A 114678-nucleotide genomic window follows, 5' to 3' on the forward strand; every position below is an offset into this window, starting at 1 on the left:
TGACAAAGCCTCCCTCTTAACAATTGGTGTATTGGATCGTCAATTTGAAGATCTGCGCGAACCAATGACCAGGGTAATCAATAGCTACAAAATTAATGAATCAGCCCAGATACCTTAAACGAACGGTAGAAGGTTACACTAAGTAATGCAGTCAATCCGATCGGACAATTAACAACAATGCCCAAGCAGCAATTTCATCTCATGACTCCCGTTTTTGGTGCGGCAATTGTGATGTATGGCGGTATGGGGAGTATTGCCTTGGCGGAGAGCCGGATACCAGCAAGCTCTGAATTAAGCTTTGCCGGAATCTCTGAATCGAATAGGTTTATACCCAAAAAGGCTTTGATGGCAATTTCAATTCCGACGGATGGTAAGGCATGGTCTCAGCTAGAGCGGTTTCACACGCCGAAGACTAAAAGAATATTCGATCGCGAAGTCGCAGCGTTTCTAAGAACTGGCTTTCCGAAGAACGATTATGCGAAAGAAATTCAACCCTGGTTAGGCAATGTCACGATGGCAATTCTACCTAACTCTATAGGTTCGCAACCAAAGACAGAAAGCAAGTACCATTTCATCCTAGTTACTGAGGTCAAGGATCTTGCTGCTGTTGCCAAATATCTAGACAAGGAGAAAGTCCGAGATGGTGGCAGGGTAGTAGCACAAAAAAACTATAAGGGTATTGAGATCGTCCAAATCGATCGCGAGTATGGGAGTTCGTTTGTTTATGCCCTGGCCGATCGCTTTCTAGTACTCTCAGATAGAGTAACTGCTCTAGAACAAGCGATCGACACTTACAAAGATGGTGGATCGATTGTCCCTGCTCTAGTTACAGACAAAGTTGAGATTGAGAATCCCATTTTCCAACTTTACATGCCGAATTTTGCCGAGTCGATCCAGCAGATCGATGCCCAAAGTACCGATCCGACTGAGCTTCCACCTCAGTTTTTAGCGCAACTCAAAAAAGTAAAGTCAGTCAACCTGGGTGTTGGTATAGATAGTGCTGGCATCAGGACGAAAGTTACATCTAGACTGACCTCAGATTTAGCATGGGAATTTCAGCCTGCGCCTGGGAAGGTAGTTGCCCAGCTACCTTTTGACACATTTGCCCTGGTCACAGGTAGTAACATTAGCGATCGCTGGCGGCAGTTTAACCGAGATGTCCAAAGTTTCCCAGAGTTAAAAAGTCTACTCGATACAGCCAGACAGGGTCTTCAGTCTTTCCCATTACAACTCGATCTAGATAAGGATATTTTTGGCTGGATGGATGGGGAGTTTGCCTTTGGTGCGATTCCAGTTAAGGAAGGCATTCTTGGTGAATTTGGTACTGCCCCTATATTTATTCAGCAGACCAGCGATCGCCGCACGGCAAATTTATTATTCCAGAAGGTAGAAAAACTTGCCAGTGGTTATGGACTCGTAACCATAGCAACCAGGAATATAAAGGGTGTTTCCGTAACTCAATGGACATTGCCTGGCGCGCCCGAACCAATCGTCAGTTATGGTTGGTACGCTAACAATACACTGTTTGTGACGATTGGCGAGCAATTAGTCCGCAGGATGACAAATCGTTACAACGAGCCATTAACCCTCAACTCGGATTTCCAAGCAGCGATCGCTTCGCTGTCTAAGCCAAATCTGGGCTACTTCTATCTTGATATGGACAAAACCTGGGCTGCAATCGACAAATACCTACCAAAAGAGACTAAATCCGAAATTAATCCCGAAGTAAATGCGATCCTGGGGAGAATTCGCGGCTTAGGCGTAACCGTCTCGATGTCGAGTCCATCAACGCATAAACTCGAAATGCTTTTATCGCTGAAGCCACGCGGTTTGCGTAATGTATGGTATTAAAGACTATTGTAACGCTATATTATCCCTGCAACTGCCAAATTCCCTGAAGAGAGCGATCGCGAGAATGCCAATGGGAATATATAGCTATAGCCAACAGGCTTAGGATGGGGTGCAGGGGTGGAACCCCTGCGTGGGGGCGCAGCCCCCACACCCCCTGTCCTAACAGATCTGTCTATGGCTATAAATAATTGCGTTATCCATAAACTGAACTGAGATTGCTAGCCAGTGGAGCAAGTATGGTCAAACCACCTGGAATGCACTCTACTTCCACTGGAGTCGTACCAATTATCTCACCATCCACTACCACTTTTTGAGGTGGAGTTGCTGTAACTTTGATTTTGGCAGTTCGGAGACAAACCAAATCCTCGTGCTCGATAGGAGTTTTTACCAGTGCCGAAGCAAATAGCTTGCCGATGGTGTCGATCGCTAGCAGGCGATCGGATAAGTTGAGATTCTCACTTCTCGAAATCCCAATCGTGACATCAAGTAAGCCATCGTGGGGAATGACTTCTCCCAATCCCTGCGCCAGTACGGAAGTTGGAGGCGCAGCGTTGGCAATAGTGATAGCCGCACATTGAAACTGACTGACCGAACCATCAATTTCCACTGCCACGGCGAACGGTTTCTGCTCTAAAAGCTGCTGCGCACCTGCTACCAGGTATGCCAAAGGCCCCAAGAGATTTTTCATATCGCGACTTGCCCGTTCGACCGTTTCCGCTTCAAAACCAATCCCAGCTAGCAAAATCATGGGACAATCGTTGCAACGAGCCGCGTCCACAATGCAAGTATTCCCCGTCAGAATCGTTTCGCACGCTTGTTTCAGTCCTGTCGGAATTCCCAGCGCTACAGAGAAAGCATTGGCAGTACCTCTGGGAATAATCCCAAGTGGAATTTCCGTTCCGATCAGGGCATTGGCAACTGCGGAAACAGTACCGTCACCGCCGGAGGCAATGATAAAGTCGGTATTGGGATCTGTCGAGTTACCCGCCTGAATCGCGGCGATCGCCGCTTTTGCCCGATCGGCAGGATTGCGATCTGGTTGGGTGAAAATAACCTTAAGTTGCACCTGAGGTTCCAGGATTTGGCGGATCAGAGCCAGATCTGCGTCGGGATTTCCCTGTCCCGCGACCGGATTAAAAATCAGATAGGCGAGGCGGCTTTTCGCTAATGCTTGCAGAACGGTATCGGCTGTCGCCAGATTAGTTGCTAAGGGGACATTATGGATCTGACACACCCGCAATAAAGTCAAGAGATCCGGTGAGAGAAATTGAGCGCTATCGGGATCGAAAAGGCAAATGACGCAGGCAATCTCACCAGCAATTATCCGAGCGGCAATTTCAATGTCGCCCCCTTCTCGGCGCGATCGCATTAACTCGACAGTCAAACCAGTCGCAGTTTGCAGCCGTTTCCCCGTATTGGCAGTAGCAATTAAATTGTAGCGAGATAAGGTCGTGCGGTATTTTTGCGCCAGAGCGATCGCATCATCTTTCTGGGTGTCATGGGCTATAAAAGCAATGGAAATTGGCATTGTTCATTGTCGTCCGAATTAAATCTCAAGACTTTTAGGTCTGAATAGGTGATCGTGTGTGGGGTGGTAGAGGCGCGATCGCCCCTGCACTTTACCCAAAGCCGGGCTGACTAAATACATAGTAGTCCGAATCAAATCCTCTTGACTGGTGGCTGCTGCCATTTCCGTCAGCGGCACGAGTACGAGCTTTTCATCGGGCCAGCCAAGGCGGTAGCAAATTGCCACTGTCGTATCGGCGGGGTAGTGTTCTAGCAACTTTGCTTGGGCATGCTCGACGTGTCGGGCGCTGAGATACAGGCATAGGGAAGCTTGATGCGCGGCCAGACTAGATAGTTCCTCTCGCTCCGGAACCTGGGTGCGACCGCTAATGCGCGTGAGGATAATTGTCTGCACCAGATCGGGAATCGTTAATTCAACTTGCAATCTGGCGGCTGCGAGTTGAAACGCACTGACACCGGGAATAATCTCAAATGCAATTCCAGCTTCATTGAGCGCGATAATTTGCTCGTGAATAGCACCATAAAGACTAGGGTCGCCATCGTGCAAGCGCGCGACTAGTTTTTGCGATCGCGCGCCAGCCAAAACCAGAGGCATGATTTCTTCTAAAGTTTTATTTGCAGTTGGGATTAATTCAGCATCGCTGCGACAAACGTCCAGCATTTGTTTAGGTACGAGCGAATTCGCATAAATCACTACATCTGCCCGTGCCAAAATATTTCTACCTTTAACCGTGATTAGTTCCGGATCTCCCGGCCCCGCCCCAATAATATAAACTGGCTTAATTGTCATTGATTGTTGATAAAAAACTGTACGAACAATTCACTCGCGATCGCTACAATTGTTTGAGGGCGAGCACGGAAGCACTGTCCCTACAATATATTGGATATTTATGCACTATCTTGTGAATTGCCTTAATCGTTCCATTCACCACGAGGCGGCACGACGGGGTTCATAGTTAAAGGACGAGAGTTGTCTGCTTCCTTAATCGCACGGCGCTGGAGCCATTGCCGAATAGCAGTATCAATGACTTGATTGGGATCGTTGGTCACCTCAGCTAATTCTGCAAGGAGAGCAGGATCCACCTCTATAGGCTTGCCTGTTTTATTTTGACCCGCATTTTCTGGCATAGCAACTTCTGGTTGTTAAGACGACAAACTCTCATAACTCTAGTATAAACGACGGCAGAACGCATGGAAAATATGCTTAAATTGCATCGAGGTACGATAAACTTAAGCAAAATTTGCATATCTTGACAGAATTTGAGTTAAAACGTGCCATCAAGTTACAGGTTAGAGCTGACTCGAATTTCGTACTGTATACCAGGTATCAAGTACTCGACAAAATAGGCTAAGCTAAATTTTGCCTTAACTTAGCCAAGAGCATACCGTGTTAGATATCAAGCAACTGCGATCGCAAACCGCCGAGATTCAAACCAAACTCAACCTCAGAGGTGGAAATTTTGATTTAACCCCGATTGTCGATCTGGATCGCTCGATGCGAGAGTTAGAGACGAAGCGATCGCAACTGCAAGCCGAAAGCAATGACATCGGCAAGCAGGTGGGACAAAAAATGAAGTCTCAATCTAAAGAAGCATCTGGAGATGGAGATGCCGAACTACAGGCGCTGAGAGATAAAGCCAATCAGATCAAACAGGAAATTGCCTCCCTAGAGCCGCAGGAGAAATCTCTGCGCGAACAAATCGAAACGCGACTGTTAGAAATCCCAAATCTGCCTAGCGATACTACGCCCATTGGGAAAAACGAAACTGAGAATGTGGAAGTGCGGCGCTGGGGCGATGAATATAAGCCTCAGCATGAGGTGCTATCCCATTGGGAAATCGGCGAAAAACTCGGTGTGATGAATTTCGAGCGTGCGGTCAAAATCGCGCAGACCCGGTTTGTCTCGCTTTCAGGAGCGGGAGCGGCTTTGGAGAGAGCGTTGATTCAGTTCATGCTCAATACCCATACAGCCCACAACTATCAAGAGATTTTGCCACCGCTTTTAGTTAACTCGGCTTCGCTAAGAGGAACGGGCCAGCTACCTAAATTTAAGGAAGAGTCGTTTAAATGCGGCGATGACGATCTGTGGCTAATTCCAACAGCGGAGGTTCCAGTTACTAACCTCTATCGCGATGAAATTCTAGCAGCGGAAGATCTGCCAATCTACCACTGCGCCTATACGCCCTGCTTCCGGCGCGAGGCGGGTAGCTATGGTCGCGATACGCGGGGGTTGATTCGCCTGCATCAGTTCAATAAAGTGGAGTTGGTGAAGTTTGTCCATCCCGATACCTCTGCTCAGGAGCACGAACAGTTGGTGGCAGATGCGGAAGCGATTCTACAAGCCTTGCAACTTCCTTATCGCGTCATCGAATTGTGCACTGGAGATCTGGGCTTTAGCGCCGCGAAATGCTACGACCTGGAAGTATGGCTGCCATCGGCAAATCAATATCGTGAAATCTCTAGCTGTTCCAATTTTGGCGATTTCCAAGCGCGGCGAGCGAATCTGCGCTTCAAGACTAAGGGTAAAAAAGGCACGGAATTGATCCATACCCTAAATGGCTCGGCACTGGCTGTGGGCAGAACTATGGCTGCCGTTTTGGAAAACTACCAGCAGCCCGATGGACGTGTTAAACTGCCTGATGTTTTGCAACCCCTGATGGGTAGAGAGTATCTGTGATTCTATCCCATTAGAGATTCCCACGAAGAAACACATTATAGCGTTTTTCAATTGAGAACAGGTTTTATTGACGGGGTGAAGGGGTGGAACCCCTTCTTGGGGGCAACGCCCCCAAACCCCCTTCTCGTTTTCATCTGAAAACCGCTATAACAATGAGGGGAAGATTCGGGTTCAGATACTCGATTTTTGCCCAGCATTCAGGCACAATTTCTTTCTGAAAGCAATCCGTTTGAATGCCAGATGCGTATATTGCGTATAGAACCCTGGAGCTAGGAGCGGAGTTATGAAGACAGAGCACTTTAAGCTTGTAAAATGATACTAGCTACTGGTGTTGCAATGACTTTATCGGAACGAACTGATGCTGAGGTGTTTCAAGCCTTGCGTTCAGGAGATCGCCATGCTTTAGCGATTCTCTACGATCGCTATGGTGAATTGGTCTACCGTTTAGGACTGCGCATTCTCTGCAATACCCAAGAAGCTGAAGATTTGACTCAAGAGGTGTTTTTAGCGCTAGAGCGTACAACTGCTTACAATGCCAAGCGAGGTTCAATGTCAGCTTTTCTGCTAACGATCGCTCGCACCAGATCCATCGACCGTCTGCGCAAGGCGAAGTCACAACAGCAGTTCTTGCAAAAATGGGGTCGCATCGATACGACCGTCAGCTTGAGTACGCCGATGGACAAAGCGGCAGCAACAGAAATCTCCAGTCGGGTTCGGGATGCCCTATCTTCCCTACCGGAAAATCAACGTCAGATTCTAGAAATGGCATACTACGACGGTCACAGCCAGTCAGAAATTTCGCAGAATCTAGATATTCCCTTAGGCACGGTAAAAACGCGATCGCGGCAAGGATTGCTAAAACTCAGACACATCTTGAAGGACTTGGTGGATTAGATATGGTGGATAGGGAACAATTTGAAGCTTGGGAGGAACTTTTAGCAGGTTATGTTTTGGGGGATCTTTCACCGGAAGAAGTGGAAGAAGTGAATCAACTTTTGATCTCTCATCCCGAGCTATTTGCCGAGGTAAATTCTTTACAAGAAACTCTAGCATTAATTCCCATGTCACTGCCGGAGTCTTCGCCATCAGCAGGCTTACGCTCTAGACTCCTGGCACAGATCGACGAGCAGCCGCAAAACCAATTCCGGCTAGAACTGGCACGTAACGCGATCGCTCTGCCACCGAGTCAACGGCAAATTTGGGCACCCCTAAGTAGATGGTTGGCAATTCTGAGTGGTGTAGCGGCGACTATTGCAGTTGCGTTGGGTCTCGATAGCTACCGCCTGCGCCAGGAGCTTGCCAGCGCGCGATCGGATGCATCTCAGTATCGCGCGCTGGTGGCAATGTTACGGCAACCCGACAATCGCTTACTAGCGCTGAAGGGAATGGGAGCAACTCCTACCGCCTCGGGCAGTATTACAATTACCCCAAGCAGCCAGACCGCCACGATCGCAATTCAAAATCTGACTCCCTTACCCCAGGGAAAAGTTTATCGTCTATGGGCGATCGTCGATGGCAAAAAAGTGGAGTGTGCCGAGTTTGTCCCAGATTCTCAGGGTAAAGTATGGTTACAGGTTCCTTTAGATCGCTTTTTATCCAAGACAGGAACCGTAGCAATTACAGTCGAACCGGCACAGAGAAACCCTCAATCCACGGGTGAAATGGTAATGCAAGGCGGATCGACTATTTAGGCTATGTTATTTGGAATCTGAGGCAGAACGCACCTGCTGCATAATTCTTAGCGTTTGTTGGTATCCATCTCGATTATTTTGTTGCTGGAATAGATTGGCGGCATTCTGCAAGTCGGCGATCGCTTCTGTTTTTTTCCCCATGCCGTAGAGCAAAATGCCGCGATTGGCATAGGCATCTGCCAATTTAGGGTTGAGTTCTATCGCTTTGCTGTAGTCGGCGATCGCGCCCTTGGGATCGCTCAAGCCAGTGCGCGCCTTGCCGCGATTGTAATAAGCATCGGTGTAATTTGGATCGATTTCAATGGCTCGGTTAAGATCGGCTAAGGATTTGGGCAAATTGCCCAGCACTCCATGAGCCACGCCGCGATCGCTATACGCTCTTGCATAATTGGGACGCACTTCGATCGCTTTGTCAAAGTCGGCGATCGCTCCCTTCAAGTCCTGTAAATGAAATTTGGCTTCACCGCGATTGTAAATTGCTACGGGGTTAGTTGCATCGATTTCTAAAACCTTATTAAAATCAGCGATCGCGCTGTCGTATTCCTCTAACTCATGTCGCGCTATCCCTCGCTGTATATAAGCATCGGTTAGTTTGGGATCGGCTTGAATTGCTTGAGTGAAATTAGCGATCGCACCTTTATAGTCCTTGCGCTGCAATTTTTCTACACCAAGCTCGAATGCCTCAGTGGCAGGATTTGAAGCAAAGACGGTCGTACCAGGCAGCGACCAATTCACCAGTACTGCTACTGCGAGCGCGATCGATACTTTTGCTAATTTTGCTGTTTTTGGTAAGTTCATAGTTTTAGCTACTACTATTCCGGGGGATTTTCTAGTGTCGAGGCAACAGAGAGATGGAATGTCTTGCCCGTATCTTGCAATTGAAAATCAACGATAAAGCGCTTATTTTTGGCGAATAGTTTCAGTTTTCGCGCAATCAGTTCCTCAATTATCTCCCGTATATCCTGCTTAACCAGTGGATCGTTCCCGTTTAAACCTGCTTCGAGCGACTGGTCAAGCGCGAGCTGTCGCTTGTTCTCAGGCATAAGCGCCAGGTTCCAGGCAGTTACTGCAATACCAAACAACTTCTCCCGCTGCACCCGATTTCTGGCAAAGTCCAGATAGGGTTCGGCAAATGCTTCCAAAACCTCAGACATTTTGACTTCGCCTTTCGGGTTCGTTATTATGCCTGCAAAATTTTCGCCCCATTCTCCTTTTCGTAACTTTTGCTGGAACTTTTCCATCGATTTCTGGTGAAATCGATCGCTTTGTTTCTGGCTGACAAGTTCGCCAAAACCTCTGGATTTTTTTGCCATGATTCAAGCTCTGTAGTACGGTGGCTACCTGAATATGGGCATTTTACCTCACCGCAGCATTTGTGGGATCGCAACCGTATCTACCGATCGCGAAACCATTTATCGTAGAGCTGCTGATAGATCCCTTTCTCTTGCAAAGTTAATAGAGCATTATTAACAGGCTTGCGCAGGGGGCTATTGGTGGCAAAGACAATGCCATAATTCTCTTTCTGAAAAACTTCCCCCACAACCTGTACTCTCCCTTTCCCTTGATGCGCTGCGTAGTACATCAATACGGGGGAATCAAAGACAATTGCGTCCGCTTCGCCTTTCAGCAGGCTGTCGTACGCATCATTAATGTTGGTAAATTCTAATTTCTGAATGTTGCGATCGCTCAGGTACTTAGCTGAAGTGCTACCTTTAGTGGTGGCAACAACTTTCCCTGGCAGATCGTCTGGGCCTTTAATATTACTTTGAAGTTGCTGGACTGTGAGGGAGGTTGTCACAGTTGCGGTAAAGTAAGCCACAAATACGACACTCGTAAACATCCAGATTACGGCCACAATTCTACCCACTACCGCCTTTGGCATAGAATCGGCTTGCGTGGCGAGCGTGGCGGCTGCCCACCAACACGCCTGAAAAATACCAGGAAAATAGGAATGCGAAATTTCCATACCGCCATCGCGTCCGCGCTCGGAAAACCAAATTATATGTGCTGGCACAAGCACGATCAGGATCATAATCCCAAATAGCTGTAAGAGAGAAGGAGAGAAAAATAATGAGAGGAAGTTGGGACTACTGCTCCCAGTGGATTTTGCCAGTACCATAATTTGCAAGCCCGATTCAAACATGGGATATGAGAAATCGAACTGCTCTTCGCGATCCGAAGTGATTGAAATGGCGGCAATACCCACATCGACCTTATCTGTCTTCACCGCATTGAGCAAATCCCTCACATTGGAATTTCGAGCAAACTTGTACTGTACGCCCAGTTCTTCCGAAATTTTCTGCCACAACTCAATGCTAAAACCTTTTAGCTCTCCGTTCTCCTCAAACACAAATGGAGGCACGCCTACTCTAGTTGCGACGTTGAGAGTCTTGGGAACCTGCGGGACAGCAGGAGGATTGACAGAGCGATTTGCTTGAGCTAGGACTGGAGGAGTAGAAATCGCCCACACCAAGACCCCGCCAGCCACTGCCCGCATCGCCGACCGCATTATTGCGATCGCTCGAACCACGGGTTTAACATCAACACAACGATTACTGCTCCTCAATCTCACAAATTCCCTAACCCAAAAACCATAAAATTAAATAAAATTAATTTTACCGCGTACGGGTTAAGCATTTGCGCGGAACGCCTGCATTTGATGCCAAAATTATCGGGCAAATGCTTAACCCCTGACAATTTGCCTCACTACTGTCAACGCCGAGTAGCTCGTCCCCGCTGTCCCCTCGCCAGGATGCGTGCTGTCCCCCACTAACCACACATGCTTGACGGGCGTACGGTTGGCAAAACCAAACGGGCCAAATGTCGATACGCGCATACCAATCCCCCCCACAAAGCCCTGCTCCCGTGCCGTATAGCGGGCAAACGTACGCGGTGTTGCTGCCTCAGCATGCACGATATTCCCTTCCAGGTGGAAGAATTGCCCGAGTTGAGCGATCGCCCGTTCCATATACCTTTGCTTCATGGCCTGATAGTCATCGTTTGCCCACCACTCGGCAGCATCGGTAAATTCCGACGCAATAATCGTTGCTTTACCTACAGGTGCCCGCCCGTCGCCGTCCTGGCTGACGGAAACGAACAGAGATCGGTTGGAGTCGTAGCTATCTAGAAATTGTAGGTGCGGCGGACATCCTGACGGAATGGCAGCGCGATCGACACCCAAATATGCTACAAAGGCAACCGATGCGGGCTTTAGTTTCCGAACGCGATCGCGATAACCACGCGGCGCTTTATCGCCCAGTAATTGCACCAGATTCTGCACCGTGACGTTGGCGACTACTTCATCTGCGCTTTCCCACCAGGTTTCTCCCGTGCGTCGATTGCGTACTTTAACGCGCATTGCATTATTGCGATCTTGGCGGTCTGGGATATCGATCGCTTCTACCAGATGCTGCATGTATAACTTACCGCCATCGCGTTTCAGGGCTTGCACGAGGCGATCGTTCAATACTTGCATGCTACCCTTGAGATGAAATAGCCCCAAGGGTGACTGCGATAGAGCTAATGATGTTGCGGCATATAGAAGGGCAGTTTCCTCAGCATTTACCTGCGAGTAGAGTTTGAGTTGCAGATCGAGAAACGTGCGGAGGCGACGATCGCGCTCTAACCCAAAACCGCGCAGAGCGTCGCCCACGGTCGAGAAAGTATAGGGAACGGTCGTTAAGGTATCGAGTCGCACGGCTTTTACTAATTGCCACAGATCCCACAGGCTGCGCGGCGGCAGAATGGGATCGCGAGACTGAAATGCCCAGCTCGGTTCAAATAATTCCGCCAGAAACTGCCAAAATGGTTCGCTACCAGGAAACTGCCTTTGTCTTTCCGCTTGCCATTTGGTGCGATCGCGCCAAATGTTAATTGGTTCCGTTTCCCCTGGCAAATAGACGGCACAAGCAGGATCGCAGTAGGTAGCAGCAGGCAATTCTACGCCTAATTCCGTAAAGATGCGGTGATGAATGCCTCCCGGTTCCAAACCTGCCACCTGGGTTGCCCCCACATCAAAGGTAAAACCTTTACGCTTGAATGTAGAGGCACAGCCACCAGGGACATCAGCCAGATCGAACATAACCACCTCATAGCCGCGATGCGCCAATAGCGCCCCCGCCGTCAGCCCACCGATACCTGCTCCCACTACAATTACGCGCCGCCGTTTCGCCATAAACTTTCAATCGTTGCCCGATCGTGTCTCAGGCAACGATCTTACTCGAAATATTAAGAAATGTAATGCGATCGGGCGAAAAAGGGAATTGCGATTAAATCAAATCCCTACAGGGAAAAAGGTAGCGGCAGCGCCCCCGTGCCTGCCCTAGATTTGGGGCAACCGTGAGGGAATTGCCCCTACAGAGATCTTGCTTATGAGAAATCTCCTTTTTTAGGAGAATTGGGTTGGGTTCAGCTAAAACACCTGGATAGATGCTGCTGTGATTAACGGATTGCCAGTCAGCGTTGCGATTTGCACAGGTGAAGATACAGCAGCATTGCCATCAGCATCAAAATTCAGAACACCTCCAGTAGTGTCGTAAATAAATCTGATATCAGCGTTCGCTGCGGTTACAAGACCCGCACCAGAGGCAAAAGCAGTTCCTGGTAATGCTCCAGCAACAAGCCCTCCACTGAATCCTGTAGCAGAAACAAAGATGAGATCTTCTCCTAAAGCAAAGTCTGCGATCGTGTCACCACCATCACCAGGAGCGTTATAGAAGAACCTATCCACACCAGCACCACCAGTAAGAGAGTCGGCACCTACATTGCCAGTAATGGTATCAGCGCCATTACCACCAGTCAGGGCATCATTACCATCGCCGCCTTGAAGGATATCATTATCATCATTGCCAAGCAGCGTATCAGCGCCTTCCAAACCTCGGATAGTATCGTTGCCAGCTAGACCGTCGATATTATCTGCGTTAGTCGTACCAGTCAACAAATCGGCACCTGCCGTAGGTACGGTTGATGGCCCGCCACCGCCGCCACCGCCGCCGCCGCCAGCATCTATAATTGTTACTGTCGCGTTGCTAGGAGAACCGACATTGTAAGCAACGCTGGGACTAATATCTATGACAGCGGTCTCATTTGGTTCGGCAATCCCCTCATCAAATGCTGAGATCTTAACGGTGGCGGATGATTGTCCCTCGGGGATTGTGACGGCATTGGGAATATTTAAGTAGTCCGTACCATTTAATGCCGTCCCCGAAACGACATAATTTACCGTCAGATTCCCACTTGTATTCGTGCGGGTGAAGGTAAATACGCCATCTTCAAATACCCCTTCGGTTGCGCTTGCGTCAGTTGCCGCCACATTGACCGTGGGCAACGCAGGATTGAAACTTGGAGGTAGAAATGTAGTAAAGTTACCTGAGCCGATATCACCACGGTTGACACCTTGTAGAATGGCAAGGATCTCACCTGTAAAATTATTTTCAATAATTGTGTTGCCGATATTATCAGCTACGCCTGCAACAATATTTAAATCCCTAAAGTTCAGACCGTCTGCTAAGCCAATTAAGTCCTCGCCATTTCTAAAATCTGAGATAATGTCTGCTTCCTGAAAAGAACTGCCACCCGTGCCAGGCCCAATTACGAAAAGATCGCTACCCTCGCCACCTTGGAGAAAATCTGCGCCGCGATTACCAAGAAGAGTATCATCGCCGCGATCGCCAAATAAAACATCACTACCCTTGCCACCAAAGAGAAGGTCATTGCTAAAGCCACCGTAGAGCGTATCGTTGCCAATATTACCGTATAGAACATCGATCCCAGGATTGCCCTGTATGACATCATCACCCGCCTGACCAAAGGCAAAATCGTCACCTTCAAACCCACGCACTAGATCGTCCACATCTGTCCCGAATAGCAAATCGCTAAATGGGGTGCCAAGAATAACTGCCATAATTTTCCACACTCCTCAGATATGACAGAGATTTGTCTCATAAACTACTTAAGATGTCAAGGTAATATCAAGCAATCTTTTATGCTGTCTTCTTCAGGTGTTGATTCAGTTATCGAACAGGCGATCGCCGCACTTTCCCCGACATTTGCCGCAGTCGATCTACAGGTCAAACAAAATCTCAGCCGAGTATTACAAGCATTTCGCGAACATCGTGTAGGGGCGCATCACTTCGCCAGTGTTTCCGGCTACGGGCACGACGATCTGGGCAGAGAAGTATTGGATAAAGTATTTGCCCAAATCGTAGGCGCGGAAGCTGCTGCTGTGCGCGTGCAGTTCGTTTCCGGCACCCATGCGATCGCCTGCTGTCTGTTTGGCATACTGCGACCAGGTGATGAATTACTCTCGGTCGTTGGCGCGCCCTACGATACCTTGGAGCAGGTAATTGGTTATCGCGGCTCCGGTCAGGGGTCGTTACGCGATTTTGGCATCGGCTATCGGCAGGTCGATCTAACCACTAATGGCGAAGTAGATTGGCAGGCCTTGGCAACAGCGGTACGCCCCAATACGCGCATGGTCTTAATTCAGCGCTCCTGCGGCTATGATTGGCGAGCTAGTCTGGCGATCGCCGACATCGCCAGGATCGTGGAACTGGTGAAATCGCAGAATCCCAATACGGTTTGTTTTGTTGATAATTGCTACGGCGAATTCGTTGAGGGCTGCGAGCCGACGGCTGTGGGAGCCGATCTGATCGCAGGTTCGCTGATTAAAAACCCAGGTGGCACGATCGCCACGGCGGGGGGGTATGTGGCAGGCAAAACCGAATATGTGGAAGCGGCAGCTTGTCGGCTCACGGCACCGGGAATTGGCACCACGGGCGGCGCGACTTTGGAACAAAATCGCCTCATGTTTCAGGGACTCTTTCTCTCACCCCAGATGGTAGGTGAAGCCATGAAGGGCAATCATTTAGCGGCAGTGGTATTTGATAAGTTGGGATATCAAGTCAATCCTCTTCCATTTGCGCCCCGTCGCGATGTCATTCAGGCGATTAGATTGGGATCGCCGGAGAAATTGATTCGATTCTGTCGCACGATCCAGAAATGTTCTCCCATCGATTCCTATGTCGATCCAGTGCCGGGGAATATGCCGGGATACGAGAGCGAATTAGTGATGGCTGGAGGCACGTTTATTGATGGCAGTACTTCAGAACTTTCCGCTGATGGGCCATTACGTCCGCCTTATATTGCGTTTCTGCAAGGCGGCACTCACTGGACGCACGTAGCGATCGCGCTCGAGCAGTTCGCAAGTCAGTCCGAAACCGCACTGTAATTTGACTCTGGATGGAACCATCCACCGTCTGGCTTGCATCAGCACGGTTCTGCTGTAAGTTTCAAGTCAGGACAAACAGAGGAAGCGATCTGCCGATCGCCTTGCAGGATTTGCGTCCGCTACAGCGGTTTTCAGATGAAAACCGCTGTAGCTGGTTCTGGCGGCGTGCGATCGCCCCCCAAAGTCGTAGTAGGAGCGATCGGAGCAACCGGACTCAAAGGCAGACTGGCATACGGATCTTTCGCATACGCAGAACTACCCTCAACTTCCCCGAATCCGGCACTGCGATTATCCGTTGTTGTGGGGCGATCGCTTGCCAAAGGAGGAGTACTAGCATTAGTGCTTCCTAATTCCTTAGGTATGGTTACTGATGTCTACAACCATCCCAAAGGAACTGCTGCTGGAACCTCCACCGGAAATCTTTGGCGTAATTATATCGGACGATCCGGTTAGATGGAAATCAACCGCACCAACATTATCGAATAGGCGCAGAGAACTACCGGCTGGCAGCGATAAGCTTGACATAATTCTATATTGATGCATAGTGTAAATAGTACACCGATAGTATAGTGTCGATATAAAACTAACCCAATACTTTCTTTCGCATTTTCTCCAATTCCTTTCAAGAACTGAACTTGAAAGGCAGTCCTATCCAGTTCTTCCCGCCCATGAGTTACACCTACGAATTTCCCAGACCTGCCCTTACAGTTGATTGCGTTGTATTTGGCTTGGACGATCGCGATCTAAAAGTGCTGTTTATCCGACGGGGCATTCCTCCCTTTGCCGATCGATGGGCACTGCCGGGCGGATTTGTGAGGATGGATGAATCCTTGGAGGAGGCTGCCCGCAGAGAACTGCTTGAAGAGACGGGAGTCGAGCAAGTCTTTTTAGAACAGCTTTATACGTTTGGTGATGTGAAGAGAGATCCACGCGATCGCGTAGTCACGGTTGCCTATTACGCCCTGATTAACCTCAGCGAACATAACATTCACGCTGCCACGGATGCAAAAGATGCAGCATGGTTCCCAGTGGCAGATCCACCCAAATTAGCATTCGACCACGATCGAATTCTCGCTACTGCCCTAGCCAGGCTGAAAGGAAAGGTACGCTACGAACCGATTGGATTTGAACTGCTCCCACAAAAATTTACCCTCTCCCAATTACAAAAGCTTTACGAAACTATCCTGGAACAGCCATTAGACAAGCGCAATTTTCGCAAAAAAATCTTAGGCATGCAGCTTTTGGTAGAACTGGACGAACTGCAATCTGACGTGCCCCATCGCGCTGCGCGACTCTATCAGTTCGACGAACATAAATATGCCCAGCTCAAGCAAAAGGGCTTTAACTTTGAGCTTTAGTTGAAGTCCGCGCAGGCGGACTTTGCTCGTGTAGTCGCGATTTCTAGCCGCCAGGCAATATGAGGGATAATTAACGCGGATTTGGTATCGTCCCTCTCAAAGCGAAGTTGCCGAGGGCCATACAAAACTCGTTCCCATTTCCTGGTTATATTCCCGCTGGGCTTTGATGAAAAGCTCTTTCGATCTGCGGGTTACCTGGTTGAACTCTAATTGCTCGCCATTTGGTCCTTTGCAGTAAAACAACGACCAGCCATGAAAGTCACCAAAGTCTGAGTCCGAGTATCCTTCCACAAAGTAGTCGGGATTGGGATCGTTCCAAAATTTGTTGGCGGTGTACTTAAGGGCAACTTGTCTTCTTTCTGCTTCCGATCTGACAGTGAGAATTCGATTGCAGGCGACGTTAATTCCTCGTTTTAGACATTCTTCCTCCAGCGTAATGGCAAACTTATTTAGATCCACATCATCCTTGACATGAAAAGAGATGTGACTGGCATTGGCATAGCCAACACCGCTAGGGAGCTTTTTGATTGCGTTTGGGGCATTAGGATTCAACTTGGCATCGCGGAAATGGATGAGTTCGACAACGGTATTGCCAAAGGATACAAATCTGACATCTAATGCTTCTTTCGAGCCATCCCTAACATCTGGGATCCCAAGCTCTCTCGCATCAATACCTCGTTCTATTGCTTCTAAATCCTCTTTCTGAAACATCGTGTTGTGGACTACCTCGCCTACAAATCCATCACCGCTCATCGCGATCTTGCCGCCTAAAATATCGATGTAAAACTCGATGGATTTTGCCATATCGTCAACGGTTACACCAAAATGCTGTACTCCTTGTAGATAATTCCCTAGTACTGACATGCTTTTTAGTCCTCTTGCGAAACTCTGATGTGATGTTAATCGATCGCATTGCTCTTTGCAGTTTACCACGCTACCAATGACCGCATAGCCCGATCGTCCCCCATACCCATTAACGCGAAAAGTTAAGATAATAACCGATTGCCATAGCAACCTGATTCAAGACAAAGGAGCAAGCATGACCTTAGTTTATCGACTTGGCTTGAGCGACACGATCCTCAAGGCTTTGCCTAGCGAGCAAAAGTTTGATGTCTTGCAGAGATTTTGCACCATTCATCAAATTCCCGAACTGTCAGAAGTAATTGACGGTCAGGTATACATGTTTTTTTGCAAAGACTCAGTCATTACATGGATTCCATACGATGACTACTTTGGTGAGGATCTGAGTAGCTCTATTCTAGAAGAATATCCAAACTGGTGGCAGAGTATGCCATATCGTTTTTTCCCCGATATATCTGCCGATATATTCATTCCGCTGTGGGATGAGAATTACAAACCTAAATATGTGACCCCTATCAACTTACCCAGTACACCACTAGAAGGCCATCATGCTTGCAGCCTGGATTATCTTGCAGCAGAAGGACGAGAAAAATTTGAGATGGTAGATGAACTTTATGATTTGTACGATTGTCACAAGGAGGATTATCTCGAAATTTATGCGACGCTGGTACGTACGTGCAGGATGGCAGAAGACTACCGGATGTGCCTATATGCAGAATAAGGTTTTGCTATAATGCTACTGCTTACAATACAGTTAAGTTGCTTTTTCCTATGAAATGGCGAGTTGTTCTCGAACCTGACCCAGAAACTAATGACTGGGCTGTCTGGTGCCCGGAGTTGCCAGGATGTATCTCTGCTGGTACTACAGAGGAAGAAGCACTCAGTAATATACGCGAAGCAATTGAACTTTATTTACAGCCAGATAACCTAGAACTTCTCCCAGGTGAAATCATCCGTGAGGTAGTAGTTGGATGACCCGCTTGCGTAGAATGAATGCTGAAGTGGTTGAGCGCTTGTTGCGTAAGTATGGTTTTGAACTGATTTCACAAAAAGGTAGCCATCGCAAGTGGCGGAGTGCAGATCGAGAGAAGCAAGTCATTGTTCCGTATCATCAAGGCAGAGACTTACCAATTGGCACTTTAAGGAACATTATGACTACAGCTATGATTCCAGAAAAAGAATGGAAATCTGATTAGTTAAGCTTCGGTTTAGACGAATCTTTTAACAATCGCGATTAAGCTTGCGATCGCCGACTCCGATATAATACAAAGCAGCAAAGGTTAAGAATAATCCCTAATACGCTAATGGATACTACGCCCAACAGCCCCACTTTAGATACGCAAGCATTCCGAAGATCGCTGCATCAGTCGCCCAACTATCACCGCCACGGCTTTGGGCATGAGGAAGAAGCTGAAGGTACGATGAAAACCGAGTACCACAGCGACTTAATTCAAAACATTCGCGCCCAGAACTACATCTATACCCAGGGCGATGTCACGATTTACCTGGCACAGTCGTTTGGCTTTTGTTGGGGTGTAGAACGGGCGATCGCGATCGCCTATGAAGCCCGCACCCAATTCCCCACCGAAAGAATCTGGATTACCAACGAGATCATTCATAACCCCCTGGTGAACGAGCGCTTGAGACAAATGAACGTGCAGTTCATAAACGTCGATGCTGCCGGTCACAAGGACTTCTCCGGCGTGGTGCAGGGCGATGTGGTGATTTTGCCTGCGTTTGGTGCCAGCTTGCAGGAAACCCAATTACTGAACGATCTCGGCTGCACGATCGTAGACACTACTTGCCCGTGGGTATCGAAGGTATGGAATCGGGTGGAAAAGCACAAAAAAGCTGATTTCACCTCGATCGTGCACGGTAAATACAACCACGAAGAAACGATCGCGACCAGTTCCTATGCCGATCGCTATTTAGTCGTACTCAACCTCAAAGAAGCCGAATACGTCGCCAATTACATGCTGCACGGTGGCGATCGCGCCGAATTTTTGGCTAAGTTCAGCCGTGCCATGTCCCAAGGATTCGATCCCGATCGCGATCTGGAGCGAATTGGGGTAGCCAATCAAACGACAATGCTAAAAGGCGAAACCGAAGCGATCGGCAAGCTATTCGAGCGCACGATCATGCAGAAATACGGCATCGAACATCTCAACGAGCATTTCCTGGCTTTTAACACGATCTGCGATGCCACCCAAGAGCGCCAGGATGCCATGCTGAAAATTGTGGAGCAGCCGCTCGACCTGATGATAGTGATTGGCGGCTACAATTCATCGAATACTACGCATTTACAGGAAATTGCGATCGAGCGTGGCTTGCCTTCCTACCACATCGACAGTGCGGAGCGAATTATTTCCGCCGAAGCGATCGAGCATAAACCCCTAGGTAAAGCGATCGAGCAATCCACCAACTGGTTACCCGCAGGTAAAATCAAGGTTGGCATCACTTCCGGTGCCTCGACCCCAGATCGCATAGTCGAAGATACGATTAACAAGATCTTCGCACTCAAAAACTAGTACGCCAACACAAAAGTTTTGGAGGGGGTGGAGGGAGTGAAACCCCCTTCTGGGGGCTTTGCCCCCATTCCCCCATGTTGCAAAATTTATGATTTGCAACACTAGTACGCCAACACAAAAGTTTTGGAGGGGGTGGAGGAAGTGAACCACCCTTCTGGGTAACGCCCCCAGACTCCCTACTCTACCTGGCGGTCTCAGAAGCAGCCTATGATGAAGGCTAGGCAACAAACGCTAACGCTGCATTCAGCGTTATACTGGGGCGCATTGCCTTGCTAGTTGCCTCAGGGTCGGGATGATAGTATCCGCCGATAGCGACTGGACTCCCTTGGGCTGCGTTGAGTTCGTTCAGAATAGTCTCCTCATTTTCACTGAGATGCTGGGCAAGTTTGGCAAACTTGGCTTTTAATTCCGCATTTCTATCTTGCTCGGCTAAGGCCTGTGCCCAATACATGGCTAAATAGAAATGGCTGCCGCGATTGTCTATCTCGTGAACTTTAGATGAGGGAGATTTTGCGTTTTCCAAATATTGGCTATTGGCCTTGTCTAGAGCTTCGCTCAAAATCAAAGCGTTCTCATTGTTTGTCTTATGTCCCAAATCTTCCAATGCCACGGCGAGGGCTAAAAACTCACCCAAGGAATCCCACCGGAGATGGCCTTCGCTGAGAAATTGCTGGACGTGCTTGGGAGCAGAACCGCCCGCCCCCGTCTCAAATAAACCACCTCCAGCCAGCAATGGTACGATCGAAAGCATTTTGGCACTGGTGCCGAGTTCGAGAATGGGAAAGAGGTCAGTTAAATAATCCCGCAAAACGTTGCCCGTGACCGAAATTACATCTTTGCCTGCCTTAATGCGATCGCAGGTGAAGCGCATGGCCTCCACAGGTGGCATAATCTCGATTTCGAGACCTGTAGTGTCGAAATTGGCGAGATAGCGTTCGACCTTGGTGATGATGTTGGCATCGTGAGCGCGGTTCGCATCGAGCCAGAAGATGGCAGGCGATCCCGTTGCTCTGGCGCGACTGACAGCCAACTTCACCCAATCCTGGATGGGTAAATCCTTAGTTTGACACATGCGCCAAATATCGCCTTTTTCGACATCGTGTGCCATCAAGATTCTTCCTGTGGTATCGATAACGCGAACCGTTCCCTTCGCGGTAATTTCAAAGGTTTTATCATGAGATCCATACTCTTCAGCCTTTTGCGCCATCAATCCGACATTGGCAACATTTCCCATCGTCGTGACATCGAACGCACCGCGCTCTTGGCAGAACTCAATAATGGCCTGGTACATCCTGGCGTAGCAGCGATCGGGAATCATCGCTTTTGTGTCGTGCAGCTTGCCGTCTGGCCCCCACATTTTCCCAGAACTGCGGATGGCAGCAGCCATAGAAGCATCGATAATAATATCGCTGGGAACGTGGAGGTTGGTAATGCCTTTATCAGAGTTAACCATTGCCAGCTTGGGACGGGTCTCGTAAGTGGCTTGCAAATCCGCTTCGATCGCTGCTCGTTGCTCATCAGGCAAAGCTTGGATTTTGGTATAAACATCGCCAATGCCATTGTTGGGATTTACACCCAGTTTGGTAAAGGTGTCGGTGTATTTGGCAAACACATCCTTGTAGTAGATGGTGACGGCGTGCCCGAACAGAATCGGATCGGAGATCTTCATCATCGTTGCTTTGACGTGTAGAGACAGGAGAATATCTTCTGTTTTAGCGGCATCGATCTCTTTTTCGTAGAAGGCGCGCAACGCTTGGATGCTCATGACGGCAGCATCGATAACTTCCCCGGTCAATACAGGCGTTTTTTCCTTGAGTACTGTTATCGAACCATCTTCTGCAACCAACTCGATTTTGACATTGCCTTCCTGCTCTATGACAACCGATTGTTCGCTGCCATAAAAATCTCTATCTTCCATGTGGACGACATGCGATCGCGAATCTGCCGTCCAGGCACCAACAGGGTGCGGGTGTTTTTGGGCGTACTGCTTCACCGCCGCCGCAACTCGGCGATCGGAGTTCCCTTCGCGCAAAACCGGATTGACCGCACTCCCCAATACTTTGGCATAGCGGGCTTTAATCGCTGCCTCGGCTTCATGTTTGGGGTCGGCGGGGTAGTCGGGAATGTCATATCCCTGCGCTTGCAATTCCTGGATCGCAGCTATTAGTTGGGGAACAGAAGCACTGATGTTTGGGAGCTTAATGATATTGGCTTCGGGAGTTTGCGCGAGTTCGCCCAATTGAGCGAGGGCATCGGGTTGCCGTTGGGTTTCCGTCAAACTTTCGGGGAAATTAGCGATAATACGCCCCGCTAGTGAAATGTCGCTCGTCTCGACAGCGACCAGGGCTGCATCTGCAAATGCCTTAACAATTGGCAGGAAAGAATATGTTGCCAAAGCAGGCGCTTCATCTGTAAACGTGTAAATAATTTTGGAGGTTCGATGTGTCATTTATTTTCCTATGTGGTTTCGCACTTTCACGACTTTGGCAAGCAATCCGCGAACAATATTAGAACGCAATAAAAAGGCGTTTTTGTTTTGTCTTTTACTGTTCGTGCCAACCATCATAAAATCTCGGCGGATCGTCCTTAGACTGCCACTTTTTGAGAGAGCAAACTTTGAAATAATCCTCTCCCTTCAGTACTCCCTAGCAGTCCATCGGCGGCGCGTTCGGGGTGGGGCATCATACCCAGGACGTTGCCTTCACGGTTGCAGATGCCAGCAATATTGTGCATGGAACCATTGGGATTAGCGGCTTCCGTCGCATTACCGTTGCGATCGCAATATCGCCAAACGATCTGGTTATTATCTTCTAAGCTCTTTAAAGTATCGGGATCGGCGTAATAACAACCCTCACCGTGGGCGATCGGTAAAGTGACAATTTGCTCCTTGATATAAGCATTCGTCCAGGCTAAGTCGTCGCGTTCTACGCGCAACGGCACGCGATCGCAAATGAAATGCAGATCGCGATTGCGTACTAACGCACCTGGCAACAACCCCGATTCAGTCAAAATCTGGAAACCATTACATATCCCCAACACGTACTTGCCTCGATCGGCATGTGCTTTGATGGAATTCATCACGGGTGCAAAGCGGGCGATCGCGCCGCAACGCAGGTAATCCCCATAACTAAATCCACCTGGAATTACTACTACATCAATATCGCTAATATCCGTTTCCTCATGCCAGATCGCGCGCGTGGGCAGATGGAAAATGCCGCTAGTTACTGTGACGACATCGCGATCGCAATTAGAACCAGGAAAAACTACAACACCAAATTTCATAATTTGCTAGGAAGACATCAATGTATCTCAACTCATTAATAACTAACAATTCCAGGCTTAAATTTTTAAGCCTGGTTGGTTAGCTCAAATCGATAGTTTTCGATTACGGGATTTGTCAACAACTCATCACAAGCTCGGTGCAGTTGCTCGTTGGCAGTTGACTCATCTGTAGCATCAAGGGCTATTTCAATATATTTTCCGATCCGAACCGATTCCACATCATAATTCATTTGTTGGAGGGCGTGTTGCACGGCGGTACCGGCTGGGTCGAGTACAGAGGGACGTAAGGTAACGTAAATTCCTGCCTTAAATTTCATGATTTTTACTAACATCCTGCAATGCCAAGCATAAAGGAAAATTGGTTACGGCGATCGGCGACAATATTTCCTCAGGCTTGATACTATATTTGTGGAACTTGCTTGAGACATTTCGAACATAAATTAAGTGCAACTGAATTCGAGTATGGGGGCTTTTTTGCCTAATCTAAAATTACTCCTCTTCAATACATCAATCCTATTTGAGTTGTAAAATTTCCTCGCTGACCGCCGATCGCTAACTTACACGAATCATTTCGGATTGCTATATCCCTAATTACTAACTAAATTACTAACAAGATCTTAAATTTCCAAGCAATGGCAAACTTTAAACACAGTAAGCAAATCAAAGTTGGGGCTGATGCTTGGAACAAGTGGAGGCAAAATAGCGGATCTGAAGAAAAGTTAGATCTCAGCAAAGTCGATCTAAGCTGTCTTAAGCTAGGGGGAGCCAACCTCAGTGGGGTAAATTTAGGGGGGACCAACTGTAGCGATACCGATCTCAAGGGTGCCGATCTGAGTGGAGCTAACCTCAGTAATGCTAATTTCAGTAATGCCGATCTAAGTGGGGCTAACCTCAGCAATGCCAATCTTAGCGGTACCTTGCTCCAAAACGCCAATCTGGATGGGGCCATATTTAGCGGTGCCAATCTAGGACAAGCACAGTTAACAGATGTGGTGTTCAGTCGAGCTAACCTCAGTAAAGTTAATCTCAAAGGCGGCAAACTTAAAGGCAAAAATCTCAGACAAGCAAACCTCAGCGGTGCCGACCTCAGTAGTGCCGACCTCAGTAGTGCCGACCTCAGTGGTTCCAATTTAATTGGTACTAATCTCAGCGGTGCGATCTTGGACAAAGCCAATCTCAACAGTGCTATCCTGAGCCGTGCCAATCTTTCCGGTGCTTCATTGGCAAAAGCAACCCTGAGCATGTCTAATTTGATTATGGCAAATCTCAGTGAAGCCTACCTCTACGATGCCATCCTCAGCAGAACAAATCTTGGCAGTGCCATTTTGAGCGGTGCCAACCTCAGTGGTGCTAATCTCAGGGACGCTTACCTCAATGAGGCTCATTTGAGCATGACAAACCTTAGCAAAGCGGATCTGAGCGATGCCGACCTCCGTCAAGCTTATCTCAATAGAGCGGATCTCAGTAGAGCAGATCTCAGTGGAGCCAATCTCAAGTGCGCCCATTTGAGTAAAGCCGATCTCAGCATGGCTAAATTAGAACGTGCCAATCTCAGCATTACCAATCTGAGTGGAGCGTTTATGAACGATGCAGACTTACAAATGGCAAATCTTGACGGTGCTGACTTGAGCCTGGCAAATTTAACCAATGCTAATCTTAACGGTGCCTCGATGGAACAGGCTAGCCTGAGCGGTACGATCATGCCGGATGGCAAGGTTTACAAAAGTAGGTAATTGGGTGATTTTAATGTGGTTTTAGCATAGTTAGTACTTTAAATAAATGTAAATGCCAAAAATCGCTTATTGGGATTGTTCCGTAGGGATTGCCGGAGATATGTGTTTGGGGGCGCTTGTCAGTGCAGGTGTGCCTTTAGATTATTTCAGCCAAATTTTGCAGCAGTTGGGTTTAGATCGCGAAGTCACGCTTCATGCAGAATTAGTACATCGCTGCGGTCAAGCGGCAACGAAGGTTCATGTTAATTCGATCGGGTTACAGGAGGATGCTTCTAGCGATCGCCCAGAAGCTCGTAAAGAAGCACATCAATATACCGAACATCATCACCATCGTCACCTCAGCGAGATCGAGCAAATTATCCGTACTGCTAATTTGCCACCACAGGTGGAGCGATGGAGTTTGAACGCATTTCGTCAATTAGCGATCGCTGAGGGCAAAGTCCACGGCATTCCGCCCGAACAGGTGCATTTTCACGAAGTGGGTGCGCTTGATGCCATTACAGACATTGTTTGTACTTGCGCCGGGCTAGACTGGCTAGGCGTGGAAAAGGTATTCTGCTCGGCTTTGCCAACTGGGGGAGGTTTCGTCAACTGCGAGCATGGTAGGTTACCCGTACCCGCACCCGCAACTTTGCAATTATGGCAAATGTACCAGGTCCCGATATTCAGCAATGGTATTGAGGAGGAATTAGTAACGCCTACTGGTGCTGCCCTAGCTGTTAGCTTGAGCGATCGATTTGGCGCACCACCAGATATGAAATTGCAAACGGTGGGTTTAGGGGCGGGCGATCGCGAACTCCCCATCCCCAATATCGTGCGTTTGTGGATCGGTAAACCAATCAAGGGCAAAGTTAGCAAACAAGCATCTAAAAAAAAATACTAAACGCGCCTGATATTAACTCTAATTACGCGAGTAATCTGAGCGCGCAGGTAACTAACTCGCTGCTTGCGGAGACTAATGAGACGAGCGCGATCGCCAAAGTAGAGATGGTGGCGGTTTTGGAAACTCAAGTTGACGATCTAAGCCCTCAAGCGATCGCTTATACGATGGAGGAGTTACTAGGCGCTGGGGCATTAGATGTATTTGTGCAACCAGTGGGCATGAAAAAATTGCGATCCGGCACCCTAATTACGGTTATTTGTCAGCGCGATCGCGCGATCGCCTGCCAAGACATCCTGTTTCGCGAAACCAGCACTTTAGGAATTCGGATTCGCTTGCAGGAAAGAGCAATCTTGCCTCGTGCCGTCCGCGAGGTCGAAACCACCTATGGTAAGGCACGAGTCAAGATCGCCCAACGCGGCGATCGCACGTACACAGTGCAACCCGAATACGATGACTGTGCTCGCCTGGCACGCCAGCATCAAGTACCGCTCTGGCAGATACAAGCCTGCGTTAGAGAAGCAGGAGAACGAGCGATCGACAATAATTTTTTTATTGACAGTAATTCTTATTAGTGTTAATTTCTAAATATAGTGTTCTCCTCTCTAGGAAGTCTTAAGAAGCCAGGTCGCAGGTAGATAAATAGTAGTATTTAGTTTGGCTACCTGGCTTTCTTTTTTTATTGTCAATTTTTTAACCATAGAATATACCCAATAGTTGTAGGGGTAGAGCCTTCTACCCTACAGATCTGTCTACGGCTATATTTACAAGAAATCTCCTTAATAAAAACTACTCTTATTAAACCTGAAAACGAAGGTAGTTTTTGCTACATCGATCTATAGGTATATAGACTTATTATTTAGACATGTTAAGATGTTTCTAAAGAAATGTAACGCAAGTACAAAAAGGAACACAATTGTGATAAAAGCTTCTTTTCCTTTATCAGTTCCGTTTTACTATGGCGTACGAATTAACGAGTTAAGTCCTAATTGACTAACAAGAGGGGTAGTACTATGAACGAGATGTCGCTTGAGAAGCAGTTTGCTCATACCAAGTTTTGCCACCAAATCCAGGATATAGATCTGGAAGCTGCCAAAAAACTACTTGCTGACCTGCATCTGTTGTACTTGGGGCAACAGGCTTTATTCGCTGAAATGGCTAAAAGGGGGACTATTTGAACTCAGGCGATATCCGGAAAAGAAGTTATAGCTATAGCCGACAGGCTTAGGACGGGTGCAGGGGCGGAATCCCTGAGTGGGCGCAAAGCCCACGCACCCGCTGTCCTACACAGATCTGTTTACGGCTATAACTGTCCTAACTACACACTTTAGGGTGGGCATTGCCCACCCTAAATTCTATCTACAGCCGCGCGCGAGTTCTTCAGTCGGGGATGACTTAACTAGCGATCGCCAGTTCTATAGCATCTATGAGGTGCGGTTCGATCGCATCGGGGTTTTGCAAGCGTAGTTGAGTCTCGTTCCGAATACCGCTGAGAATCCCGATAGTGCTTACGCCATGCTGTTTGCCAGCCTCAATGTCAGCTTCGGTATCGCCAACTATCCACTGACGATCTGCTTTTGGTAGCGTAGCGATCGCCCGCTTCATTAACTTGGGCTTGTCCTTGGTATCGCCCGTCTTGACGTAGTCATTGCTCAAGTAAAAGCGCCGCTCGGAGGGGAAAAATCTAGTCAAATTATATTGATGCAAGACCGGTAGCAGTTCGCGCTCGCGGCGCATTGTCATTACAGCAAGTTCAATGCCAGCGTCTTGTGCTTTTTCTAAAGCCGCGATCGCCCCTTCAATAATTAGATCGTGCTTGAAGTATGAATCGGTATGCACGGTGGAACGTCTTAGCTGGGCAAACTGTTCTGCTTGACCTGGTTCTACCAGGCCAGACTTCAGGGCTATGTCTTTTTCATTGACTTGAGCGCGTTTGAGTGCCCAGAATTCCCGCTTGCTGAGGGGTGTAACGGTTTGACCTGCTAATTTTGTTTGCTTGAGGCAAAATTTATAAACCTGGAAATACCGTTCTGACACGTCCATAATTGGCCCATCAAAATCGGTAAATAAGCGCTTCCTCATAAATTTTTTTTTAAATCTTCTGATTCCACTTTAGCTGATAGTTACAATTACTTACTTCAGATTATTAAATGGCAGGTAGAAGGTTTACTTATGGAACGTATAGATCGCAATTGATTAACCATGGCATCTAATGCTTGTTGGGTAATGTCGCCTTGTACGATCTTGATGCGATCGCCCGCTTTGCTTGTAATCATATTGCTCGAATTCTTCAAGGGGCAGGCACGGAGGTGCAGCCCCTGGCGTGTATCGGTACATTTTGCAAGAATGTTGCCTACTGACTTACTCCCCTTCTCCCAAAAGGGGAGAAGAGGTTGGGGGATGAGGGAAATTGTGCTCTGCGTAACATCAGTAATTTAGAATTAATCTGAGTTAGAGATCGTCCATTGGTGGCATTTCCTCTTCTTCTTCTTCACTGGGAGCAACCTTTGTAGCAGACACCACGACTCCAGAAGCTAGCTTTTCGCGTACCAATTGTTCTATTTCCTGGGCAATTTCAGACTTATCTTCCAGATATTTAATCGTATTGTCTCGACCTTGGGCGACATTTTCCCCTTTGTAGCTGTACCAAGCCCCCTTGCGTACGACGATCGCCATTTCTTCTGCTAGATCTAGCAAGCAGCCCAACGTAGAAATACCCTTACCAAAAATAATGTCAAATTCGGCGATGCGGAAAGGCGGAGCTACTTTATTTTTTGCCACCTTTACCTTAGCGCGAATGCCAAATTCTTCCGTACCTTTTTTGAGCGTCTGAATGCGGCGAATGTCGAGGCGCACGGAAGCATAGAACTTCAAAGCGGTACCGCCAGTAGTGGTTTCGGGGGAACCGTAGGTAACGCCGATTTTTTGGCGTAGTTGGTTGAGGAAAATTACCGTGCAGTTCGAGCGCCCAATGCTCCCAGTAATTTTACGCAGAGCCTGACTCATCAACCTGGCTTGCAAGCCCATATGCGAGTCGCCCATTTCACCCTCAATTTCGGCTTTAGGCACCAGGGCAGCTACGGAGTCGATCGCGACTAGATCCACCGCCATCGATCGCACGAGGTTATCGACTATTTCCAGAGCCATTTCACCAGTATCGGGCTGGGACACCAGTAGGTTTTCAATATCAACGCCAACCCTGGCGGCATAGGTGGGATCGAGGGCGTGTTCGGCATCGACAAAAGCAGCTACTCCACCCTGGCGCTGTACCTCCGCGATCGCGTGCAATACTAATGTGGTTTTACCGGAACTCTCAGGCCCGTAAATCTCGATAACCCTTCCCCTCGGTAACCCACCACCTAGTGCCAGGTCTAGGGTCAGAGCACCGCTGGGAATCGTCTCCACGCGCATCCCTACCGCATCGCCCAGACGCATAATTGCGCCCTTACCGTGATCTTTCTCAATTTTTTGTAGTACCAGGTCGAGAGCTTTTTGCTTCTCAGGGCTAACTTTCGACTGGGGTGCTGGTGCTGCCTTAGATTTTGGTGCCATTGCGTTTAAGTACAATAAAAGTACAATAATCATATTTATATTTGATTATGACATTGTAGTCAATCACTAAAATTTAATTACTATCGAATTACTGACATGCTTGACCGTACAGATGAGCTACGCGGCCTTATGCAAGCCGCAGGTGTTCCTAGCTTTAGGGAACTGCGCGATCGCGCCCGTATATCTCGCCGCGCCGTTGATACAATTCGGCAAGGTCGCGCCGAGAGCCTCAAATATCAGGATCTGATGCGGCTGAGCCAGTTACTCAAAACCGATCTGTCCGCATTTATGAACATTTTCAGTAATTTGCTATCTGAGTCAATTACTGATGATGTAAATTATCGAGGGGCAGGTGACGTAATATCTACTCTCGATCTTAATAACGATATCTCTGGAGATATGGCAATCGAACGCGAGATCGAATCCAAGCACTTGCAGGAAAAACTCATTCAGCAAAGACAAGAGCTACGTGCTGAGTTTGAGCAGGCAACCTTAGAAAAATTGGAATCGATGTTATTGCAATTGCCAACCGCTGCCTATGCTGCGCAAAACAATTCCGCCATGCCTGCCCGCAATCTCATCCCTTTGTTGCGTCCTCTCGATGAGTTGCTCAAAGCATGGGGCATCGAACGCATTGCTCAGGTGGGAGAACGAGTTAGCTATGACCCCCACTGGCACGAACTAATGGATGGCGAAGCTGAGGTTGGCTCGCCTGCGATCGTGCGCTATGTAGGCTATACAAAGCAGGGAAAGTTACTCTATCGAGCTAGGGTAAGTTCAGACACTAACAAAGCGCTCTGACACCAGATGCAGAAATATAGCTGTGGACAGACTAACCAATACCAGTATCGCCAGATTCTCTACCAGTTTTTTTTAGCTGTCCAACTACTCCTCTGCCAATGCCGCACTTTGCAGTCGTGCTACTTTGGGTGAAGCTTGCAGGCGATCGTGCACCAACTTGTGTACGGTCTTGTATGCGGCTGATACGCCTAGACTTTCCTCTAACCACTCGCAAATCGCGCCATAGCTATCAAACCCTTCCCCTGTTTGCAAGCGCTGCTGCAAACTCGATACTGCCCATTCCGGAATTTTGCGCGGTCGTCCGCCACCTTTTTTCTGGTGCAGTAGGCTCTCAATGCCGCCTTCGCGGTACAGTCGCAGCCAATCCTGCACCGTGACTCGATTGCGTCCTAACATGGCAGCGGCAGCTTGCACGGTTTCTGCTTGCTTCGTCTTCAATAAGTACAACAGTTGCACTCGCTCTCTAGCTCGTACCGTTTTTTGTTGGCATAACAAGCTTTTGAGTTCTGCCTCACTCTGACTGATTTCTAATTTGTACGCTCCTGCCATACTCTCTGCCTTCAAATCTAGGGGGTATACTATCTGTAGTATACCTTTGAAGAATTGGTATTATTAATTTGGTAATTCACAGAATCATTGGTGCGATCGCATCCTGATTCGTTAGCTAGTAAAACTGCTTACCGTCAATTTGGTAATGACGCGATCGCTTGTCTATTCAGCCCAACTCTGAAACTTATCGGAGCGATCGTTCAATTTTCAAATGAGCAAAAGAACGCCGAGTTTAATTGCGATGAGAATATGACAATTTCCATCATGGTTTCAAGATAAAAATAGCTAGTCTTACTCATCTAATTAGATAGTCACTTAGCGTTTTTAGCAACCTCTTATGTCGCTCTGGTGAAATCGAACCAATTGAACCAAGGATACTTCTTCGTGGCAATACTGCCAAAAAGCCCAACCTAATCAAGGATTCAGACCTTAATCCACTAGAAACAAAATCTGCATCCCCTGGAGAAATAATCTCATCAAAACCTTGAACTAGTTGGTTTAACTGGGTACTGATGCCACAAACGAGGAAATCTTTGTAAGGTGGTATTTCACGCAAAATAACTGCTGGGCGATTTTTGATCTTCCCATCAGCTTGCGCGACTGGCGTGAGGATGACATCACCTTCCTTCATATAAAGGATTGACTTCTTTAATTAAATCTAGAGAATAATCTTCTTCATCTGGTTCATAGGCATCTTCAAGTCTTTTGCTAGACAAATCAAGCCATTCTTCTCGATCGCGATCGTGTTTTGGAAGTACCGTAACAATCAGCTTTGTATTTGGCTCTAATTCAATTTTTTCGTCTAAAAGAATGTGCTCCCCATTAAAATGAGCAGAAACCGATCTAAGATTCATAAATTTATCCTCCTGAGTCAATTTTACATGGTTTTTCTTATTCTCAAAAATACCTAAACTTGATAATCCACGGAATTATTGGTGCGATCGCATCCCGATTCGGTAGTAAGTAAATCCATTCTGAGTAACTACAACTGGTCTTATACCTGACAGTTCTGTGCCAACTACTGGATTGAGGTCACAGAGTACCACGTCCCCCTCTAATGACTTCTACGCCTTAATTTCTCCATGTGCCAGACGTTCTTCATAATCTTCTAGGTTCTTGAGATGATCGCTAAAATTAGATTCGCTTGTTGTCAGAGACTCACTGAACTGCATCCACTGTTGCCAGCACTTATCATCTTGTTTTAGCAACAGAAAGTCAATATAATCGCTCACTTCCTGGGCAGTTGTTCGATTTTGGCTATGGTAGCATCCAGTATAGTCATAGTTAGTGTAGGGCTAAACTAACAATTATTTTAAGTGTAGCAAGAACTTAGCTATAACGATTTATGCCGCGATCAATTAGGAGAGTTGGCCATTACTTGACGGAGGGAATTAACCAAATTAGCCCTGTCTGAAAGGGTTTGTCGTAGAACTAGCGCAAAGCTAAACGACCAAAGCAACTGATTTCTTTATTGAGAATATTCTTTTTGGAAGGAAAAGTATCTGTTTTTTCAATATCATTTAGCAATCTTACTAAGGCTCTACCAACTGCATATGCAAGATTTACAGGGACAGCATTACCTATTTGTTTATACTGAGATGGTATTGAACCTGAAAATGACCAATCATCTGGGAATGTTTGTATCCTTGCATACTCCCTAACAGTTAATGGCCTTGTTTCTTCAGGATGGCATCTTTCTGTTTGTTTTTGGGCAGGAGCACAAGTTAAAGTCAAGCTGGGTTCATCCCAAGCCAATCGTCGAGCCATACCTGTTTTCCCTCCACCCAGGAAGTAGCTCTTCATCATATATTCGCGTTGCAACTCATTGGGCAAGTCACGCCAGTAACCACCCTCAGGAACATAAGACATAATCTCTGCTTTACGTCTAGGATATCTTTGTCCTTCTGATTTTGGCACGTCATTTGGATATAGTTCACCAGCTTTTAGCGCATCTCTCAGTGTCATAATACGTTTGTAAGGAGAAGGCCAAATAAATTCCACATCTTTAGCAAGATCCTTTCGTATACAAACTAAAAAAAGGCGTTCTCTTTTTTGCGGAACTTGATAGAACATAGCTTTGAGAACTCTTGGAGGAACCAGATAATAACCAAGTTCGTCAATAACACCAGATATTGCTTCTAAGGTTCTCCCTTCATCGTGCTTAAGCAAACCTCGAACATTCTCAGCAAGAAAAACTTTGGGAGAAGTTTCTTTGACAGCTCTTGCAAACTCAAAAAATAAAGTGCCTCGAATATCCTCAAACCCGAGCTTTTTACCGGCATATGAAAAAGATTGGCATGGGAATCCTCCAGAAATGATATCGATGACCCCTCCATACTCGGAAAAATCTATTTTTGTAATATCTCCTTCTAAAATATTCCAGGCAGGGCGATTTCTTCGCAAAGTATTACATGCATCTCTATCTATTTCATTAAGTAGTACTGAAGAAAAGCCAGCTTTTTCCATTCCTATTGCAAGCCCACCCGCTCCCGCAAATAGCTCAATCAATTTAAAGGATTTTACTGGTTTTGAGAGAAGTTCTTGATCCCAAGAACTATTGAATAGACATTTAGCTTCTTCAAAGTTGTCCAACTGAGAAAAATGATACAAACGGTAATTGCTCTCAGGATGCCTTATAGGAACTAGCTTACCGCTATCATCCCATCTTCTGAGTGTCTCCTTTGAAATACCTAAGATATCAGCAACTTGGGCAATAGAATAGTACTCAGGAATCATGGCTTGTACAATAAAACATTGATCATGGTTATAAATATAGATGATTCTCCACTATATTGCAAACTCAACTGCGTGGAGTTTTACTTGTCTTCTTGCTCTGAAAGTTGGTTAATGACTTCTTGCTCTGCAAGTTGTTTGATGACTTCATCAAGTTCTCGGCTGTAATCAGCTTCAGTAGCAACTGAACCTATCGCAGAAATTAGTTTCTCGTAAAACTCAGGATCTCCTGTCAGACGGTGCCAAAATTCTTTTCCGACATAGACATGATAGTGGTACTGACTAGTAATTCTTTTATAATGCCCGCTAAGTTCATTTCTCCTTCCATAAATCACGCCAACAATCATATCGTCAAAACTAATCCTAACGTTATTTGTTCGAGCTAGACGGATGGCTGAACTAAAATGATCGGCAATAGTTTCAACATCGTCGCTGTTTATAGTATTTGGTCCGGCTTTTAATTGGCAGAACTTTTTTTGATTATCAATCTGATCGATGAACTCAATATCAATTCCCGAAGTTGTACTGCCAAAAGACTCGAGTACGTCATTTGTGAATTTTTGTATATTTGTGCCAAATGATGTAGTTATGGATGTACCTAAGGCTCTTGGATAAATCAATGCTTTGGCAATGCTCAAGGCTGATGAATTACCCGTCAAAAAGTTTGCTAAATAGACAGCCAAAAAAGGATTGATGTTAAATTCCGAGGATTTTTTTAATTTTTTCGTATTAGCTATGTGATTTATCGCAATAGTGTCTCTAAACCATTGCTTAGCTTTTTCAAGAATCTCCAAATTGCGGTCAGACATACTTTCCTCATTAATTTATTAGGTGGCTTCTAACTAATCGTTGATAGACAGTTGCCAAAGCATCAGCGTCGCCCACATTGCCAGGGAACAATACCACAGGTGGATTCGGAAACTGTGGATGATTTGATGGAGTGGTGACTACTGAGCAACCTACCAGAATTCGACCTAGTAAACACGCCGCCGGCAAAGCCAAACCCATACTCAATACATCGTTGTAATCCCTCCCTTACTAATCAAAAAGCTAATATCCGCTGGTAGTCCGCGCACGACATCCATTAACAAAGCCGAAACCGCTTGACTAAAAGCTAGACGTATCCGTACGTCCTTAAATGCCAGTTTCTGACGGCTGGTGAAGACTACAGCGGTTTGTCCAGAATTATGGGCCGCTTCCATTTTACCTAATGTCGCAAATAGCAAGATGGGAGTAGTGGCAGATGGATCGTCTAATAAACGGGCGACAGCGATCGCCGCAGTCCCTTCTGCTTGCAAGAGCCTCTCTAATTGCTCCGTGGTCTTTTTGACATGAGAACCAACGATTGAGGCGGCTTACAACTAAGTAAAAATGCTCATCAAAAGGGTTTATGTCAGTTTCTTATGCTAGAGCATTAAGTTAATGGATTAAGTTAATCCAAAAAATAGGACACTCTAGGACAATAGGACAGCTAATATCCTAGTGTCTGGATGGTTAAAATCTCTGAAACCTACGCTATATCTAGTGTTCAGTTATGCCAGGAACGAGACTTGAACTCGTGACACGAGGATTTTCAGTCCTCTGCTCTACCAACTGAGCTATCCCGGCTGTTTTTTGCGCTTTATGAATATAACACAGAACAATTGAAATCTATGCTACTTTCTTCGTTTTTTTGTGGCTAAGATTTCTTCGGCTTGGGCAATTTCCACGTCCTGGATGGTCTGACCCGTGGCAGCTAAAAATACATCGTCCAGGCTGGGGCGGGATTGGGTAAGGCTAAATACATTCATGCCTGCTTGGGCAAGCGCGGTTTGAATCTGGCTAACTGCATCTAGATTGGGTGCAATTACCAGGTTAATCGCATTACCTTGAGCTGAGTTAATTAAACCGCTTTTGACAAAATCCAGACTATTGAGGCTAGCTAGTGCCCGTTCGGCTTCTTGGCGCTCGGCAAATTCGCGAATGCGGACTGTGAGGCGATCGCCTCCCACTTGAGACTTTAATTCCGTTGGCGTACCTTCAGCGATAATCTTGCCGCGATCGATAATGGCGACGCGATCGGCGAGGGCATCTATTTCCTCTAAGTAATGACTGGTGAGCAAAATCGTCACGCCGGAGTTGCGTAACTGACGCAGAAAATCCCAGATCGCCAGCCTGGTCTGAATATCTAGCCCCACTGTGGGTTCGTCTAAAACCAAAACTTGGGGTTGGTGTAGCAGTCCGGCAGCGAGGTCGAGGCGCTTCTTTAAGCCACCGGAATAAGTTCCAGATAAGCGATCGGCATATTCGCCCAGTTGTAATAGTTCCAGGACGGAGTCAATTCTTGACTTAATCAGCGCAGGTGATATGTGGTAAAGCGCGGCATGAAATTCTAGCAACTCGCGCCCAGTCAATACTTTGTCAAGGGCAACTTCCTGCGCCACGTAGCCTAAGCGTTGCCTGATAACTCTAGGATCGCTCTCGCTGCATACTTTAACTACACCGGAGTCTGGGGCTGTCAGGGTGCAAATACAGCGTAGGGTGGTGGTTTTACCCGCACCATTTGGGCCTAACAGACCGTAAATTTGTCCCGGCGCAACGGTCAGTGAAATCCCATCGACAGCGATCGCCTTGTCGTAAGATTTGCGCAAATCTTGAATCAATAACGCTGGCTGCATTAGTGGTCTCATCGCTCCATTAGAATTGCTGCTTTTTAGTTAATTGTTACATATACGTAACATTAGCTCAGCAGACATTATATTAGGTGCGATCGCTGGCTGAGTTGGCGATTTATCGCAAAATAGACCATTTGATGCATCTTTGAGGCAAAAGATAATGTTAACTTTCATTAACGATGTCATCTTCTAACTCACAGACGGGTACTTATATGTTTGTGGGGGAAAGCTAACGCCTTAGCTACGCGCGCTCAAACCCTAAGTAAAGTTAGTAAAGCTATTGTCTAATCAGTGGAACTTAAATGAGAACAATTACTCGCCTGCTTGAAGATAAAGCTAAAACGATTGAAAAGTCTTACCTTACCAACGGAGACTTGTCACAAATAGAAATATATGCTGGTAGCTTTAATACCAGGTTAACAACCTATAAGCTGTTACGCGATACTGCGGAAGAATTTCTAGATAAATCAATGGATAAAATTGCCAAAGAGTATCCCGCCTTGTATCAGCGCCAAGCAGCTAGGTGTAGATATGACATGACTGAGACCTTACGCTACATGGCTATATCTATTTTACGCAATGATGAGGATTTCTTTCGCGATCAACTGATTGACTGGTTAACCAACATCCTCAATAGCTACTCCGTAGCAGCTGACTGCTCGACTGTTTATCAAAATCTCCAGAAGCTGATCGATAAGAAGTTCCCATCTGAATGTGCAACCCTAGCCAAGCCCTACACGGATATGATTGTAGCGATGCTGGCTAGAAGTTAGGGAATTACGTGAAAATAAGATACCCACAATAGCGTTACGGCGATCGCCTGATGCATCCCACGGTGGGGACATTATTTAACCGCGTTTCCCTTAGTAGCTTTTACTTCTATGCTATCCGAGTTACTCCAAAGAAATCATCACTATTTAAGGAACCTACAACCATGAACGATACTCGAATCATTACCCTAGAGCGCAATTCTACCCTAGAAGAACGGCAAATTGCCCTGCGACGAATCTACGCTCAGGTATTAGAGAGACAGCCCTATGAGTCCGAGCGTAAGATGCTGGCTAGCCAGGAGAAAGATTTTCTCAGTGGTAAGCTGGGAATCCGCCATTTCCTACAAGCACTAGGTAATTCGAGTCTCTATCTCAATCAATTTCTCTATAATAGTTCCAATCTAAAGTTCGTAGAAGGTTGTTTTAAGCACTTCCTCGGGCGCACTCCTAAGGATAGGTATGAAGTTGAGATGTATATGGACATTCTCATGAAGCAGGGTACATCCAAAGTAATTAGCGAGATGACTGGCTCGGAGGAATATCGTAAAACTTTTGGTCTGTTTACCGTACCACACCCTCGCTTTATGAAGCTCTCAACCTATATGTACGAGCTAGGTTTAGCCCACAAGTCAGAACCTGTAGCGGAAAATTCAATCATGCCTGAAGCGGACTACTTGATGACGCTTGAAGCTGAAGCCGAAGAACTGGTTAAGGCATTGCAAAATGAGGAAAATGCTCGCAGAGCAGTCAAGAATATGCCTCCTGGCCAACGCGCGCAAATGCGCTATGCGGCTAAGACTGGTCGTTAGTAGCGCGATCGCAAGCCTTATTTCTCGGCTTTGAGGCGATCGCGTACTGACCGTAGCACCCCATTAATAAACCGATAGCCATCTTCGACACTGTAGCGCTTAGCCAGTTCTACTGCCTCGTTGATGGCTATTTGGTGTGGCGTTCCCAAAAAGACCATATCTGCTACCGCAATGCGCAGAATCTGGCGGTCGATTTCTGCTAGCCTCTTGAGTTGCCAATCGATCAAAGCATTGTTGAGGATGGCATCGATCTGCGCTCTTTCTTCATGTACTTTGTGTAAAATCTCTACGGTATAGGCGCGGATTTCAGTCTGGCGCGACACTTCAAATAGCTGCGGGAAATCCAGCGCGATACCCACGCGGTTAATCGCTGTTTGGGTGAGAGTAATCGACTCGTTCACAAATTCTCTGGAAGCGTCAATGTCGGCGGCACGGGTGTGGCTGTTGAGCAGTTTTTCCTGTCCGCGTTGCAGTTCGGCACTGGCAGTAGCTAGCATTTCTTTGACCTCTTCGGTAAGCGATCGCACCGCTGCGATTACCATGTCATCGATTGTTTTTTTGTCGAGATTTTGACGCTGGGTGGGGAGTTGACTGATAGTGAGGAGGGCGAGTTCGCGGGCGATACTTCGGACTTGCATAGGTTCCAAGGATGGTAGAGAACGATCGAGTGTTAAAATCGAGTGTTAAAACAGATCGGGAGCTAAAATAACTCGATCATCCTATCAGTTTTTGTATGAGTCAGACTTTTACTGCTAAGTTACACCATCAAGGTCAGGTCTACGAGATCTCCGTACCTGAAAACCAGTCAGTTCTAGAGGCAGCCCACGAGCAAGGCGTGGAACTACCCTGTTCGTGTTATGCGGGCGTTTGTACTAGCTGCGCCGCTCAGTTAACCAGCGGCGAAGTCGATCAAAGCCAGGGCATGGGCGTGGGCGGTATGGGCGAAGAACTCGATGCTAAGGGTTACGTGTTGTTGTGCGTTTCCTACCCTAAATCCGATCTGGAAATCGTGACGGAAAAAGAGCAAGAGGTTTATGAAGTTCGGTTTGGGCGATCGGCATAATCCTTTATCCTCCAACGTGTATAGACGGGCGGTTTTCCGGGTTCTTCTCTGCTCTGCGCAGTACTTCACGGGTTATGACTGCTGTATCCCCTTCGCCAAATAAGAGGAACCGCAACAAATACTGCACGGGATTGCCTTCTGCCCAGCCGAAGTAGGCATGTGGTATGTTACCTGTTCGATCGCGGATTTCCAGCAGGATGGCGGCGATCGCATTGGGTACGGCGGCACTACGAGCTCGTAGAATGGGATAGTTACCAATTTGTACGCCTTCTACCTGTATTGTTTCGACAAATTCGGAGGCGTCAGATATCTTAACTTCCAAAAACATGACTGGATCGCTCCCAGGAATGTGGTTATCGGAACGCATTTCAGTTTCTTTGAAGAGATATTCCTCAAGAGTACCTGTTCGAGGACGATGCGCAATTATGCGGACGGCATGATGACTTGCTGCTGTAATGAAGTCGCGAGCTGTATCGTCTAGTTGAACCTGCTCTGCCCGAATCTCAGTCGATCGCCAGACCCGCGAAATTAGCGAAGTGAGTACGATTGCACCGATGAAGAAAGCCGCAATTTTGACACCGTCCGGTCTCTCAAAAATATTGAGAACGGTAGTGTATAGAAACACTAATGTAATCAGGCTAAAAACTATCGTGCCGCGACGCGATCGCCGATAATAAGCAGCCAAAGTAACCGCAAATGCCGCAGAACTCATCAATACCAACACGCCCGTGGCATAGGCTCCACCCTGGGCATCGACATTAGCATTAAATAGAATCGTGACTGCAAAAGCGATCGCTGTATAGACCAGGACGAGAGGGCGCGAGTAACGCGCCCAGTTGGGAGCCATGCCGTAGCGGGGCAGATAGCGTGGGACGATATTGAGCAGCCCTGCCATTGCAGATGCACCAGCAAACCAGAGAATGCAAATCGTACTGAGATCGTAAAGCGTACCAACGAAATTCCCCAAGTATTTGTGAGCTAAATAGGCAAGGGCGCGACCGCTAGCAGCACCACCGGGTTGGAATTCGGAGAGAGGAATCAGCAACGTGGTCACCAGACTGCTTGACAACAGGAAGACGCTCATGATCGCAGCCGCCAGAGTCAGGAGTTTATACGTGTTGAGTACCCGACCGCGAGGATGTGCCTCTGTATCGTTGGGATTGCCCTTGACCAGAGGCATGACCGCCACCCCAGTCTCAAAACCAGATAGTCCCAACGCTAATTTTGGGAACAGGAAAGCAGCAGCACCCAACATAGCTAGAGGATTACTATGCTCGGCAAATAAGAGTCGCTGCCAATCGTTAATAACCGACGGGTTTTGCCAGACATGCTGAATACCAGCACAAATAACAATAAAGTTTAACAACAAGTAGGCTGCAACTAGAAAAACAGCAATCCCGATCGCTTCGCGGAAACCCTTGAGAAATACTGCTCCTAGTAAACCAATGAGAAAAAGCGTGATGCTGACGGACTGACCGTCTAGGAATGCTGGTGCCAGAGGATTCTCGACGATGTGAGCCGTGGCATCAGCTGCTGAAAGGGTAATGGTGATAATAAAATCAGTTGCTAAGAAACCCAGCAGACAAAGCACGAATAACTTGCCCTGCCACCAGGAGAGGAGGCGTTCGAGCATGGCAATCGACCCCTCTCCATGGGGACTTATAGTGGCAACCTGTCGATAGATGGGTAAGGCTCCTAAGAGAGTAAGCAATACCAAAATTAAAGTTGCGATGGGAGAGAGAGCACCTGCGGCTAAAGCTGCAATTCCAGGCTGGTAACCCAGTGTCGAGAAGTAATCAACACCTGTCAGACACATAACCTGCCACCAGGCATGTTTTGGGTGATGTCCACCTGCCTCGGCTCGATCCTTACTTAGCAACCAGAACACGACCCGCTTGCGGTATTTTTTGGCTCGAATACGCCCAGCCATTCAGTGCTGCTCCGACTTCGGAAATAATATGCCATCTTAAATCTTAAAGCAGCTTGCGACACCTAGTAGTCTGTCAACTTTTAGATGATGGGTAGCCCGAAGTTGAGAAGTTAGCTGAGTGTGTTTTTTGAGGTTTTTCAACCCATCAAAAAATCCTTGACAGAACACTAGACTGGTTGACTGACAAAAGTCATAAATACCCATGAATTCGTTAATGGGCGCTGGCGAATAAATTCGAGCCTGCAAGAACAAAGTCTGCCTCCGCAGACTACATGCACCAAGGGTTCTGACAATCCGCACAAGTGGATTTCGCTCTTGTAGCTGCGGTTACTTTGCGAGAAGCCGATTCGCGTCTACAACCGCCAAGCAAAAAGTTTTGTCAGTCAACCAGGGTCATCGCTACATCTACAAAATCTGGAAAGGCTTCGATGTATAATTCAGTCACAATTTGCTAACAGCTATGCTGCAAAAGATCGGGTACGAGACTGACCTAAATCTGTGGTTAGAAGAAACGAGCGCTCAACTGAAACGGGGCGATCTGCAAAACATTGACATCGAGCATTTGGTGGATGAGTTAGAGGGATTAGCAGGTAGGGATAAGCGCGAACTAAAAAGCAGGTTAATTGTGCTTTACAGATCTGCCTATGGCTATATCTAAGCTAGATCTGGAAAGGCTTCTGCTACAGCAGGATGCATTATTCGACCGTTCTTGATATTTAATCCCTTGGCAAGGGCGGGGTCTTCCAGGGCATCTAAGCCGCGATCACTAAGCATTTTCACATACGGCAAGGTCGAATTTACCAGCGCTTGCGTTGCCGTCCACGGTACTGCTCCGGGCATATTGGGTACGCCGTAGTGCAGTACTCCCGCCATTTCGTAGACGGGTTGGCTGTGGGAGGTGGGACGCATGGTTTCGATGCAGCCACCTTGATCGACGGCAACATCAACGATGACGGAATGCGATCGCATATTACTAACCAGATCCTTAGAAACCAAGACGGGAGCGCGTTTACCCGTTACCAGCACTGCTCCAACCACCAGATCGGCATCCTTCACGGTTTCGGTAATATTGCTGGGCGTGCTATACAGTAACTCTACTCGCGAGCCAAAAATAATTTCCAACTCGCTTAAACGAGTCAAATTCACGTCCAGAATCTGTACCCTTGCGCCCAAACCTACAGCCATACGAGCTGCTTCCGTACCCACTACACCACCGCCAAGTACGACAACGCGACCGGGGCGCACGCCAGGAATGCCGCCCAGTAGCACGCCGCTACCACCTTGTTGCTTGGTGAGGAAATGCGCGCCAAATTGTACAGACAAACGTCCGGCAATAATACTCATGGGTGTGAGCAGTGGTAACTGTCCGTTCGCTAACTGCACGGTTTCGTAGGCAATGCAGGTGGCACCCGATCGCATTAATGCCGCCGTTAGATCGTGGCTGGCGGCGAGATGCAAATAGGTAAATAGTACGAGTCGATCGTGCAGCAGTTCGTATTCCGAGGGCAAAGGTTCCTTGACCTTAACCACCATATCCTGAGCGTAAACTTCTTGGGCGCTACTGGCGATCGCCGCACCCACTGCTTCGTAATCGCGATCGGAAAATCCGGCACCCATACCCGCACCAGTCTCTACCTTCACCGCATGGGAACGTTCGACTAGAGTAGCGATCGCCGCAGGGGTTAAACCGACGCGAAACTCACGATCTTTAATCTCTTTAGGCACGCCGATTTTCATAATTTTTAGCTCGCAGGTATAAGACTTTCTGGCTATCAGCGGTCAGCGATCGGCTTTGTGATTTTTGAGCCTTGGTAGCACTTTATAAAATCCCGATCGCTATTTGCTGATTTATGATTTATCTAATATCTTCAGTCTTATCTGTCTCTATTTTGACACATCGAAATATCTACTCGAAAAAGCTAGCAGTGGCATAGAAGTAATAATGAAAGTGGGGTTGTAGGGACTGCGCCCCTACTGGGTGGCAATCCCCCAAACCCCCAACCTTTAAATATCCTTACTTACTTATTCACCTTACGTAGAAGATACTGAAACACTCACCCCACCGCGCAGCTAGCGAGGCGAAGCCTCGTGCTGCCCCTCTCCCTCAGGGCTAAGGTGTACGCACAAGTTATCTGTGACATCGTTGTAACATCAGTTACTTAGGAATACCCCAAAGCTGGCCGCTGCAAGCTATTTGCTCATTCGTTAAATGTCTCTTTCAAAACTGTACGAGCGGCAAGTTGACTGCGGGTGGAGGAGAGAATTTCAGCTTCGCGACGCAGTCTGGCGGCGGTATCCTGGGTTTCCAGCAAAGCTTGCTGTTCGCCACTGGCACCGTGAAAATTGCTAGCAATCCAGTACGATAATTCAATCGGACTGCGAGGAATTTGGGGTAGCTCGATTTCCTGCTCGGTTAGTTTTTGCGACAGTCGTACCACATCATCGAGCAGTTCGCGCACTTCAGTTGCTAACAAATAGGGACTGTCATCGCCAGGATTGTCGTCGATAAACTCTACTAACCCAACGCGGTAAGGAGTTTCGCGGGTGTATTCTAGAACGCGAAACCGCTGCTGCCCGACGGTGAGAATCTTGAAGCGATCGTCAGGAAGGCGATGATATTGCAGGATTTTAGCCGAACAGCCGACATTCATGGGTCGATTGCGCTCTGAGTCCCACATAAGCACGCCAAAAGTGCGATCTTCCTCAAGCACTGTATTGATCATCATGCGATAGCGAAACTCAAAAATATGTAGTGGTAGAGACTGGTTGGGAAAAAGTACTACCTCAGGCAGTGGAAATAGGGGTAGTTCGCGCACGGATGGGGATGAAGTCATTGCTCAACGTCGTAAGTTAAGAAGGGTAAAGCTTGCTTTATCCTAGCCTAGCATTCCTAGCCTCTGCTTGGTGATTAGCCTTCGCGACTGCGGATGCGCTGCCAATATTTTGATTCCTCGATCGCCGGGCGCATCTGCTCGTAAAGCTCGCGTACGTTCAGGGGTAAACGTTCTAGATGCAACTCTGGCGTGCTGCGATCTTGGGTACGCAGGATTATGTTACCCGTACCCATTAACCGCTGTCCAAACGGCTTTTCCAAATCGATGTCATCGATCAGATAAAGCTCTAGCGTGTTGGTTTGGCGCGATAGTAAACCCGTCTCGACCAGGATGCGTTGCGACGTGATCAGGTAATGGGTGGTATTGGTAGTAATCCAAAAATAAAGCCACCCTATCCCCAGGGTAACGATCGCGATCGCTAGCCTTGGTACGCTACCAATTACAGCGGGACGACCTTCGTAAAATACGATCTCTGCCTTTCTAGGGGTGTCGCTATACATCAGACTTTTCCGCTATCCTTTCACTGTAGCTCAGGCACCGATCGCCAGATTTCACAAGCCTGATTCTAGCATCACGCCACATACCCTTACGCGCCAGCACTCAAAACCTGTTCAGCCGTCAACTGCAAGCCTGGGAAGCTTGGAGAGACGATGGTTTGACTGCCCCGAACCTGCTGAATCTCATACTCTCCATTTACTAGAGTACAGATAGAGAGGGTGGGTTGTTTGGGCTTGCCAATGTGTCGAGTACCACCATTACCTGCGTAATCTGCAATCCAATATTCGGGGATGCCCAAAGCCGCGTAGTCTTCGACCTTACGGGCATAGTCATTTTGCCAGTTACTACTAACAACTTCCGCCACAAATTTAATCGAACTACCCAGCATCAGAATCGACTGGGCAGACCAGAGTGGTTCCTTGACAAGTTCGTTGCGATCGACAACGGCAACGTCAGGCCGAAATGCTGTCATGCCAGCGTTAGAAGGGCGCAATATCCCCCGTTGCAGGACAAACCAGGACAAACCCATGCGATCGATCGCGACACAGACCTTTGCGGTAATGAAGGCTGCGACTTCTTCATGCGGACCTGTTGGTTCCAAGTCGAACACCTCTCCATCAATCAGTTCATAGCGGTTATCGCCGCCATAGCGGGCGAGAAACTCATCAAAGCTAAGTGGCGTTTGTTGTAGCGATCGATCGGTTGCAATGGTCATAGGTCAGTCACCTCGCATTTTTTGCGCCCAGACTCGCGTTGGCATTCCCCATACATAGATGAAACCTTCGGCGGCTTTATGGTCGAATCGATCGGCTGAGGTGTAGGTGGCGAGATCCTCATCGTAAAGGCTATAGGCGGATTTCCTGCCCACAATTGTGGCATTACCCTTAAAGAACTTGACGCGCACCACGCCGGAAACTCGTTCCTGACTGCTTTGAATAAAAGCATCCAGCGCTGTTTTCAGCGGACTGTACCACAAGCCGTTATAGATCATTTTGGCGTAGGTATCTTCGATACCGCGCTTGTATTGCGCCAGATCCGAAGTGAGCGTGAGGCTTTCCAGGTCGCGATGGGCTTGAATTAATACCACCATCGCCGGTGCTTCGTAGATTTCCCGCGACTTAATCCCCACGAGGCGGTTTTCCATCATGTCAATGCGCCCCACACCGTGACCGCCCGCGATCGCGTTTAGCTCCGCAATCATTTCCACTGGCGATCGCGCGTTGCCATCTAGCGCCACGGGTACGCCGCGCTCGAAGGTAATTTCCGTATAGGTTGGCTCGTCGGGCGTATCGGCGATCGCTTTCGTGAGCAGGTAAATTTCTTCGGGCGGTTCGCTCCAGGCATCTTCGAGAATGCCTGCTTCGATGCTGCGTCCCAGGAGGTTGCGATCGATACTGTAGGGGGAGGATTTTTTGACAGGGGAAGGAATGCCAAACTTTTCGCCGTAGGCAATAGTTTCCTCGCGACTCATGCCCCATTCTCTAGCGGGGGCTAATACTTTGAGGTTGGGATTTAAAGCAGCGATCGAAACATCGAAGCGAACTTGATCGTTGCCTTTGCCCGTGCAGCCGTGGGCGACGGCATCGGCACCATATTCTGCTGCGGCTTCCACCAGAATTTTGGCAATTAAGGGACGCGCTAAAGCAGTAGAGAGGGGATAGCGATTTTCGTAGAGCGTATTGGCCTGGATAGCAGGAAAAGCGTAGTCGCGCACGAACTCGGCAGTGACATCTCTAACTAGAGAAACCTCGGCACCGGATGACAGCGCCTTGAGTCGAATCGGTTCGAGTTCATCTCCCTGACCGAGATCGGCAGCCAGGGTAATTACTTCCTTGACCCCCCATTCCTGCTTGAGGTAGGGAATACAGACGGACGTGTCTACCCCACCAGAATAAGCCAGTACAACTTTATTTGCTCTACCCATGAATCTCTCCTCAGTTGGTTGTTTATAGCTATTAGCTGTTAGCTTTCAGCGCTCGGCTTGTTTGAAGCCATAGGTAGGGCGGGCATTGCCCACCACATGTAATATCAGGTGCGATCGCTAACTCACAAGCTGGTATATCAGTGCAATATCAGTTTTGTGTTGCTGTTGACTGTTCGCTATTAGCAGTCATACCAAATCTTTTTCATTTACCCCCTTTATAGCTATAGCCAACAGGCTTAGGACGGGGTGCAGGGGTGGAACCCCTGCGTGGGGGCGCAGCCCCCACACCCCCTGTCCTAACAGATCTGTATATGGCTATACTTGAAGTCTGCGCAGACAGACTTTGCTCGTGTAGCCGCGACTTTCAGTCACCAGGCAATGCAGGGATAATTGGTGCGAATGAGGTATCAGTCGATCGCAAAAAAGTAGCCCGGGTACTACGCCTATTTCAAGCATCCCGTAGTGCTGCTGTCTTCCGACCCTGACACAGTTTGGGCGTTGAAATCGCATAGATCCAGGCCATATATAGACTAGCACTACCTGGCATTGTGCTGCCAAAAATGTTTGGAGTTAAACAAACGAGAAGACATCGCCGATTTTTAATCTGGTACCGTTAGCAAAGTCCCAGCCCGTTTGCGATCGCTTCCCTGCAGGTTGTACTTCTTTCACTAACAGCGTTCCTGCACCAGTCTGTACGAGGAAACCGATATTTTTGCGCAACTCGATTACTGTACCAACTGGAGGCTCTGCGGTCTTAGTAAGAGTATCTGATACTTCTGAAGCAGTAATCTTAACGCGCAGATCGCCGTAGTTGGTGTGACAGTTGGGGTAAAAGCCACGAATGCGATCGCGTAGTTCCACCGCCGACTTCCTCCAGTCTAATTGCAGATCGGACTTAGAAATGACTGGCACGTAGGTGGAGGTACTGTCGTCTTGCGCTTCGGGGACAATTGTGTCCAGTTGTCTGAGCGTTTGAATCAATAGATCCGCGCCCAGGACGGCCAGTTTCTGAGATAGGGTTTCGGCATTATCGTCTGGGGCGATTGGCAAACTCTCTTTCAGCAACATTGCTCCTGTATCGATCCCCGCATCCATCTGCATGGTAGTAATACCAGCGACTGTCTCACCCAGGGCGATCGCCCACTGAATGGGTGCGGCACCGCGATATTTAGGTAGCAGGGAGCCATGCACGTTAATACAACCGAGTTTGGGCAGATCGAGAATTGCCTGCGACAAAATTTGACCGTAGGCGACAACGACAAATACATCGGCATTTGCCTCTGCGATCTCTTTGAGGGTGGCGGCATCTTTTTTCAGGCGTTCGGGTTGCCAGATTTTGAGATTGGGGTACTGCAAAGCCAATGCTTTAACAGGGGAAGGAGTGGTTTGGTTGCCGCGTCCTCGCCGTGTATCGGGCTGCGTAACTGCGCCAATTACTTCAAAATCTGGCTCTGTTAGCAATTTTGACAAGGTTGGTACGGCAAACTCCGGTGTACCAAAGAAAATGACGCGCATAAATCTCTTACAGACTAGAATGATTCCACCGCTTGGCTAATAAACGTGCTTTCAAACCAGATTCAATCGTTTCCAGTACCCTGGTCATACCTGTAGTATTGATAATTTCAGGCGTTTTGCCAACCCGCTTGCAGGTTTCGATCGCCCTTTCAGTTAAAGAATGACTGGCATAGCCCGTCACGATCATAATCAGGTCGGCGCTGGCGATGTGGCTTTCCCCCTGCGCTGCTAGTTGCAGGCCGCCCTGTTCCGTACACCAGATTAAATTAACTTCGGAATCTCGCAGGCGATTTTTGACAGCGGTTTCCAGGCGATCGTGACCGCCAAACACTACTACCTTACCGCGCAGGTCGGTGTAGAGGTTGGGTCTTTTTTCAGATTTACGGTGGCGGGTGGCTGGCTGTACGTCGGGGGCGCGATCGACGCGGGAACGATTCTCTAGCGCTTTGTTGTAAATAAAGTTAATGGTTTGCTCGTGACTGCCACGCAGTTTGGCGACGGGGCCTTCTTCGCTGTACGAGTTAATTTGATCGATCAATGCTTCGACAACTTCTTCGAGCGCGCCTACGGCTTTGAGATCGGCTATGTAACCGCGAATCGCGATCGACGCATCCGTCGCGCTGAAAAAATCATGCTGGGCTTCGATCATTTCCAAGAGATCTGCTTTTAGTTCGTGCCGCCATTGTGTAGTTTGTACTGCTATTCGCTCGTCTAATAATCTTTCTTCTTGTAAGATAAGCTGCCGATCTGCTACCTGTGCCGCTAAGATCGGAGCTTCGGCTATTTCTTTCCTAATATCTTCTGCTTTTTGCTGTAGCAGTTCTCTGGTAGTACCATTATTCACTCCTTCTAGTTCATATTCTTGCAACATCAGCTCTATTTTTTCGAGCAAGGGCTTGAGCCTGCTCTCGATTTGGTTGACAGCTTCCTGCACCTGGCGATCGCGCTGTTGTTGCAGTCGTTTTTGCTCTAGCTCTGCCTTCGCAGACAATAACAAGTGGCTAACCGAGTCTTCTAGTTCATCTAGCTCGAAAATATCCATAACGCTTACTTCGTAACTTGGGGTTGGCAAATATACACCAATTTACGGTAGCAGAAATAGCGATCGTCATTGTTCGTGTGGCGGACTATTTTATTGACTTGCCTTATTATGTGGAAGAGGCTGAAAGTCCTCAAACCCCAGTGCAGCTAGCAAAACTAAAGCGCCGCACTCCTGAGTTATGAGGGGTATATACGGTATTCTTCCATCGTTATTGCAAAATCTCATTTCTGAGCCGTAGCATACAGAACATCTACTTCCAATGCATATCTCAATCCGGCTCCTTACACACCCATTTCCATAGGGGGTGCTGGGAACCTGCCTGCTGAATTTCTGCCACCTGTCTGGCCAGCGATCGATATTCGCTGCGACGGATACCCCAGAGGATATGCCAGCTTTGCCAAATTAAAGTCGAGAGAGTCATCGCCACGCACAAGCCCAATCCTAAAAAGACCAGGCGGTTGTATTGCAGGCTAACCCGGACGGCTGACCAGGTAAAAAATTCTATCCAGAGTGCAATATCATCGCGCAACCACCAGAGGCAAAAACTGCCCAAGGTGAGCCACAAAAATAGGACAAACGTCCATCGCATTCGCGTTTGCACCTCAATCAGCTTGCTAATCTGCCGATCCATTACCTTTTCCTCATCCAGTATCATGACATCTGCTACTTTGGAAGAAATGTAAAATTACTGTGCATCTGCTTCCAGGAGGGCTTTATCGGTGGGCTTGTTACGCCGATTGCGCCACCAGGCAAGTAGAATGCTGGCATTAAAAATGCTGGAATAGGCACCGGAAGCAAATCCAATAATTAGCGCCAGGGCAAAATACTTGAGCGTCGCACCGCCAAATAGAAAGATTGCGACTAGCGATAATAGAGCCGTCAAAGTCGTGTTGATCGATCGCGCTAGAGTCTGATTGACGGATATATTGACTAGCTCGTTAAAGCTGTATTTATCGCCAATTAGTTTGAGATTCTCGCGGATGCGATCGTAAATTACCACCGTATCGTTGACCGAGAACCCGATAATGGTTAGCATGGCCACGATGAATAAGCTATCAACTTCCACACCTATAGTTAGCCCCAGAATGGCAAATACACCAACCGTGACCAGAACGTCGTGGAGTAAAGCCACGATCGCAAAGAAGGCATAGTCTGGCTGAAATCGCACCGCCAAATAAATGGCAATGCCTGCAAATGATAGGAGTAATGCCAACAGACCGTTGTTCAGTAATTCTTTCCCTACGGCGGGGCCGACTTTAGTAGTTTGCGATCGCTTGGGATCGATTTTGCCGTACTGACTCAGAGCTTTTTCAAGAGACGCTCGTAACTGTGCGCTTTTCAGTTCGTCCAGGGCACCTGTTTGCACGGACACGCCCCTGCCCTTTTGTCCCTCCTGGTCTGCCAACTGAATTACGCTATCGGCAAAGCCTTGCTCGGTCATGACGCGGCGTACAACTGATATGTCAATGGGCGGGCCGCAGTTCCCCTGGCTTTCGCACACTAATCCCACTGTGAGGCGGTTGCCACCAGTAAAATCAATTGCTGGTTTTAAGGGCAAGCCCGTTTGTTGCCAAGAAAATAGCATGGCGGCAAGACCCACCAGGATTGCTAAGGTTGATGCCCAGAGATAAATATGTCGGTATTTAATGACATCCAGCTTCATGGCGTGACTCCCTTCGTTTCATCATTCTTATCTGCCTTATCTGCCTTGTCTGCGATTTCTCTAGACTTATCCTGAAGCTGTGCGGTGGATTTGCCAAAAGCCTTCACGCCGTACAATTCTGGTTTGCGGAAATCGGGATTGCTGATTACCGCCAGTAGAAGAGCGCGGCTGCAGGTAATTGCAGTGAACATGCTCACTGCCACGCCAACTGCTAAGGTAACCGCAAAACCCTTGACCAGACCTGAACCCAACCAGAATAGGGCAGCACAAGAGATGAGGGTTGTGATGTTGCTATCCAAAATACTTGCCCAAGCACGGTTAAATCCTGCTTCTACAGACTTGTAGAGCGTTCTACCCGCTAGTAATTCCTCGCGCGTGCGCTCGAAAATCAGCACGTTGGCATCGACCGCAATCCCAATACTGAGAATATAGCCAGCGATGCCTGGTAGAGTGAGGGTTACGCCTAATAGACTGAACAGGGCGAAAGTGATAATCGAGTACACGATCAAGGCAATGTCTGCCACCATGCCTGGAACGCGGTAATAGGCGACCATAAACACCAACACCAGAAGCAACCCGCCTACACCAGCATAGATACTGCTCTGCACGCTATCAGCACCCAGCGTAGCTCCCACTGTATAGTTTTCCACAATCTTGACTGGTACGGGTAAGGCTCCTGCTCGCAGTTGCAGTGCTAAGGTAGTTGCCTCTTGAATGGTGGTTCTCATTTCGATCCTGCCGCCACCACCGGTAATGCCTTTGCCTTGAAATTCCACTGGGACGATTGGAGAACTAATCAGTTTATCATCCAGGAATATACCAATGCTGCGACCTGTACCGCCAAGTTCCCCAGTCATTTTGGCAAATAACTCGCCACCGCGCTCGTCAAATGCCAGGCTGACATCCCAACTAGATTGAGTTTGATCTGTGGGTGTAGCGAATGCATCCTTGAGGCGTTCCCCTGTCAGCCCTGTGGAAGCAAATAAGTTCTCAATGTTTTCTCTATTCTTTTTGACTTCAGCAGCGATTTTGGCGATCGCTTCTTCTCTCTTTTGGAAATCCTCATCGAATTTAGTTAGTGCTTCTTTATCTCCAGCTTGTTCCAACTCCGCTCTTTTCTTCGCGATCGCATCTCGATCGAGCGAGCCAAGTACCGACTGTTGAATTTGGAGATTCTGACTTTCCTGTCGCCTGACTAGAAATTCACCCTCAGTTCCTGGTTTTTGCTGGCGGAATTCTAGCTGCGCCGTTGTGCCAATCACCTTTTCTGCCTGAGCCGTGTCATTAACTCCCGGTAGTTGCACTAGCAAGCGATCGTCACCGCTAATCTGCACCGATGCCTCTGATACCCCTAAACCGTTAATGCGTTGTTCGACTACAAACTTAGCAGCTTCCAGGTTTTTGGGCGTAATCTGGTTAATGCCCCGCTTGGGGTTAGGTTCTGCCTGTAGGGTAATCAGCGCCCCCCCGCGCAGGTCTAAGCCCAAACGGGGCGGGTGGGTGGCAATCCAGTAGACAGAGGCAAGTACGAGTGCCAGAATTATGGTGAGCAGTCGGCTTTGTTTACCCATATGCGGTTATTGTTTCCATCCTGGTTAGTTGAGGCAGTTAGTCAGAGCATAGAGTTTTTGGGACAACTGCCATCATAACGCACACCGTCTCCCTGGTATTTGGTTCTGTTAAATCCCCGCATGACCCATGGCAATGCCCGCTACCAGCATACCGATGACCAGAAAAGGCTGGGCGCTAGCTTGGTATTTCACGTCATTTTTGAGCGGGTCGCGCAGGAAGTACATATCCTGAAATGTAATTTGGGGAATCACTAGCAGTAAGAGCAGGCTGGCAAGTAGCTGTTCGCCAACAAACACCAGATAAACGGCAATACCGATTTGGAAAACATCAATCATTGTGGCGGAAATTAAGGCGGCTGTTTCAACGCCAAACATCACGGGCAGCGATTTTAACCCAAGAGCGCGATCGCCTTCAACACTCTTAAAGTCATTCACCACCGCAATCCCCAGACCTGCCAAACTATAAAACAGCGTCAGTGCTACTACTGTCCAGTTCAATTCGCCAAACAAGGCGTGTCCCGCCCACCAGGGTAGGGCGATGTAGCTAGCCCCGAGGGCATAGTTACCCAACCAACCATTTTGCTTGAGCTTCAGAGGCGGCGCAGAATAAATAAAGGAAACGAAAGAGCCGCCGATCGCCAGAGCGGTCATAATCGGAAAATCGTGCCCGGCCCACAGATCCAGCCCAAATGCGACAGCCAGACCCGCCAATAACAAAATCCAGATTTGGGAGATCGCTTGCTGGAGAGGGATAGCACCTGAGGGAATGGGGCGATAGGGTTCGTTAATGGCATCGATCTCGCGATCGTAAAAGTCGTTCATGGTTTGGGTATAGCCAGCTAGCAACGGCCCCGACATCAGCATACAAGCAGCGGCGATCGCCACATTTTCCAACGTCCAGGTGTAGTTACCAGATGAAGCCGCCCCGCACACTACCCCCCAGATCAGCGGAATCCAGGTAATTGGCTTCATGAGTTGCAGGCGGATTTTCCAGATGGAAGTTTCTTGCACGTCGGCACCTTTCATACCAAGCATTTGTCGGGTACGGGCGCTATTACTCATTTCAGTTGTTTCAGGAGCGATTTCAGGTGATGGGGCTGACATTGGTTTGCTTATTTTGTCTAGATTACAAGTGGTAAACTCACGTACCTTTATACTCTTTAATACTCTAGTATGCCAGGATGCCTAATGTCCTGCCTTCTTACTCCCTGCTAGCGAGATATGCCAGACAATCCTTCCAGTCTTGATGCCGTGTTAGTCGCCCTGGAAACTGAACCACTGAGCGCAGCCCTGCTCGAGCTAAATACGTTTGCTGAGGCTAGCGGGCAGGTGGAGTTATGCCAGTGGGCGATCGCTGAATTACATGGCTATTCAGGTAACGAAACCTATCCCAGTTACCGCAACTTATCTTTGCAATATTTCGATGGGGGAGGACAAGCTATTCCAAGTCTGAGCGAGCAATATGGTAGTTGGCCCGTATTAAATGGCGTGCAGCAGTTAGAGTTGCAGATCAAGCACGGATTGACCATCAAGCCACCCCCCGAAGTACTCGATTTTCTCTCTCAAGCCTGCGATCGCCAGGTATTTGGCGGACACGTAAATCCCGAAACCCTACAACAACTACTTGCTGCAATCCGCACAGAAGCAATAAATAGATTGGGAGTTATAAGTCGTTAGCAACTCATTGCATTTTCGCGTCTGCCTAACCCTCCGTTTTGCCTATAGTTCGGCAACGCTGCTCCTAAAATTATTGCTATATTTGCTGGTGGAGCCACATGAGAATCGCTAAATCTGTAACTAATCTGTAACTAATCTGTAACTAATACCAATTTAAATTGTTGTGGTTACGGATGGGGGGTGGGGGCGTTGCCCCCACGAAGGGGTTCCACCCCTTCACCCCGTTCGATCTGTCGTGTTTACTGTTTAAATTAGTATAAATACTTATGACGACTGCTGAGCCTGCATATTCTGAATCTACATTTAGCCAGATCGTGCGCTTACTCCGTTGGCATAAGCCAGCGGGTAGGCTGATCCTAGCGATCCCAGCTCTCTGGTCTTTGGTGCTGGCAGCGAGAACGCAGAGCCAGTTGCCGCCATTGGATCTACTAGCCGTAGTTATAGTTGGCTCCCTTGCTACCAGTGCCGCAGGTTGCGTCATTAACGATCTGTGGGATCGCGATATTGACGTGCAAGTAGAACGCACAAAAACTCGTCCCCTCGCGGCCAAATCGCTCTCAATTAAAGTAGGTATTGCGGTGCTGGCAGTAGCTGCGATCTGTGCTTTTTTACTGGCTACTTACCTCAATCCCCTTAGTTTTAGCCTGTGCTTTGCTGCCGTGCCCGTCATTGCGATCTATCCCGCCTGCAAGCGTGTTTTCCCTTTACCCCAGCTCGTCCTGGCGATCGCCTGGGGATTTGCCGTGCTAATTCCCTGGGCGGCGCTGATCGGTAAGCTAGACGTGCATACCTGGGGGCTATGGGGCGCAACAGTCGCGTGGACGATGGGCTTCGATACGGTCTATGCCATGAGCGATCGCGCCGACGATCTGCGAGTGGGCGTGAAATCGAGCGCTATTTTCTTTGGGGATTATGTAGTGGGCGCGATCGCATTATTTTTCGCCCTTACAACTGCCCTATTACTATGGCTGGGTTGGGATCTGCAATTAGGTTACATTTACCTGCTTACCTGCGCGATCGCCGCTGTAGTCTGGCTGTGGCAGTGCGTGCAACTAAGTCAGCCCGAGCCAGCACCTGATATATATCAACGTATTTTTGGGCAGAATGTGGCGATCGGTTTTACGGTGTTAGCGGGTATGTTAAGCGCAATGCTTGTCAGATAGTAACCAATAAAAGTTACTACTGAACAGTATGCCAAGCACGCAAGTCTTTAACTGTTAATTAGTCAGCAGTTGTGCCTGGAGGTATACCAAAACTTAAGCTTTTGGTAACGTTTTAAGCCAAAAGATGCAGTTAAGCTACTTAGTGGTTCTGTTAAGATCAATTTGAGTTAACTTAGAAAACCTATGACGACTAACATTCAAGAAAAAATCCAAGAAGAACTTCAAGGCGCTCGCGAAGCTTGCGAAGCTAACGGCCCTGGTTCAAAGGAATGCGCAGCCGCTTGGGACGCGGTAGAAGAATTGCAAGCTGAAGCTTCTCACCAGAAGCAAGAAAAGGGTAAGAACTCACTGCAACAGTACTGCGATGACAATCCAGATGCGGCTGAGTGCCGAATCTATGAAGACTAAACAGTCTTCTAGATCGACTAAATAAATTCTCTAGTCGATCTTAAAGTCTATCAAATGCGGTTTTGGGAGTAGGTTGCATATGGCAATTATTTCGCTTAAGGCTTGGTATGTGCCTGAATACGAGCCATTGCGATCGCTCTCAGATCGTCCCCACGACCTCAGGTTAGCTAAAAATAGTCTGCTTAAGTCTGCTTTGCGCGCAGATTTTCTAGATGAGATTGAAGTTGTAAGTAGTTCGGAATGGTTTCAACGTTACCTGGGGGGGGATACCGTTGAGTTCTACATTGAAGGTAGCGGTAGTTACGTTATCTCTAATATCGATTTAATTAGCCACGAGATATATTTCACCAAACACGACACCTTCGTAAACCTGGAACCGACAGTATTTTTCAGCTATCAAACTCAGCGTGCCGACACCAGCGATATTATCCGCGAAGCTTTAGTAACTAGTATTGACAGTCTAAATAAGAAATCGCGCTTTAGTCTTTCTCTAGAGCAATCTCATCGCATGACCGACCAGCCCATCAAGCTGAATAGCGCTTTGATGTCTAAGCTGCGGCGCAGTTTGCTGTTTGTGGGAGATGTGAGTCCCATCGCTACGATTGACTCGGAGCCGCCCCAACTCTTGCTCAGCCCGCAGGTGTGCGTGGAGGTAGGGTATGCCATGCAGGTTAAACGCCTCGATCAGATTCTACTAATTCAAGTGGATGATGGCAATCAAGGGACATTTCCCTTTGACTTGCCAGTGTTTCAGCGTCTAGTTGTCAAAGACTACAAATCTTTAGCGAAGCAGTTACCCGAAGCGATCGCCACCCACCTCAGGCGCTTTAATTTGTTCTAATTTGTTATAGCTTTGACTAATTTTCGCTAGATTTGACTGATATGTAACGAAGAGTACATAATTTTAAGCCGTAAAATTGCACTATAGAGTGTATGCGCAGTTTCTAGTTCAATGAACGCGTTACCCATTTTGTCCTACCCAGCAACGTGCTTGATATGGCAGCCAGTTCAAAAGCCCCGTTCCGAGACGCTTATGGGGGATTTGGCATATCGAGCAGCGATGCTTTTTTCTAAGGTTCAGGCTGATATTGGTTTGTTACCCCCCTTCCTCAGAGTCTGCGCAGGCAGACTTTGTTTGTGTAGCCGCGACTTCTAGTCGCCAGGCAATATAGCAATCACAAATGATTTGTGAAAAAGAGGGTGTGGGGGCTGCGCCCCCACGCAGGGGTTCTACCCCTGCACCCCGTTCATATAATGATTTACGATCGCTATATTAGGGATAATTAACGCGTAACGCGGATTTGATATGAGCGCGCAAATCGGGTAGGAAGACATCGGCGATCTCGCTATTGAAGATGCTCTTATGTTAAAGAAAATTGGGGTTCTGGGTAACATCAGCTTAAAAATATCAATTCTTAATCAATAAGAAGATAGAACTCAGACACTTGAATGCTAAAGCCTTAATCCCCTTCGTGGGAGGTTGAGAGGAATCGACCTGTGCAGCTTTCGATCCATAAATTTCAACGATGAACTCCAAACAGTCTTACAAATATGATGGCAAAGCATAAAAGAACAGTTCTGATCGCACACCAAGATCTGCAACAAGGTAAAGCCTGGAAGGCTGCTTTAGAGACTCAGGATGTGAGTATAAACCAGGTAGAAACGCATGTTGAGATCGCCGACCTCCTCGATACCATGAAGAGGCTGCAAATTTCTTTACCAGATCTAATTCTCATAGATATTGGGATTAAAAGTCGCCCTCCTGGTCGGTTTTCTGAATGTCCCCAAGCTGAAACGGTATGCCGCTGGATCTGGAAAAACCAGGTGGAGACTAAAGTTGTTGTTCTTAGCCCTAAGTTAGAACAGATCTCAGACATCGAACGTGGGTGGGCGAAGCGACGAGGCGCTATTGATGTCTTACCTAAGCTTTATCAAGAGAATTTCATGGCGAACATCCAAACGATTGCTGATATTTTGGTATGCGATTTTCTGCCCGACCCCCTCCAATTAGTCGCGAGCCGCTTATTGCCGTTGGCAAGCATGAAGCTTAGGGACATCGACACGCCAGCATTTGAGCCACTTCCAATTGAAGCTCAGCTTGAAGCTCAGCAGTTGAGCGGAAAAGATATGGAGAAAGTGGAAGATCGAGAACGCTTTGAAATCCAGTCCGATGAAAGCGATCGCGATGAAGCAACTGTAATTGCATATCAGGATGCGAAGATTCATACTAGCGAAATATCAGATACAAAACCAGAACTGCCAGCATCCGATCGATCTGCCTCTCCGCCGCAGTCGAGCGCAGCCGATATGGCCGATCCAACAGCGATCGTATATAGAGGCGTTAAGATGCGCACAAGCCAACTGCCGGGAGGCGTGGAACCACCTCCAATGCCGGACGAGCGGCCTGCTTCCCCACAGCGATCGGTTACGGATGACGATGATGAGGATGTAATTATTTATCGAGGAGTGAGAATGAAAAAAATTAGATAATTACTATCCTCTATCCTCGATCGGACGCTATTGCACAACGGTTTCTATTACCTTTGACGGACGAGAAATGACGGCAAGTCAATCTTATTATTGCCAGGGCTGCGCGACTCTTTGGCCTTTGCGATCGTCGGCGAAGCTGGTTTACTACTACCGATCGCTTCAGAACGAGTTTCGGAGCGCACAGGAATTTCAGGCACCGGTAGAGCTGTCTTTGTCTGCAAGTCTTCCATGACATCAGGCTCTTTAGACTGCTCTAGGAACCGATCTAGAGTGCTGCTGAGCTGCATAGCATGACGCTGGTGTCCTAAAGCTTTATCCTTCCAATGTTGAATTGCGGCTTCGTACTCTGCTGTCTGACATGCCTGTTGCAATACCTGCTCTTGCAAATCGTGGATTTGCTGTTCGAGTTCCTGGAGACGAGCTTGAGTTGTGGAGTGCTCTGCTTCTGCTAGCTGGAGCGATTGCTGCAACCTTGCCTGGACAGAATTTTGTTTGGTGCGTTGAGCTTCCAATTCTTCTTTACATAAATTGGCAATATTTAGCTGCTGTTGCAGTTGCTGTACGGTTTGCTGACAAATCTGCAATTCCACCAACTCCTTTTGCTTGCCAGAATCAGCCGCATCCACTTGTTGCTGCAACGTCTGTATGGTTTGCTGTCTGGTTTGCAAGTCTTGTAAAGCCACCTTTAACTCAGCAGCTAATTGCGTTTGTGCTGTTTCCAAGCGATCTTTTTCCACCTGCAATTGCAAAATCTGGGCTTCGCGATCGGCCAGGATCTGTAAATCCTGCTGGTTGGGTGCGGCCAGACTAGCTAGTAGTTCCTGCTTTTCCTGTTCCCATGCCGCCTGGTAATATTGCACCATAGACTCAGCTTGTTCGACCTGCGCGGTGAGTGCCTGGACGCGACGATCGCGATCGCTATGCAACTGAGCTATTTCCTGCTCTAGTAGCTCGATGTATTCGCATTTAGCCTGATATTCCGACTCCCATTTAGCGACATTCTTCTCCAAAATGTCAACCTCCAGGGTTAAAGCTTGCAACTGACGATCGCAATCTTCAGTAGAACTAGGCTTGGTTTTTCCCTCTGAAATTTCCGGCTCAGTAGAACCTGTATTTTTTTTCTGCGGCGGTGAATTTTTGGAAGCGGAGAAAAGGCTCCGAGCCAGATTGGATTCAGACACTTAACACCTCACGGTTTACTAGTTCTTGGATGCGTTTTGCGGCTGCTTCACCAGGTTTATATTCCACGATTGTCAAGCCGCGATCGAAGGCAGTACGAATATCAGTGCTATCAGGAATCGTCACGGGCGAGAGCACGTCACTAAAGGTTTTCTGAGCCTGACTGTAAAGCTCGCCGGTATGGGAGTTCGCCCAAATTCCTCCTGGCTTATAGCGATCGTCCAACATATTAATCAAAACTTTGACTTTGCGCGGCCCGATAAAATTCTCTGCCTCCTGAATAAAACGAATGGTTGTTTCGGTGCATTGAAAATCGGTGCGATTTAGCCGAGTTGGAATAAATATCTTGTCAGCCGGCACCAGCGCGTTCGCTGTTAATTCATTGAGATCGCCAGGGCTGTCAATGAATATGTAGTCGTACTGATCTTTGATCCTTTCAATTTCACGATTAAGTACTCCCTCTTTGCCCATCTGCATAGCTGCTAGCTGCGTAACTGCCTCTGCCATCGAGACATGGGCAGAAACTGCATCAAGTCCCTTGGGCGACTCAAAGATAACCTCCTCAATATGTTTATCGGGTCGTTTCTTTAGGAACGCCAGGATTGTATCAGACTCATCCAGTGTGTCAACCTTGCCCAAGAACAAACTGCTACAGGTCGTCTGTGAAGTCATGTCAATGACCAGTACTCTGGCTCCATTCCGTGCGACCAGATGTGCTGAATTCGAGCACAGGGTAGATTTCCCCGTGCCACCTTTGTTGTTGGTAAATGCTAATACCTTAGTCATTTACAGCTCTTAGAACTGATGGGTAAAGTTTTACAGAAAGGTTAGCAGAATTGTGTCATTTTGTCAGGCTTTCTTGGGAAAGCTACCTAAAAATAACTACCTTTTTACGGGCAGCGATCGCATGAGGCAATGTGCTGTTATCCATTCAGCGATCGCTTTGCGATCGCCAGACCCCTTTTAGGATCGACATAAGTATGCTTGATGCCAACACGATTTTGCGCGATCGCTACCAACTCGATCGTCAATTAGGCAAAAATGCCGGGCGACAAACCTGGTTAGCGCGAGATCTCGAACAGGACGAACCCGTAGTGGTCAAACTCCTGACTTTTGGTGGCGACGTACAATAGACCTCTTGCAGATTAGGTTGAGGTTGAGTTGCCAAAGAACCCCAAGATAGGAAAATATCAGGACATAGCAATAACGAAAAAGCGTCCTGATGATGAACTATATAATAGCGCAAACCCTACCTGCTGCACACTTTAAGCGTCGATTTGGTATCGAGACTAATACGTTCAAAGCAATTGTGAAAGTGCTTAAACCAGAGTGGCGAGCAACGCCAACACCTGGAGCCAAGCCTAAACTCGGACTAGAAGACCGCATATTGGTTGCCTTCGAGTATTGGCGGGAATATCGCACCTACTTTCACATCGCCACTAGTTGGGGCATCAGCGAGTCTACAGTTTGTCGAATAGTGCATTGGGTAGAGGAGACTTTAATCCGCTCACGTCGCTTTCGACTACCTGGGAAGCGCCAGTTGGTGCGGGGCTTTGGGATACCTACAGTCGCGATCGTTGATGTGACTGAAACTCGCATTGAGCGTCCTAAGCGGCACCAACGTGCCTTTTATAGCGGCAAACAGAAAGGGCACACGCTCAAATGTCAACTCATAATTGACGCTCTTACTGGGCAGATTATCTGTACGTTTTTCGGCAAGGGGCGACGGCATGATTTCAAGCTGTTCAAAGCTTCTGGCATCCATTTCCATCCTCAAACCGAGAGTTTGCAGGACAAGGGTTATCAAGGCATCCAGAAACTGCATCTCTACTGCCGCTTACCCCACAAGAAACCGAAAGGTGGTCAGCTTACGCCTGAGCAGAAAGCGTTCAACCGCCAACTTGCGCGCCAACGGGTTGGCATTGAGCATGTTAATCGCCGCTTGAAGATCTTCCGCATCTTATCTGGACGCTATCGCAATCGTCGTCACCGCTTTGGTTTGCGTTGCAATCTAATTGCTGGTCTCTACAATTTTGAACGCTCTCAAGGCTCCTCAGTTGGCTAATTTGCAAGAGGTCTAATGGGACGATCTCAAGCTATTCGAGCGCGAAGCCCAGGTATTGCAGCAACTCGACCATCCCTGCATTCCCAAGTATCGCGACTACTTTGCCATTGACGATCGCGCCCTGTGGTTTGGTCTGGTGCAGGAATATATCCCCGGTACATCGTTGCAGGAACGGCTCGATCGCGGCGATCGCTTCTCGGTTGCTCAGGTATACGGCATCGCACGGGCAATCCTGGAGATTTTGTTCTACCTGCACGAACTCTCGCCGCCCTTACTGCATCGGGATATCAAGCCTGGTAATATCTTGCTGGACGAGGGCGATCGCGTATATCTAGTAGACTTTGGCGCGGTGCAGGATCGGGCGGTAGCAGAGGGCAGAACCTTTACCTCAATTTCTCCTCGGCTATGCAGTTCTCGATGCCGCAAGCGATCGCGGCACTTATCGTGGCAATATTCTCACTGCCGAAGAAGCCATGTGGCTGGCTGCCAATATCAAAGATTGGTTGCAGAGTATGGCAATTTGAGCGCGTAATACCAATTTAAATTGTTGTGGTTACGGATGGGGAGTGGGGGCGTTGCCCCCACGAAGGGGAGGCAGGGCGGTCTTGGGGGTTCCCCGCTAGAGCCACTGCCGTGTTCTACCCCTTCACCCCGTTCGATCTGTCGTGTTTGCCGTTCAAATTGCTATATGGCTAAGTCTCTGGTGGCTCGTTCCTAGGATACGTTTGCACTCAATTCGTACCTTTTTTCTGCCCTAAACTTCTCAAACACGCTCTAATCCTAGGATGACTCTTCTATGGTCTCAACCCTCAAAAAGAGAGGCAATTCTTGATTCAATCGCCCCAATCTCACAAACTCAGCGTAGGTGTCAGCCTCGATGGACAGAAGTTCTGCTTGCAGTTGCTCCGCAACGATCGTCTGGAGGTCAGGGTAGTTTGTCTGAAGCTGTTCAATTTCGGCTTGTAGTCGGGTTAGCTCTTCCTCAACCAACCATACTTGCTTGAGATAAAATTTAGACTCGACACCGAGCTGCTGCTCTACGTCGCTCAATCTTTGCCGCACTCGTCTCAAAGCAGCCTGACGGGCAATGACCGCTAAATACTGCTGGCGTATCGATTGGTCGCCCAGCAGATTAAGTTTTTGGAGCATGGGTTGAATCGTCAGACCTTGGACGAGTAGCGTAAATAGCACGGTTCCAAAAACAGTTGCAATTACCACCTCACGTCCCGCAAAGCTATCGGGCACGCTCAATACCAAGGCAATGGTCACGGCACCCCGTAATCCTCCCCACCACAACACAGTCTGTTTGGGTAAGGGAATAGCAGAATGCGCGAAATAGTTGCTCAATCCCCCCAGTCCGTAAATAACGATCGCCCGAGTCAAAATTATCGCGGCGATCGCTGCAGCGATCGCGCCCAAATTTTCACCCAAATTCGCAAAGCGAACTTGAGTACCAATGAGCAAGAAGACAATCGAATTCACGAAAAAAGCTAAAAATTCCCAAAACTCACTCACAATGATACGGGTACGAGGACTCATGCCGATAAGAGAGCCAAAGTTGCCTAAGATGAGTCCCGTGGTAACTACCCCAATCACCCCCGATCCCCCTAATTCTTCCGAAATCACGAAAGCGCTATAGGCAACAACTAGAGTTAACGACTGCTCCACTAGCGGTAAATCAAGCCTCTGGGTTAGATAAGATGTCCCAAATCCAATCAGTCCGCCAACCGCCAACCCAATCCCAACTACCGCAATCAACTGAGTCAAAATGGGCTGAAGCGCTAAATTTGCAGCTCCCTGAGAGAATGCCGCCAGAAATCCAAAGGCAACTACTGCCACCCCATCATTAAACAAACTTTCTCCTTCCATCAAAGTCGTTAGTCGCTTGCCAACACCCAGAGATCGGAACAAAGCCGTCACCGAGACAGGATCGGTTGCAGATAGGCTGGCACCTATCAATAACGCAGTTGTCAAAGAAAAACCGACGAATTGATTTAGGCTAATGGCAATCCCTGCAATGGTAATGAAAACACCCAGGCTCGCATAAAGAGAAATTGGAATTAAATCCCGCTTTAACATTGTCCATTTCAGGTTCCATGATGCTTCAAATAGCAAAGGCGGTAGAAAAATTAATAGAATCAATTCGGGCGAGAGTTCGATCAATCGCACATCTGCCAAAGCAAGTCCTAATCCCACAATCACCAGTAGCAATGTATAGGGAATTCGACGAAGCCAGCTAAAAACCTGTGGTAGGATTGCCACGCTCAAAGCTATCGAAAGCACGAGTAAAAATCGCTTCAAGTTCTCTTCGATGAGAACTTCCTGTAGACTTGCCTCTATCATTAATCTTTAATTTCCCATAGTAATTGTTTATGGTACACAGCTTCAATCTCGCTTGTCAACGGTAAAGAGATGTGGCTGAAGCGATCGCTAGCAGTAGGCTTATAGCGGTTTTCAGATGAAAACGAGAAGGGGGTTTGGGGGCGTTGCCCCCAAGAAGGGGTTCCACCCCTTCACCCCATCCATCAAACCTGTTCTCAATTAAAAAACGCTATAAGAAGCGGGAGTTAAGTTCAATAACTATATCGTTTGATGGCTTTATTAACGATGTCAAGAGTAAAAGCGTCATGATTAAGGCTTCTAGCGTACCTTATCCTACAGGAAAAGCCAATTAGACTGACTGAAGGGCAAAAATAGGCTAGATAATCTCAAACGCTTAGGATATAATAACTGACAATTTATGTGGTAGAGAACTACCCAGAAAAATTATATTTATGTTTTCTCACATGCATGAGCGACAGATGCACTGGGTTCGCTGGTTATTGACGTGCGGGTGGCTCTCGATCGTCGCTTCTTTGTTTTACGATCCCTGGACATCGGCACTAACCAAGCCAGATCATCCCTGGAGTCCCTTGCGACTCACTGATGTATGCGTGCGGGTGCAGGGTAAATGTTTGACAGAACAACCTTACCCCTTGGGAGCAACTCTGTTCTGGGGAGCGATCGTTCCGTCGGGCATCTTTATTTTGCTGGTGTTCGGTCACGAATTGTGGCGGCGAATTTGTCCCTTATCGTTTCTATCCCAAATCCCCCGCGCTCTAGGTTGGCAACGACAGTTCAAACGGGAGAACAAACAAACCGGGAAAGTGCGCTACGAACTGGCAAAGGTTAAACCCGAATCCTGTCTGGGCAGGAACTCTCTCTACGTGCAATTTAGCTGGCTGTTTGTGGGAATATGCGGGCGGATTTTGTTTTTCAACGCCGATCGCCTCGTGCTGGGGTTGTGGATCTCGTTTACGATCGCAGCGGCAATTGCGGTTGGCTACTTTTATGGGGGCAAGTCCTGGTGTCAGTATTTCTGCCCGATGGCACCCGTGCAAACGATTTTTAGCGAACCGAGTGGTTTGTTGGGAAGCAAGGCGCACACGAGCGACCAAAAGATTACCCAATCGATGTGCCGCACGGTTCTGCCGGATGGCACAGAACAAAGTGCTTGTGTGGCCTGTCAAAGTCCTTGTTTTGATATCGATTCCGAACGAGCCTATTGGGATGGACTGAACAAGCCGACAGAATCTCTGGTGCGCTACGGCTACGTGGGCTTGGTAATTGGTTATTTTGTTTATTACTATTTATACGCGGGTAACTGGGATTATTACTTTTCCGGTGCTTGGAATCGCGACCCCAATCAACTCGCTTCCCTGATGAATCCGGGACTCTATCTATTCGGTCAGGCTATCAATATCCCAAAACTGTTCGCGGTGCCGCTGGTGCTGGGCGGGTTTACGGCAATCGGGGTTCTCGTTGGGCGATCGATTGAAAACTATGCAATATCCAATCGTCAGCGGTATCACCTAAATCTGTCCCCCGAACTGATTCGACATCGCCTGTTTGCCATTTGCACCTTTGGTGTTTTCAACTTCTTTTTCTTCTTTGCGGGCCGTCCCCTCATGCAATTGCTGCCGTTGTGGGTGCAATATGGGTTTGATGTCAGTATTGTCTTCTTCAGTACGCTTTGGCTGCAAAAGACCTGGCGGCGCAGTCGAGATCTCTATGCTCGCGAGAATCTCGCCAGTCGATTTCGCAAACAATTGGAGAAATTGCAACTGGACGTTTCGCAGTTCTTAGAGGGCCGTTCTCTTGCGGATCTCAATGCCAATGAAGTGTACGTGTTGGCAAAAGTGCTGCCTGGTTTTACCCGTGAAAAGCGCCACGAAGCATATAAAGGCGTGTTGCAGGAAGCTTTAGAAGAAGGCCATGTGAACTACTCCAACAGTCTGGAGGTTTTGCAGCAAATGCGCCAGGAGTTGGGTATTTCCGATGACGAACACCGTGAGGTGCTAGAAGAATTGGGCATCGAAGACCCAGAATTACTCAACCCACAACGTCAACGGACGTTAGAAAATCAGATTCGCTTAAGCGGCTACCAAAAATCCCTGGAACGATTGATGAGGCTAAAACAAAGACAGCCCGATTTGACAACATTTGAGCCATCTCAGCAAGATTCGATCGAAATTCGCTCCCTGCAACGCGAGTATGGAATTTCGGCAGAAGAAGACGACGGGATTTTGAGAGGGCTTTCTCCCAATGCCGATATAGTTCAAAAAGCTGAATTTTTATTGGCTCAATTAACTGAGTGGATTGCCTGCGATCGCGCCTTGCATCACCCCAGCCTTCAGAGGCAGCCAGCAGTAGTAACACTGTTACGTGACAGCGTAGATCGCAAACAAAAACCGATCGTGCAATCGATTTTGAAAATCCTGATCGCGCTGCAAGATAGTCCACCGGCATTGACGATCGCGCAATCCCTGAAACAGCGCGCTCCCCAAATTGTCATAGAACGGGTGAACCCCAAACTCTGGCAAAATCGCCTGCATCCTGAGATCGCCCGAACTTTGACGCAGCCAGCAGAATTCCCGATTCCCAGCAATCCCGAATCTCCTACTCAAGAAACCTTGAGCTATTTAGAACTTTTACGACAACACGACAATCCTTTGGTACAAGCGACGGCGCTTTATGCGATCGCGCAATTGGATACAGAACTCGCTCAGAGCCTGGCTCGCGATCTGCGGCACGAGCCGCATTCATTGCTTGTCCGAGACACCGCCGCACACCTACTGGCTTTGCCGCCCTCACCTGCCCTCATGGATTTTTCCAAGCTAGAGAAATTGGTTTATTTGTTTAACAACGATTTCTTTCATCTTGTCCGAACCGAAACCTTGATGGCACTTGGCGATCGCTCTGAAATAAGAACTTACTCATTAGACGAAGCGATCACAGAAGCAGGGGATACCTGTCGGGAGTTGCTGTTGTCGCTCGAAGGGGAGGTCAAAATTCACTACCAGCTTGCCGATGGTGTTCGCATCGAAAGGCTGCATCCCGGCCAACTGTTAGATGAATTGGAGGTTTTGACGCACAGCAACCTTGAAAATACCATTCTCGCAGATAGCGCAAGGACTCGTATTTTGGCAATCTCTGTTGATGCCTTCGATGACCTCCTTGTCGATGACCCTGATTTTGCCCGTCGGGTTCTGGAACTCGAAAGTCAGCAACTCCAGCGACTCATGCGATCGACGCAAGGAACATCTATTAGTTAGTAGATTGATTATTAGCAGACTATGGCATCAGTTTATGAGGTATAGTAATAGAGCATCCGCTCTTTTTGACATTGCGACATGAGTTGCTTCCGGTTGGAAATCTACTGGAATTGAAGGTGCAGATGATTGAATTTGTACGAGGTATTGTGTTTTAATTTCTCTTATATAGCACTTTTTAATTGAGAACGGGTTTTATTGATGGGGTGAAGGGGTTCCACCCCTTCTTGGGGGCAACGCCCCCAAACCCCCTACTTGTTCCGATCTGAAAACCGCTATATTATCCAACTTATCCAACTGGCGATGAAATATTGCAACAGAGTATTATTCCCATCTGCTGGCTCCTGGAGTGGCAGTGAATTCCTCTTGGGGGTGCTGATTTTATTCGGTTTGGGAGGCTGTGCAGGTAACCAGCCTGTGGTTAGAAGTCCTCAAGCTATACCGGTAAAACTACAACGATTAGATTCGAATGTGCTGGAGGATGCCACCGAGTTTGTCGGCAATTTGGAAGCTGTCAAAAAGGTGCAGCTAAGAGCCCAGATCGAGGGGGAAATTACCGAGATTCCCGTGATTTTCGGACAGCGAGTCCAACAGGGAGAACTGTTGTTTCGACTGGAGCCCGCTCAAACTGCTCCTCAACTAGCAGGCGTGAACGCCCAAGTTAATGCTGCCGAAATGGCTTTGAAATCAGCCGAAGCAAATTTGGAACAGACCATTGCCCAGCGGGGGACTATTGAGTCTGAGTTGGAGTTTAATAAGACTAACTTTCAGCGAGCTAAGACGCTGGTCGATGAAGGGGTTGCGCCTCAAGTTTCTTTGGATGAGAAAACTAAAAGAGTCGATATTAACATCGCCCAACTCAGGGCTCAGGATAAAGTGATTCGAGCTAGCAGAGCAGCAGTCAATCAGGCTCAAGCCAATCTGCGTAATGCTAAGACTCAAGTAAATACTGCTCTGGTGCCTTATCAGCTAAAGCAGATTAGGTCTCCTATTAATGGGGTGATTGGGAATTTCAACGTTCGGGTTGGGGACTATATTACCGCCGGACAAGTCTTAACGACGATCAATCAGAATGATTTCTTCGATCTGGTCATTCCAGTGCCGACGACCTACGCCAACCAATTGCGACAGGGGGTGTCCGTATCTCTGATAGACCCCCAATCCAATGAGGTGTTATCGTCGGAAGGCAGTATTGCTTTTATTTCTCCTGTCGTCAACAATTCTGCCCAATCCATCACCACTCGTGCCCGTTTTCCCAACCCCAATGGCAGGTTGCGAGACAATCAGAACGTCAAGGCAAGAGTGACCTGGAACCGTCGATCGGGAGTTTTGATTCCCGTTACAGCAGTTGCACAGATCGGCGGTCAGGCTTTTGTCTTTGTCGCCCAGAAAACCCCTTGCCGAGAAGGAGAACCACCCCTCGTCAGCGATCTAATCGTCTGTCAGCGACTCATCAAAGTGGGAGAAATTCAAGGGCAGAACTACCAAGCGATCGAGGGTCTAAAGCCCGGCGATACGATCGCCGTGTCGAACATTCTCAGCTTGAGGAATGGTACCCCGATCAGACCGGAATCTTAGGAGCGCACCGACATAGATGTTACTATCGTTCTCCAGCAATTTTATTAAGCGTCCCATATTGACAACGGTTTGCACCCTGTTGATCGTGTTGGTGGGTGCCATTTGTATCCCTCTATTGCCAATCAGCTATCTGCCGCCCCTGACGCCGGTGACGATCCAGGTGGCTGCTAGCCTGACTGGAGGGGATGCGATTACAGTAGAAAATACCGTTACCACGCCTCTAGAGCGACAGATCAACGGGGCCAGCAACATGCAGTACATGACTTCCAATAGCACGGCTACGGGACTGTCGCTCATTACTGCCTATTTCAGACCCGACCAGAATCAAAATCTGGCCCAAGTGGACGTGCAAAACCGGGTGGGAATTGCCTCTCCTCTGCTGCCAGTTCAGGTGCAACAACTGGGTGTGAGAGTGGAGAAAACCTCTCCTGCTATCCTTTTGGGCATTGGCATCTATTCCCCCGATGACTCCCTCGATCCCAAATTTATTAGTAACTACGTCGATCTCCAAATCAAGGATCAAATTACCCGGATTCCCGGCATCTCTCAAGTCTTAAGCGGTGGCGAACTCCTCTATGCCATGCGGATCTGGCTCGACCCCAAAGCGTTGGCGGCGCGGGGCTTAACCTCTCAAGATGTCACCCGCAGAATACAAGAGCAAAACCCGCTCATTGGTTTGGGGGGGATCGGACAATCTCCTACCGCTGAGGATCAAACCTTCGTGTTCACTATTCCCTCGGCAACCCAGCTAAAGGATGTCAGGGACTTTGAAAACATCGTACTAAGAGTTCAGCCCAACGGTGACCTGGTGAAGCTGAAAGATGTCGGACGGGCAGAACTGGGAGCGCAGAACTACAACACTGCCTCCTTTACGAACGGTCACCAGGGAATGACCATGCTGATTTTTCAAGAGTCAGATGCCAATGCCCTGGTTGTGGCGGAAGCAGTCAAACAGAAACTAGCCGAGTTGAAGCAAAATTTTCCACCAGGGTTAGCGGCTGTGCCAGTTTTCGACACTACCCTATTTGTGAATCAGGCCACTACTGAAGTGATATGGACGTTAGTGAAAGCGGTGGCTCTGGTGGTGATCGTGATCTACATCTTTCTCCAGGATTGGCGCGCCCTGGTGGTTCCCATTATTTCCATGCCCGTAGCACTGGTGGGATCTCTGGCGATCGCCTATGTCTCCGGCTTTTCACTCAATACCCTTACCCTATTGGGTCTGATCCTGGGGACAGGAATGTTGGTGGACGATGGTATTGTGGTGGTCGAAGCCATTGTCGAAAAGCTGGACAGTAGCCCGGGCATTTCGCCCCGACAGGCAGCCTTTGATGTCATGCAAGTGCTGACACGAGCGATCGTTGGCACCACCATGGTATTGATGGCGGTATTTGTGCCCGTAGCTTTTTTCCCCGGTACGACCGGGATTATTTACAAGCAGTTTGCCCTGATCATTGCCTTTGCGCTGTTGGTCTCTGCCTTTAACGGGCTGACTTTCAACCCCAGTATTGGTGGCCTTGTGATGCTCCCCCACACCCACGGAGAAAAGACTGGGTTTATGGGCGGTTTCTTTAATGCTTTTAACCGCAGCTTCGATCGGTTCAGAGAACGCTACCTTGCGGTAGTAACATTCCTAATTCGCATCCGTTACCTCGTGTTGGTCGGTTTTGGACTTCTGATTGCCACAACCATATTTTTATTTCAGGCTCTACCCACTGGATTTGTCCCCCAAGAAGACCAGGGGGTATTTCTGGGGATTATTAACGCTCCTCCTGGTGCTTCTCTCAGCTATACCAATAAGGTGGCAAACCAGATTTGGCAAAAATTGAAAACCTACGACGAAATTGAATACGTCACCGTCGTGTCCGGTTTCAGTAACAGGGGAAGTATTCCCAACGCTGGCTCTTTATATGTTTCGCTTAAACCCTGGAGTCAGCGCACAAGGCCAGAACAGCAAATTGACGGTCTATTGGAGCGCGTCAATCGAGATTTGGCATCGATTACGGATGCACGGGTTACAGCATTAAATATACCTGCCATCCTTGGGCTAGGCAGATTTGGCGGCAGTGAGATGCAATTTCTGGATAGCACTGGCGGCACTTTGACCTTCGATCAATTTGTCGCCAATGCCAACTCAATCGTCGATCGGGCCAGAACCAATCCAGTCATTGGGGCAAGAAATATTTTTTCGCCCACGCCTCCCAGTGCGCCTCAGTTAGAGATTAAGATCGACCGCGATCGCCTGCAATCCCTCAATGTCAATTTCAACGATGCGATGGCTACCTTAGGAACCTATCTGGGGTCTAGTTTTGTGAACCAGTTTTCCTTTGGCCCGCGTTATTACCAGGTCTATGTCCAGTCGGATGCAAAGTTTCGCAGCTCTCCTTCAGATATCAAGCAAATTTATGTCCGTTCCCAGGATAACCAGATGGTAGCTTTGAGCGAATTCGTCACGATCGAGAAAACTACGGGACCTCAGGTAATTAACCACTTCAATATTTTTCGTTCGGTTGATATTGTTGGCAACCCCGCACCCGGCTATAGTAGCGGACAGGCGATGGAGGGCATGGTGCAAGCTTTTAAGGAAAAGGCACTCCCCGGCACAAGCTACGAATGGTACGGCTCGGCCAGAGAACAAATTGCATCTGGTAGACTGGCACCAATTATCTTTGGTCTGGGGCTGTTGGTTGTGTTCCTGGTGTTGTCGGCGCTGTACGAAAGCTTTATTGACCCGTTCATCATCCTGATCGTCGTACCCTTAGCCATGCTGGGGGCTTTGGCATTCACTATGGCGCGGGGTTTGGAGAATAATGTCTTTTGCCAAATTGCTCTGCTAATGCTGATTGGTCTCTCCAGTAAAAATGCAATTTTGGTTGTAGAGCTAGCCAACCAGGCCGTTCTGAAGGGAGCGAGCTACACGCAAGGCATTCTTAGTGCTTTTGGACAGCGGTTTCGACCGATTTTAATGACCGCAGCCTCAGACTTAGCGGGATTCTCTGTGCTGCTGATCGCCTCAGGGGCGGGGGCAAATTCCCGTTGGTCGGTCGGCTATGCCGTTTTTGGTGGCGTACTGACTGCTACCATCATGAATCTGTTGATGTTGCCAGTGCTGTACGTGGTGATTAAGACCTTGGCGGGGAAAGTCAAAGGTAAGCCCCCTCAGCCACCTTCTGCCCTACCTCCTGAAAATCCTAACACGGATGTCATGCAGCCATCTGGTTAAGGTGAGAAGCTATCAGATTTCAGAACATTGAAGTAAAAAGGTATTTATCTCAATGAATCTCCTTTATATAACTCTTTTATACGCGATGTTCAACTAAAAGGCTGAAAGCCTTGATCCCTCGTACTGAACTAATGAGGAGTTTGAATTTCCGGTATCTCAAACAACCTCATGGCAATAGCTCAAAAATAGTTAGACATCGATTGATTCTAATAGATTTGAAACCTGTATCAATTTAGGTGATATCATCATGTAAGCAGAAAATTCAGGGCTATAGCGCAGTTGGTAGCGCATCTCAGTGGCATTGAGAGGGGTAGCAGTTCGAATCCACTTTAGCTCCATAAATTATGGAGGAAGCAGAGTCGCCAAAGCTGTCCAGACTATTGCTAGTAGTAAACGGGAGCATCCTATGGCATCAAACAAGGATTATAGTCCATATTCAGATCGGGATTTCAGCCCGATGACAGAAAAGCAAACCCTGCCCCTGAACGCCCTGATTGCCCTCGTCGTGGGGTCGATGGTGGGCGCTGGGATCTTTACGCTACCTGCTGGATTTGGTCGTGCGACGGGAGTGATCGGCGGGTTAATCGCCTGGGTGATTGCAGGCATTGGCATGTTGATGCTGGCGTTCGTCTTCCAAACCTTGGCGCAACGCAAACCCGATCTGGATTCGGGTATTTTCGCCTATGCCAAAGCTGGATTTGGGAATTATATTGGCTTCCTGGCAGCGCTGGCTTTTTGGTCGAGTACCTGCGTCGGTAACGTCTCCTACTTTGTCCTGATCAAATCAACCTTGGGAACTTTCTTTCCGGTCTTTGGCGACGGCAACACCGTTCCGGCGATCGCGACTGCTTCCATCATTCTGTGGATTTTTCACTTTATGATTCTGCGCGGAGTGAAGCAGGCCGCTGGATTGAACACCATTGTCACGATCGCCAAGATTGTGCCGATCCTGATCTTTATTGCCGTCCTCCTATTTGCTTTTAAGCTGGATGTCTTTTCTGCCAATCTTTTGGGTGGGCAGGGCTATGAGGCGGAGTCGCTGTTTGCTCAGGTGCGTAACACCATGCTCATTACGGTGTTCGTGTTTATCGGTATTGAAGGAGCCAGCGTTTACTCTCGGTATGCCGAAAAGCGAACTGATGTTGGGAAAGCCACGATTTTGGGATTCCTGGCAGTCCTCTGCTTGCTGATCCTGGTGACAATGTTGCCCTTTGGTCTGATGCCTCGCACCGAACTAGCAGCCTTAAGGAATCCATCCATGGCAGGCGCATTTGAGGTGGTTGTGGGGCGCTGGGGCAATGTATTCATCAGTGTGGGTCTGCTGATTTCAGTCTTTGGGGCATTCCTGGCATGGACTTTATTTGCCGCCGAAGTCCCATTTATGGCAGCCAAAAACCAGATCATGCCGCACTTTCTCACTCGAGAAAATGCTCAGAAGGTGCCATCCATATCGCTTTGGATGACCAATATTGTGGTTCAGTCATTTTTGATTGTGACCCTGTTCTCCCAAAATGCGTTCACACTGGCTTTAGAGCTAGCCAGTTCTCTGTCGCTGATTCCCTACCTGTTGGTGGCTGGTTACGGGCTGAAATTGGCTTTAACTCGAGAAACCTACGAGCGGGATGCTCCCAACCGAACTAAGGAACTGGTAATTGCCGCGATCGCCACCCTTTATGCGATTTTGATGCTCGTAGCGGGTGGTTTAGGAAAACTGCAGTTGTCAGCGCTCATCCTCGCCCCGGGAACCATTCTATTCTTCCTGGCTCGACGGGAGCAAAACCGCAAAGTATTTACCTTCGGTGAGTGGTTTATTTTTTCTGTGATTGTGATCGCTGCCCTGTCAGCCCTTTACGGGTTTGCAACGGGTCGGATCGTCATCTAATCGATCGTGTTACGCAGATATTTTCAACGAATGAGAGGCTCACTTTAACCGCCTTGCTCAACTGTAAATAAACGAACGGAGTTTTTATGACTGTTGCAACCAACACGACTACGTCCAATCAAGGTTCCACTGCTTATGGCGTACATTCAGAAGTGGGTACGCTGCGGAAAGTGATGGTGTGTGCCCCCGGTTTGGCTCACACTCGACTGACTCCCACCAATTGCGACGATTTGCTGTTTGATGATGTGATGTGGGTGGATAACGCTAAGCGCGACCACTACGATTTCGTCTTGAAAATGCGCGATCGCGGCGTGGAAGTCGTGGAAATGCACAATCTCTTGGCGGAAACTCTGGATAAGCCAGAAGCCAAAAAATGGTTGTTAGACCAGCAAATCACCCCCAATGAAGTTGGAGTGGGACTGATGGAGGATGTCCGATCCTTTCTGGAAAGTCTACCTTCTCGGCAGCTCGCAGAGTTCATGATCGGCGGACTTTCCGTTGTCGATATGCCTGAAGACTTCGGCAGTCAAATGCTGAAGCTGTCCCGCGAGGAGTTTGGCATGGCGGGATATCTGCTGCCCCCCTTGCCCAACACTTTATACACCCGCGACACCACCTGCTGGATTTATGGCGGTGTGACACTAAACCCGCTCTATTGGCCCGCTCGCCACGAAGAAACGCTGCTGACCACCGCCATTTACAAGTTCCATCCCAGCTTTGGAGCGGATAAGGTGAATGTGTGGTGGGGCGATCCAACTCAAAACTTCGGGTCTGCCACCATCGAAGGCGGCGATGTGATGCCCATCGGCAATGGCAATTTGCTGATTGGTATGAGCGAGCGCACCTCCCGCCAGGGAATTACCCAACTGGCGGCAGCCCTATTTGCCAAAGGTGCAGTGGAACGCGTGATTGTGGCCGGAATGCCCAAGCTGCGATCGGCGATGCACCTGGATACGGTGTTTACGTTTTGCGATCGCGATGTCGTCACTCTCTTTCCCCAAATCATGGATCGAGTGGTAACCTTCTCGCTCCGACCCAGCGACAAAGCTCCTGGCTACGAGTTGACCAAAGAAACGGAACCATTTGTGGATGTGGTTGCGGCGGCATTGAATTTCAAAAAACTGCGCGTGGTAGAAACCGCTGGTAATCCTTATGCCATGGAGCGGCAACAGTGGGATAGCGGTAATAACATGGTGGCGATCGCCCCTGGAGTCGTCTTTGCCTACGATCGCAACACTCTCACCAATACCGCTCTCCGCAAAGAGGGCGTCGAAGTGATCACGATCGTCGGAGCAGAACTGGGTCGTGGACGCGGTGGTGGACATTGCATGACCTGTCCGATCGTTCGAGATGCTGTTGATTTCTAAACACGCGATGTGCAACTAAAGAAACTGAAAAAAACTCACAGCCGAGAATGTTAGAAAATAGGACGGTAGTGATGCAAAGTAATGTTTAGGCGCGAAGCAAGGCATTGTAATGATTTATGAAATACCAAATAGCTCCTACATGATTCTCTAACTTCTTAGAAAAAGATAATGACTGGCGCACCAGTCTGCCAATTCTTTGCCGCAAAGTATTGTTAAGTCTTTCGATATAGCTGGTCTTACCAGTTTCTTTGCCAACCGCCTGATGGCGCTTCCTCAGCAAAATCAGAGCGTAAGCTTCCCAAAAATCGGTATAACATAACGCACATTGACGATAGACTGCAGGTATTGATTGCCATAGCTTCTTGGCGGAGCGACGAGAGCGATCGCCGATATAGGCCCCCACAATTTCGCGGGTATTAGCATCAAGAGCCAACCAAACCCATTTTTTGTGCTGTTTACTACCTACAAACGACCACATCTCATCTAACTGAATCGTCAGCTTTCCCACCGCTTTGGGCTTAACCTCAACTTGCTGGGGGACATCTTTGTATTTGCGATTGACATAGAGTTGTAACTACCGCGCCGATACGCCTGTGATTCTGACGATTGCCGCGAGTGCTAGACGTTCGAGCAACAGTTTATCAATGAGAGCGCGGATGGCTGCATCAATGGGTTGTTTTGTGGGATTTTCCACAAACTGCCGACCGCATTCTTGGCACTTGAATCTTGGTTTGCCATAGTGTGTTTTTCCGTATTTGATGATTTGTGGCGATCCGCATTTGGGGCAGTTCATTTATATGCTTAAAATGATTGACTGTTATAGATTACAGGAGAAACATTACTTTGCATCACTACCACCCCTGCGTGGGGGCGCAGCCCCCACACTCCCTGTCCTAAGAGATCTGTCTATGGCTATAAAAGCAAAGGTCTTCGGAAATACCCGAAGACCGCTATTCTAGTAAAGGTAAATTCTCTAAGAAGTCATATCAAGAACTTCAACTATTGAATTTAATCTTTAAGTTTGAGTAACTGGTTCAACCTTGGTATAAGATAGAACCCCTTCAACTCCGGCAAAAGTTCCTGACAGGGGGAACCCTCTCTGCTCGTCTGTCAAAATTGCCACAATGGGAATAATTAAGTCTTGGATATTCTTTGGGTCGTCAATGTATACACCCATCTGGATGTGACCGTCGGTTGCCCGTGCCGTCCCTGTAAACTTGCTATTGATGTCGGCTTGAGAAATAAAAGCAGTTACTTTTATATCAGAGTGCGGCGGCACCGTCACCTTCGTGCTCTGCGACCAGGTGCGAGACTCTGTTTGGGTCCAAGATTGATTGGCGGTAAAAGATACTTCAGCATCTAGCGAGACTTCACCTTCACCAATAATCGGTAGCCCTGCTTTAAACTTTGCCGATGCACCAACCTTCAATCCCTCACTAAAGCCAAAAGTAAAGCTTTCCGTAAGAGTTTTCGAGTATGTGAAAGTGTCATCTAAACTGCTCGTTCCGGTATCGTTAGTATAGATTCGTTCGCCCACAATCTCAGGTGTATAGTTCGTAACTACGTCGGAGTATTTAAAATCAACAAGATCGACATAGACTTCGTAGCAGTCAACCCAAGCAATCGATTTAAACTTACTGACATCAATCGTACTTGTTTGGGCTACATATTCCTTTACTTTAAGGAAAATATTATCTGTATCATTGAGAATAATCGATTCGATTTGTTTTTGAACATCAATCTCTGTTGTATTTGTCGTCATGAGTTCCATAAGGCAACCTCTTGAATCACAATGAATTTAGATTATCTCAAAGCTCAATCTCATGCATCTGCTAATTGTCATTTCCTATGGATTACAATTGTCATTTCCGTCTCTAAGGAGATTTCTAGTAAATAAAATCCCCGTAGGGGGCAGGTTTTGCAGTTTATAGCGGTTTTCAGATCGGAACAAGTAGGGGGTTTGGGGGCAATGCCCCCAAGAAGGGGTTCCACCCCTTTACCCCATCAATAAAACCCGTTCTCAATTGAAAAATGCTATATCTTTGGTTAAAACCATCAGGCTTGGGCTAAACCTGCCCCTACACCTAGGTATATTGTTTCGTAGAAATCTCCTAAGTCAGTGTGGGGGCAATCGCGAGATCGCTCAATCGCTTTTTCTCTTAGAAGACAAGATTCAAAACCACATAAAGAGGGATTCTTAGACTATGATGGGTAAGTCCTCATAAATTTGGCAGAACTTTCTACACGACTATTGCAATTTCCCCTCAACTTTGTTAACCTAAAAAAGACCGTTCGGTCTGTGAATTGCCAGCTTAATGCTTAACCGCAAATCTAAATGTAAAAGCAAAGTTTGAGTGCCCAATAGTAACGTCACAGTAATGCCGAAGAAACCACCAAAAGCCCAGGAGACTAAGGAGAAGATTCTGAAACAGTCAGCCGCTTTGTTTAACCAATTTGGCTACGCTGGCTCTTCCATGTCCGATATTATGCGCGTTACTGGCTTGCAAAAAGGAGGTATCTACAACCACTTTAAAAGTAAAGACGAACTGGCATTACAGGCTTTTGACTACGCGATCGCCCGTGCCACCCAGCGATCGCTAATAGCACTCAAGGGCAAACATCACGCGATCGAGCGCCTCCAAGCTCTAATTGTGGAATTCCAAAATATTCTTGACGACCCGCCAATTGCAGGTGGTTGCCCCATCCTGAATACTGCAGTTGAGAGCGATGACGCTTATCCCGCTCTGCGCCAACGCGTGCAGACAGCAATGGATAACTGGCGATCGCTAATTGGCAAGATCGTCAACAAAGGTATTGCGAAAGGCGAAATCTGTAATTCCGTGGAGTCTGATGTCGTGGCGACAGTTTTGATATCGACTATAGAAGGAGCAGTGATGTTGAGCAAACTGTATGGCGATATTACGCATATGCATAGAGCGATCGCGCATCTGAATGAATATATTTCATGTCTAGGGATTAAATAGGAATTAAAGAGGAGAATTAAATTCATGAATATTGCGAGCGGAGGTAAGAATCAACGTAATGTTGCATTAATGATTCTACTAGTCGTTAATTTGTCGGCAACGATTTTGCACTACAGTGATAATTTTCTCTTTTTTGATAAATATCCCGCCCCAGTTTGGATGCAGCCGCACCATGTCTATATTGCCTGGCTGGTATTAGCACCGTTTTCTCTGATTGGATATATCCTCTATACAAAACGGAATTTCTGGGCTGCCTATTTATGCCTATTTATCTATTCTCTTACAAGCACGGGTGGCATTGCACATTACTTTTTTGGTTCCGTTGCCGCGTTCTCTACGAAAATGCACGTTTTTATCTGGTTTGAGGAACTGACTGGGTGGATATTACTAGGTTTTATATTCTGGTCGTCTCTAATCCGCAAAGAGTGGAGCGAGCAGTTATCTCTTCAGTAAATCTATTGGGAGTCTGAAAGCATGTCAGAATCTTTGCGAAAAACAAGGCCGTTTGAAGTCGAATCTCGCGCCATTTCTCCGTTTTGCGAAGGTCGTCGAGTTTAGGATTTGGTGTAGCGCAGGAAGCGATCGCGACAACGCTGTATGCTCCCTTTAGCATAGGGAATGCTGTCGGGTGCGAGTAACTTAAAGTTTTGCAAGTTTTCTTGGAAAGGCAGCGTGGCAATTTTGTTGTTTACAGAGTCCATGGGGAAAGGCAGGTATAGAGCTTCACCAACGATCGCGCTATCTTTGACAGTACCTCTGAAGCAACTGAAATCGCTGGAGTTAGCCACAAAAAACTCACCAAATACTCGATCGCCAGCCTTCTGAATCACGTAGATTTCAGCTCCAGCCAGTTGAATATCGGGGTGCTTGCTGCGATCTGGTAATTTAGAGGAGAAAATGTAGTTGCCGTCTGGTAAATTCTGGATGGCAGTTGGCTCCGCTAAAGTTGGTAGCCCAAACAGGATCGCAATCGCCGCGATGCCAAGATTTTTGCAGCGCCTGATGGTGTTCATATCCTATCTGCGTACCGGGGATTTCAATGCTTCTCCTATACTTCTATTCTATAAAATTGCCTAATGAATTAAGTTGTCTGTATCTATGGGCGAGATTTCTTTTGACGTACATCAAGCGCGGATGGATCTAGCGATCGCTCTTGCTCGACAAGCTGGCGAGCAGGGCGAAATTCCAGTTGGTGCTGCGATCTTTGGCATAGACGGACAGATATTGGGGATGGGGGAAAATCGCAAAGAACGAGATCGCGACCCCACCGCCCATGCAGAAATACTTGCCATCCGCGCTGCTGCCAGGACTTGTCAAAATTGGTATTTAAGTGGTAGTTCCCTCTACGTCACGCTGGAGCCATGTCCTATGTGTGCGGGCGCGATCGTGCAAGCCAGGATCGGCACTCTCGTTTATGGGGCTGACGATCCTAAAACTGGGGCAATTCGCACGGTAATTAATATTCCCGATAGTGCGGCATCGTTCCATCACCTACAGGCGATCGCTGGCATACGGGAGCTTGAATGTCAGGAATTGCTACAATCCTGGTTTCGGCAACACCGCCAAAAGCTATAGCCAATCGGCTTAGGACGGGGCACAGCCCCCACACACCTGTCTTACCTGTCTTAACAGATCGGTCTATGGCTATACAACAAAATACAAAGAGAAATGACATGTATCCCCATAAGCGTACAGTTTTTAGAGCTATCTGCTAAATTATTCAAGAACTTAGGAATAGCAATTTGTCGTGCGATCGAGATAGGTCTAGATAACTCATCTTTGTCCTGCGTCATCTCCAAATTGCCCTGGTTAGTAGACTGAATTCAAGCAAGAATATGGATCCTAGTAAATTAACTGAAATAGGCGTAGGGATAGGCATCAAAGTAATTGGTGCAATTATCTTTTGGTTCGTGGGACGATGGTTGATCGATCTAGCCATCAAGCTGGCTTCCAGAGGCATGAGGATCAGGCAGGTCGAGCCAACCGTGATCAGCTATGCTGGTTCAACCATTGCTGTGATGCTCAATATTGTCTTAGTGGTGGCAATTCTGGGGTATTTTGGCATTGAAACCACCTCCTTTGCCGCCCTACTAGCTGCTGCTGGCTTTGCGATTGGAGCAGCATGGAGCGGTTTACTAGCCAATTTTGCCGCTGGCGCTTTTTTAATCGTGCTGCAACCGTTTAAAGTCGGTGACTTTATCACTGGCGGAGGTGTAACAGGTACTGTTAGAGAAATTGGGTTGTTTGTGACTAAAATTGATACCCTCGATAATGTTATGACTATGGTTGGAAACAACAAACTGTTTTCCGATAACATCCAAAATTTCTCAACTAACCCCTATCGTCGCGTCGATTTAGTCGCCCAACTCAACCATGCTGTGAATCACGAAGAAGCCATTCGCATTCTTCGTGAGAGGCTGGCAAACATTCCCAATGTTTTATCAGAGCCTGCCCCAGATGTTGAAATTCTAGAATTTAATTTAGCGGGGCCAGTGCTGGCGGTACGCCCTTACTGTAATAACCAGCATTACTGGCAAGTGTACTTTAACACCAACGAAGTAATTCGCGAGTCCTTTGGCGCTGCTGGCTTCCCAGCACCAGAACAGCATTATTTTGTACGTCGTTCTGCTTGAATTGCTCAAGTTAGCGATCGCCCTTCCCCCAGAGGGCTACATTTCTGATTTGCCGATCGAGTAAGGTGGGCGCTGCCCACCCTACAAATGTAGGCTAAGCTATTAAAGCTAACTAAATTTTCATAGTCAGAAAGCAAATATGCCTAAACGTTATACGGTTGATTCGTCGCAAATTATTCGTCGGGTTGAGGATCTAGTGGCAGCATCCTCTAATCGCTACCGCATCACCGTACAAGTAGCATTACGTGCTAAGAACAGGCGCTATGAGATGGACGATTATGACGATCGCGCCATGAAACCCATTTTGCGTGCCATTATTGAAATGTCTGACGAACTCACGCAGCCGGAAATTTTAAGCGATTGAAAATTAGCTTTTAGCAGTCAGCTTTTTTACAAGTACTCGGCTTTAGACTGAAGTAAGGGCAAGTTTAGTCAGAAATCTTTGACCTTTAATAGTATCGCTTTTACAAAACTTGCCCCTATGCCAATGGACTTTCGCAGTAACGTGTATGGTAAGCTCTCCGCAAGATTCGGCACCCGATCGCAAATTCCTCACACCTGAAGAAGCCCATGCCGTAGATGGTGCCATGCTATCTACAATGGAAAAGTTCATGACCCGCATTACCATTTCCTCTGTGCGGGTGTTGTCGCATATCGCACAGTCATACGGGCTACATGTTGAAGAACTCCAAACCAGTCAGATCGTCGCATGGATTGAGAGCGATGCCAAAATCAGGCGCGAACAAGGTGAGGCTGCGGCATTTCTGCAATGGTCGAGTGGTAGCGATCGCGACGTAGAACTGGACTTTGCCGATACTAGGGAAGACGAGGTAACGGGTGCAAATCTTACTAGTTATGAGAAATTTTTGACAAGAATGACGATATCGGCCAAGCAAGCTTCGATCCCGATCGCGAAGGCATACGATCTCCACGTCGAGCAGCTTAGCGCCGCACAAATTATTGCATGGTTCGAGCAAGATGCCCGCCGAAAACGAGAGGGCAAGAGCGATGAAGACATATAGTAGTAGCTAATACCAAATTCGTCTGAATTATCCCTATATTGTCTGGCGACTAGAATGGGATTTGATACCAAATCCGCATTAATTGCCCCTCTAATTGCCTGGCGACTGGAAGTCGCTGCTACACAAACAAAGTCTGCCTGCGCAGACTCCAAGAAAAGGGGGGTAGGAAACCAGGATTTGGTATGACTATATAGCTGCCAACAGGCTTAGGACGGGGTGCAGGGGTTCCACCCCTGCTGCGTGGAGGCGCAGCTCCCACACCCCCTGTCCTAACAGATCTGTCTATGGCTATAGCTATAAGTTCAACGCTTTTCTAGCAAAATTTTTTCTAGCAAGTTATGGATCGAACGCAACTCGGTGAGGATGTCCTGCAGTAGTTGATTAGTCGCTGTAACAGCCGGTTCCTGTACTTGAATAGTCACCTGGGAAATTTTCAGCACGTCGCGAGCAAACCGCGATACTTCAGTGGGATGGAAGAGTAAAGGATCGTTTTTATCTTGACGTAGTTCGGGATTGAGCCGACGGGGATCGAAGGAAAGATTCAACTGTTGTGGATCGGTATTGGCATAGCGATAGATCGATGCCCGCGATCGCCCTAAGGTCTTTTGCACCGCCTCCACATCCATAAGTCCGTAACTGGAAGTAGGTACGTTGTAACTTGCATCTGTCATGATGTAGGGTTGTTCGATTGAGAACGGGTTCTATGGAGGGGGTGAAGGGGTTCTACCCTTCTTTGGGGGCAATGCCCCACCCCTACTCACCTCCGATCTGAAAACTGCTTAGTTGATAGGCTCAGGAGGTCTGTGCTTTCAGCCACGCCCAAGGAATGGTTGCAATTTTGTTGGGCGTGGGGACGTAGGCGCGATTGCCAAACACTTCGTATTTGTTTTTCTCGATGATATTGAGGATGTTGCGGTACAGGATCAAGGAAGTCCATACCGGCCACCTGGCATCGCGACACAGGGCAGAAACCCCTTTTTCGGCTTGCTCGTACATGTTACGCGCCCGCTCGATCTGGAAGCGCATGAGCCCAACCCAGCGATCGTCAACTACGCCGTTGAGCAAATCCTTTTCGGTGTAGTTGAATTTTTGTAACTCCTCAAGGGGAAGATAAATGCGTCCGCGTCTGGCATCTTCGCCAATATCGCGCAGGATATTGGTTAGTTGCATGGCAACACCGAGGGCGATCGCCGCTTCGGTAGCCGCATTTACAGTGGCAGGATCGGTAGCTTCAAAACCCATTACTGCGGCTGACATTAACCCGACGGTACCAGCAACGCGATAGCAGTACAGATACAGATCGTCGTAGGTGTGGTAGCGATCGTAGTTGAGATCCATCCGCATACCCGCAATCATGTCTTTAAATGGCTGGATCGCAATGGGGTATGTTTTGACCGTATCCGCGAGGGCGACATCTGGGGCATTGGCGGGACTGCCACTAAAAGCTGATTCTAACTGAGCTTCCCAGTCCGCAAGGGTCTGTGGTGTAGTAGTATCGGCTTGAATGCCATCTACCAACTCATCGGTACGACGGCACCAAGCGTACAAAGCCCAAATCGCACGGCGCTTAGCTTCGGACATTAACATGGTGCCAAGATAAAAAGTCTTAGCATACTTGGCGGTGATGCACCGACACATTTCGTATGCTTCGGACAGGGAAACTGAAGGACGCATTCCCATCGGATTAGGCAGTAGCTCTGGCAGCAATTGTTCGATCGGATGTTCTAGTAGGTTGAGCAGTTTGGTTGGGTGGCTGCTGATTAATAGCCTCTGCAGTCAGCTTACCAGAAAGTATGGCACCTTCCATACTGGCAAGATAACGTTGCATTGTAAAATCTCCCGTTAGGAAAAAGTTGGGTATCGGCGTAGTCTGGCTGGGGCGATGTGCTTGACAGCCCGGTTTAGCTTTGTAAACCGATCGCGGAGTCTTCACCACCTTGTACTTCAGCAATTTTGCGGCATGGGGAATTTGGTCTGGGAATAACTTGGCCAACTCCACCATCGTAGCCTCAATAATTGCCTCGTCGGACTTGCCAATCCATTCTGCCGCTGGGGCCAGGACTAGCTCCAGCATGGAGCGATCGGGGTTAGCGTACTCCTTGCAGGTATTGCTCATGTCAGCATAAACGCTGAGCAAGGGCGATCGCGAGAACAACAGGTGATCGACATCGGTCAACTTGCGATCGAACCACAAATGCAGGTTAATCACAGGTACACCCTCTAAACCGTCTAGATTAGCAAAATACGGCATCTTACGCCAAGTTTCTGGCAACATGAGCTTGAGCGGATCGATGGGCATGGCGGAAACGTAGACATCGGCAGCAAGGGAATAACTTTCCTGCCCAAGCGCACCGACGAGAAAATGCTTGACCGAACCATCCTCATGGAGGACAACTTCTCGTAAGGCTGTCTGTAGCTTGAGTTCGCCACCTCTAGCCGTGAAGTAATCGACCATGGGCTGACACAGGCGCTCCGGTGGGGCACCATCTAGGAATGCCATTTTCGAGCCATTGGTTTCCTGGAGGAAGCGATTGAGGGCGGTGAGGATCACGGTGGCGGAGATTTCGCCGGGGTTAATAAAATTTAACGCTTTGGACATGGCGATGAATACTTCTTCTTCTACACGTTTGGGGACACCCTGCAGTTGCAACCACTCGGAAAAGGAGTATTTGTCCATTGCTTCAACGTATTCCTGCCCGTTGACGATCGCCGGAAGTAACCCCAAGCCAAATTTAATCTTTTCCTCCCAGGTCAGCATATCGTTATTCCTGAGGATGGCGACAATGCCGTTGAGAGGGGCGGGAATCGGGGGAAAGTCATACCGAGATAGCTTGCCGCCCTGGTTTGGCATGTTAAAGAGCATGGTGTGCTGTTTCCACTGCAAGCGATCGCTAATATCCAGCTCTTTAAACAGTTGCAGTGTATTTCGGTAAGCGCCAAAGAAGATATGCAGCCCCGTTTCATACCAATCGCCATCTTCATCTTTCCAGGCGGCAACTTTACCGCCCAGCACGTTCTCGCGCTCCAGCACGATGGGGGTATGCCCCAAATCTGTTAAATACTTGGCACAGGATAACCCTGCTAGACCTGCTCCCGCGATCGCAACCCGCATATTTCCACTCACGTTTTTTCCTTGTTTATTCTACTTTGCAAAGCTTAACAATTCTGCAATTTCCTACAAAAAAATCACGAAAATTTATGGCGATCGCCCTACTCATTATCCCCACCTCGCAACTCTAACCGTGCCTTTGCCTGCGCGATCGCCAACCGCAACTTAGACTGGATCGCATCCTTTGGCGGCAACTGCAACCAATACTCCGCCACATGGATATTGTCTTGCTCTAAATCCATCAACTCCACCAACTCTGCATCCTTCCCACCACAAAGAATCAGCGCGATCGGCTCCTCCTCACCCGGTTCCCGCTCATATTTCGATAACCACTTCAAATACAGTTCGACCTGACCCTTATGCTCCGCTAAAAACTCGCCCAGCTTCAGCTCAATCAATACCAACCTCTTCAATTTACGGTGATAAAACAGCAGATCGATATAATAATCCCGTCCCCCAATTTGAATCCGCTTCTGGCGATCGATATAGGAAAACCCACCGCCCAACTCCAGCAAAAACCGCTCTAGCTCATACAAAATCCCATTCTCCAAATCCTTCTCGCTGAAGTTATCCTTCAAGTCGAGGAAATCCAGAAAATAGGGATCTTTAATGAACAACTGTGGACTCATCATCTGACGCTGACTCAACTGCTCTAACTCCTGCCGGATGACCTCTTCTGGTTGTTTGGCGATCGCCGTTCGTTCAAACAACATGCCATTCATGCGATCTCGCAACATCCGCACCGACCACCGTTCATTCGCGCACATCGTCGATAAAACTCACGTTTCAGCGCATCCTCCACCCGAATTAGCTCCACAAAATGCGACCAACTCAATTGTGCCGACACTGTCAGCACAATCTGCTCATCCGGAAACCGCTCATAAAAGCGCATCATTCGGAACAAATTACCGCGCCCAAATCCATTGCCATAGTCTTGGGATAGCTTTTTCGCCAAGCGATCGACGATGCCGCTGCCATACTCAGCCCGATCTTCAGTCACCAGGCTTGTTTTGATTGTTTTACCAACCTGCCAGTAAGTCAGCACCAACGTTTGATTGACCTGAGCCACAACTTGCGATCGCGATCGCTCAATCAGCACCTTGATACTTTCGTACAGTGCCTCATCATCGCCAAACGTCACCAATTCGGATGGATTACCAGACCTCATAGCTTAATCCTCGCTAATTTTTCAGCGATCGCTGATATCTAGCTCTTTTAAGTAGTCATCACTTTTCTCGCCACGCTTATTTCGCCATTTATACTTTTTCTGGTATTCACGACGTTGCTTTGTAATTTCGTACAAAACTATTCCTGATGTTGTGCCTAGATTCAGGCTCTCGATCGTGCCAAACATAGGGATGCTTACACACATTGCACTTCGCTTTACTGCTTCATCACTAATGCCTCTAGCTTCATTGCCGAACCATACTGCTAACTTGGTATAGATGGTGTAATCCACCTCATCCAAGACTTCATTCCTCATTCCCTTCACGTGTGGAGATGTAACAATAGAAATAAAGCGGTTTTTTTCTAGGTGTGTCAGGCAAGCCTCAGTGCTATCGAAGCGCTTAATGAAACTCCACTTGATTGCCGACACGGAAGTCTTAGATAGTGAATGTTTTTCCCTCATGTCATGCCAGTCATCCGGTAATGCACCTTTAGGATCTACCACGTAAGCCTTTTCCACTCCCAATGCGTTTACGTTCCTTATGACCGTCCCAATGTTTCTTATGTCATGGGGATCTTCTAGGACTGCAATCAGGTTCTTGCAAAGGTACGGTTTGATTTCGTCTGCACGCTCCCGTACCTTGCTTCTGCGTTTCGGTTTGTCTGGTTCTTCTGTCATATTCTCCCCTGATGCCTAATGTTCGCGCTCACCGGATGTAGATATGTTTTGCCACTCAACCGACTATTTGGGGGTATTTCGATACAGCGCGGCTGTTTGGGCTGCTTTTACTTGACTAGGTCTTGAAGCTAGAGATCTCTTATCTCCCCCAAGATAGGTATTGATGGCTGAGCTACAGCAAGAATCTCATCAAGTTTGGATGTATGTAGTCTACTAGAAAGGTTAAGTGCTGCAACAAAACGATCTCCTTTGACGCTACATGGCTATCGGCTCTCAAAAATGTGCGCGAAGATTACCCCCAAGCGCAATTTCCCGATACATGGCAGTTCGAGCGGGATATTGACGCATTCCTCAATGCTTATTTCTGGGACAGACAAGCGTAGTATTGGGCAGTGGGGCATCAGTTGTTTTTCCTCTCAGGTTAATTTCAGTTAAAGCTCAGGAGCCTTTTAACATCCAGTTGGTAGGATGAGACGTACTAGCAAGTATCACCTGTTATCTGCCCGTCGCAAGGGCTAGCAAGAGAGGAATAATAATGATTGATTTACCAGATGCATTGCGGCTCATGCACCCGGCGATCGCTGTAGCCATTGTGTTTCCAATAATTGGCATGACGCTGAATATGGCTTGGCAAGCGCGCCAGCGCCGCCTCCAAACCGTTGATGGCGGCAAAAGTAAGATCCCGCCCGTAGTGGGGCCAGAACACCTCAAACTCGGTCGCGTCCTCGCAGGCGCGGTTGTAGGGATTTGCTTGTTAGGACTGCTTCATCCCACGATTAAATACATTATTAAAGAAAATCTATGGGATAAAGATCGGTTCCAAGTAATTACCCTTGCCCTTTTAGGCATTGCTACGATCGCATCGTTAGTATTCCTGTACCAAGCCAGAGAGCGGATCTGGCGTGGCGTATTTGCTACTCTTACGGGTATGGGCGTGGTAATCCTGGGCTTGCAGGACAAAGTGTTTAATCGTCAGGGGTTTGGTGCTATATTTCGGCGCGATGATGAGTGGTTTGTGTCCCACTTTTACTCTGGTATTTTGGCAACCATGCTGATGATCTTTTCTCTCGCCATTATTCAAGATATTTATCAAGATCGTTCCAATCGCTGGCGTTTAGTGCATACTGTGCTCAACAGCATTGCCATTTTTTTATTCCTCGGACAAGCTATGACTGGCGTGCGAGATCTGCTTGAAATCCCCTTGGGATGGCAGGAACCTACTATTTATGGGTGCGACTTTAAAAATAAGGTTTGTCCGCCGTTCAAGCAGTCTAGCTCTGATGTGTTCCAAAATTATCGAAATTTATGAGTATTTCGTCTCTATTTGCAAGATTTGTGGATGCGATCGCCATCCAATTCACCCACCTAAAAAATCGGCAATTTGTAGGGTTGGCACTGCCCGCCTTACGGTTTAAAAATATTGCCAGCAGGTTACTGGTAGTTTTATTAGCTGTCGGTATGGGATTCTGGCTGACCAGTTGTGGGACAAGCCCGGAACAGTCGGCTAAAGCAACACCCGTCGATCCCGACTTTGAAGCCAAGGTGCTGGAGGTGATTCGGAAAAATCCGCAGGCGATCCTGGACTCAGTACAAGCATTTCAACAAAGTCAGAGAAAGCAACAAGAAGAAGCCCGCAATAAAATCTCGGAGCAACTCAGGGCTGAGCCGAGCTTAATTATTCGCGGATCGCCCGTCACTGGGTCTCCCAGTCAAAGGATCGTGATGGCAGAATTCTCTGATTTTCAGTGTCCTTTCTGTAGCAAAGCACATGCCACCGTGAAGGAGTTCATGGCGAAGCACAAAGATCGGGTGACCTTGACATACAAACACCTGCCATTAGTGGAAATTCATAAAGAAGCTATGCCATCAGCTCTAGCATCTTGGGCGGCATTCCAGCAGGGTAAATTCTGGGAATTTCACGATGCTTTATTTACCAATCAGGCACAGTTGGGCGAAAAGCTCTATGTGGCAAAGGCAACGGAGTTAGGTTTAGATCTGGCTAAATTTAATAAAGATCGCAACAGCCCTGAAGCTAAAGCCGCCATTGACAAGGATATCGAACTGGCGCGATCGCTGGGTGTAAATAGCACTCCCACATTCTTTATGAATGGCGTTGGTTTTGCTGGTGCTGTGGAGTTATCGGAAATGGAAGATGTTCTGTCAAAGGTACAGGCAGCGAAGAAATAGTTAGTCGTAGGATTAGTTGTAGGATGCGCGAGGCGATCGCCGTAACGCATCAATGAATAGTAAATATGTCCATTGCTCAGCGCTGCCGCACCGATCCGCAATTCCGTTTTTGGCTCAGTGTTGCCAGCATGGGTTTATTTTCGTTTCTGGTTCGCTTCTGGCGCTTGGATGCCATTGGCGGTCTGGTCTTTGATGAGGTGTATTACCCCAAATTTGCCTCAGACTATTTGCAGGGTAATCCCTTATTCGACGCGCACCCACCCCTCGGCAAATACATCATTGCCTTGGGAATTCAAATATTTGGCTATAACCCCTTTGGTTATCGCTGTTTCAGCGCGATCGCAGGTGCTCTCATCCCTCTAATTACCTGCGCGCTTGCCTATCAACTTGGTATGGGGCTGGGTCCTCAGTACCTGTCTCCCACAACCTGGGCATTACTAGCGGGTTGGTTTACGGCACTTGATGGCTTGCTGTTGGTGGAATCGCGCCTGGGGCTGATCAACATCTTCATTATCCTGTTTGGGATGCTCAGTCAGGTTTGCTTTGTGCTGGCGCTCAAGCAACAGCGATGTCGGTGGTTGCGATCGATCGCGGCGGGCATAATGCTGGGTGCGTCGTGCAGCGTGAAGTGGAACGGTCTGGCATATTTGTTGGGAATGCTCGCGATCGCGGCGATCGTGGGGTTGCGATACGGCAAGAGACTCAAGCTGTGGCGATTGCTGCTAGTTATTTTTATAGTTGTTCTGGTAGCCGTAGGAACGTATTTGTCGATTTGGATACCGCACCTACAAATTAATCCTGCCACCAATCTAGAGCGATTGCGGTCGTTGATTTTAGAATTTCCTCCGATTGTGCAGGCACTAATCCTCTGGTTTAAGGGGTTGTACGACCTGCACGTCCAGATTTTTAATTTTCATGCCAACCTGGGTGCAAATACATCGGAGCCAGTCCATCCCTACTGCTCTACCTGGTGGGGCTGGCCGTGGATGTTGCGACCGATCGCCTACTATTTCAAAACTCATGCCGATGGCACGGTTACCTATATCAACGCGATGGGCAATCCCATTCTCTACTGGCTGGGGGCGATCGCGATCCTGCTGTGTGCGTTCGTATTGCTGTATCAATTAATTCGCAAACTGAGCCGCGATCGTTGGACTAAAAATAATTTCATACTTAATGACTTCCCGACTTTAATTCCCGTCTACCTAATCGCTAGTTTTGCGGGGCACTATTTACCCTGGAGTCTCAGTCGTCGCTGCATATTTTTGTACCACTACATGCCCGCTTCTGTATTCGCATTTATGGCGATCGCCTACGTGACGGCCTGGTGCAGTGCCCAGGATATCCCCATTCTGCAACAGAGCGGCAAATTTATTGTGGCCGCGATCGCGCTGGCGTTTCTGTTCTGGTCGCCAATATATCTAGGTCTGACCATTCCAATCTGGTATCAAAGTCTCTTGCTTTGGTTCCCAAGTTGGGCTTAGACAGGGCTAAAAATCAAAATAAATGAATGGCAAGGTTTTTTGTGGGCTAAACATGGCAGCCAAATAAAGGCTTAAAGGTACTAAAAATAACTTGACCTGCCAGTGGAGATGCCAGCGAACGCGATCGCAACGGTAAGCTACCAACATGGCAATTACAATACCGACAAGTAGGAGTGCGATCTGGCTAGCGCTAACGCCCAAAGATTCCAGATAGATCTTTTGGGCAAATTGCGGATCTGCCACCTTGCCCCACAAGCGGAGAAATGCCGTTTGAGCATCCAGAAAGTTGGGTAAGCGAAATGGCAGCCAGCTAACTATGACAAAAAACTGAGTAATCGCGATCGCCACAATTTGCCCTGCCCAGGAATGCCATAAAGCTGCTAAGCGTCTGAAACGGGCACAGGCGATCGTGGTGATGCGGTGCCCCACCAGCAGCAGGCCGTGCAAAGCACCCCAGATTATAAACCCCCAGTTCGCACCGTGCCAGATGCCTGCTAAGAACATCACAATTAATAAGTTAATACAGGTTCTGACATTCCCTTGCCTGGAACCACCCAAGGGAATGTACAGATAATCTCGCAGCCAGTCCCCCAACGTGATGTGCCAACGTCGCCAAAAAGTACTGATGCTGTTAGTAAAGTAAGGAAAGTCAAAATTGCGCGGTAGGTTAAACCCCAACAACAAAGCACTGCCCCGCCCCATATCCACATAGCCGCTAAAGTCAAAGTAAATTTGTAAGGCAAAAGCACACAGAGCGAGCCATAGATCGGCGCTACCAGCGCGATCGATATTACTGAAGTTAAGATCGACCAACGTGCCCAAATTGTCTGCCAGCACGGCTTTCTTAAAAGCACCACAGCCAATCAGCCATAACCCTTCAGCAATATGCTCCGGCAAAGGGCGAGGCCGAAAAGCTAACTGCGGTGCAAACTCCTGGTATCGTACGATTGGCCCCGCTAAAAGTTTGGCAAACAGAGTTTTATATACAGCAAAGTCAAGAAAACTTTGCGATCGCGCCTCGCCTTTGTAAACGTCAACCAGGTAGGCGATCGTTTCAAATGTAAAAAAACTAATGAAGATAGGAGCCACGAAGTTACTACTTGCCCAGCTAGTCAACTCTTGGGCAGGTTGCCAGCCAGTCGTACTGCCCAAAATACTGGCGAAAAATGGTACGTACTTAAAACCAATTAAGATTGCCAGGTTAAGGCAAATACCAAATCCTAATAGCAAAGCTTTGAAGCGCTGCCTGCTGTTTTTAATCGCTAATCCCAAGCCAAAGTTAACAGCGGTACTGCCAAGCATTAGCCATACAAACTGCATCTGGATTTGCGCATAAAAACCTAAACTCGCCGTTAGTAAAACTAACAAGCGAGTTTGGAGATGGGGAATTAACCAATAGAGACAGGTGAGACCGAGTAGAAAAAAGCCGTATTCAGGTGACAAAAATCCCATGCCTAGCCTATAAGTTCTGGTTTAGTTTTTTGTTTGGCCGCAAGGTGCATGGGCACCCAACTAGGTAAAGTGGGGCTTGAGTCCTGCACCTGCAACTGCACGCAAGGAATCATATCTGAAAGTATAGAGCTTGCCATCATCCCCGTATGAATTTCTAGCTGAGCGGTTGGTACCGCCTCAAAAATCAGATGTTGGCCGGGAAACACTACTCGCTCAAAATACCAATTTGATATGTTGGTAATGCGAGCAATCTGTATTTTGCTGGTGGCATTGACATAGCAGCAAACTATTTTACTGTTATGTCCGGGTACTGGATCTAAAATTTGAGGCATAGTTTTATTCATTTATTAAATAAGGAGCAGTTTAAAAAAATTTAATTTTGACATTCCCAGTATTTTAACCAGAATGCTTGGGATCCTAGACTAGAGAAATGCTTTAACCATAAGATTTAGCCCCACACCCATTCATGACTTTACGATCTGAATTTGACTCACTATTTCTGTAAATCCAAAGCTGGTATAGCAGTTTGCGAGTGAGTACGTACATGCACGTGTACTAAGGTAACTGAAGAAGAAGCCCGTAAAAAGCTGACTGCTGTCTCGCACTAAAAGTTTTAGAAATGGGCTTTTCACTCGATTTCGTCCAGGACTTCTATGCTTAAATAAAGCTACCACCCCTGTTTGAGCTTGATTGTAAAAGCTACTACCAATGGCAATAACTAGTTAAACCTCTGCGCGCTCAGCTAAGATACCTCAGATATAATAAAGATATATAAAGATTTGTTACTGCCTTTATAAATACCAAAACCTATGGCTACCTCAGACAAAATCCTGTACGTGCGCTTGCCGTGCAATCCGATTTTCCCAATTGGAGCAGTATATCTAGCAGATTTTGTTCGCAAAGTAGCCCCACAGACCGAACAGCGGATTTTCGATTTGGGTACGGTTCCGCCTTTGGATTTCTATAAGGCTTTAGATCGCAGCATCGATGAGTTCCAGCCAAATCTCCTGGTGTTTTCCTGGCGCGATATTCAAATTTATGCCCCGGTTGGAGGGCGTGGGGGTAATCCGCTCCAAAATGCCTTTGAGTTTTATTACGCCGCCAATCCCTTCATTAAGCTGCGCGGCGCACTTAATGGTCTCCGTCTGTTTGCGTCATACTATACGGAACTGTGGCGAAATTCCCGTTTGATTCGACGGGGTCTAGCCCGGACGCGTCGTTACCAGCCCCAGGCAAGGGCTGTAGTTGGTGGTGGGGCAGTTAGCGTATTTTACGAGCAATTGGCAAGCTATTTACCCAAGGGCACTATCGTATCTGTGGGCGAGGGGGAATCGCTTCTGGAAAGATTAGTGCAAGGCAGGGAGATAGGGAGCGATCGCTGTTATGTGGTTGGCGAAACTCAGCCGCGCGATCGCCTGATTTACGAGCAGCCCGCCCCCATCGAAAAAAGCGCCTGCGACTACGACTACATTGAGTCGATCTGGCCGGAATTTAACTATTACTTCCGCGATCGCGACTTTTATATTGGCGTGCAGACCAAGCGGGGCTGTCCCCACAACTGTTGTTACTGCGTTTATACGACGATCGAGGGCAAGCAAGTACGCATTAATCCCGCCGATGAGGTGGTGCGAGAAATGCAACAGCTTTACGATCGGGGCATTCGTAACTTCTGGTTTACCGACGCGCAGTTTATCCCTGCCAAGCGATATATAGATGATGTCATAGAGCTATTACGCAAGATCGTCGCATCGGGGATGACCGATATCCACTGGGCGGCCTATATCCGTGCCGATAACCTCACGCCAGAGTTGTGCGAGCTCATGGTTGCGACTGGCATGAATTACTTTGAAATTGGCATTACCAGCGGCTCGCAGGAACTGGTGCGTAAAATGCGGATGGGGTATAACCTGCGGCACGTCCTGCAAAACTGTCGCGATTTAAAAGCAGCGGGATTTAACGACCTGGTCTCGGTGAACTACTCGTTTAACGTGATCGACGAAACCTGCGATACGATTCGTCAGACGATCGCTTACCACCGCGAGCTAGAGAACATCTTTGGCGCGGATAAAGTAGAGCCTGCCATCTTCTTTATTGGCTTGCAGCCGCACACGCATCTAGAAGAGTACGCCTTTAAAAACGAAATTCTCAAACCAGACTACAATCCCATGAGCATGATGCCGTGGAATGCCAAGAAGCTGCTGTGGAATCCCGAACCGCTCGGCTCTTTCTTTGGTGAAGTGTGTTTAGAGGCATGGCGGCGTAATGGCGACGATTTTGGTCGTACTGTGATGGATATTCTAGAAGAACGCCTTGGCCGTGCCGAACTTGAGGAAGCCTTGACCGCTCCCATTGTTGGTGCGTCTGCGCTTAAACCTGTTGCTGTTTAGTTAAAGGTGATATCCGTCACAGCGATCTGCGTCAAACCCGTGAATCGGATGCGATCGCCACCAAAATTAGTGAGATTAATTTGGAGATTGCCTCCTACCAGGCTGCCAACTCCACTGTCACTGCTGTTGATGATATTGTCGCTGTTGGTGTCCAGGTTAGTGCTGCTCAGGGCGAAGGCAGAGAGAGCGATGCGATCGCTACCACTTTGGAAGTCCTGAATGATATCGACTCCAAAAGTGCTGCTAAAGATGAATGTATCCGCATCAGCGCCTCCGGCCAGGGTATCGTTCCCCGCTCCCCCATTGAGGCTGTCGCTACCATTACCACCCTGGATGTTGTCTGCGCCACCAGAACCAATGATGCTGTCATTTCCGCCGCGACCTTGAATCGTAGCGCTGACCAGGGTGATGCCCGTGAAGTCCCAGGTGTCGCCAGCGGTATCGTCGCCGCGAATGTTGAAGGCTCCCAGATCGCTTTCGATGCGATCGATCCCCGATGTGGCTTTATCGAACTGTGACTGTAGACCATCGAAGTTGGTAGTGCCGCTAACTAGAATTCTGTCGGTACCGCTAATGCCGTTGTCCTGATAGCGATCGCGGCCATCACCTATAGACCACAGGTAGGTATCGCCACTGTTACCGCCGTTGAGCGTATCGATACCCGCTCCACCGTCGAGCGTGTCGCTGCCGTCACCGCCATTAAGAGAATCGTTGCCGTTACCACCGTCTACTAGATCGCTACCAGCATTGCCGCCTAGAGAATCGTTACCTTCGCCGCCCTGGATGGTTTCGGCACCATTGGAACCGATAATGTTGTCATCGCCGCCGCGTCCTTGAATCGTGGCGCTGACCAGGGTAATACCAGTGAAGTCCCAGGTATCCGCTGCGGTATTGTCACCTCGGATGTTGAAGGTTCCCAGGTCGCTTTCGATGCGATCGATACCTGATGCAGTGCGATTGAAGGGTGACTGTAGACCGTCGAAGTTGGTCGTATCGCTGACAATAATTCTATCCGTGCCACTGGTGCCGCTATCTTGATAGCGATCGCGATCGTCGCCTGCGAACCAGAGATAGGTATCGCCACCATTACCACCGTCGAGCGTATCGATGCCGGGGCCACCATCGAGCGTATCGCTACCATTGCCGCCATTGAGGGAGTCGTTGCCACCACGTCCGTCCAGGAAGTCGTTGCCAGCTAGAGCGTTAATAGCATTTGCGGAGCTATTGCCAGTTAAGGTTTCGCTGGCATCGGTACCGTTAATTATTTGGATTCCAGGATTAACTACGCCTGTAATTGCGAAGTTATAGGGATTCTCATTGCTATCGTTAGTGGGAATGACAATCTCGCCAGTGTAGGTTCCGGCTGTTGCGGCATCCAATTGTACGGTGATGGTCTGACTGGTGCCTGCGGCGACGCTGGGTGGGAAGGTACCGACGACGCTGAAGCCAGTTGGTAGGGTTGGAGTGCCCAAGGTCAGAGCAGCGGTGCCTGTATTCTCAATCGTGAAGGTGCGTGTAAGTGCTGTACCGACTGTGGTGCTGCCGTAGTCGGTGTTGTCTGTGGTGCTGGGAGTCGTATCGCCATCAACGATGTTGTTGCCGTTACCTGTGACGTTGACTTCTGGTATGGGTGCGGCATTGACCGTCCCTTGAATGGCGAAGTTATAGGGATTCTCATCGCTGTCGTTATTGGGAATGACGATCTCGCCAGTGTAGGTTCCAGTTGCCGTTGCATCTAGTCGCACAGCGATCGTGGCACTACCGCCTGCGGCGATGCTGGTGGGGGCTGCGCCGACGAGGCTGAAGCCGTTGGGTAGGGTTGGCGCGTTCAGGGTTAGTTCGGCGGTGCCGGTGTTCTCAATCGTAAACGTGCGCGTCAGTGCGGTGCCGACTGTGGTGTTGCCGTAGTCAGTGTTGTCTGTTGCGTCTGGTGCGATATCGCCATCGATAATGTTATTACCGTTCCCTGTGACGTTTATCTCTGGAGTGGGTGCAACATCATTATCGGTAATCTCGACTGAACCAGATGTTGTGCTGCCAAGGGTAATTCCAGTAGAAAGGTTGCTAATGGCGAAAGTAGCAGTTTCTAAACCTTCCACCAGGATATCGTCGTTGATAGCGATCGTGAAGGAACCCGTGCTTTGACCGCCTGGGATTGTGATTTGAGTGGGAATCGTGCCCGTGAAGTCATCGGTAGTGATGCTTGTGCCGCTAAGGTTGACATTCACTGTCTGATCGCCAACGACGTTGCTGGAGGCAGTAGCCGTTACTGTTATCGCTGTTTTGCCTGCTTCGCTAGCCGTGCTTGGAGAAACCGCTATATTTACTTGTGGTGCTACAACATCGTCGTTCGCAATGGTGTAGGTGGCTGTGGTCTGACTCCCTAAGGTTGCTCCACCTGTGGGCGTTCCAAGTTGGAGGTTGATGGTTTCATCGGGTTCTATGGTGGTATCGCCTGCGATGGGAATGGATACGGTTTTGCTGGTTGTGTCTCCATCGGCAAAGTTGACGGTAATGGGAAAAATATTTGTGTAGTCGCTACCCCCAATAGCTGTACCTGAGGAGCTAGTCAACTGTACGGGAACGCTTACGGCACCGACATCGCCGCCCGTACGCTCTACAATAGCAATTACCTGATTGACAGCACTGCCACTGCTCCCTTCATCGCCGCTCAGCGTTGCTGTGAGGAATGAGAGTTTGCCAGGAGATAGGGATAGCGTATTGAAAACTGGTGCGGTTTGAATGGGCGTTTGGTTGTCAAAGGTAATGGTGGCTTGGGCATCGATGCGAGTGCCGTCAACTGCATTGGCCTTGGGTTGGATGCTGTAACTAACAAAGCCTTGTCCTGAACCATTCTGAACGTTGGGTGGTAGGAAACCTCTAGATGGATCGGCGATCGGGTTACCAGTGACAGGATCGATAGTGGTGAATTGCCAGGTAATAATCCCCGTGGTTTTGTCTAGTGCGGCAACAACATCAACTAAGATGCCCGATGGACTGGTCAAGTCGAAGCGCTGACTGTAATTTGTTTCACCCAATGGGATATCGCTAGTGGTACTACCAAAGCCAAAGTTATTGAATGTGAAGGTACTGAGATCGAGGTCTGGATCGAGTTGTTGGGAAATCTTAACCTGGGCGACGGGGGATGTGCCTTGAGCGGTATTGTTGCTAAAGCGAATGGTGTAGGGAATCACTGCACCTGGCTTTAATAAATGCTCGGTGCCCGAGCCTTCGGGGTTGATCAGGGTGTTGGGAGCGCTGAGGGTGATATCTCGCTGGAGAGTGACGTATCCATCTAAAAATTCAGGAGCGTTGTTGGTGAGGGCAAGATCGAGGGTGGCGGCATCTAACAAGGCAGGATCGGTGATGCCAGCATTTTGGGCAATTTGCAGTGCTGCTGCCTTTACGTCTGGAGCCAGGGTATTAATGGTAGTAATAGTGTTAGGGAAATTTAGGTCGGTAAAGGTGCTGGTATTTTGCCCTGCATCGTAGTCAAACAGGGAATTGGCTTGATTAATGCGCCAACTGTTGGCATAGTCGCCATAGAGTTGGGTATTGGAAATGGAACCACCGATAACCGTGCCATCGCGGAGGGCAAAGTCATCGTTTATATTATCGTTACTATTGCCTAAGAGTCCGACTACTTTCCCCTTGCGGTTATCGGCAAGTCCGAGACTGAGATCCATGTAACTGGCATTGAAAGTGACCTGAATTTGGTCGCCGTTGGCAGTGAAAACATTATATTGATTGCCATCTCGACTAATCAAGTTTTGCCCAATTGCGTAGAGCGAGCCATCGGGGATAGCTATGGAAACTCCGTTGACTTGTATGGGATTCGCGTCGTTCAAGTCGAAGCCAATGCGCTGTCCACCAATTTTGAGGGCAATGGCAGTATTGACCGAGACATCAGTTCTGCTACCCCAGGGTTGTTGTCGGGTTTGAATTTCAAAGTCATCGGTGGTGGATTTGAAAAGGGTGAATTCACCGACGGACTGGAAGTCGTAATTAATTCCATCAAAGGTTGTCAGGTGGGGGTCACCTTGACTGGTTGGTTGAGGGACTGGGGGTGGGTTGAAGTCAAAGTCTAAAGCTTCTGGTGGAATTGGTGGCCTGTAGTCATTGGGTGGGATATTATATTCGGGTTCAGGAGGACAAATAACGTCAGCAGCAGCACCACCAGCAGCACCACCAGCAGCACCACCAGCATAACGACCAGCATAACGACCAGCAGCAGCACCAGCAGCAGCACCAAGAACTCCACCTAGAACTCCACCAAAAGGACCTCCTAAAACGGTTCCTATTACTACTCCAAGACGTACTCCAGCGCCAAGTCCTACACGAGCACCAGCAGCACCTCCGGCACGAGCACCAGCACCACCTCCGGCACGAGCACCAGCAGCAGCAGCAGCCTTCTTAATGTAATCACATATAGAAAGTCCAGTTGGATCATTGAGCCCGCTTGGATCGTTAAAAACATACCTGTAAAGGTTTGCATCCCCACTATTCAATCCAATTGGATCGATCGCTGTAAATCTTCCCAATTTTGAGTCGTAAAATCTTGCTCGCATGAAATCGAGGCCGTTTCCTTCATCCATTACGCCAAATTGCCCGACATACTCGAAGGGATTGGGAACGCCTTCAGTTTTGGTTAAATCTTCGCCAAATGGTAGATAGCTATAACGGTTGACGTAGTTGCCATCGGTAGCGGTGAGGCCGACTGTGGAGCCGATCGCATCGGCATCATAGTAGTTTGCATTATTCCCATTTACCCGACTGACTAAACCAATACCTTGATTGTAGTGAGCGACCAAATTCCCACTGCTGTCATATTCCCCAACTATATTGCCCAAACCAGTTGGATCGAGTAAATATTCCGTGCGCTGACCGTTCAGGGTAGTAGCAATGCGATTTCCCAAGCCATCGTATTGATAATCCCAAGTCCCCTGCGAAGTCACTACTTTTACGAGGCGATTCTCCGCATCGTATGTATAGGTGGATGTCTGTCCTCCCTCCGTTTTCGCAGTCAAATTTCCATCCGTATCGTAGGTGTAGACTGCATTCCCAACATTGGTATACTGATTCAGGCTATTGCTGGTGTAACTTGTCGCCGAGCCATTATCCGTCACCCCAACCCGATTTCCGGCAGCATCATATTGATAGTTAATGGTGCGATTTGTGGGCGTAATTACAGAAGTCAACTGACCGATGGCATCATAACCATATTGGAAAGTTCCCTCTAATGTGGTCATGCTAGTCCGCCGACCTAAATTGTCGTAGGTGTACTCAAACCGCGAGTTAACCGTGTTGTCAGCTTTGAAGTTGATTAAACGAGTTAACTGACTCTGCCGATCGTATTCGTAGGTCGTATACGTGCCGTTGCCATTGGTTTCCCTCGTCAGACGACCTGCACTGTCGTAGTCATAGCTGATAATGCTCTGACCCGTTCCATCCGTTAAGCTTTTTAAGCGCCCTGCAGAATCGTAGCTGTAGTTAACCGTATAACCATCTTGAGACACCAGTTGGGTGCGCTGACCGTCGGCATTGTAGGTATATTGCAGCGAGCGACCGTTGGGATAGCTGATGTTTGTCAGGCGCATGGCAGCGTCGTACTGCAAGTTTATGGTGCCCGTGGCATCGGTGACACTGGTGAGACTTCCCATCGTGTCATAGCCGTAAGTGACGCTCGATCCATCTGCGAACTGTTTCCTTGTCAGTTGTCCACTGGTATTGTAGGTATATTGAATCGTGCTGCCCCGACGGTTGACCGAACTGGTGATATTCCCAGCCGCATCCACGCTGAATTGTTGAGAACTACCATCGGCGTAGGTAATCCTGTTGATGTTGCCGTTGGCATCGTAGCCGTAACTCATCCCATTCCCTTTGGGGTCAGTAAAACTTGTGAGTTGATTGAAGGTGGGGTCGTAAGTGAATTTTGTGTCTCGACCAAGTAGATCCGTTTGTCTGGTTAAATTACCGGAGCGATCGTAACTATAGGTAGCCTGACTGCTATTGGGAAGAGTTGCACCAATCAAATTCCCGTTCGCATCATAGCGAAATAAGAGATTCTGGTTATTAACGCCCCGTATTTGCCCGCTATTACCACGGTCGTCCAATAAAATCGTTTGTGATGCTCCCGTGCTATCAGTAACAGTCGCACCCCCGGCGCTATCGTAACTGTAGGTGAGGCTTTGGGTCTGTCCGTTGCTAAATTCCTTCGTCAGGCGACCTTTATCGTCATATTCAAAACTGCGCTGATAACCCAGATCGGAAGTCACCGACAGGAGAGAATACTTTTTCGCGGCAACGCTTCCCGTATCGTAGGTGTAGGTCGTCGTTCCCTGAGGAGTAGTGACAGAAAGTAGATTTTCACCAGCAGCATCGTAGTTGTAACTGCTAACTTCTCCTGCGGAGTTGGTAACCTGACTGATACGCCCTAGAGCGTTGTAGGCGAGAGTCAAGCTATCTCCATTTGTATGAACTAACCTGGTAAGCCTGTCTCCCGTGTATTCCAGAGTAATCCGATTACCGTTGGTATCCTCAAAGGAATTCAGCTTGCCATCGCTGCCAAATAGCGACACAGAGCCATTTGTTTCCTTCAAGCGATATTGCCCACCCGTACTCGTTATCGTCGCGCCGCCCACTTCGCGGAAGGTGCCATCGGCTTGCCGCTCGAACAGGCGCTGTAAATCTCCCACACTGCGAATGATGACATTGCCTTTGCTATCTGTTGTTGCGCGCAAATCCCACTGGCTAGACCATCCCCTCCCTAACGTGCCCAAGTTGTAGCGCTCAGCTACAGATTGATTGAAGGTGCGGCTAAAGGTCAAAGACAGTCCCGGTGCAGGATCGACTAAATCGGTCGTACTGAGTAAAGCCCTATTGGCAAGGGTATTGGCTGCTTGTTTCCATTCAAAGGCAAATAATCGGTTCAAGTTGCTGGCCGGCTGTCCCAGTTGACTCAAATAGGTCGCATTTTCTGCCATTGCGGTTTGAAACTGACCGGCAGTTGTACCTAAGTCGGCAGTCAGGTTACTCCATAGCGCATCCCAGCCTGCAGGATCGATGAAACTATAATCAGCGCGAGATTCGGCTTTCATTGCTGCCCAGTCGATCGCCTCATTGGGATTCACTTGCTCGACATTAAAAGAAATTAAGCCATTGCCGTTAGGAGTATATTTGAAGGAAAATTGACCGCTTTGCCCAGGAGCCAAAATTCCCAACGGTCCGTTGGGATTTGTGCCGAGATTTAGGCCGAGTAACTGGCGGAGAGTTGGACTGCTACTGGTTTGTGCCGATAGATCTACTTGAGCGTTGGTAGCGTTTACTCTAAGCAGTGGTGCGGCAATATCTGTTTCCCCAACATTCGTGTAAGTAACTGTTGCTACTCCCTGTGCTCCATAACTCAGCTTGGTCTGCACGTTTCCAACAGCGCCATTGCTGACGGTAAAGGCATCCTTAGCCGCTACCGTATTTTGAGAATCTTTGAGCGTGATATCGTACTTCTTACTGGCCAATCCATTCAGGTCAAAGGTTGCCCAGAGTTCGCTGCCACTGACCCAATAAACTTTGCTAGCAGCGCGATCGGTTCCGCTGCTGTCAGTCAAGCTAATGAGATTGGTGGGTGAGAAATTTTCACCAGTAATAGCGATTGTTACTTGCCCCTTATTGCTGCCCAGCGCACCAATAGGAAATCCAGTAATCGTTGGAGTTCCTGCAGGTGGTGGCGGCGGTGGCGGTATGACTGTATCGTCATTAACAATAGTCAGGACAGCGGTATTCTGAGTTCCCAGAGCCGTATTATTGCTGAGATTTGCGATCGCAAGATTTATGGTTTCATTCGGTTCCGATGTCGTGTCATCAACTATTGGGATAGTTATCGTCTTGGAGGTTTCGCCAATGCCAAAGGTTACAGGTATGGGAGTACTATTGTAGTCCGCAGGTGCAGTTGCCGTGCCATCGCTTAAGAAAACCGTGAGGCTTGTCTGACTTGAAGTATCCCCAGAGCGCAGCAAAGTAACTTCTGCCGTTGCATTCTCATTAAAGCTATAGGTGGCACTGCCGAAGCTAACTGTATTGGTAGGGGTAACAACAGGGTTGGTGTACTCAAACGCCGTAGAGGTGAGGTTTAACCCCGTGACATTCTGAAAGACCGCGATCAGTTCGTCAGGCTCCGTATCTGGCTTATCGAAGTAGAGATTGGTATTGGCACCCGACACCTCTAAACGATAGTTAGAAGCTGCTCCTCGCAACTGTACCTTATCTTCCAGGGGATTGAAGTCCTCGATCTGGGCGTAATCGCTGCTGCCATCGGTAGAAGTATTGCGATCATCATAGTAAACGCTGTCAGAGCTACCCAAGATAAAACGATCTGCTCCGTCGCCTCCATTCAGCCTGTCCTGTTCCCCAATACCAAAGTCGGGACTATTAGAATTTACACCCCTGAGAACGTCATTGCCTGCATCGCCCTGGAGGTAATCATTACCAGCACTACCATTTAAGGAATCGTTGTCAGCACCACCATAGAGGTTGTCATTGCCAGCACTACCAGTCAAGGCATCATTACCTGCCCCACTACTCATCTGGCTTACTGGTATGAAAGGGTTGCTACTACTGAAGTTTGCAGCAGAAGCATCTACACTATCATCGCCAGAGCTACCCGTAAAACCTAATCGTTCGATGTTCTGAACTGTTCCACCTGTAGTATTACTACCTCCCGTACTCGTAAAGTTAATAACCACTCCACTAGCTTGCCCAGAGTAGTTGAGATCCAGTTGATCTTCTCCCGCCCCACCGTCGATAACATCGGTGGAACTAAAAGAAAAAATGAGATCGTTCCCCTCTCCACCATTAACTGTGTTAGACCCTGCATCGCCCTGTAGGTAATCATTGCCAGCACTACCATTTAAGGAGTCATTGCCGTCGCCGCCATAGAGGTTGTCATTACCAGCACTGCCAGTCAGTAAGTCATTTCCGGCATTCCCATTCAATGCACTTACTGGCAAGAAAGGGTTAGTGCCACTCAAGTTCGCAGCAGAAGCATCCACGCTATCATCGCCAGCACTACCCGTAAATGCTAGTTGTTCGATATTCTGAATTGTGCCACCTGTGGAAGTAGTACCATTTCCTGTACCTGCAAAGTTAATAGCTACACCATTTGTTTGCCCAGAGTAGTTGAGATCCAGATAATCGTCCCCCACACCACCGTCGATAACATCGGTGGAACTAATAGAAAAAATGAGATCGTTCCCCTCTCCACCATTAACTGTGTTAGTACCCGCTTCGCCGTACAAATAGTCTGCCCCGTTAGCGCCAAAGATCGAATCATTACCTGCTTCACCATGTAATTGATCTTCCCCAGAGCTACCAGTTATACTATCGTTCCCCACACCGCTAAATACATAGTTTGGATTAAAAGGTTGAGTACCAGTGGCAGCGGTAATATCTATAGTGTCATTCCCACTCCCCGTCCTGAGATCGACTCGCTCGATTTCTCGGAAGACAGTACCATTATTCGCCCCACCCGTAACCGTGCCATTGTTGGGGTCGGTATAGATAATGCTTGTATCCGCTGTGTCTGTGGAGTTATAGATAAGGAGTCTGTCATTTCCATCACCACCGATAACGCTGTCTGCCCCTGTACCTGGATTAATATCGTCATCCTCAGAAGTTCCAACAATCGTGTCATTCCCCGATGTCCCCGTAAAACTTTGCTGCTCTACTTGAATTGCTTGACCGTCAACTTGAATAATGCCGCGATCTTCCGATACCTTAAGCTGCTGAAGCGTTTCAACTGACAGATTCTCTCCCAGTGCTAACGCCAAGAAAATTCGCCCTTCATCCCCCGGTGTATCTGTTGCATTCAACCGCGCATCAAGTCGATGTCCAAACTCCTCCAGCAATAGATTTGCTAAGCGATCTGGATTATCCTGAGCCGCTCCCAGAAACTCCAACGACAGGTAAATCTTATCCGTAGATGCCGCATAAGCACCATTAGCCCCATGCAATTCTGCCGCCGAGACAATCTCAATCCCAGACAACAAACTAAAATCACCCGCCAACCACGCCACCTGCAAAGCATTTGCCCCCGTCCCCTCGCCAAACGCCAGCGCCATCTTAGCAATGAATTCAGGATCGCCCGCAAAGCTTCTCAACCGTTCCTGCGCCGCCAGCAGAGCCTGCTTCAGATCGCCCAAAAGCTTTGACTCCAAACTCAGCATCGTTTCAACCAACAGATTGGTTTGGAGGAAGTATGTCGTTTTCATGTATGGTGTTTAGCCTTTTAATGAGATAGAAGTATGATGAAATGCATTCAAATTAATATGGCAAAAATCGCCGCCACAGCAAGCAACTCAAGCCATTTTTAGAGTAATTAAACTGTTCCCTCGCGATGCAATGCGATCGCAAGACCCTTGCCACCAAAAACTTAAAAGCGATTATTTAGGCGATCGCCCACTCCGCCAGTAAATAATTATCCAGAGAGCGATCGCCTCATGCAAGAAAACCGTATTTGAGAAAGCCGAAATTTCAGCTTGGGAGGATTTAGAGTTTCCGCATTAGAGGCAAATGTTAATTCCAATAGATTAACTCTATCCCCGATGGATTTACAGTTAGATTTAGATATCACAATTTAGAACAATGCAACAAAATGGGTTGGTAAAAATTTAGCTCTCAAAAGTGAAAAAGTAGGGAAGGTTTGACCAAATATCCTAATTTCTTGCAAAACTGTCGTTTTTGCTACCATTTTTAACTCAAATTAGCACCCTAAAGTAAAGATTCATGTATTTCTATTTCGCAACCCTTAACACAACAAAAATCTCACATAGCACAAACTCTCACTAATCTCATCCGCCAAATTGCTTAGCTCCAAATCGCGATCGCCCATAAATCTAACATAATCTCAAAGGGCGATCGCGCTTAAATTCGCCTAGTTCGTAAACACAGCGATCGCATTACAAGATCTATAAGCTTCAATTGTTTTTGATGGATTTTGTCTGAACTTCAGACCGATCGATCTCAATCCCCAGACTCTTCGCTTTCTCTACCATGCGACGAATGAAAGCTCTTCGCGCCTCTATTCCATGCAAAGAATCCCGATAAGCCACTATATGGTGCGCCAACTCATCGCGACTCATAGTATCAAAATTTAATTTACTCATCTCTTTTTCCTCCAGAGATATCATCTTCGTCCAAGAAAGAGCCGTTAGGATATATGTAGTAGGCTTTCGTCAGCTTCCACTCAGAATGATTCATCGGCGTACCAAAGATAGCTAGGTAACATCCAGGATAAACACTGTCTGGATCCGGTGCAAAGTCATAAAGGAGTCCGCTCCATTGCCAGTTAGCTCGAATCAATTCGTAGAGTTGTCTAAGAACCCATTTAGGAAGTCGCAGTTGCCAGATTTCTTAGCATTTTGCGGATTAAAGCCAAGTAAATAAACGATTCAGACATTTGCTCATAAAATTCATAATCCTTGCTTAGTCTACGACAATTACCTAACCAAGCAAAGGTTCGCTCTACCACCCAACGCTTTGACTCCACTACAAAACCTTTCTGATTGTCTGCCCGTTTGCTAACTTCCCAAAGCCATCCGAAGTTGTCGTTGACCCATTGTGTGATTTCATCACCAGAGAATCCAGCATCAACCAGAATTTTCTCTAATCGTGGTAATGGAGATGTGAGATTCTGTAACAACTGCTTAGCTCCTGCTCTTTCACCGATGTTAGCTGCACACACCAACACCTTTACAACTAAGCCCAAGGTGTCAACCATAGCGAAGCGTTTTCTGCCCTTGATTTGCTTACCGCCATCAAAACCTCGACTGCCCGCACTTTCTGTTGTCTTCACACTCTGGCTATCGATACTCACCAAGCTTGGGGTCGCCTCTTTACTAACCTTTTCCCTAAATTGTTGGCTCAATTTGCGATTAATCTCCTCCAGTAGCCCAGTTCTTTCCCACCTTTGCCAGTAGAAATAGACCGTTGAGTAAGGCGGAAAGTCATGGGGTAGATTCTGCCATGTACAACCATTTTTGAGTATATAGAAAATGGCATTCAGTAACTCTCGCATATTTGTTTTGGGTGGCCTACCCCATTTTGATGGTTTGGGTAGCATGGGTGCGATAATTTCCCATTCTTGGTTGGATAAATCGGTATTATAGGATCGGCGCATCTCTTCAGGTTTATACTAGACTTCATCAGTATTTATACCTGCTTTTGGTGCGCCTTTTACTTCCTAAATGGCTTCTAAGTTGTGCCTCTGTTGGCTGCATTTAACCCCAAGATAGTTGCAATTATTATAGCCTGCTAAATATTTTAGCGTAGTGTAAGGCAGCGATCGCCCCACCAGAACGCCTAACACCGAAAAGCGATCGCGCTTAAAATTCCTTAGTATTTCCCTCTAAACATTTCAAGAAAGAATTAACGCCAAGCAATTGTATTGCATACGACTCCATTGCTGTTCTCAAAGCATCATCAGCGCGTAAATCATCATCTCCAGACACGATGACATTTGCTTTGCCATCAATAGCTGTGGCTAGCACAGGTAAATCTTACGGGCAATGTGACTCACCCTCCTAGCAAAGCGAGAATCCAGATATTGGTGTCAATAACTACTGGAGTTTAGACTAAAAAGTGGTAAAAAGCAGCCAGCCATTGCAGACTGACCGCTTGATGATGGAAGCTGAAAAGACTATAAAATCAACAGCTTCATCATGATTAGTTTGGATAAACTTGAGCAATTTCGCAAGTACACGTACGAAATTATAGGGAACGGGAGAGATGCGCTGTTCGACTTGATGGATGCGGTACTGACGAGTCGGAGTGTTTCATCGTTTGTGGAACTTTCGTTAAGCCCATTATTTCGGAGGGAGTGGTCGAGTATCTATGAAGCACTGCAAGATAGTCATCCTCCACGTGAAGACTTGATGAAGCAATACATACAGCAAATGCCGGCAGCAGAGGTGACGATATTGGCGGGCGACCATACAGCCTGGTCGCGTCCCTATGCGGTGACATTACAAGAACGCACCTACGAACATCAACCTCAACCGGGAGTAGGAAGCAAACCTGTTACGGTGGGGCAAGGATACAGCACAATTGCCTGGATTCCAGAGTCAGAAGGGAGTTTTGCCTTACCGTTGCGGCATGAGCGGATCACCAGTTTCGAGAACCCGATTCAGAAAGCCGCTAGTCAGTTACGCTTGGTTTGTGCGGAAATTCCTGGGACTGTGCTTTTCCTGGGGGATGGCGAGTATGGGTGCGCACCATTTTTGCAGCAAACAGCAGACATCCCGTGTATCAAGCTGCTCAGGCTACGCCCCAACCGGGTTCTGTATCATGCCCCAAAGGATTACGAGGGGCATGGGCGACCCCATAAGCATGGAGAGAAATTTAGCCTCAAAGACTCTGACACTTGGTCTATTCCCCAAGCAGACATCACAATTGCAGAGCCTAAACTGGGACGATTGCAAATTCGTCGATGGCCAAACCTGCACTTAAAGCAAGCCGCAGACCATCCCTTTACACTCATTCTGGTCGAACGTCTTGATATGCCTGAATCGAAACCCCTGTGGTTGATTTGGGTCGCTAAAGACGAGCCAATCTTGAGTGAGGTATGGCAAAAATATCTGCGCAGATTTGCCATTGAGCATTGGTATCGCTTGGTGCGTCAACGTCTCCATTGGACAATCCCTCAGCTTTCTACCCCTGCTCAGATGGAGACTTGGTCGGACTTGATGCCTTTACTTACTTGGCAATTGTGGCTCGCTCGTGAACTTGTCCAAGACTCTCCTCTGCCTTGGCAGAAACCGATGACTAAATTGTCTCCTGGTCGAGTTGCAAATGCTTTTGCTTTAGTTTTGGTCAGGATTGGCTCTCCTTCCCCTGACCCTAAACCTCGCGGTAAGTCTCCAGGTTGGCCTCTTGGGAAAAAACGAACCCAACGGATTCGTTATCCTACTGTCAAAAAACGCTATGCCAAGCCCCTCAAAAAAGCTTCCGCTGCAACTGCTTAGCTCAACTTCTTCCCTTTTATCCTCTCTCTCGCTAGTTTCTATCTAGCGAGATGCTTCTTGTTGCCTTTTAGTCTAAACTCCAGTAACTACACGAAATGTCCCGCACAGAACTTCCTCAGACCTTATCCGCCAAATAGCTTGCTTCCTTCTCAAAAGTGCCAGAATGCCTCGCAGAACAAGCAAGCTTACGCTAAAATAGCAGTTAGCATCTCAAAGCAACACGTTAAAAGAAACACAATGGCTGTTACCCGCTGGACAGACGAAATGCTTGATGGCTTAGCCTCAACCGTTGGTGGTTTAGCTGCAACTGTTAGCGAACTAAGCTCGGATGTTAGCGAGCTACGCACAACTGTTAGTGAATTAAGCTCAACTGTAGGTGAATTAACTTCAACTGTTCACGAGGTGCGTGACAGTCTAGATGGAGTCAGAATAACCGCTCAAGCATTGCTGCAAATTGCCGCCCAAAACCAACAAAGAATGGATATGTTCGAGCAAGAACTAGATCTGATGAAACAACGTCAGGCTGAAAGCGACCAAAGATTTAATGTCTTGCTTGAGGAAGTACGTTATTTGATTCGAGGCAATCGGGACGATCGAGAAAATTCGGAAAATCAGGGTGGATCGTCCTGATAGAAAACCCGAAAATAAAGCGCTATCCCTATTCAGTCAAGCGATTCCTTACAGGATGCGTTCAGCTCGATAAAATATTAGTGCAATCTCTCATGAGTTTTAAGCATTCCCACGATAATTTTGGATTGGGGTAAAGCGGCTTGGTAGTTTTTTTAATTCAGCGATCCTATTGCTCAGAAACAGCAGCAATCTAAGCCTCTGAAACTCTTGTTTGGTAATGATTGTGGCTGCCTGTTGAGATGTCGAGCGGCGACGAGCGCCCATTTGCTCGTAGGAGGCAAACATAGTCGCAGTGCTATCCTGTCGGGGAATGGCGTTACTTACTTGTCTAAACGCAGCGATCGCGCCATCGTAATCCCCATTTTTTAGTTTGTCCACCCCACTGACTACTAACTTAGTTAGTCGAAGCTGGTTCGCCAAGCTATGGGCTTGCGATACCTGAGATACTGGTGGCTGCGCCTGACTAGTGGGAATTTGACATAGCACGACCGTAGTAATGCCAAGCAGAGAAACTGTTTTAGCCACAATTTGCCCGATCGACTGGCGGCTTAGTTTAGCTAGCTGAAACGATTTGTGTGGATTTTGGGAGCTAAGTGAAATAGCCATCTCTGCAAGAATTAGTCGATAGGTGATTAGATATTCCTATGGTAGGTAAACTAATTAAACTCATGTTGTTTTCATATGACGCTTGTTAGACTGGCACAGCAATTGATTAAAAACTACTAATCAAATACAACTGTCCGTAACCCCAGGTTAGAACTAGCGGCTTGACCGTAAACCAGAACCCGATTCTGGAGATGCAGGCGAACGGCACGGGCGAGAACTATTCTCTCTAGATCCTTGCCTTTGCGAATCAAATCGGAGACGGAATCGCGATGAGAGATTCTAATCACATCCTGTTCGATAATTGGGCCTTCATCAAGATCTTCAGTGACGTAGTGGGCAGTAGCGCCGATAATCTTGACGCCGCGACTGTACGCGCGCTGGTAAGGATTCGCACCAGGGAAAGCTGGTAGGAAAGAATGGTGAATATTAATTACATTGGAAAACTGCGATAGGAATTCAGGGCTAAGTATTTGCATGTACTTAGCCAATACTACTAAATCGATATCGTATTGCTTTAGCAATGCCAGTTGCTGTGCTTCCTGGGCTTGTTTGGTGTCTGCCGTGACGGGTAAGTAATGGAAGTTAATACCAAAATTATGCGCGATCGCTTCTAAGTCGGGATGATTCCCAATTACAACTGGAATTGTAGCCTGTAACTCACCGGATCGCTGGCGCAGAATCAGGTCGTAGAGACAGTGATCTTGCTTAGTGACAAAAATAGCGATGCGCCGCACCGAGTCAGAGAAATGTAACTGCCATTTGGCATCAATTACTTCTGCTAACGGATCGAAGGCTTCACCAATAAATTGTCGTTGTAAGTTAAAGCCTTCTAATTCCCATTCCACCCGCATCAAAAATAAACCCGCTGCAGCATCCGTATGCTGGTCGGCATGGAGAATATTACCATTATGGGAAAATAGCCAGTCCGCAATTTTCGCTACCAGACCTTTGCGATCTGCACATGAGATTAACAGAGTTGCCGTTGCCATAGGTGTACCGTCATAAATAATAATCTTAGCCCTAACCCTTCGCCATCAGGGAGGGCAACAGAACCCAAACGGGGGCTGCGCCCCTGCGACCCCTATAAGTTAGGTTATTCGGAGCAAAAGCGATTGCAGCTCTGCGTAACATCTGTTAACTAAGAGCAGTTTTGAGTGCGTCCACAACCATCATTTGCTGAGCTTCTGATAGTTCGGGGAACATAGGTAAAGATAATACTTGCTGGCACGCGGCTTCGCAAACTGGAAAACTGCCCTGTTCATAGCCCAAATATGCGTAAACCTCCTGCAAGTGCAGTGGTAGGGGGTAGTAGGTGGTTGCGATTACGTCCTGTTCTCTGAGCTTGGCCTGGACGGCATCGCGATCGCAGTCAACCAGTCTAATGGTGTATTGGTTCCAAACACTACCAGGACATTTGGGCGGTGTAATTAGGTGGGGAACGTGTTTGAGGAATTGCTCGTAGCGATCGGCAATCTCCAGCCTGAGTTGGTTCCAACGGTTAAGGTGTGGTAATTTGACCCGCAAAATTGCCGCCTGAATGGCATCCAGGCGGGAATTCATACCAATATGCGAGTGATAGTAGCGCTTGGCACTACCATGATCGCGCAGGATTTTGACTTGCTCGGCGATCGCCGCATTATTAGTCGTCACCATACCGCCATCACCGCAACCACCCAGGTTTTTAGTGGGGTAATAACTAAAACAACCGACATCGCCAAAACTACCTACCCTCTTCCCTTGCCAGGTAGCTCCAGTTGCCTGGGCACAATCTTCTATGACATGGAGGTTGTTGGCAACAGCAATTGCCATCAGCCTCGTCATGTCCACGGGACGACCAAATATATGTACGGGCATGATGGCACGGGTGCGATCGGTAATCGCCGCTTCTAAGCGATCGAGATCGAGGTTAAAACTATCTGCCTCAATATCCACAAATACAGGCTTTGCACCTACCATGCTGATTACCTCAGCGCTAGCAAAAAAGGTAAATGGTGAAGTAATTACCTCATCGCCATTGCCAACCCCCAAGGCTCTCAGCGCTAAGTAGAGGGCATCAGTACCGGAGTTGCAGGCTATTCCATGCCCGGAACCAATATACTCAGCAAATTCCACCTCAAACTGCATCACGTGCGGGCCACCAATATATTGACCTGAGGCCAGAACTGCCATCACCTCCCGATTGAGATCGTTACCAATCTGTTGAAATTGCTGAGTGACATCAAAAGGTGGAACTTTGCTCACGTGGGTTTCCTTGACTCTATTTCCTTGAACATACAAAAACTGGCAACGCTATTCTTCACCTTTTATAGCTATAGCCAACAGGCTTAGGACGGGGTGCAGGGGTGGAACCCCTGCGTGGGGGCACAGCCCCCACACCCCCATGTCCTAACAGATCTGTCTATGGCTATAAAAGTGAGGAATATAGTCGCCCTACAAATTATCGCCCAATCAAGGTCAATATTCAGTTCTTACCAAATATTATTGATAGTTATAGTCGAGGGCATGGGGGCTGCTCTTACGCGGCTCACCCCCCGCATCCTTGTGGATAAACCAATCTGTTGGCAGTTATTATTTGCTATCGGCACGGGAATAGTCATCGTGAAATCTGACAATGTCATCTTCCCCCAGATACTCGCCATTTTGCACTTCAATAATCACAAGCGGAATTAGACCGGGGTTTTCCAGGCGGTGCGCCGTGCATTGCGGTACGTAGGTGGATTGATTGCTACCGATCAGGGTTTCGCGATCGCCACAGACAACTCTTGCCGTACCAGAAACCACGATCCAATGCTCGCTGCGGTGATGGTGCATTTGTAAGCTCAGTCTGTGACCGGGTTTAACCTCAATCCGCTTAATTTTATAGCCGCGCCCTTCCTCTAAGACCGTGAACGATCCCCATGGCCGCGCAGATGACAAATTGTTACCATTTAGTACGGCTTCGGCTGTTACTGCGATCGAGCGATCGGCCTCTTTTAATGCTTCTTTAACCTGTGCCATGGTTTTTCCTCGTGCGTTTAGATGTTTGGTGAAATATTCTTACTGTCTGTACCTATTGTGCCAATTCCCGACATAAGCATAGCAGCTACACTAGAAAATTACGTAAGCCACCCCTGTATCCTGGGAACTGCCAATATTCTTGGAGCTATGGTTTTACGCCACTGAGCTGATGACCAAAAATACAAGGGGATTTGTTCCCCTCCAACTAAATACTAAATACGATAAGCGTGAAAATCTAGGGAAAGTTTGGGGGGAGATCGACAAAAATCCAGGGAAATATTGAGGGAGGCAAAAAATTATACTGAAGTCGATACGACTATGGCTTAATTTAAAATTTGTGTTATTGTTAAATTATTGTTAAAAAGTATTAACAAAGGATTTGTACGCAATATAAGGACCTTAATCTATGAGTGAATGTTTACGTGTAGGTCAACCCGCTCCTGATTTTTCCGCTACAGCGGTTGTGGATCAAGAATTCAAGACTGTGAAGCTGTCTGGCTACGCAGGTAAGTATGTAGTGTTGTTTTTCTACCCACTAGACTTCACTTTTGTTTGCCCCACGGAAATTACTGCATTCAGCGATCGCTATGACGAGTTCAAAGCTCTCAATACTGAGGTATTGGGAGTCTCCGTAGATAGCGAATTTTCCCACCTTGCTTGGATTCAAACCGATCGCAAGTCTGGTGGTGTGGGTGACTTAAATTATCCTCTAGTTGCGGATCTGAAGAAATCAATTAGTGCTGCCTACAATGTGTTAGATCCAGAGGCTGGCGTAGCTTTACGCGGTCTGTTTATCATCGATAAAGCTGGAATTATTCAACATGCCACGATTAATAATCTGGCATTCGGTCGCAGCGTCGATGAAACTCTGCGCACGCTCAAGGCTATTCAATATACGCAAGCTCACCCGGATGAAGTTTGCCCTGCAGGTTGGGAGCCTGGTAAGGATACCATGAAGCCAACTCCAAAAGGCTCTAAGGAATTCTTTGCCAAGCTCTAATAGTCTCTGGTCGAGCTATTTTACAACTGGCAACTTTGCGAGCAGCTTTCCAACAGGAGAGTTGCTCGCGATCTAGGGAAGAATCTAGTTATCCCGATATGGACTGGCGACTATAGCGGTTTTCAGATGAAAACGAGAAGGGGGTTTGGGGGCGTTGCCCCCAAGAAGGGGTGAAACCCCTTCACCCCGTCAATAAAACCTGTTCTCAATTGAAAAATGCTATAGAAGTCGCGGCTATACAAACAGAGTCAACCTGTGTGGACTTTAAGTTCTCAACTTCTGAGCGCGTACGCGATTCAGTAACTTTCTCCCAACGATAGATTGCAAGCAATTACAGTGTAGGCCAGTTATTTATTAGCACAGGCGTAGGCAATTAACTTAGCTGTGACGGATGAAGGATCTGCGCTGTTTACAGGGGCTTTTTCTTCAAGATTAAGGGTTTCACCAGTCAGTAAGTTTTTTAATTTGAGAACTCGATAGGAATTAGTATTACAATCGGCGGATAAGTAGCCTTCAATGTCTCTAACTAGATTGCCAGAGGAATCGCGCAGCACAGTTTTAGCACCAAATACAACGGAGCTACCGTTCTTTTGTAGTGAATCCTTATCGACATAATTTAAGCCGTCACTTTTATCGATTTCTACCCATTCCACAGCCCAAGCAGCGTGGGTGATACCCAAGCTAAAAAGCGCAGCTACTATGGCTAGTATAGATTTCATATTTTTTGCCTACCTTCAACTAGATTAAGAACTATAGCTGTAGCCACTAGGCTTAGGACGGGGTGCAGGGGTAGAACCCCTGCGTGGGGGCACAGACCCCACACCCCCTGTCCTAACAGATTTGTCTATGGCTATACCTTAACCGATTGCGAATGCTTATATAGCGTTTTCCAATTGAGAACAGGTTTTTGCGATCGCTGATACCCGTGTGATGGCCTGCCGTGTCTTAGCTGTAGGTGCGAGTTGCTCCGTAGGCGTTGGTTTCACAGATGAGGCGATCGCTGCTCGTTCATTTTAATCGTGACTAAAGTTAGAGCGGTTTCATGACGTTTTGGTGATGCTCCTGAGTGCAGCAAATCGCTAAATTAGTTGCATTAATTGCATTTGGTTTGCGCTTTGCGCGGGAGAAAGTTAGCTATGGATGTTACGTTTCACGAAGCCGAATCTATACAGTTCGTTCGACAGCCCCACGAGATTGACGAATTTATTGACTCTTTTCAATATTTAGGCGCACGTCTATTTCTAAGGGCACTCAAGCCTGCCATGCTGCGGTGGAGCGATCGGGTCGGCCAGATCGTGCCGCCTCTAGGACAACTTCAGACTTTACCCGCAGGCACGCTTGGATATGAGTTTGCCGCGTTCGTGCGATCGCGGCAGCTAAAACCCATCGCCTATGGCCCCAGACGCGCCCAGATCCACGACGTACTGCATGCTCTGTTAGGCTACGATACCGATTTTGTCGGCGAGCAGCAAGTACAGTGGTTCATTCTTGGGACCAAGCCGCTCTGGTTCAACGTTGTAATTGGCACGCATTTTTGGTTGCGATCGCGCCAATGGCAACCAGGTTGGGATGCCTTTTGTCGAGGTCGTAACTCCACCCTAGATCCCGACACTTTTCCAGTAGAACAGCTTTGGCATATTCCAGTTGCGGAGATCTATCAGCAATATCATCTGCAATCTGATTAAAAGAGCATCTAAACAACAAGAGACACGGTTTTCGTGTCTCTTGTTGCGATCTGTATTATCTGTATTAATTGGTATACAAGCATAAATTTTTCAGGAGCGACTATTACCAATGCCAAGCTGATGCTTGGAGAGTTTCAGCTTTTGCCACAAAGACTCTATTTGCTCGAAAGACTCTTTAGGTGACATCTTGCCCCCTTTTTCTAAAGCAGAAATAATCCCGACGCGATGGGCAAATTCTTGCAAATTAGCATCAAACATCAGGTTTTCAGGCGTGAACTCACCGTAAAAGCGGTGATATGGATTAAGAAACTCAGACATTTTGCTCATGGCAACCCTCCTAAATTAGAAACTTCTTTTTGTACTTGTTTAACCTCAAGGAAAAGTTCGGGAGATCTAAAAGCTAAAACCTGGTTACTGATAGTTTATAACTGCCCCTGAAGGCGCTTTTAAAATTACTCTTAACCCTTTTAAAATACCCAAACCTACCTGACACACAT

105 protein-coding genes, 2 tRNA genes, 1 other RNA gene and 5 pseudogenes (1 of these 113 cut by a window edge) are annotated in these 114678 nt (G+C 47.9%); 50 read left to right on the top strand and 63 right to left on the bottom strand.

The window, feature by feature from the left end; translation table 11 throughout:
- Together PSE6802_RS34510 and PSE6802_RS0119975 are read left to right on the top strand one after the other, a co-directional pair.
- Positions 1-118 carry the final stretch of a serine/threonine-protein kinase gene (locus PSE6802_RS34510; protein ID WP_019501815.1) on the top strand. 1814 nt of this gene lie to the left of the window's left edge, so 118 of the gene's 1932 nt are visible here — the last part of the coding sequence; the start codon falls outside the window, past its left edge; it ends in the stop codon at positions 116-118.
- 59 nt (positions 119-177) lie between these two features.
- Positions 178-1851 (top strand): DUF3352 domain-containing protein, encoded by a 1674-nt coding sequence (locus PSE6802_RS0119975; RefSeq protein ID WP_019501816.1) that lies wholly within the window; start codon positions 178-180, stop codon positions 1849-1851.
- Between the two features lie 193 nt (positions 1852-2044).
- Here the strand turns inward: PSE6802_RS0119975 and PSE6802_RS0119980 are convergent, their stop codons facing one another.
- From PSE6802_RS0119980 to PSE6802_RS0119990, 3 genes are all read right to left on the bottom strand, one after another.
- The gene (locus PSE6802_RS0119980; protein ID WP_019501817.1) at positions 2045-3379 is read right to left on the bottom strand and encodes a methylglyoxal synthase; all 1335 of its coding nucleotides are present in this window, start codon (positions 3377-3379) and stop codon (positions 2045-2047) included.
- Between the two features lie 18 nt (positions 3380-3397).
- Complete coding sequence (gene cobM, locus PSE6802_RS0119985) at positions 3398-4168, bottom strand: precorrin-4 C(11)-methyltransferase (protein WP_019501818.1); 771 nt, start codon at positions 4166-4168, stop codon at positions 3398-3400.
- Positions 4169-4290: 122 nt separating this feature from the next.
- The gene (locus tag PSE6802_RS0119990) at positions 4291-4506 is read right to left on the bottom strand and encodes a hypothetical protein (protein ID WP_019501819.1); all 216 of its coding nucleotides are present in this window, start codon (positions 4504-4506) and stop codon (positions 4291-4293) included.
- 259 nt (positions 4507-4765) lie between these two features.
- Between PSE6802_RS0119990 and serS the strand changes: the two genes are divergently transcribed.
- The 3 genes from serS to PSE6802_RS0120005 all read left to right on the top strand — a co-directional run bounded on the left by serS (position 4766) and on the right by PSE6802_RS0120005 (position 7746).
- Positions 4766-6055 carry a serine--tRNA ligase gene (gene serS / locus PSE6802_RS0119995; protein WP_019501820.1) on the top strand — a complete coding sequence of 430 codons (1290 nt, stop codon included), beginning with the start codon at positions 4766-4768 and terminating at the stop codon, positions 6053-6055.
- A gap of 336 nt (positions 6056-6391) precedes the next feature.
- Entirely contained in the window at positions 6392-6949 is a 558-nt protein-coding gene (locus PSE6802_RS0120000) for a sigma-70 family RNA polymerase sigma factor (RefSeq protein ID WP_026103432.1), read from the top strand.
- 2 nt (positions 6950-6951) lie between these two features.
- Entirely contained in the window at positions 6952-7746 is a 795-nt protein-coding gene (locus PSE6802_RS0120005; RefSeq protein WP_019501822.1) for an anti-sigma factor, read from the top strand.
- Between the two features lie 6 nt (positions 7747-7752).
- Here PSE6802_RS0120005 and PSE6802_RS0120010 read toward each other — a convergent pair whose 3' ends face one another.
- From PSE6802_RS0120010 to PSE6802_RS31360, 5 genes are all read right to left on the bottom strand, one after another.
- Positions 7753-8544 carry a tetratricopeptide repeat protein gene (locus PSE6802_RS0120010; RefSeq protein ID WP_019501823.1) on the bottom strand — a complete coding sequence of 264 codons (792 nt, stop codon included), beginning with the start codon at positions 8542-8544 and terminating at the stop codon, positions 7753-7755.
- A gap of 14 nt (positions 8545-8558) precedes the next feature.
- The gene (locus PSE6802_RS0120015; protein ID WP_019501824.1) at positions 8559-9059 is read right to left on the bottom strand and encodes a hypothetical protein; all 501 of its coding nucleotides are present in this window, start codon (positions 9057-9059) and stop codon (positions 8559-8561) included.
- Between the two features lie 80 nt (positions 9060-9139).
- A complete protein-coding gene (locus tag PSE6802_RS0120020; RefSeq protein ID WP_202950717.1) occupies positions 9140-10312 on the bottom strand; it encodes a transporter substrate-binding domain-containing protein in 1173 nt (390 codons plus the stop codon).
- Positions 10313-10429: 117 nt separating this feature from the next.
- On the bottom strand, positions 10430-11920 hold the full coding sequence (crtD, locus tag PSE6802_RS0120025) for a C-3',4' desaturase CrtD (protein ID WP_019501826.1): 1491 nt from the start codon (positions 11918-11920) through the stop codon (positions 10430-10432).
- A 237-nt stretch (positions 11921-12157) separates the two neighbouring features.
- Complete coding sequence (locus tag PSE6802_RS31360) at positions 12158-13648, bottom strand: calcium-binding protein (protein WP_019501827.1); 1491 nt, start codon at positions 13646-13648, stop codon at positions 12158-12160.
- A gap of 81 nt (positions 13649-13729) precedes the next feature.
- On the opposite strand from PSE6802_RS31360, the gene PSE6802_RS0120035 reads away from it, so the two are divergent.
- From PSE6802_RS0120035 to PSE6802_RS0120050, 3 genes are all read left to right on the top strand, one after another.
- On the top strand, positions 13730-14974 hold the full coding sequence (locus PSE6802_RS0120035) for a methionine gamma-lyase family protein (RefSeq protein WP_019501828.1): 1245 nt from the start codon (positions 13730-13732) through the stop codon (positions 14972-14974).
- 135 nt (positions 14975-15109) lie between these two features.
- Entirely contained in the window at positions 15110-15427 is a 318-nt protein-coding gene (locus PSE6802_RS33695; protein WP_156815603.1) for a hypothetical protein, read from the top strand.
- A 215-nt stretch (positions 15428-15642) separates the two neighbouring features.
- Complete coding sequence (locus tag PSE6802_RS0120050) at positions 15643-16332, top strand: NUDIX hydrolase (RefSeq protein ID WP_019501831.1); 690 nt, start codon at positions 15643-15645, stop codon at positions 16330-16332.
- Between the two features lie 96 nt (positions 16333-16428).
- Here PSE6802_RS0120050 and PSE6802_RS0120055 read toward each other — a convergent pair whose 3' ends face one another.
- Positions 16429-17196, bottom strand: coding sequence for a VOC family protein (locus tag PSE6802_RS0120055; RefSeq protein ID WP_036945681.1), 768 nt, complete (start codon positions 17194-17196; stop codon positions 16429-16431).
- Between the two features lie 175 nt (positions 17197-17371).
- On the opposite strand from PSE6802_RS0120055, the gene PSE6802_RS0120060 reads away from it, so the two are divergent.
- The 4 genes from PSE6802_RS0120060 (at position 17372) to PSE6802_RS0120075 (ending at position 19721) form a co-directional block, all read left to right on the top strand.
- Positions 17372-17914 carry a hypothetical protein gene (locus tag PSE6802_RS0120060; protein WP_019501833.1) on the top strand — a complete coding sequence of 181 codons (543 nt, stop codon included), beginning with the start codon at positions 17372-17374 and terminating at the stop codon, positions 17912-17914.
- Positions 17915-17964: 50 nt separating this feature from the next.
- On the top strand, positions 17965-18168 hold the full coding sequence (locus PSE6802_RS0120065; protein ID WP_019501834.1) for a type II toxin-antitoxin system HicB family antitoxin: 204 nt from the start codon (positions 17965-17967) through the stop codon (positions 18166-18168).
- The gene (locus PSE6802_RS0120070) at positions 18165-18389 is read left to right on the top strand and encodes a type II toxin-antitoxin system HicA family toxin (RefSeq protein ID WP_019501835.1); all 225 of its coding nucleotides are present in this window, start codon (positions 18165-18167) and stop codon (positions 18387-18389) included. The genes PSE6802_RS0120065 and PSE6802_RS0120070 overlap by 4 nt, the downstream gene beginning before the upstream one ends.
- Positions 18390-18497: 108 nt before the next feature.
- Entirely contained in the window at positions 18498-19721 is a 1224-nt protein-coding gene (locus PSE6802_RS0120075; RefSeq protein ID WP_019501836.1) for a 4-hydroxy-3-methylbut-2-enyl diphosphate reductase, read from the top strand.
- A 217-nt stretch (positions 19722-19938) separates the two neighbouring features.
- Here PSE6802_RS0120075 and PSE6802_RS0120080 read toward each other — a convergent pair whose 3' ends face one another.
- The 3 genes from PSE6802_RS0120080 to purS all read right to left on the bottom strand — a co-directional run bounded on the left by PSE6802_RS0120080 (position 19939) and on the right by purS (position 23320).
- A complete protein-coding gene (locus PSE6802_RS0120080) occupies positions 19939-22170 on the bottom strand; it encodes an NADP-dependent isocitrate dehydrogenase (RefSeq protein ID WP_019501837.1) in 2232 nt (743 codons plus the stop codon).
- A gap of 137 nt (positions 22171-22307) precedes the next feature.
- On the bottom strand, positions 22308-23003 hold the full coding sequence (gene purQ / locus PSE6802_RS0120085; protein ID WP_019501838.1) for a phosphoribosylformylglycinamidine synthase subunit PurQ: 696 nt from the start codon (positions 23001-23003) through the stop codon (positions 22308-22310).
- Between the two features lie 65 nt (positions 23004-23068).
- Complete coding sequence (gene purS / locus PSE6802_RS0120090) at positions 23069-23320, bottom strand: phosphoribosylformylglycinamidine synthase subunit PurS (protein WP_036946700.1); 252 nt, start codon at positions 23318-23320, stop codon at positions 23069-23071.
- 315 nt (positions 23321-23635) lie between these two features.
- Between purS and PSE6802_RS0120095 the strand changes: the two genes are divergently transcribed.
- From PSE6802_RS0120095 to PSE6802_RS33700, 3 genes and pseudogenes are all read left to right on the top strand, one after another.
- Complete coding sequence (locus PSE6802_RS0120095; RefSeq protein WP_019501840.1) at positions 23636-24736, top strand: pentapeptide repeat-containing protein; 1101 nt, start codon at positions 23636-23638, stop codon at positions 24734-24736.
- A 52-nt stretch (positions 24737-24788) separates the two neighbouring features.
- Positions 24789-26191: pseudogene (gene larC / locus PSE6802_RS35935) on the top strand (nickel pincer cofactor biosynthesis protein LarC).
- Between the two features lie 438 nt (positions 26192-26629).
- Entirely contained in the window at positions 26630-26794 is a 165-nt protein-coding gene (locus PSE6802_RS33700) for a hypothetical protein (protein WP_019501843.1), read from the top strand.
- 217 nt (positions 26795-27011) lie between these two features.
- Here PSE6802_RS33700 and PSE6802_RS0120115 read toward each other — a convergent pair whose 3' ends face one another.
- From PSE6802_RS0120115 to recA, 3 genes are all read right to left on the bottom strand, one after another.
- Positions 27012-27698, bottom strand: a complete 687-nt coding sequence (locus PSE6802_RS0120115) for an HAD family hydrolase (protein ID WP_019501844.1) — start codon at positions 27696-27698, stop codon at positions 27012-27014.
- Between the two features lie 56 nt (positions 27699-27754).
- A complete protein-coding gene (locus tag PSE6802_RS33705) occupies positions 27755-27892 on the bottom strand; it encodes a hypothetical protein (protein WP_019501845.1) in 138 nt (45 codons plus the stop codon).
- 175 nt (positions 27893-28067) lie between these two features.
- Positions 28068-29168: a recombinase RecA gene (recA, locus tag PSE6802_RS0120125; RefSeq protein ID WP_036946703.1), complete on the bottom strand. Its 1101-nt coding sequence runs from the start codon at positions 29166-29168 to the stop codon at positions 28068-28070.
- Positions 29169-29264: 96 nt separating this feature from the next.
- Between recA and PSE6802_RS0120130 the strand changes: the two genes are divergently transcribed.
- Complete coding sequence (locus PSE6802_RS0120130) at positions 29265-29969, top strand: nucleotide exchange factor GrpE (RefSeq protein WP_026103434.1); 705 nt, start codon at positions 29265-29267, stop codon at positions 29967-29969.
- A gap of 84 nt (positions 29970-30053) precedes the next feature.
- Here PSE6802_RS0120130 and PSE6802_RS0120135 read toward each other — a convergent pair whose 3' ends face one another.
- A complete protein-coding gene (locus PSE6802_RS0120135) occupies positions 30054-30518 on the bottom strand; it encodes a helix-turn-helix domain-containing protein (protein WP_019501848.1) in 465 nt (154 codons plus the stop codon).
- Between the two features lie 90 nt (positions 30519-30608).
- Here PSE6802_RS0120135 and PSE6802_RS34945 point away from each other — a divergent pair, with 90 nt between their 5' ends.
- Positions 30609-30797: a hypothetical protein gene (locus tag PSE6802_RS34945; RefSeq protein WP_156815604.1), complete on the top strand. Its 189-nt coding sequence runs from the start codon at positions 30609-30611 to the stop codon at positions 30795-30797.
- A gap of 16 nt (positions 30798-30813) precedes the next feature.
- Here the strand turns inward: PSE6802_RS34945 and PSE6802_RS0120140 are convergent, their stop codons facing one another.
- The 9 genes and pseudogenes from PSE6802_RS0120140 to PSE6802_RS0120175 all read right to left on the bottom strand — a co-directional run bounded on the left by PSE6802_RS0120140 (position 30814) and on the right by PSE6802_RS0120175 (position 35908).
- Complete coding sequence (locus PSE6802_RS0120140; protein WP_019501849.1) at positions 30814-31149, bottom strand: type II toxin-antitoxin system PemK/MazF family toxin; 336 nt, start codon at positions 31147-31149, stop codon at positions 30814-30816.
- Complete coding sequence (locus PSE6802_RS0120145) at positions 31136-31372, bottom strand: hypothetical protein (RefSeq protein WP_019501850.1); 237 nt, start codon at positions 31370-31372, stop codon at positions 31136-31138. Before PSE6802_RS0120145 ends, PSE6802_RS0120140 begins: the two co-directional genes overlap by 14 nt.
- 75 nt (positions 31373-31447) lie before the next feature.
- Positions 31448-31564, bottom strand: a complete 117-nt coding sequence (locus PSE6802_RS35940; RefSeq protein WP_083901723.1) for a hypothetical protein — start codon at positions 31562-31564, stop codon at positions 31448-31450.
- Positions 31565-31582: 18 nt separating this feature from the next.
- Complete coding sequence (locus PSE6802_RS29790) at positions 31583-31750, bottom strand: hypothetical protein (protein WP_019501851.1); 168 nt, start codon at positions 31748-31750, stop codon at positions 31583-31585.
- A gap of 199 nt (positions 31751-31949) precedes the next feature.
- Positions 31950-33254, bottom strand: coding sequence for a DNA (cytosine-5-)-methyltransferase (gene dcm / locus PSE6802_RS29795; protein ID WP_036945683.1), 1305 nt, complete (start codon positions 33252-33254; stop codon positions 31950-31952).
- 80 nt (positions 33255-33334) lie between these two features.
- Positions 33335-34060: a PmeII family type II restriction endonuclease gene (locus PSE6802_RS0120160; protein WP_019501853.1), complete on the bottom strand. Its 726-nt coding sequence runs from the start codon at positions 34058-34060 to the stop codon at positions 33335-33337.
- Positions 34061-34070: 10 nt separating this feature from the next.
- Positions 34071-34603 (bottom strand): annotated as a pseudogene (locus PSE6802_RS32170) (nucleotide-binding domain containing protein); the annotation flags it as partial.
- A 183-nt stretch (positions 34604-34786) separates the two neighbouring features.
- Positions 34787-34859, bottom strand: a tRNA-Phe gene (locus PSE6802_RS0120170).
- 47 nt (positions 34860-34906) lie between these two features.
- Positions 34907-35908, bottom strand: a complete 1002-nt coding sequence (locus PSE6802_RS0120175; protein WP_019501855.1) for an ABC transporter ATP-binding protein — start codon at positions 35906-35908, stop codon at positions 34907-34909.
- A gap of 299 nt (positions 35909-36207) precedes the next feature.
- Here PSE6802_RS0120175 and PSE6802_RS0120180 point away from each other — a divergent pair, with 299 nt between their 5' ends.
- Both PSE6802_RS0120180 and PSE6802_RS31370 read left to right on the top strand, forming a co-directional pair.
- Positions 36208-36678, top strand: coding sequence for a globin family protein (locus PSE6802_RS0120180; RefSeq protein WP_019501856.1), 471 nt, complete (start codon positions 36208-36210; stop codon positions 36676-36678).
- A gap of 161 nt (positions 36679-36839) precedes the next feature.
- The gene (locus tag PSE6802_RS31370; protein WP_019501857.1) at positions 36840-37484 is read left to right on the top strand and encodes a phycobilisome rod-core linker polypeptide; all 645 of its coding nucleotides are present in this window, start codon (positions 36840-36842) and stop codon (positions 37482-37484) included.
- 17 nt (positions 37485-37501) lie between these two features.
- Here the strand turns inward: PSE6802_RS31370 and nusB are convergent, their stop codons facing one another.
- Positions 37502-38122: a transcription antitermination factor NusB gene (gene nusB, locus PSE6802_RS0120190; protein ID WP_019501858.1), complete on the bottom strand. Its 621-nt coding sequence runs from the start codon at positions 38120-38122 to the stop codon at positions 37502-37504.
- 95 nt (positions 38123-38217) lie between these two features.
- Here nusB and PSE6802_RS0120195 point away from each other — a divergent pair, with 95 nt between their 5' ends.
- Entirely contained in the window at positions 38218-38547 is a 330-nt protein-coding gene (locus tag PSE6802_RS0120195) for a 2Fe-2S iron-sulfur cluster-binding protein (RefSeq protein WP_019501859.1), read from the top strand.
- Positions 38548-38551: 4 nt separating this feature from the next.
- On the opposite strand, the gene PSE6802_RS0120200 is transcribed toward PSE6802_RS0120195, so the two are convergent.
- Positions 38552-40477 carry an APC family permease gene (locus PSE6802_RS0120200; protein ID WP_019501860.1) on the bottom strand — a complete coding sequence of 642 codons (1926 nt, stop codon included), beginning with the start codon at positions 40475-40477 and terminating at the stop codon, positions 38552-38554.
- Between the two features lie 460 nt (positions 40478-40937).
- On the opposite strand from PSE6802_RS0120200, the gene PSE6802_RS29810 reads away from it, so the two are divergent.
- Positions 40938-41135, top strand: coding sequence for a DUF29 family protein (locus PSE6802_RS29810; protein WP_019501861.1), 198 nt, complete (start codon positions 40938-40940; stop codon positions 41133-41135).
- Here PSE6802_RS29810 and ald read toward each other — a convergent pair.
- The 8 genes from ald to PSE6802_RS0120240 form a co-directional block, all read right to left on the bottom strand.
- The gene (gene ald / locus PSE6802_RS0120210; protein ID WP_019501862.1) at positions 41132-42214 is read right to left on the bottom strand and encodes an alanine dehydrogenase; all 1083 of its coding nucleotides are present in this window, start codon (positions 42212-42214) and stop codon (positions 41132-41134) included. The two genes, PSE6802_RS29810 and ald, sit on opposite strands and share 4 nt — an antisense overlap.
- 461 nt (positions 42215-42675) lie before the next feature.
- Positions 42676-43311 (bottom strand): LON peptidase substrate-binding domain-containing protein, encoded by a 636-nt coding sequence (locus PSE6802_RS0120215; RefSeq protein WP_019501863.1) that lies wholly within the window; start codon positions 43309-43311, stop codon positions 42676-42678.
- 74 nt (positions 43312-43385) lie between these two features.
- Complete coding sequence (locus PSE6802_RS0120220) at positions 43386-43811, bottom strand: PH domain-containing protein (RefSeq protein ID WP_019501864.1); 426 nt, start codon at positions 43809-43811, stop codon at positions 43386-43388.
- A gap of 86 nt (positions 43812-43897) precedes the next feature.
- Positions 43898-44524 (bottom strand): Uma2 family endonuclease, encoded by a 627-nt coding sequence (locus PSE6802_RS0120225; protein WP_019501865.1) that lies wholly within the window; start codon positions 44522-44524, stop codon positions 43898-43900.
- A gap of 3 nt (positions 44525-44527) precedes the next feature.
- Complete coding sequence (locus PSE6802_RS0120230) at positions 44528-45733, bottom strand: argininosuccinate synthase (RefSeq protein ID WP_019501866.1); 1206 nt, start codon at positions 45731-45733, stop codon at positions 44528-44530.
- A gap of 424 nt (positions 45734-46157) precedes the next feature.
- Positions 46158-46254, bottom strand: an RNA gene (gene ffs, locus PSE6802_RS32175) — signal recognition particle sRNA small type.
- Between the two features lie 49 nt (positions 46255-46303).
- Positions 46304-47248, bottom strand: coding sequence for a methionyl-tRNA formyltransferase (gene fmt / locus PSE6802_RS0120235; RefSeq protein WP_019501867.1), 945 nt, complete (start codon positions 47246-47248; stop codon positions 46304-46306).
- A 7-nt stretch (positions 47249-47255) separates the two neighbouring features.
- Entirely contained in the window at positions 47256-48290 is a 1035-nt protein-coding gene (locus PSE6802_RS0120240) for a DUF2325 domain-containing protein (protein WP_019501868.1), read from the bottom strand.
- Positions 48291-48313: 23 nt separating this feature from the next.
- Between PSE6802_RS0120240 and PSE6802_RS33720 the strand changes: the two genes are divergently transcribed.
- Positions 48314-48472 (top strand): hypothetical protein, encoded by a 159-nt coding sequence (locus PSE6802_RS33720; protein ID WP_156815605.1) that lies wholly within the window; start codon positions 48314-48316, stop codon positions 48470-48472.
- 86 nt (positions 48473-48558) lie between these two features.
- On the opposite strand, the gene PSE6802_RS0120245 is transcribed toward PSE6802_RS33720, so the two are convergent.
- The 4 genes from PSE6802_RS0120245 to chlG all read right to left on the bottom strand — a co-directional run bounded on the left by PSE6802_RS0120245 (position 48559) and on the right by chlG (position 52628).
- A complete protein-coding gene (locus tag PSE6802_RS0120245; RefSeq protein ID WP_019501869.1) occupies positions 48559-48945 on the bottom strand; it encodes a hypothetical protein in 387 nt (128 codons plus the stop codon).
- 30 nt (positions 48946-48975) lie between these two features.
- Positions 48976-49953, bottom strand: a complete 978-nt coding sequence (secF, locus tag PSE6802_RS0120250) for a protein translocase subunit SecF (protein WP_019501870.1) — start codon at positions 49951-49953, stop codon at positions 48976-48978.
- Positions 49950-51524: a protein translocase subunit SecD gene (gene secD / locus PSE6802_RS0120255; RefSeq protein WP_019501871.1), complete on the bottom strand. Its 1575-nt coding sequence runs from the start codon at positions 51522-51524 to the stop codon at positions 49950-49952. Before secD ends, secF begins: the two co-directional genes overlap by 4 nt.
- Positions 51525-51632: 108 nt before the next feature.
- Positions 51633-52628: a chlorophyll synthase ChlG gene (gene chlG / locus PSE6802_RS0120260; protein WP_019501872.1), complete on the bottom strand. Its 996-nt coding sequence runs from the start codon at positions 52626-52628 to the stop codon at positions 51633-51635.
- A 117-nt stretch (positions 52629-52745) separates the two neighbouring features.
- On the opposite strand from chlG, the gene PSE6802_RS0120265 reads away from it, so the two are divergent.
- The 5 genes from PSE6802_RS0120265 (at position 52746) to PSE6802_RS0120285 (ending at position 57262) form a co-directional block, all read left to right on the top strand.
- Positions 52746-53201 carry an AbiTii domain-containing protein gene (locus PSE6802_RS0120265; RefSeq protein ID WP_019501873.1) on the top strand — a complete coding sequence of 152 codons (456 nt, stop codon included), beginning with the start codon at positions 52746-52748 and terminating at the stop codon, positions 53199-53201.
- Positions 53202-53467: 266 nt separating this feature from the next.
- Positions 53468-54364 (top strand): 4-hydroxybenzoate solanesyltransferase, encoded by an 897-nt coding sequence (locus tag PSE6802_RS0120270; protein WP_019501874.1) that lies wholly within the window; start codon positions 53468-53470, stop codon positions 54362-54364.
- 183 nt (positions 54365-54547) lie between these two features.
- Positions 54548-54772 carry a Calvin cycle protein CP12 gene (locus tag PSE6802_RS0120275; protein ID WP_019501875.1) on the top strand — a complete coding sequence of 75 codons (225 nt, stop codon included), beginning with the start codon at positions 54548-54550 and terminating at the stop codon, positions 54770-54772.
- A gap of 79 nt (positions 54773-54851) precedes the next feature.
- Positions 54852-55613, top strand: a complete 762-nt coding sequence (locus tag PSE6802_RS0120280) for a hypothetical protein (RefSeq protein WP_019501876.1) — start codon at positions 54852-54854, stop codon at positions 55611-55613.
- A gap of 713 nt (positions 55614-56326) precedes the next feature.
- Positions 56327-57262, top strand: a complete 936-nt coding sequence (locus PSE6802_RS0120285; RefSeq protein ID WP_156815606.1) for a PleD family two-component system response regulator — start codon at positions 56327-56329, stop codon at positions 57260-57262.
- Between the two features lie 47 nt (positions 57263-57309).
- Here the strand turns inward: PSE6802_RS0120285 and PSE6802_RS0120290 are convergent, their stop codons facing one another.
- Both PSE6802_RS0120290 and PSE6802_RS0120295 read right to left on the bottom strand, forming a co-directional pair.
- Complete coding sequence (locus tag PSE6802_RS0120290; protein ID WP_019501878.1) at positions 57310-58443, bottom strand: coiled-coil domain-containing protein; 1134 nt, start codon at positions 58441-58443, stop codon at positions 57310-57312.
- Positions 58436-59227, bottom strand: coding sequence for a ParA family protein (locus PSE6802_RS0120295; RefSeq protein WP_019501879.1), 792 nt, complete (start codon positions 59225-59227; stop codon positions 58436-58438). Before PSE6802_RS0120295 ends, PSE6802_RS0120290 begins: the two co-directional genes overlap by 8 nt.
- Before the next feature lie 194 nt (positions 59228-59421).
- Between PSE6802_RS0120295 and PSE6802_RS33725 the strand changes: the two are divergent.
- The 3 genes and pseudogenes from PSE6802_RS33725 to PSE6802_RS0120310 all read left to right on the top strand — a co-directional run.
- Positions 59422-59571 (top strand): annotated as a pseudogene (locus PSE6802_RS33725) (serine/threonine protein kinase); the annotation flags it as partial.
- Positions 59572-59666: 95 nt separating this feature from the next.
- Positions 59667-60506: an IS5 family transposase gene (locus PSE6802_RS0120305; RefSeq protein WP_019498088.1), complete on the top strand. Its 840-nt coding sequence runs from the start codon at positions 59667-59669 to the stop codon at positions 60504-60506.
- A gap of 16 nt (positions 60507-60522) precedes the next feature.
- Positions 60523-60900: pseudogene (locus tag PSE6802_RS0120310) on the top strand (serine/threonine protein kinase); the annotation flags it as partial.
- A gap of 386 nt (positions 60901-61286) precedes the next feature.
- On the opposite strand, the gene PSE6802_RS0120315 reads toward PSE6802_RS0120310, so the two are convergent.
- On the bottom strand, positions 61287-62849 hold the full coding sequence (locus PSE6802_RS0120315; protein WP_019501880.1) for a cation:proton antiporter: 1563 nt from the start codon (positions 62847-62849) through the stop codon (positions 61287-61289).
- A gap of 431 nt (positions 62850-63280) precedes the next feature.
- Between PSE6802_RS0120315 and PSE6802_RS0120320 the strand changes: the two genes are divergently transcribed.
- The 6 genes from PSE6802_RS0120320 (at position 63281) to arcA (ending at position 74147) form a co-directional block, all read left to right on the top strand.
- Complete coding sequence (locus PSE6802_RS0120320) at positions 63281-66100, top strand: cyclic nucleotide-binding domain-containing protein (RefSeq protein ID WP_019501881.1); 2820 nt, start codon at positions 63281-63283, stop codon at positions 66098-66100.
- A gap of 300 nt (positions 66101-66400) precedes the next feature.
- The gene (locus PSE6802_RS0120325) at positions 66401-67675 is read left to right on the top strand and encodes an efflux RND transporter periplasmic adaptor subunit (protein WP_019501882.1); all 1275 of its coding nucleotides are present in this window, start codon (positions 66401-66403) and stop codon (positions 67673-67675) included.
- Between the two features lie 16 nt (positions 67676-67691).
- Complete coding sequence (locus tag PSE6802_RS0120330) at positions 67692-70898, top strand: efflux RND transporter permease subunit (protein WP_019501883.1); 3207 nt, start codon at positions 67692-67694, stop codon at positions 70896-70898.
- A gap of 265 nt (positions 70899-71163) precedes the next feature.
- Positions 71164-71236, top strand: a tRNA-Ala gene (locus PSE6802_RS0120335).
- Positions 71237-71304: 68 nt separating this feature from the next.
- Positions 71305-72780, top strand: a complete 1476-nt coding sequence (locus tag PSE6802_RS0120340) for a basic amino acid/polyamine antiporter (protein ID WP_019501884.1) — start codon at positions 71305-71307, stop codon at positions 72778-72780.
- 86 nt (positions 72781-72866) lie between these two features.
- Positions 72867-74147 (top strand): arginine deiminase, encoded by a 1281-nt coding sequence (arcA, locus tag PSE6802_RS0120345; protein ID WP_019501885.1) that lies wholly within the window; start codon positions 72867-72869, stop codon positions 74145-74147.
- Positions 74148-74232: 85 nt separating this feature from the next.
- Here arcA and PSE6802_RS32770 read toward each other — a convergent pair.
- Positions 74233-74940: pseudogene (locus tag PSE6802_RS32770) on the bottom strand (IS1 family transposase).
- 222 nt (positions 74941-75162) lie between these two features.
- Positions 75163-75909 (bottom strand): ETX/MTX2 family pore-forming toxin, encoded by a 747-nt coding sequence (locus PSE6802_RS0120360; RefSeq protein ID WP_225902689.1) that lies wholly within the window; start codon positions 75907-75909, stop codon positions 75163-75165.
- Positions 75910-76525: 616 nt separating this feature from the next.
- On the opposite strand from PSE6802_RS0120360, the gene PSE6802_RS0120365 reads away from it, so the two are divergent.
- Both PSE6802_RS0120365 and PSE6802_RS0120370 read left to right on the top strand, forming a co-directional pair.
- Positions 76526-77131, top strand: a complete 606-nt coding sequence (locus PSE6802_RS0120365) for a TetR/AcrR family transcriptional regulator (protein ID WP_019501889.1) — start codon at positions 76526-76528, stop codon at positions 77129-77131.
- A 24-nt stretch (positions 77132-77155) separates the two neighbouring features.
- Entirely contained in the window at positions 77156-77584 is a 429-nt protein-coding gene (locus tag PSE6802_RS0120370) for a hypothetical protein (RefSeq protein ID WP_019501890.1), read from the top strand.
- Positions 77585-77685: 101 nt separating this feature from the next.
- Here the strand turns inward: PSE6802_RS0120370 and PSE6802_RS0120375 are convergent, their stop codons facing one another.
- A complete protein-coding gene (locus tag PSE6802_RS0120375; RefSeq protein ID WP_019501891.1) occupies positions 77686-78144 on the bottom strand; it encodes a hypothetical protein in 459 nt (152 codons plus the stop codon).
- A gap of 85 nt (positions 78145-78229) precedes the next feature.
- Here PSE6802_RS0120375 and PSE6802_RS0120380 point away from each other — a divergent pair, with 85 nt between their 5' ends.
- The 4 genes from PSE6802_RS0120380 to PSE6802_RS35475 all read left to right on the top strand — a co-directional run bounded on the left by PSE6802_RS0120380 (position 78230) and on the right by PSE6802_RS35475 (position 80786).
- Entirely contained in the window at positions 78230-78706 is a 477-nt protein-coding gene (locus PSE6802_RS0120380) for a nucleoside deaminase (RefSeq protein ID WP_019501892.1), read from the top strand.
- A gap of 260 nt (positions 78707-78966) precedes the next feature.
- A complete protein-coding gene (locus PSE6802_RS0120385; RefSeq protein WP_019501893.1) occupies positions 78967-79764 on the top strand; it encodes a mechanosensitive ion channel family protein in 798 nt (265 codons plus the stop codon).
- Positions 79765-79903: 139 nt separating this feature from the next.
- A complete protein-coding gene (locus tag PSE6802_RS0120390) occupies positions 79904-80128 on the top strand; it encodes a DNA-directed RNA polymerase subunit omega (protein WP_019501894.1) in 225 nt (74 codons plus the stop codon).
- Between the two features lie 145 nt (positions 80129-80273).
- A complete protein-coding gene (locus tag PSE6802_RS35475) occupies positions 80274-80786 on the top strand; it encodes a hypothetical protein (RefSeq protein ID WP_019501895.1) in 513 nt (170 codons plus the stop codon).
- 302 nt (positions 80787-81088) lie between these two features.
- Here the strand turns inward: PSE6802_RS35475 and PSE6802_RS0120400 are convergent, their stop codons facing one another.
- From PSE6802_RS0120400 to PSE6802_RS0120420, 6 genes are all read right to left on the bottom strand, one after another.
- Complete coding sequence (locus PSE6802_RS0120400; RefSeq protein WP_026103440.1) at positions 81089-81457, bottom strand: hypothetical protein; 369 nt, start codon at positions 81455-81457, stop codon at positions 81089-81091.
- A 121-nt stretch (positions 81458-81578) separates the two neighbouring features.
- Positions 81579-82466, bottom strand: a complete 888-nt coding sequence (locus tag PSE6802_RS0120405) for a phytoene synthase (protein ID WP_156815607.1) — start codon at positions 82464-82466, stop codon at positions 81579-81581.
- A 4-nt stretch (positions 82467-82470) separates the two neighbouring features.
- Positions 82471-83898: a 15-cis-phytoene desaturase gene (pds, locus tag PSE6802_RS0120410; RefSeq protein WP_019501898.1), complete on the bottom strand. Its 1428-nt coding sequence runs from the start codon at positions 83896-83898 to the stop codon at positions 82471-82473.
- Between the two features lie 98 nt (positions 83899-83996).
- Entirely contained in the window at positions 83997-84662 is a 666-nt protein-coding gene (locus PSE6802_RS35480) for a PDDEXK nuclease domain-containing protein (RefSeq protein ID WP_202950718.1), read from the bottom strand.
- On the bottom strand, positions 84614-85063 hold the full coding sequence (locus PSE6802_RS35485; protein WP_202950719.1) for a DUF1016 N-terminal domain-containing protein: 450 nt from the start codon (positions 85061-85063) through the stop codon (positions 84614-84616). The genes PSE6802_RS35480 and PSE6802_RS35485 overlap by 49 nt, the downstream gene beginning before the upstream one ends.
- A 21-nt stretch (positions 85064-85084) precedes the next feature.
- Positions 85085-85741: a TrmH family RNA methyltransferase gene (locus PSE6802_RS0120420; protein ID WP_019501899.1), complete on the bottom strand. Its 657-nt coding sequence runs from the start codon at positions 85739-85741 to the stop codon at positions 85085-85087.
- A gap of 535 nt (positions 85742-86276) precedes the next feature.
- On the opposite strand from PSE6802_RS0120420, the gene PSE6802_RS29825 reads away from it, so the two are divergent.
- The 3 genes from PSE6802_RS29825 to PSE6802_RS0120435 all read left to right on the top strand — a co-directional run bounded on the left by PSE6802_RS29825 (position 86277) and on the right by PSE6802_RS0120435 (position 89412).
- Positions 86277-87050 carry a DUF4079 domain-containing protein gene (locus PSE6802_RS29825; RefSeq protein ID WP_019501900.1) on the top strand — a complete coding sequence of 258 codons (774 nt, stop codon included), beginning with the start codon at positions 86277-86279 and terminating at the stop codon, positions 87048-87050.
- Positions 87047-87928: a DsbA family protein gene (locus tag PSE6802_RS0120430; protein WP_019501901.1), complete on the top strand. Its 882-nt coding sequence runs from the start codon at positions 87047-87049 to the stop codon at positions 87926-87928. Before PSE6802_RS29825 ends, PSE6802_RS0120430 begins: the two co-directional genes overlap by 4 nt.
- A gap of 65 nt (positions 87929-87993) precedes the next feature.
- Complete coding sequence (locus tag PSE6802_RS0120435) at positions 87994-89412, top strand: dolichyl-phosphate-mannose--protein mannosyltransferase (protein ID WP_019501902.1); 1419 nt, start codon at positions 87994-87996, stop codon at positions 89410-89412.
- A gap of 6 nt (positions 89413-89418) precedes the next feature.
- Here PSE6802_RS0120435 and PSE6802_RS0120440 read toward each other — a convergent pair whose 3' ends face one another.
- Together PSE6802_RS0120440 and PSE6802_RS0120445 are read right to left on the bottom strand one after the other, a co-directional pair.
- Entirely contained in the window at positions 89419-90864 is a 1446-nt protein-coding gene (locus PSE6802_RS0120440) for an MBOAT family O-acyltransferase (protein WP_019501903.1), read from the bottom strand.
- A gap of 2 nt (positions 90865-90866) precedes the next feature.
- A complete protein-coding gene (locus PSE6802_RS0120445; RefSeq protein ID WP_036945690.1) occupies positions 90867-91196 on the bottom strand; it encodes a DUF1830 domain-containing protein in 330 nt (109 codons plus the stop codon).
- A 477-nt stretch (positions 91197-91673) separates the two neighbouring features.
- On the opposite strand from PSE6802_RS0120445, the gene PSE6802_RS0120450 reads away from it, so the two are divergent.
- Entirely contained in the window at positions 91674-93251 is a 1578-nt protein-coding gene (locus PSE6802_RS0120450; RefSeq protein ID WP_019501905.1) for a photosystem II high light acclimation radical SAM protein, read from the top strand.
- Here PSE6802_RS0120450 and PSE6802_RS33735 read toward each other — a convergent pair.
- From PSE6802_RS33735 to PSE6802_RS34965, 4 genes are all read right to left on the bottom strand, one after another.
- On the bottom strand, positions 93248-103513 hold the full coding sequence (locus tag PSE6802_RS33735; RefSeq protein WP_019501906.1) for a choice-of-anchor D domain-containing protein: 10266 nt from the start codon (positions 103511-103513) through the stop codon (positions 93248-93250). The two genes, PSE6802_RS0120450 and PSE6802_RS33735, sit on opposite strands and share 4 nt — an antisense overlap.
- Positions 103514-104218: 705 nt before the next feature.
- Positions 104219-104407, bottom strand: coding sequence for a hypothetical protein (locus PSE6802_RS0120460; RefSeq protein WP_019501907.1), 189 nt, complete (start codon positions 104405-104407; stop codon positions 104219-104221).
- Positions 104408-104628: 221 nt separating this feature from the next.
- Positions 104629-105420, bottom strand: a complete 792-nt coding sequence (locus PSE6802_RS0120465) for an IS5 family transposase (RefSeq protein WP_019498649.1) — start codon at positions 105418-105420, stop codon at positions 104629-104631.
- 205 nt (positions 105421-105625) lie between these two features.
- Positions 105626-105790 carry a hypothetical protein gene (locus PSE6802_RS34965; protein WP_019501908.1) on the bottom strand — a complete coding sequence of 55 codons (165 nt, stop codon included), beginning with the start codon at positions 105788-105790 and terminating at the stop codon, positions 105626-105628.
- Positions 105791-105961: 171 nt separating this feature from the next.
- Between PSE6802_RS34965 and PSE6802_RS0120475 the strand changes: the two genes are divergently transcribed.
- Both PSE6802_RS0120475 and PSE6802_RS0120480 read left to right on the top strand, forming a co-directional pair.
- Positions 105962-107263, top strand: a complete 1302-nt coding sequence (locus PSE6802_RS0120475) for an NF041680 family putative transposase (protein WP_019498766.1) — start codon at positions 105962-105964, stop codon at positions 107261-107263.
- A 237-nt stretch (positions 107264-107500) separates the two neighbouring features.
- Complete coding sequence (locus PSE6802_RS0120480) at positions 107501-107893, top strand: hypothetical protein (protein ID WP_019501909.1); 393 nt, start codon at positions 107501-107503, stop codon at positions 107891-107893.
- A 99-nt stretch (positions 107894-107992) separates the two neighbouring features.
- Here PSE6802_RS0120480 and PSE6802_RS0120485 read toward each other — a convergent pair whose 3' ends face one another.
- From PSE6802_RS0120485 to PSE6802_RS0120500, 4 genes are all read right to left on the bottom strand, one after another.
- Entirely contained in the window at positions 107993-108499 is a 507-nt protein-coding gene (locus PSE6802_RS0120485) for a hypothetical protein (RefSeq protein WP_019501910.1), read from the bottom strand.
- Positions 108500-108615: 116 nt separating this feature from the next.
- Positions 108616-109488, bottom strand: a complete 873-nt coding sequence (gene purU / locus PSE6802_RS0120490) for a formyltetrahydrofolate deformylase (protein ID WP_019501911.1) — start codon at positions 109486-109488, stop codon at positions 108616-108618.
- Between the two features lie 145 nt (positions 109489-109633).
- Positions 109634-110740: a DegT/DnrJ/EryC1/StrS family aminotransferase gene (locus tag PSE6802_RS0120495; RefSeq protein ID WP_019501912.1), complete on the bottom strand. Its 1107-nt coding sequence runs from the start codon at positions 110738-110740 to the stop codon at positions 109634-109636.
- A gap of 327 nt (positions 110741-111067) precedes the next feature.
- Entirely contained in the window at positions 111068-111496 is a 429-nt protein-coding gene (locus PSE6802_RS0120500; RefSeq protein ID WP_019501913.1) for a phosphomannose isomerase type II C-terminal cupin domain, read from the bottom strand.
- A 406-nt stretch (positions 111497-111902) separates the two neighbouring features.
- Between PSE6802_RS0120500 and PSE6802_RS0120510 the strand changes: the two genes are divergently transcribed.
- A complete protein-coding gene (locus tag PSE6802_RS0120510; RefSeq protein ID WP_019501915.1) occupies positions 111903-112496 on the top strand; it encodes a peroxiredoxin in 594 nt (197 codons plus the stop codon).
- 347 nt (positions 112497-112843) lie between these two features.
- On the opposite strand, the gene PSE6802_RS0120515 is transcribed toward PSE6802_RS0120510, so the two are convergent.
- Positions 112844-113215, bottom strand: coding sequence for a hypothetical protein (locus PSE6802_RS0120515; protein WP_019501916.1), 372 nt, complete (start codon positions 113213-113215; stop codon positions 112844-112846).
- 417 nt (positions 113216-113632) lie between these two features.
- On the opposite strand from PSE6802_RS0120515, the gene PSE6802_RS29830 reads away from it, so the two are divergent.
- Positions 113633-114181 carry a Coq4 family protein gene (locus tag PSE6802_RS29830; RefSeq protein WP_019501917.1) on the top strand — a complete coding sequence of 183 codons (549 nt, stop codon included), beginning with the start codon at positions 113633-113635 and terminating at the stop codon, positions 114179-114181.
- 90 nt (positions 114182-114271) lie between these two features.
- Here PSE6802_RS29830 and PSE6802_RS0120525 read toward each other — a convergent pair whose 3' ends face one another.
- Complete coding sequence (locus PSE6802_RS0120525; RefSeq protein ID WP_019501918.1) at positions 114272-114508, bottom strand: DUF7219 family protein; 237 nt, start codon at positions 114506-114508, stop codon at positions 114272-114274.
- Positions 114509-114678: the final 170 nt, after the last annotated feature.

This window comes from Pseudanabaena sp. PCC 6802, from assembly GCF_000332175.1.
In the GTDB taxonomy this organism is placed as follows: domain Bacteria; phylum Cyanobacteriota; class Cyanobacteriia; order Pseudanabaenales; family Pseudanabaenaceae; genus PCC-6802.

What these genes read in the sequence shown, in the direction of transcription:
- PSE6802_RS0119975 (WP_019501816.1), top strand. Translation starts at nt 178, where the DNA reads ATGCCCAAGCAGCAATTTCATCTCATGACTCCCGTTTTTGGTGCGGCA.
- PSE6802_RS0119980 (WP_019501817.1), bottom strand. Translation starts at nt 3,379, where the DNA reads ATGCCAATTTCCATTGCTTTTATAGCCCATGACACCCAGAAAGATGAT.
- cobM (WP_019501818.1), bottom strand. Translation starts at nt 4,168, where the DNA reads ATGACAATTAAGCCAGTTTATATTATTGGGGCGGGGCCGGGAGATCCG.
- PSE6802_RS0119990 (WP_019501819.1), bottom strand. Translation starts at nt 4,506, where the DNA reads ATGCCAGAAAATGCGGGTCAAAATAAAACAGGCAAGCCTATAGAGGTG.
- PSE6802_RS0120000 (WP_026103432.1), top strand. Translation starts at nt 6,392, where the DNA reads ATGACTTTATCGGAACGAACTGATGCTGAGGTGTTTCAAGCCTTGCGT.
- PSE6802_RS0120005 (WP_019501822.1), top strand. Translation starts at nt 6,952, where the DNA reads ATGGTGGATAGGGAACAATTTGAAGCTTGGGAGGAACTTTTAGCAGGT.
- PSE6802_RS0120010 (WP_019501823.1), bottom strand. Translation starts at nt 8,544, where the DNA reads ATGAACTTACCAAAAACAGCAAAATTAGCAAAAGTATCGATCGCGCTC.
- PSE6802_RS0120015 (WP_019501824.1), bottom strand. Translation starts at nt 9,059, where the DNA reads ATGGCAAAAAAATCCAGAGGTTTTGGCGAACTTGTCAGCCAGAAACAA.
- crtD (WP_019501826.1), bottom strand. Translation starts at nt 11,920, where the DNA reads ATGGCGAAACGGCGGCGCGTAATTGTAGTGGGAGCAGGTATCGGTGGG.
- PSE6802_RS31360 (WP_019501827.1), bottom strand. Translation starts at nt 13,648, where the DNA reads ATGGCAGTTATTCTTGGCACCCCATTTAGCGATTTGCTATTCGGGACA.
- PSE6802_RS0120035 (WP_019501828.1), top strand. Translation starts at nt 13,730, where the DNA reads ATGCTGTCTTCTTCAGGTGTTGATTCAGTTATCGAACAGGCGATCGCC.
- PSE6802_RS33695 (WP_156815603.1), top strand. Translation starts at nt 15,110, where the DNA reads ATGAAAACCGCTGTAGCTGGTTCTGGCGGCGTGCGATCGCCCCCCAAA.
- PSE6802_RS0120050 (WP_019501831.1), top strand. Translation starts at nt 15,643, where the DNA reads ATGAGTTACACCTACGAATTTCCCAGACCTGCCCTTACAGTTGATTGC.
- PSE6802_RS0120055 (WP_036945681.1), bottom strand. Translation starts at nt 17,196, where the DNA reads ATGTCAGTACTAGGGAATTATCTACAAGGAGTACAGCATTTTGGTGTA.
- PSE6802_RS0120060 (WP_019501833.1), top strand. Translation starts at nt 17,372, where the DNA reads ATGACCTTAGTTTATCGACTTGGCTTGAGCGACACGATCCTCAAGGCT.
- PSE6802_RS0120065 (WP_019501834.1), top strand. Translation starts at nt 17,965, where the DNA reads ATGAAATGGCGAGTTGTTCTCGAACCTGACCCAGAAACTAATGACTGG.
- PSE6802_RS0120070 (WP_019501835.1), top strand. Translation starts at nt 18,165, where the DNA reads ATGACCCGCTTGCGTAGAATGAATGCTGAAGTGGTTGAGCGCTTGTTG.
- PSE6802_RS0120075 (WP_019501836.1), top strand. Translation starts at nt 18,498, where the DNA reads ATGGATACTACGCCCAACAGCCCCACTTTAGATACGCAAGCATTCCGA.
- PSE6802_RS0120080 (WP_019501837.1), bottom strand. Translation starts at nt 22,170, where the DNA reads ATGACACATCGAACCTCCAAAATTATTTACACGTTTACAGATGAAGCG.
- purQ (WP_019501838.1), bottom strand. Translation starts at nt 23,003, where the DNA reads ATGAAATTTGGTGTTGTAGTTTTTCCTGGTTCTAATTGCGATCGCGAT.
- purS (WP_036946700.1), bottom strand. Translation starts at nt 23,320, where the DNA reads ATGAAATTTAAGGCAGGAATTTACGTTACCTTACGTCCCTCTGTACTC.
- PSE6802_RS0120095 (WP_019501840.1), top strand. Translation starts at nt 23,636, where the DNA reads ATGGCAAACTTTAAACACAGTAAGCAAATCAAAGTTGGGGCTGATGCT.
- PSE6802_RS33700 (WP_019501843.1), top strand. Translation starts at nt 26,630, where the DNA reads ATGAACGAGATGTCGCTTGAGAAGCAGTTTGCTCATACCAAGTTTTGC.
- PSE6802_RS0120115 (WP_019501844.1), bottom strand. Translation starts at nt 27,698, where the DNA reads ATGAGGAAGCGCTTATTTACCGATTTTGATGGGCCAATTATGGACGTG.
- PSE6802_RS33705 (WP_019501845.1), bottom strand. Translation starts at nt 27,892, where the DNA reads ATGATTACAAGCAAAGCGGGCGATCGCATCAAGATCGTACAAGGCGAC.
- recA (WP_036946703.1), bottom strand. Translation starts at nt 29,168, where the DNA reads ATGGCACCAAAATCTAAGGCAGCACCAGCACCCCAGTCGAAAGTTAGC.
- PSE6802_RS0120130 (WP_026103434.1), top strand. Translation starts at nt 29,265, where the DNA reads ATGCTTGACCGTACAGATGAGCTACGCGGCCTTATGCAAGCCGCAGGT.
- PSE6802_RS0120135 (WP_019501848.1), bottom strand. Translation starts at nt 30,518, where the DNA reads ATGGCAGGAGCGTACAAATTAGAAATCAGTCAGAGTGAGGCAGAACTC.
- PSE6802_RS0120140 (WP_019501849.1), bottom strand. Translation starts at nt 31,149, where the DNA reads ATGAAGGAAGGTGATGTCATCCTCACGCCAGTCGCGCAAGCTGATGGG.
- PSE6802_RS0120145 (WP_019501850.1), bottom strand. Translation starts at nt 31,372, where the DNA reads ATGAATCTTAGATCGGTTTCTGCTCATTTTAATGGGGAGCACATTCTT.
- dcm (WP_036945683.1), bottom strand. Translation starts at nt 33,254, where the DNA reads ATGATTCCTGAGTACTATTCTATTGCCCAAGTTGCTGATATCTTAGGT.
- PSE6802_RS0120160 (WP_019501853.1), bottom strand. Translation starts at nt 34,060, where the DNA reads ATGTCTGACCGCAATTTGGAGATTCTTGAAAAAGCTAAGCAATGGTTT.
- PSE6802_RS0120175 (WP_019501855.1), bottom strand. Translation starts at nt 35,908, where the DNA reads ATGCAGCCAGCGTTATTGATTCAAGATTTGCGCAAATCTTACGACAAG.
- PSE6802_RS0120180 (WP_019501856.1), top strand. Translation starts at nt 36,208, where the DNA reads ATGAGAACAATTACTCGCCTGCTTGAAGATAAAGCTAAAACGATTGAA.
- PSE6802_RS31370 (WP_019501857.1), top strand. Translation starts at nt 36,840, where the DNA reads ATGAACGATACTCGAATCATTACCCTAGAGCGCAATTCTACCCTAGAA.
- nusB (WP_019501858.1), bottom strand. Translation starts at nt 38,122, where the DNA reads ATGCAAGTCCGAAGTATCGCCCGCGAACTCGCCCTCCTCACTATCAGT.
- PSE6802_RS0120195 (WP_019501859.1), top strand. Translation starts at nt 38,218, where the DNA reads ATGAGTCAGACTTTTACTGCTAAGTTACACCATCAAGGTCAGGTCTAC.
- PSE6802_RS0120200 (WP_019501860.1), bottom strand. Translation starts at nt 40,477, where the DNA reads ATGGCTGGGCGTATTCGAGCCAAAAAATACCGCAAGCGGGTCGTGTTC.
- PSE6802_RS29810 (WP_019501861.1), top strand. Translation starts at nt 40,938, where the DNA reads ATGCTGCAAAAGATCGGGTACGAGACTGACCTAAATCTGTGGTTAGAA.
- ald (WP_019501862.1), bottom strand. Translation starts at nt 42,214, where the DNA reads ATGAAAATCGGCGTGCCTAAAGAGATTAAAGATCGTGAGTTTCGCGTC.
- PSE6802_RS0120215 (WP_019501863.1), bottom strand. Translation starts at nt 43,311, where the DNA reads ATGACTTCATCCCCATCCGTGCGCGAACTACCCCTATTTCCACTGCCT.
- PSE6802_RS0120220 (WP_019501864.1), bottom strand. Translation starts at nt 43,811, where the DNA reads ATGTATAGCGACACCCCTAGAAAGGCAGAGATCGTATTTTACGAAGGT.
- PSE6802_RS0120225 (WP_019501865.1), bottom strand. Translation starts at nt 44,524, where the DNA reads ATGACCATTGCAACCGATCGATCGCTACAACAAACGCCACTTAGCTTT.
- PSE6802_RS0120230 (WP_019501866.1), bottom strand. Translation starts at nt 45,733, where the DNA reads ATGGGTAGAGCAAATAAAGTTGTACTGGCTTATTCTGGTGGGGTAGAC.
- fmt (WP_019501867.1), bottom strand. Translation starts at nt 47,248, where the DNA reads ATGCGCGTCATTTTCTTTGGTACACCGGAGTTTGCCGTACCAACCTTG.
- PSE6802_RS0120240 (WP_019501868.1), bottom strand. Translation starts at nt 48,290, where the DNA reads ATGGATATTTTCGAGCTAGATGAACTAGAAGACTCGGTTAGCCACTTG.
- PSE6802_RS0120245 (WP_019501869.1), bottom strand. Translation starts at nt 48,945, where the DNA reads ATGATACTGGATGAGGAAAAGGTAATGGATCGGCAGATTAGCAAGCTG.
- secF (WP_019501870.1), bottom strand. Translation starts at nt 49,953, where the DNA reads ATGAAGCTGGATGTCATTAAATACCGACATATTTATCTCTGGGCATCA.
- secD (WP_019501871.1), bottom strand. Translation starts at nt 51,524, where the DNA reads ATGGGTAAACAAAGCCGACTGCTCACCATAATTCTGGCACTCGTACTT.
- chlG (WP_019501872.1), bottom strand. Translation starts at nt 52,628, where the DNA reads ATGTCAGCCCCATCACCTGAAATCGCTCCTGAAACAACTGAAATGAGT.
- PSE6802_RS0120265 (WP_019501873.1), top strand. Translation starts at nt 52,746, where the DNA reads ATGCCAGACAATCCTTCCAGTCTTGATGCCGTGTTAGTCGCCCTGGAA.
- PSE6802_RS0120270 (WP_019501874.1), top strand. Translation starts at nt 53,468, where the DNA reads ATGACGACTGCTGAGCCTGCATATTCTGAATCTACATTTAGCCAGATC.
- PSE6802_RS0120275 (WP_019501875.1), top strand. Translation starts at nt 54,548, where the DNA reads ATGACGACTAACATTCAAGAAAAAATCCAAGAAGAACTTCAAGGCGCT.
- PSE6802_RS0120280 (WP_019501876.1), top strand. Translation starts at nt 54,852, where the DNA reads ATGGCAATTATTTCGCTTAAGGCTTGGTATGTGCCTGAATACGAGCCA.
- PSE6802_RS0120285 (WP_156815606.1), top strand. Translation starts at nt 56,327, where the DNA reads ATGGCAAAGCATAAAAGAACAGTTCTGATCGCACACCAAGATCTGCAA.
- PSE6802_RS0120295 (WP_019501879.1), bottom strand. Translation starts at nt 59,227, where the DNA reads ATGACTAAGGTATTAGCATTTACCAACAACAAAGGTGGCACGGGGAAA.
- PSE6802_RS0120305 (WP_019498088.1), top strand. Translation starts at nt 59,667, where the DNA reads ATGAACTATATAATAGCGCAAACCCTACCTGCTGCACACTTTAAGCGT.
- PSE6802_RS0120315 (WP_019501880.1), bottom strand. Translation starts at nt 62,849, where the DNA reads ATGATAGAGGCAAGTCTACAGGAAGTTCTCATCGAAGAGAACTTGAAG.
- PSE6802_RS0120320 (WP_019501881.1), top strand. Translation starts at nt 63,281, where the DNA reads ATGTTTTCTCACATGCATGAGCGACAGATGCACTGGGTTCGCTGGTTA.
- PSE6802_RS0120325 (WP_019501882.1), top strand. Translation starts at nt 66,401, where the DNA reads ATGAAATATTGCAACAGAGTATTATTCCCATCTGCTGGCTCCTGGAGT.
- PSE6802_RS0120330 (WP_019501883.1), top strand. Translation starts at nt 67,692, where the DNA reads ATGTTACTATCGTTCTCCAGCAATTTTATTAAGCGTCCCATATTGACA.
- PSE6802_RS0120340 (WP_019501884.1), top strand. Translation starts at nt 71,305, where the DNA reads ATGGCATCAAACAAGGATTATAGTCCATATTCAGATCGGGATTTCAGC.
- arcA (WP_019501885.1), top strand. Translation starts at nt 72,867, where the DNA reads ATGACTGTTGCAACCAACACGACTACGTCCAATCAAGGTTCCACTGCT.
- PSE6802_RS0120360 (WP_225902689.1), bottom strand. Translation starts at nt 75,909, where the DNA reads ATGACGACAAATACAACAGAGATTGATGTTCAAAAACAAATCGAATCG.
- PSE6802_RS0120365 (WP_019501889.1), top strand. Translation starts at nt 76,526, where the DNA reads ATGCCGAAGAAACCACCAAAAGCCCAGGAGACTAAGGAGAAGATTCTG.
- PSE6802_RS0120370 (WP_019501890.1), top strand. Translation starts at nt 77,156, where the DNA reads ATGAATATTGCGAGCGGAGGTAAGAATCAACGTAATGTTGCATTAATG.
- PSE6802_RS0120375 (WP_019501891.1), bottom strand. Translation starts at nt 78,144, where the DNA reads ATGAACACCATCAGGCGCTGCAAAAATCTTGGCATCGCGGCGATTGCG.
- PSE6802_RS0120380 (WP_019501892.1), top strand. Translation starts at nt 78,230, where the DNA reads ATGGGCGAGATTTCTTTTGACGTACATCAAGCGCGGATGGATCTAGCG.
- PSE6802_RS0120385 (WP_019501893.1), top strand. Translation starts at nt 78,967, where the DNA reads ATGGATCCTAGTAAATTAACTGAAATAGGCGTAGGGATAGGCATCAAA.
- PSE6802_RS0120390 (WP_019501894.1), top strand. Translation starts at nt 79,904, where the DNA reads ATGCCTAAACGTTATACGGTTGATTCGTCGCAAATTATTCGTCGGGTT.
- PSE6802_RS35475 (WP_019501895.1), top strand. Translation starts at nt 80,274, where the DNA reads ATGGTAAGCTCTCCGCAAGATTCGGCACCCGATCGCAAATTCCTCACA.
- PSE6802_RS0120400 (WP_026103440.1), bottom strand. Translation starts at nt 81,457, where the DNA reads ATGACAGATGCAAGTTACAACGTACCTACTTCCAGTTACGGACTTATG.
- PSE6802_RS0120405 (WP_156815607.1), bottom strand. Translation starts at nt 82,466, where the DNA reads ATGGGAATGCGTCCTTCAGTTTCCCTGTCCGAAGCATACGAAATGTGT.
- pds (WP_019501898.1), bottom strand. Translation starts at nt 83,898, where the DNA reads ATGCGGGTTGCGATCGCGGGAGCAGGTCTAGCAGGGTTATCCTGTGCC.
- PSE6802_RS35480 (WP_202950718.1), bottom strand. Translation starts at nt 84,662, where the DNA reads ATGTGCGCGAATGAACGGTGGTCGGTGCGGATGTTGCGAGATCGCATG.
- PSE6802_RS35485 (WP_202950719.1), bottom strand. Translation starts at nt 85,063, where the DNA reads ATGAGGTCTGGTAATCCATCCGAATTGGTGACGTTTGGCGATGATGAG.
- PSE6802_RS0120420 (WP_019501899.1), bottom strand. Translation starts at nt 85,741, where the DNA reads ATGACAGAAGAACCAGACAAACCGAAACGCAGAAGCAAGGTACGGGAG.
- PSE6802_RS29825 (WP_019501900.1), top strand. Translation starts at nt 86,277, where the DNA reads ATGATTGATTTACCAGATGCATTGCGGCTCATGCACCCGGCGATCGCT.
- PSE6802_RS0120430 (WP_019501901.1), top strand. Translation starts at nt 87,047, where the DNA reads ATGAGTATTTCGTCTCTATTTGCAAGATTTGTGGATGCGATCGCCATC.
- PSE6802_RS0120435 (WP_019501902.1), top strand. Translation starts at nt 87,994, where the DNA reads ATGTCCATTGCTCAGCGCTGCCGCACCGATCCGCAATTCCGTTTTTGG.
- PSE6802_RS0120440 (WP_019501903.1), bottom strand. Translation starts at nt 90,864, where the DNA reads ATGGGATTTTTGTCACCTGAATACGGCTTTTTTCTACTCGGTCTCACC.
- PSE6802_RS0120445 (WP_036945690.1), bottom strand. Translation starts at nt 91,196, where the DNA reads ATGCCTCAAATTTTAGATCCAGTACCCGGACATAACAGTAAAATAGTT.
- PSE6802_RS0120450 (WP_019501905.1), top strand. Translation starts at nt 91,674, where the DNA reads ATGGCTACCTCAGACAAAATCCTGTACGTGCGCTTGCCGTGCAATCCG.
- PSE6802_RS33735 (WP_019501906.1), bottom strand. Translation starts at nt 103,513, where the DNA reads ATGAAAACGACATACTTCCTCCAAACCAATCTGTTGGTTGAAACGATG.
- PSE6802_RS0120460 (WP_019501907.1), bottom strand. Translation starts at nt 104,407, where the DNA reads ATGAGTAAATTAAATTTTGATACTATGAGTCGCGATGAGTTGGCGCAC.
- PSE6802_RS0120465 (WP_019498649.1), bottom strand. Translation starts at nt 105,420, where the DNA reads ATGCGCCGATCCTATAATACCGATTTATCCAACCAAGAATGGGAAATT.
- PSE6802_RS0120475 (WP_019498766.1), top strand. Translation starts at nt 105,962, where the DNA reads ATGATTAGTTTGGATAAACTTGAGCAATTTCGCAAGTACACGTACGAA.
- PSE6802_RS0120480 (WP_019501909.1), top strand. Translation starts at nt 107,501, where the DNA reads ATGGCTGTTACCCGCTGGACAGACGAAATGCTTGATGGCTTAGCCTCA.
- PSE6802_RS0120485 (WP_019501910.1), bottom strand. Translation starts at nt 108,499, where the DNA reads ATGGCTATTTCACTTAGCTCCCAAAATCCACACAAATCGTTTCAGCTA.
- purU (WP_019501911.1), bottom strand. Translation starts at nt 109,488, where the DNA reads ATGGCAACGGCAACTCTGTTAATCTCATGTGCAGATCGCAAAGGTCTG.
- PSE6802_RS0120500 (WP_019501913.1), bottom strand. Translation starts at nt 111,496, where the DNA reads ATGGCACAGGTTAAAGAAGCATTAAAAGAGGCCGATCGCTCGATCGCA.
- PSE6802_RS0120510 (WP_019501915.1), top strand. Translation starts at nt 111,903, where the DNA reads ATGAGTGAATGTTTACGTGTAGGTCAACCCGCTCCTGATTTTTCCGCT.
- PSE6802_RS0120515 (WP_019501916.1), bottom strand. Translation starts at nt 113,215, where the DNA reads ATGAAATCTATACTAGCCATAGTAGCTGCGCTTTTTAGCTTGGGTATC.
- PSE6802_RS29830 (WP_019501917.1), top strand. Translation starts at nt 113,633, where the DNA reads ATGGATGTTACGTTTCACGAAGCCGAATCTATACAGTTCGTTCGACAG.
- PSE6802_RS0120525 (WP_019501918.1), bottom strand. Translation starts at nt 114,508, where the DNA reads ATGAGCAAAATGTCTGAGTTTCTTAATCCATATCACCGCTTTTACGGT.